The 115,343-nt window shown below is 46.6% G+C and carries 109 protein-coding genes and 2 tRNA genes (2 of these 111 cut by a window edge); 53 read left to right on the top strand and 58 right to left on the bottom strand.

Annotation, left to right across the window (positions count from 1 at the left end; genetic code table 11):
- From H6626_01450 to H6626_01475, 6 genes are all read left to right on the top strand, one after another.
- A protein-coding gene (locus H6626_01450; protein USN47784.1) for a hypothetical protein crosses the window boundary here: on the top strand, window positions 1-1,294 show its 3' portion. It extends 209 nt beyond the left edge of the window; the window shows 1,294 of its 1,503 coding nt (coding positions 210-1,503); the start codon falls outside the window, past its left edge; it ends in the stop codon at window positions 1,292-1,294.
- Between the two features lie 18 nt (window positions 1,295-1,312).
- The gene (locus tag H6626_01455) at window positions 1,313-4,543 is read left to right on the top strand and encodes a tetratricopeptide repeat protein (GenBank protein ID USN47785.1); all 3,231 of its coding nucleotides are present in this window, start codon (window positions 1,313-1,315) and stop codon (window positions 4,541-4,543) included.
- A gap of 120 nt (window positions 4,544-4,663) precedes the next feature.
- Window positions 4,664-6,640, top strand: coding sequence for an AgmX/PglI C-terminal domain-containing protein (locus H6626_01460; protein ID USN47786.1), 1,977 nt, complete (start codon window positions 4,664-4,666; stop codon window positions 6,638-6,640).
- A gap of 92 nt (window positions 6,641-6,732) precedes the next feature.
- Window positions 6,733-7,380, top strand: coding sequence for a MotA/TolQ/ExbB proton channel family protein (locus tag H6626_01465; GenBank protein USN47787.1), 648 nt, complete (start codon window positions 6,733-6,735; stop codon window positions 7,378-7,380).
- A 2-nt stretch (window positions 7,381-7,382) separates the two neighbouring features.
- Window positions 7,383-7,808, top strand: coding sequence for a biopolymer transporter ExbD (locus H6626_01470; GenBank protein USN47788.1), 426 nt, complete (start codon window positions 7,383-7,385; stop codon window positions 7,806-7,808).
- Window positions 7,808-8,374 (top strand): biopolymer transporter ExbD, encoded by a 567-nt coding sequence (locus tag H6626_01475; protein USN47789.1) that lies wholly within the window; start codon window positions 7,808-7,810, stop codon window positions 8,372-8,374. The genes H6626_01470 and H6626_01475 overlap by 1 nt, the downstream gene beginning before the upstream one ends.
- A gap of 8 nt (window positions 8,375-8,382) precedes the next feature.
- Here the strand turns inward: H6626_01475 and H6626_01480 are convergent, their stop codons facing one another.
- Window positions 8,383-8,661, bottom strand: a complete 279-nt coding sequence (locus H6626_01480) for a hypothetical protein (protein ID USN47790.1) — start codon at window positions 8,659-8,661, stop codon at window positions 8,383-8,385.
- Between the two features lie 282 nt (window positions 8,662-8,943).
- Here H6626_01480 and H6626_01485 point away from each other — a divergent pair, with 282 nt between their 5' ends.
- From H6626_01485 to H6626_01500, 4 genes are all read left to right on the top strand, one after another.
- Window positions 8,944-10,896: a hypothetical protein gene (locus H6626_01485; protein ID USN47791.1), complete on the top strand. Its 1,953-nt coding sequence runs from the start codon at window positions 8,944-8,946 to the stop codon at window positions 10,894-10,896.
- 144 nt (window positions 10,897-11,040) lie between these two features.
- Window positions 11,041-11,253 (top strand): AbrB/MazE/SpoVT family DNA-binding domain-containing protein, encoded by a 213-nt coding sequence (locus tag H6626_01490; GenBank protein USN47792.1) that lies wholly within the window; start codon window positions 11,041-11,043, stop codon window positions 11,251-11,253.
- Window positions 11,250-11,624 (top strand): type II toxin-antitoxin system VapC family toxin, encoded by a 375-nt coding sequence (locus tag H6626_01495; GenBank protein USN47793.1) that lies wholly within the window; start codon window positions 11,250-11,252, stop codon window positions 11,622-11,624. Before H6626_01490 ends, H6626_01495 begins: the two co-directional genes overlap by 4 nt.
- Window positions 11,625-11,770: 146 nt before the next feature.
- Window positions 11,771-13,369 carry a hypothetical protein gene (locus H6626_01500; GenBank protein USN47794.1) on the top strand — a complete coding sequence of 533 codons (1,599 nt, stop codon included), beginning with the start codon at window positions 11,771-11,773 and terminating at the stop codon, window positions 13,367-13,369.
- A gap of 99 nt (window positions 13,370-13,468) precedes the next feature.
- Here H6626_01500 and H6626_01505 read toward each other — a convergent pair whose 3' ends face one another.
- Window positions 13,469-13,807, bottom strand: a complete 339-nt coding sequence (locus H6626_01505) for a hypothetical protein (protein ID USN47795.1) — start codon at window positions 13,805-13,807, stop codon at window positions 13,469-13,471.
- A gap of 95 nt (window positions 13,808-13,902) precedes the next feature.
- On the opposite strand from H6626_01505, the gene H6626_01510 reads away from it, so the two are divergent.
- A complete protein-coding gene (locus H6626_01510) occupies window positions 13,903-14,466 on the top strand; it encodes a hypothetical protein (GenBank protein USN47796.1) in 564 nt (187 codons plus the stop codon).
- Between the two features lie 16 nt (window positions 14,467-14,482).
- Here the strand turns inward: H6626_01510 and H6626_01515 are convergent, their stop codons facing one another.
- Both H6626_01515 and trxA read right to left on the bottom strand, forming a co-directional pair.
- A complete protein-coding gene (locus H6626_01515; GenBank protein ID USN47797.1) occupies window positions 14,483-15,070 on the bottom strand; it encodes a PilZ domain-containing protein in 588 nt (195 codons plus the stop codon).
- Window positions 15,071-15,391: 321 nt separating this feature from the next.
- Window positions 15,392-15,760, bottom strand: a complete 369-nt coding sequence (gene trxA / locus H6626_01520; protein USN47798.1) for a thioredoxin — start codon at window positions 15,758-15,760, stop codon at window positions 15,392-15,394.
- A 398-nt stretch (window positions 15,761-16,158) separates the two neighbouring features.
- Between trxA and H6626_01525 the strand changes: the two genes are divergently transcribed.
- Entirely contained in the window at window positions 16,159-17,313 is a 1,155-nt protein-coding gene (locus H6626_01525) for an ATP-binding protein (protein ID USN47799.1), read from the top strand.
- A 298-nt stretch (window positions 17,314-17,611) separates the two neighbouring features.
- A complete protein-coding gene (locus H6626_01530) occupies window positions 17,612-18,949 on the top strand; it encodes a hypothetical protein (GenBank protein USN47800.1) in 1,338 nt (445 codons plus the stop codon).
- A 76-nt stretch (window positions 18,950-19,025) separates the two neighbouring features.
- On the opposite strand, the gene H6626_01535 is transcribed toward H6626_01530, so the two are convergent.
- From H6626_01535 to H6626_01580, 10 genes are read right to left on the bottom strand one after another with little or no spacing between them, the layout of a single operon-like run.
- Window positions 19,026-20,162 carry a hypothetical protein gene (locus H6626_01535; GenBank protein USN47801.1) on the bottom strand — a complete coding sequence of 379 codons (1,137 nt, stop codon included), beginning with the start codon at window positions 20,160-20,162 and terminating at the stop codon, window positions 19,026-19,028.
- Window positions 20,159-21,658 (bottom strand): hypothetical protein, encoded by a 1,500-nt coding sequence (locus H6626_01540; protein ID USN47802.1) that lies wholly within the window; start codon window positions 21,656-21,658, stop codon window positions 20,159-20,161. The genes H6626_01535 and H6626_01540 overlap by 4 nt, the downstream gene beginning before the upstream one ends.
- Window positions 21,655-22,371, bottom strand: a complete 717-nt coding sequence (locus tag H6626_01545) for an outer membrane beta-barrel domain-containing protein (GenBank protein ID USN47803.1) — start codon at window positions 22,369-22,371, stop codon at window positions 21,655-21,657. Before H6626_01545 ends, H6626_01540 begins: the two co-directional genes overlap by 4 nt.
- A 2-nt stretch (window positions 22,372-22,373) precedes the next feature.
- Complete coding sequence (locus H6626_01550) at window positions 22,374-23,660, bottom strand: hypothetical protein (GenBank protein ID USN47804.1); 1,287 nt, start codon at window positions 23,658-23,660, stop codon at window positions 22,374-22,376.
- A gap of 14 nt (window positions 23,661-23,674) precedes the next feature.
- Entirely contained in the window at window positions 23,675-24,889 is a 1,215-nt protein-coding gene (locus H6626_01555; GenBank protein USN47805.1) for an AgmX/PglI C-terminal domain-containing protein, read from the bottom strand.
- Window positions 24,886-25,152, bottom strand: coding sequence for a hypothetical protein (locus H6626_01560; protein ID USN47806.1), 267 nt, complete (start codon window positions 25,150-25,152; stop codon window positions 24,886-24,888). The genes H6626_01555 and H6626_01560 overlap by 4 nt, the downstream gene beginning before the upstream one ends.
- Window positions 25,149-28,022: a hypothetical protein gene (locus H6626_01565; protein USN47807.1), complete on the bottom strand. Its 2,874-nt coding sequence runs from the start codon at window positions 28,020-28,022 to the stop codon at window positions 25,149-25,151. Before H6626_01565 ends, H6626_01560 begins: the two co-directional genes overlap by 4 nt.
- Window positions 28,019-28,513, bottom strand: coding sequence for a biopolymer transporter ExbD (locus tag H6626_01570; protein USN47808.1), 495 nt, complete (start codon window positions 28,511-28,513; stop codon window positions 28,019-28,021). Before H6626_01570 ends, H6626_01565 begins: the two co-directional genes overlap by 4 nt.
- A gap of 15 nt (window positions 28,514-28,528) precedes the next feature.
- On the bottom strand, window positions 28,529-28,984 hold the full coding sequence (locus tag H6626_01575) for a biopolymer transporter ExbD (GenBank protein ID USN47809.1): 456 nt from the start codon (window positions 28,982-28,984) through the stop codon (window positions 28,529-28,531).
- A gap of 3 nt (window positions 28,985-28,987) precedes the next feature.
- Window positions 28,988-29,620, bottom strand: coding sequence for a MotA/TolQ/ExbB proton channel family protein (locus H6626_01580; protein USN48923.1), 633 nt, complete (start codon window positions 29,618-29,620; stop codon window positions 28,988-28,990).
- Between the two features lie 405 nt (window positions 29,621-30,025).
- Here H6626_01580 and H6626_01585 point away from each other — a divergent pair, with 405 nt between their 5' ends.
- Together H6626_01585 and H6626_01590 are read left to right on the top strand one after the other, a co-directional pair.
- Window positions 30,026-31,078 carry a hypothetical protein gene (locus H6626_01585; protein USN47810.1) on the top strand — a complete coding sequence of 351 codons (1,053 nt, stop codon included), beginning with the start codon at window positions 30,026-30,028 and terminating at the stop codon, window positions 31,076-31,078.
- 164 nt (window positions 31,079-31,242) lie between these two features.
- Complete coding sequence (locus H6626_01590; GenBank protein USN47811.1) at window positions 31,243-31,578, top strand: hypothetical protein; 336 nt, start codon at window positions 31,243-31,245, stop codon at window positions 31,576-31,578.
- A gap of 41 nt (window positions 31,579-31,619) precedes the next feature.
- Here the strand turns inward: H6626_01590 and H6626_01595 are convergent, their stop codons facing one another.
- Window positions 31,620-33,062: a sigma-54-dependent Fis family transcriptional regulator gene (locus tag H6626_01595; protein ID USN47812.1), complete on the bottom strand. Its 1,443-nt coding sequence runs from the start codon at window positions 33,060-33,062 to the stop codon at window positions 31,620-31,622.
- 158 nt (window positions 33,063-33,220) lie between these two features.
- The gene (locus tag H6626_01600; protein USN47813.1) at window positions 33,221-33,427 is read right to left on the bottom strand and encodes a hypothetical protein; all 207 of its coding nucleotides are present in this window, start codon (window positions 33,425-33,427) and stop codon (window positions 33,221-33,223) included.
- A 440-nt stretch (window positions 33,428-33,867) separates the two neighbouring features.
- Here H6626_01600 and H6626_01605 point away from each other — a divergent pair, with 440 nt between their 5' ends.
- Complete coding sequence (locus H6626_01605; GenBank protein ID USN47814.1) at window positions 33,868-34,992, top strand: patatin-like phospholipase family protein; 1,125 nt, start codon at window positions 33,868-33,870, stop codon at window positions 34,990-34,992.
- On the opposite strand, the gene H6626_01610 is transcribed toward H6626_01605, so the two are convergent.
- The 8 genes from H6626_01610 to H6626_01645 form a co-directional block, all read right to left on the bottom strand.
- Window positions 34,989-35,357, bottom strand: a complete 369-nt coding sequence (locus tag H6626_01610; protein USN47815.1) for a histidine triad nucleotide-binding protein — start codon at window positions 35,355-35,357, stop codon at window positions 34,989-34,991. The two genes, H6626_01605 and H6626_01610, sit on opposite strands and share 4 nt — an antisense overlap.
- On the bottom strand, window positions 35,329-36,000 hold the full coding sequence (gene phoU, locus H6626_01615; protein USN47816.1) for a phosphate signaling complex protein PhoU: 672 nt from the start codon (window positions 35,998-36,000) through the stop codon (window positions 35,329-35,331). The genes H6626_01610 and phoU overlap by 29 nt, the downstream gene beginning before the upstream one ends.
- Before the next feature lie 62 nt (window positions 36,001-36,062).
- Window positions 36,063-36,830, bottom strand: a complete 768-nt coding sequence (locus tag H6626_01620; protein USN47817.1) for a phosphate ABC transporter ATP-binding protein — start codon at window positions 36,828-36,830, stop codon at window positions 36,063-36,065.
- A complete protein-coding gene (gene pstA / locus H6626_01625; protein ID USN47818.1) occupies window positions 36,827-37,675 on the bottom strand; it encodes a phosphate ABC transporter permease PstA in 849 nt (282 codons plus the stop codon). The genes H6626_01620 and pstA overlap by 4 nt, the downstream gene beginning before the upstream one ends.
- Window position 37,676: 1 nt before the next feature.
- Window positions 37,677-38,561: a phosphate ABC transporter permease subunit PstC gene (pstC, locus tag H6626_01630; GenBank protein USN47819.1), complete on the bottom strand. Its 885-nt coding sequence runs from the start codon at window positions 38,559-38,561 to the stop codon at window positions 37,677-37,679.
- 5 nt (window positions 38,562-38,566) lie between these two features.
- Window positions 38,567-39,505 (bottom strand): PstS family phosphate ABC transporter substrate-binding protein, encoded by a 939-nt coding sequence (locus tag H6626_01635; protein USN47820.1) that lies wholly within the window; start codon window positions 39,503-39,505, stop codon window positions 38,567-38,569.
- Window positions 39,506-39,598: 93 nt separating this feature from the next.
- Window positions 39,599-40,987, bottom strand: a complete 1,389-nt coding sequence (locus tag H6626_01640; GenBank protein ID USN47821.1) for a PAS domain S-box protein — start codon at window positions 40,985-40,987, stop codon at window positions 39,599-39,601.
- 8 nt (window positions 40,988-40,995) lie between these two features.
- A complete protein-coding gene (locus H6626_01645) occupies window positions 40,996-41,673 on the bottom strand; it encodes a response regulator (protein USN48924.1) in 678 nt (225 codons plus the stop codon).
- 286 nt (window positions 41,674-41,959) lie between these two features.
- Here H6626_01645 and H6626_01650 point away from each other — a divergent pair, with 286 nt between their 5' ends.
- Window positions 41,960-42,700, top strand: coding sequence for a PilZ domain-containing protein (locus H6626_01650; protein USN47822.1), 741 nt, complete (start codon window positions 41,960-41,962; stop codon window positions 42,698-42,700).
- A 121-nt stretch (window positions 42,701-42,821) separates the two neighbouring features.
- Here H6626_01650 and H6626_01655 read toward each other — a convergent pair whose 3' ends face one another.
- Both H6626_01655 and H6626_01660 read right to left on the bottom strand, forming a co-directional pair.
- Window positions 42,822-43,856, bottom strand: a complete 1,035-nt coding sequence (locus tag H6626_01655; GenBank protein USN47823.1) for a c-type cytochrome — start codon at window positions 43,854-43,856, stop codon at window positions 42,822-42,824.
- A 73-nt stretch (window positions 43,857-43,929) separates the two neighbouring features.
- Window positions 43,930-44,352 carry a hypothetical protein gene (locus H6626_01660; protein USN47824.1) on the bottom strand — a complete coding sequence of 141 codons (423 nt, stop codon included), beginning with the start codon at window positions 44,350-44,352 and terminating at the stop codon, window positions 43,930-43,932.
- A 488-nt stretch (window positions 44,353-44,840) separates the two neighbouring features.
- Here H6626_01660 and H6626_01665 point away from each other — a divergent pair, with 488 nt between their 5' ends.
- The 6 genes from H6626_01665 (at window position 44,841) to H6626_01690 (ending at window position 57,943) form a co-directional block, all read left to right on the top strand.
- Entirely contained in the window at window positions 44,841-45,152 is a 312-nt protein-coding gene (locus H6626_01665; GenBank protein USN47825.1) for a nucleotidyltransferase domain-containing protein, read from the top strand.
- Window positions 45,145-45,534, top strand: a complete 390-nt coding sequence (locus H6626_01670) for a HEPN domain-containing protein (GenBank protein ID USN47826.1) — start codon at window positions 45,145-45,147, stop codon at window positions 45,532-45,534. Before H6626_01665 ends, H6626_01670 begins: the two co-directional genes overlap by 8 nt.
- Before the next feature lie 258 nt (window positions 45,535-45,792).
- On the top strand, window positions 45,793-48,150 hold the full coding sequence (locus H6626_01675; protein ID USN47827.1) for a hypothetical protein: 2,358 nt from the start codon (window positions 45,793-45,795) through the stop codon (window positions 48,148-48,150).
- 488 nt (window positions 48,151-48,638) lie between these two features.
- Window positions 48,639-56,075 (top strand): hypothetical protein, encoded by a 7,437-nt coding sequence (locus tag H6626_01680; protein ID USN47828.1) that lies wholly within the window; start codon window positions 48,639-48,641, stop codon window positions 56,073-56,075.
- 93 nt (window positions 56,076-56,168) lie between these two features.
- A complete protein-coding gene (locus H6626_01685) occupies window positions 56,169-56,693 on the top strand; it encodes an FKBP-type peptidyl-prolyl cis-trans isomerase (protein ID USN47829.1) in 525 nt (174 codons plus the stop codon).
- Window positions 56,690-57,943: a hypothetical protein gene (locus tag H6626_01690; GenBank protein USN47830.1), complete on the top strand. Its 1,254-nt coding sequence runs from the start codon at window positions 56,690-56,692 to the stop codon at window positions 57,941-57,943. The genes H6626_01685 and H6626_01690 overlap by 4 nt, the downstream gene beginning before the upstream one ends.
- 96 nt (window positions 57,944-58,039) lie before the next feature.
- On the opposite strand, the gene H6626_01695 is transcribed toward H6626_01690, so the two are convergent.
- The 3 genes from H6626_01695 to H6626_01705 form a co-directional block, all read right to left on the bottom strand.
- Window positions 58,040-58,855, bottom strand: coding sequence for a mechanosensitive ion channel (locus H6626_01695; protein ID USN47831.1), 816 nt, complete (start codon window positions 58,853-58,855; stop codon window positions 58,040-58,042).
- Entirely contained in the window at window positions 58,848-61,586 is a 2,739-nt protein-coding gene (locus H6626_01700; GenBank protein USN47832.1) for a hypothetical protein, read from the bottom strand. Before H6626_01700 ends, H6626_01695 begins: the two co-directional genes overlap by 8 nt.
- 432 nt (window positions 61,587-62,018) lie before the next feature.
- Window positions 62,019-62,570: a TetR/AcrR family transcriptional regulator gene (locus H6626_01705; protein ID USN47833.1), complete on the bottom strand. Its 552-nt coding sequence runs from the start codon at window positions 62,568-62,570 to the stop codon at window positions 62,019-62,021.
- Between the two features lie 260 nt (window positions 62,571-62,830).
- On the opposite strand from H6626_01705, the gene H6626_01710 reads away from it, so the two are divergent.
- On the top strand, window positions 62,831-63,688 hold the full coding sequence (locus H6626_01710; protein ID USN47834.1) for a hypothetical protein: 858 nt from the start codon (window positions 62,831-62,833) through the stop codon (window positions 63,686-63,688).
- 147 nt (window positions 63,689-63,835) lie between these two features.
- Here the strand turns inward: H6626_01710 and H6626_01715 are convergent, their stop codons facing one another.
- Complete coding sequence (locus H6626_01715) at window positions 63,836-66,622, bottom strand: VCBS repeat-containing protein (GenBank protein USN47835.1); 2,787 nt, start codon at window positions 66,620-66,622, stop codon at window positions 63,836-63,838.
- A gap of 1,102 nt (window positions 66,623-67,724) precedes the next feature.
- Between H6626_01715 and H6626_01720 the strand changes: the two genes are divergently transcribed.
- Entirely contained in the window at window positions 67,725-68,696 is a 972-nt protein-coding gene (locus H6626_01720; protein USN47836.1) for an HNH endonuclease, read from the top strand.
- 454 nt (window positions 68,697-69,150) lie between these two features.
- Here the strand turns inward: H6626_01720 and H6626_01725 are convergent.
- A tRNA-Pro gene (locus H6626_01725) sits at window positions 69,151-69,227 on the bottom strand.
- A 624-nt stretch (window positions 69,228-69,851) separates the two neighbouring features.
- On the opposite strand from H6626_01725, the gene H6626_01730 reads away from it, so the two are divergent.
- On the top strand, window positions 69,852-71,060 hold the full coding sequence (locus H6626_01730) for a DUF1343 domain-containing protein (GenBank protein ID USN47837.1): 1,209 nt from the start codon (window positions 69,852-69,854) through the stop codon (window positions 71,058-71,060).
- Window positions 71,061-71,268: 208 nt separating this feature from the next.
- Here H6626_01730 and H6626_01735 read toward each other — a convergent pair whose 3' ends face one another.
- The 12 genes from H6626_01735 to fumC all read right to left on the bottom strand — a co-directional run bounded on the left by H6626_01735 (window position 71,269) and on the right by fumC (window position 82,749).
- Window positions 71,269-72,483 carry a HAMP domain-containing histidine kinase gene (locus H6626_01735; protein ID USN47838.1) on the bottom strand — a complete coding sequence of 405 codons (1,215 nt, stop codon included), beginning with the start codon at window positions 72,481-72,483 and terminating at the stop codon, window positions 71,269-71,271.
- Window positions 72,480-73,370, bottom strand: a complete 891-nt coding sequence (locus H6626_01740) for an HDOD domain-containing protein (protein USN47839.1) — start codon at window positions 73,368-73,370, stop codon at window positions 72,480-72,482. Before H6626_01740 ends, H6626_01735 begins: the two co-directional genes overlap by 4 nt.
- Window positions 73,371-73,379: 9 nt before the next feature.
- Window positions 73,380-73,835 (bottom strand): response regulator, encoded by a 456-nt coding sequence (locus tag H6626_01745; GenBank protein ID USN47840.1) that lies wholly within the window; start codon window positions 73,833-73,835, stop codon window positions 73,380-73,382.
- A 53-nt stretch (window positions 73,836-73,888) separates the two neighbouring features.
- Window positions 73,889-74,386, bottom strand: a complete 498-nt coding sequence (gene purE / locus H6626_01750; protein USN47841.1) for a 5-(carboxyamino)imidazole ribonucleotide mutase — start codon at window positions 74,384-74,386, stop codon at window positions 73,889-73,891.
- Entirely contained in the window at window positions 74,383-75,507 is a 1,125-nt protein-coding gene (locus tag H6626_01755; GenBank protein USN47842.1) for a 5-(carboxyamino)imidazole ribonucleotide synthase, read from the bottom strand. Before H6626_01755 ends, purE begins: the two co-directional genes overlap by 4 nt.
- Window positions 75,504-75,758 carry a glutaredoxin 3 gene (gene grxC / locus H6626_01760; protein USN47843.1) on the bottom strand — a complete coding sequence of 85 codons (255 nt, stop codon included), beginning with the start codon at window positions 75,756-75,758 and terminating at the stop codon, window positions 75,504-75,506. Before grxC ends, H6626_01755 begins: the two co-directional genes overlap by 4 nt.
- Before the next feature lie 17 nt (window positions 75,759-75,775).
- The gene (locus H6626_01765) at window positions 75,776-77,614 is read right to left on the bottom strand and encodes an APC family permease (protein USN47844.1); all 1,839 of its coding nucleotides are present in this window, start codon (window positions 77,612-77,614) and stop codon (window positions 75,776-75,778) included.
- A gap of 556 nt (window positions 77,615-78,170) precedes the next feature.
- Window positions 78,171-79,250, bottom strand: a complete 1,080-nt coding sequence (locus tag H6626_01770; GenBank protein USN47845.1) for a tRNA-dihydrouridine synthase — start codon at window positions 79,248-79,250, stop codon at window positions 78,171-78,173.
- 1 nt (window position 79,251) lies between these two features.
- Window positions 79,252-79,716 carry an EVE domain-containing protein gene (locus H6626_01775; protein ID USN47846.1) on the bottom strand — a complete coding sequence of 155 codons (465 nt, stop codon included), beginning with the start codon at window positions 79,714-79,716 and terminating at the stop codon, window positions 79,252-79,254.
- Window positions 79,717-79,944: 228 nt separating this feature from the next.
- Window positions 79,945-80,817 (bottom strand): hypothetical protein, encoded by an 873-nt coding sequence (locus tag H6626_01780; GenBank protein USN47847.1) that lies wholly within the window; start codon window positions 80,815-80,817, stop codon window positions 79,945-79,947.
- Window positions 80,805-81,314, bottom strand: coding sequence for a TIGR00730 family Rossman fold protein (locus H6626_01785; GenBank protein USN47848.1), 510 nt, complete (start codon window positions 81,312-81,314; stop codon window positions 80,805-80,807). The genes H6626_01780 and H6626_01785 overlap by 13 nt, the downstream gene beginning before the upstream one ends.
- A gap of 43 nt (window positions 81,315-81,357) precedes the next feature.
- Window positions 81,358-82,749: a class II fumarate hydratase gene (gene fumC, locus H6626_01790; GenBank protein ID USN47849.1), complete on the bottom strand. Its 1,392-nt coding sequence runs from the start codon at window positions 82,747-82,749 to the stop codon at window positions 81,358-81,360.
- A 107-nt stretch (window positions 82,750-82,856) separates the two neighbouring features.
- Between fumC and H6626_01795 the strand changes: the two genes are divergently transcribed.
- Together H6626_01795 and H6626_01800 are read left to right on the top strand one after the other, a co-directional pair.
- On the top strand, window positions 82,857-83,285 hold the full coding sequence (locus H6626_01795; protein USN47850.1) for a hypothetical protein: 429 nt from the start codon (window positions 82,857-82,859) through the stop codon (window positions 83,283-83,285).
- The gene (locus H6626_01800) at window positions 83,278-83,595 is read left to right on the top strand and encodes a BolA/IbaG family iron-sulfur metabolism protein (protein ID USN48925.1); all 318 of its coding nucleotides are present in this window, start codon (window positions 83,278-83,280) and stop codon (window positions 83,593-83,595) included. The genes H6626_01795 and H6626_01800 overlap by 8 nt, the downstream gene beginning before the upstream one ends.
- Here the strand turns inward: H6626_01800 and H6626_01805 are convergent, their stop codons facing one another.
- Window positions 83,596-83,775: a hypothetical protein gene (locus H6626_01805; GenBank protein ID USN47851.1), complete on the bottom strand. Its 180-nt coding sequence runs from the start codon at window positions 83,773-83,775 to the stop codon at window positions 83,596-83,598.
- A gap of 92 nt (window positions 83,776-83,867) precedes the next feature.
- Here H6626_01805 and ettA point away from each other — a divergent pair, with 92 nt between their 5' ends.
- A complete protein-coding gene (gene ettA, locus H6626_01810; GenBank protein USN47852.1) occupies window positions 83,868-85,544 on the top strand; it encodes an energy-dependent translational throttle protein EttA in 1,677 nt (558 codons plus the stop codon).
- Here ettA and H6626_01815 read toward each other — a convergent pair.
- Window positions 85,513-86,124, bottom strand: a complete 612-nt coding sequence (locus tag H6626_01815) for a hypothetical protein (protein ID USN47853.1) — start codon at window positions 86,122-86,124, stop codon at window positions 85,513-85,515. The genes ettA and H6626_01815 overlap by 32 nt on opposite strands.
- A gap of 206 nt (window positions 86,125-86,330) precedes the next feature.
- Here H6626_01815 and H6626_01820 point away from each other — a divergent pair, with 206 nt between their 5' ends.
- From H6626_01820 to H6626_01830, 3 genes are all read left to right on the top strand, one after another.
- Window positions 86,331-86,774 (top strand): hypothetical protein, encoded by a 444-nt coding sequence (locus H6626_01820; GenBank protein USN47854.1) that lies wholly within the window; start codon window positions 86,331-86,333, stop codon window positions 86,772-86,774.
- A 149-nt stretch (window positions 86,775-86,923) separates the two neighbouring features.
- Window positions 86,924-87,652: a type I methionyl aminopeptidase gene (gene map / locus H6626_01825; protein USN48926.1), complete on the top strand. Its 729-nt coding sequence runs from the start codon at window positions 86,924-86,926 to the stop codon at window positions 87,650-87,652.
- Between the two features lie 210 nt (window positions 87,653-87,862).
- Window positions 87,863-89,155, top strand: a complete 1,293-nt coding sequence (locus H6626_01830) for an adenosylhomocysteinase (protein USN48927.1) — start codon at window positions 87,863-87,865, stop codon at window positions 89,153-89,155.
- Here H6626_01830 and orn read toward each other — a convergent pair.
- Window positions 89,130-89,696, bottom strand: coding sequence for an oligoribonuclease (gene orn / locus H6626_01835; protein USN47855.1), 567 nt, complete (start codon window positions 89,694-89,696; stop codon window positions 89,130-89,132). The two genes, H6626_01830 and orn, sit on opposite strands and share 26 nt — an antisense overlap.
- Window positions 89,697-89,901: 205 nt before the next feature.
- Here orn and H6626_01840 point away from each other — a divergent pair, with 205 nt between their 5' ends.
- From H6626_01840 to H6626_01865, 6 genes are all read left to right on the top strand, one after another.
- Window positions 89,902-91,671, top strand: coding sequence for a DUF1538 domain-containing protein (locus H6626_01840; protein USN47856.1), 1,770 nt, complete (start codon window positions 89,902-89,904; stop codon window positions 91,669-91,671).
- A 27-nt stretch (window positions 91,672-91,698) separates the two neighbouring features.
- On the top strand, window positions 91,699-92,082 hold the full coding sequence (locus H6626_01845) for a P-II family nitrogen regulator (protein ID USN47857.1): 384 nt from the start codon (window positions 91,699-91,701) through the stop codon (window positions 92,080-92,082).
- Window positions 92,079-92,474 (top strand): hypothetical protein, encoded by a 396-nt coding sequence (locus H6626_01850; GenBank protein ID USN47858.1) that lies wholly within the window; start codon window positions 92,079-92,081, stop codon window positions 92,472-92,474. The genes H6626_01845 and H6626_01850 overlap by 4 nt, the downstream gene beginning before the upstream one ends.
- A 21-nt stretch (window positions 92,475-92,495) precedes the next feature.
- Window positions 92,496-93,941, top strand: coding sequence for an aldehyde dehydrogenase (locus tag H6626_01855; GenBank protein USN47859.1), 1,446 nt, complete (start codon window positions 92,496-92,498; stop codon window positions 93,939-93,941).
- Window positions 93,942-93,966: 25 nt separating this feature from the next.
- Window positions 93,967-94,398 (top strand): RidA family protein, encoded by a 432-nt coding sequence (locus tag H6626_01860; GenBank protein ID USN47860.1) that lies wholly within the window; start codon window positions 93,967-93,969, stop codon window positions 94,396-94,398.
- Between the two features lie 63 nt (window positions 94,399-94,461).
- A tRNA-Asp gene (locus tag H6626_01865) sits at window positions 94,462-94,538 on the top strand.
- A gap of 149 nt (window positions 94,539-94,687) precedes the next feature.
- Here the strand turns inward: H6626_01865 and H6626_01870 are convergent.
- The 3 genes from H6626_01870 to H6626_01880 form a co-directional block, all read right to left on the bottom strand.
- Window positions 94,688-95,137, bottom strand: a complete 450-nt coding sequence (locus tag H6626_01870; GenBank protein USN47861.1) for a hypothetical protein — start codon at window positions 95,135-95,137, stop codon at window positions 94,688-94,690.
- 3 nt (window positions 95,138-95,140) lie between these two features.
- Complete coding sequence (locus H6626_01875) at window positions 95,141-95,446, bottom strand: DUF4258 domain-containing protein (GenBank protein USN47862.1); 306 nt, start codon at window positions 95,444-95,446, stop codon at window positions 95,141-95,143.
- A 462-nt stretch (window positions 95,447-95,908) separates the two neighbouring features.
- Window positions 95,909-96,373, bottom strand: a complete 465-nt coding sequence (locus H6626_01880) for a hypothetical protein (protein ID USN47863.1) — start codon at window positions 96,371-96,373, stop codon at window positions 95,909-95,911.
- Window positions 96,374-96,452: 79 nt separating this feature from the next.
- Here H6626_01880 and H6626_01885 point away from each other — a divergent pair, with 79 nt between their 5' ends.
- The 5 genes from H6626_01885 to H6626_01905 all read left to right on the top strand — a co-directional run bounded on the left by H6626_01885 (window position 96,453) and on the right by H6626_01905 (window position 100,682).
- On the top strand, window positions 96,453-96,776 hold the full coding sequence (locus H6626_01885; protein ID USN47864.1) for a hypothetical protein: 324 nt from the start codon (window positions 96,453-96,455) through the stop codon (window positions 96,774-96,776).
- A 100-nt stretch (window positions 96,777-96,876) separates the two neighbouring features.
- Window positions 96,877-97,452, top strand: a complete 576-nt coding sequence (locus H6626_01890; GenBank protein USN47865.1) for a hypothetical protein — start codon at window positions 96,877-96,879, stop codon at window positions 97,450-97,452.
- Window positions 97,449-98,945 (top strand): PEGA domain-containing protein, encoded by a 1,497-nt coding sequence (locus H6626_01895; GenBank protein ID USN47866.1) that lies wholly within the window; start codon window positions 97,449-97,451, stop codon window positions 98,943-98,945. The genes H6626_01890 and H6626_01895 overlap by 4 nt, the downstream gene beginning before the upstream one ends.
- Before the next feature lie 62 nt (window positions 98,946-99,007).
- Window positions 99,008-99,391 (top strand): hypothetical protein, encoded by a 384-nt coding sequence (locus tag H6626_01900; protein USN47867.1) that lies wholly within the window; start codon window positions 99,008-99,010, stop codon window positions 99,389-99,391.
- The gene (locus tag H6626_01905; protein ID USN47868.1) at window positions 99,384-100,682 is read left to right on the top strand and encodes a trypsin-like peptidase domain-containing protein; all 1,299 of its coding nucleotides are present in this window, start codon (window positions 99,384-99,386) and stop codon (window positions 100,680-100,682) included. The genes H6626_01900 and H6626_01905 overlap by 8 nt, the downstream gene beginning before the upstream one ends.
- 12 nt (window positions 100,683-100,694) lie before the next feature.
- Here H6626_01905 and H6626_01910 read toward each other — a convergent pair whose 3' ends face one another.
- Complete coding sequence (locus H6626_01910; GenBank protein USN47869.1) at window positions 100,695-101,705, bottom strand: WYL domain-containing protein; 1,011 nt, start codon at window positions 101,703-101,705, stop codon at window positions 100,695-100,697.
- A 216-nt stretch (window positions 101,706-101,921) separates the two neighbouring features.
- On the opposite strand from H6626_01910, the gene H6626_01915 reads away from it, so the two are divergent.
- The 4 genes from H6626_01915 to H6626_01930 all read left to right on the top strand — a co-directional run bounded on the left by H6626_01915 (window position 101,922) and on the right by H6626_01930 (window position 103,504).
- Window positions 101,922-102,239: a hypothetical protein gene (locus H6626_01915; GenBank protein USN47870.1), complete on the top strand. Its 318-nt coding sequence runs from the start codon at window positions 101,922-101,924 to the stop codon at window positions 102,237-102,239.
- Window positions 102,240-102,245: 6 nt separating this feature from the next.
- Window positions 102,246-102,575 (top strand): hypothetical protein, encoded by a 330-nt coding sequence (locus tag H6626_01920; protein USN47871.1) that lies wholly within the window; start codon window positions 102,246-102,248, stop codon window positions 102,573-102,575.
- A gap of 60 nt (window positions 102,576-102,635) precedes the next feature.
- Window positions 102,636-102,998 carry a hypothetical protein gene (locus H6626_01925; GenBank protein USN47872.1) on the top strand — a complete coding sequence of 121 codons (363 nt, stop codon included), beginning with the start codon at window positions 102,636-102,638 and terminating at the stop codon, window positions 102,996-102,998.
- Window positions 102,999-103,120: 122 nt separating this feature from the next.
- Window positions 103,121-103,504, top strand: a complete 384-nt coding sequence (locus tag H6626_01930) for a thermonuclease family protein (GenBank protein USN48928.1) — start codon at window positions 103,121-103,123, stop codon at window positions 103,502-103,504.
- A gap of 30 nt (window positions 103,505-103,534) precedes the next feature.
- Here H6626_01930 and H6626_01935 read toward each other — a convergent pair whose 3' ends face one another.
- Both H6626_01935 and H6626_01940 read right to left on the bottom strand, forming a co-directional pair.
- On the bottom strand, window positions 103,535-103,822 hold the full coding sequence (locus tag H6626_01935; protein ID USN47873.1) for an XRE family transcriptional regulator: 288 nt from the start codon (window positions 103,820-103,822) through the stop codon (window positions 103,535-103,537).
- A gap of 286 nt (window positions 103,823-104,108) precedes the next feature.
- Window positions 104,109-104,537, bottom strand: a complete 429-nt coding sequence (locus H6626_01940) for a hypothetical protein (GenBank protein USN47874.1) — start codon at window positions 104,535-104,537, stop codon at window positions 104,109-104,111.
- 487 nt (window positions 104,538-105,024) lie between these two features.
- Here H6626_01940 and H6626_01945 point away from each other — a divergent pair, with 487 nt between their 5' ends.
- The 3 genes from H6626_01945 to H6626_01955 all read left to right on the top strand — a co-directional run bounded on the left by H6626_01945 (window position 105,025) and on the right by H6626_01955 (window position 108,451).
- Window positions 105,025-105,996 carry a hypothetical protein gene (locus tag H6626_01945; protein ID USN47875.1) on the top strand — a complete coding sequence of 324 codons (972 nt, stop codon included), beginning with the start codon at window positions 105,025-105,027 and terminating at the stop codon, window positions 105,994-105,996.
- 371 nt (window positions 105,997-106,367) lie between these two features.
- Window positions 106,368-107,627 (top strand): DUF1704 domain-containing protein, encoded by a 1,260-nt coding sequence (locus H6626_01950; GenBank protein USN47876.1) that lies wholly within the window; start codon window positions 106,368-106,370, stop codon window positions 107,625-107,627.
- A gap of 347 nt (window positions 107,628-107,974) precedes the next feature.
- The gene (locus H6626_01955) at window positions 107,975-108,451 is read left to right on the top strand and encodes a hypothetical protein (protein USN47877.1); all 477 of its coding nucleotides are present in this window, start codon (window positions 107,975-107,977) and stop codon (window positions 108,449-108,451) included.
- Window positions 108,452-108,463: 12 nt separating this feature from the next.
- Here the strand turns inward: H6626_01955 and H6626_01960 are convergent, their stop codons facing one another.
- The 5 genes from H6626_01960 to H6626_01980 all read right to left on the bottom strand — a co-directional run bounded on the left by H6626_01960 (window position 108,464) and on the right by H6626_01980 (window position 111,078).
- Complete coding sequence (locus H6626_01960) at window positions 108,464-109,207, bottom strand: helix-turn-helix transcriptional regulator (GenBank protein ID USN47878.1); 744 nt, start codon at window positions 109,205-109,207, stop codon at window positions 108,464-108,466.
- A 162-nt stretch (window positions 109,208-109,369) separates the two neighbouring features.
- Complete coding sequence (locus H6626_01965; GenBank protein ID USN47879.1) at window positions 109,370-109,594, bottom strand: hypothetical protein; 225 nt, start codon at window positions 109,592-109,594, stop codon at window positions 109,370-109,372.
- 112 nt (window positions 109,595-109,706) lie between these two features.
- The gene (locus H6626_01970; GenBank protein USN47880.1) at window positions 109,707-110,144 is read right to left on the bottom strand and encodes a helix-turn-helix transcriptional regulator; all 438 of its coding nucleotides are present in this window, start codon (window positions 110,142-110,144) and stop codon (window positions 109,707-109,709) included.
- The gene (locus H6626_01975; GenBank protein USN47881.1) at window positions 110,137-110,718 is read right to left on the bottom strand and encodes a hypothetical protein; all 582 of its coding nucleotides are present in this window, start codon (window positions 110,716-110,718) and stop codon (window positions 110,137-110,139) included. Before H6626_01975 ends, H6626_01970 begins: the two co-directional genes overlap by 8 nt.
- A 120-nt stretch (window positions 110,719-110,838) precedes the next feature.
- Window positions 110,839-111,078: a MerR family DNA-binding protein gene (locus H6626_01980; protein USN47882.1), complete on the bottom strand. Its 240-nt coding sequence runs from the start codon at window positions 111,076-111,078 to the stop codon at window positions 110,839-110,841.
- A 403-nt stretch (window positions 111,079-111,481) separates the two neighbouring features.
- Between H6626_01980 and H6626_01985 the strand changes: the two genes are divergently transcribed.
- The 3 genes from H6626_01985 (at window position 111,482) to H6626_01995 (ending at window position 115,157) form a co-directional block, all read left to right on the top strand.
- Window positions 111,482-113,935 (top strand): hypothetical protein, encoded by a 2,454-nt coding sequence (locus H6626_01985; protein ID USN47883.1) that lies wholly within the window; start codon window positions 111,482-111,484, stop codon window positions 113,933-113,935.
- A 128-nt stretch (window positions 113,936-114,063) separates the two neighbouring features.
- Window positions 114,064-114,645 (top strand): hypothetical protein, encoded by a 582-nt coding sequence (locus H6626_01990; protein USN47884.1) that lies wholly within the window; start codon window positions 114,064-114,066, stop codon window positions 114,643-114,645.
- Window positions 114,646-114,857: 212 nt separating this feature from the next.
- Window positions 114,858-115,157 carry a hypothetical protein gene (locus H6626_01995; protein USN47885.1) on the top strand — a complete coding sequence of 100 codons (300 nt, stop codon included), beginning with the start codon at window positions 114,858-114,860 and terminating at the stop codon, window positions 115,155-115,157.
- Between the two features lie 12 nt (window positions 115,158-115,169).
- On the opposite strand, the gene H6626_02000 is transcribed toward H6626_01995, so the two are convergent.
- Window positions 115,170-115,343, bottom strand: partial view of an ABC-F family ATP-binding cassette domain-containing protein gene (locus H6626_02000; protein USN47886.1) — the 3' portion only. It continues 1,617 nt past the right edge of the window; only the last 174 of its 1,791 coding nucleotides appear in the window; its start codon lies off the right edge, out of view — the gene reads right to left on this strand; it ends in the stop codon at window positions 115,170-115,172.

A 115,343-nucleotide genomic window follows, 5' to 3' on the forward strand; every position in this document is an offset into this window, starting at 1 on the left:
TGCCCGAGTTGTGCGCCTTGGGGTGGAGCGGTTCACTTCTTTTGCGGGACTAACTTCGGCTGAAGGGGCAGAAGGGCAAGTGGCTGTAGCGGAAGGTCTCCTGGCTTTGGGGTATCCCTATGCGGCCACTTATCTGTTTAAAGAGCTGGCATTGAAACAAAATGGCAGCCGCTTTGGTGAGGCCGGACTTGAGGGGTTAAGCCGAATTGTGGCTCATTTTGATCATGATGAGAGTGAAATTTCAGATCTTTTGGTAAGTACAGATTTCGGTCCACTACATAAAGGCGTTCAGAGTTTTGTCAGTTTTCATCGAGCCATTTACAATCTGCAATTTGGGCTCAATAAATGGTCTGAAAAAGAATGGGTTCAGGTACCTGATGATAGTTTTTGGGGATTAAAAAAGAAGTATTTTCTGGCGCTGTCTGAAATCGAAAAAGGCCAGGTAGATCAGGCCATTGCTCGATTGGAAGGGCTTTTAAAAGTGAAAGAATTCGATGGTCCGCTGAAAGCACAAGTGGCTCTGCAGTTATCGCGCCTTTACTTTGAAAAAGGCCAACTGAAAGAAGCCTTGGCCATAACAGAGAATCAAAATTATTCGCAAAGGGAAGTCGGACGCCTTAAGCTTGAAACCGCTTGGGTTAAATATTACCTGAAATCCTACAGTGAAGCTTTAGGGATTCTAGAAGGATTAAAATCACCGTATTATTCGCCTTCATGGCACCCAGAAGCGTTTATTCTCGAAATGCTTATTTACAAAGATCTTTGCTATTTCGATAAGGTTAGCGAGATATCTTCACAGTTTAAAAAGCGATTTAACCCCTCACTAATGCAGATTCGAAGGCGTCTTCCTTTGGGGGAAGACCCTTTGTTGGTAAATATGGTTCTTGTTAAAAGAAAATATCAAGCGCTAGCCAACTTTCTAAACTCTATCGAAAAGGAGAGAGAAAGCATTTTTGGCTACAGTTGGATGGATAGTGAAATGTTATCCGTCTTAAAGGATGAATATGACCGCAAGGTTCAAGATTTGCGGACCCGCCTGGACCGGGCTATGGTTACGGAAGCCGCCAAGCAGGCTGAGTTATTATTGGATTTTGAAGAGCAAGTGAAGTTTTTAGAGTACTTCTCAAACCTTGAGGCGCTCCGAGTGACTAATGACAAGGGGCCAGATTTTGCCAGTGATAAAATTTCTAAATTTAATTTTAATCAGGTAGTTTGGCCTGTGCAGGGTGAGTACTGGTTGGATGAATTGGGGCAATATAAAGTACTTGTTTCAAGTCAGTGTGGGCAAAGGTAAGGTGCAGTGCTAGATCGAATGAAGTTTTTTGCATTTATCCCCTGTTTACTGTTGTTGGTCTCAAAGGCCTGGGCCCAGGAGCTGAGTTTGGCCGAGATGCGTGAGGGGCTTGAAAAGATCGAGCTAAAAATAGACGAAACACGCGGGCAGATGGACACAGTAAGGGATGCGAAGTTTTTGCCAGAGTTATACTTTATGTTGGCCGACCTGTATTCGAAGCAGAGTCGATTTCAATATACAATCAAGGTGCGTGAAAACAAAGGGACGCCCGTAGAAGAGCTTGATTTTACAGCCGAGCTTCGGCCTAAGTATCAGGCCATTCAGGTTTACGACACGATCGTCGAGAAGTTCCCAAATATTGAATTTGTAGATCGAGCCGTTTTTTACAAGGCCCACGAACTTCGGGAGCTCGGGCAAGCCGAAGAAATGATTCGCACTTATCAGCAGTTAACTCGGGATTACCCAAAAAGTAAGTATTGGGAAGAGGCCCAACTCATTGTTGGAAACTTTCAATTTGATAACGAAAAAAACGTAGAAAAAGCCTTAAAAACATATCGGACGATCGTAGTTCGGAAACGCAACCCCCTCACAGCAAAAGCGTATGAGCGAATGGGGTGGTGTTATATCAATTTAAGAAAATTCGATAGTGCTCTTTATGCGTTTGAAAAGGTTTTTAAGACCTATCTGGATGGCTCAGAGGGTTCTATTTCTACAGATGAGATCCGGCAAAGCGATGTGAGAAAAGATGCATTGTTAGCTATGGTTTGGCCCTACAGTGAAGTGCCGCCTAGGAAGCTAAAAAAGCAAAAATCAGGTCGTCATCAAGTGATATCATATTTCAAGGTTCTGGCCCCTGATGTGATCACCTATCGCAAGGGCCTACACAAGTTGGGTGGTCGTTTGACCATTAAAAAGCGACTCATTGATGCGACCCAAGTTTATTTTGAACTGCTTCGTCTGACGACCAAATTAGAAGATCGTATTGACGTGATCGAGCGGCTTTACGTATCTATGAAAAACACCCTTAAACCTTGGCCGGTGCGAGGTTTTGTGGATGAGATCATATCCACTTCAGAGAGAGTGAAATATGCAGGCGACCTTAAGGACAATGAACGAAAAAAGTATTTGCACGACTTTGAGATCTACGCTCGCGATGTGGCAACTAGGGCCCATAAGCAGGCGAAGCAGACAGGCAAGCCAGTGGATCTTGAGTGGGCCGCGCGTGATTATGAAACTTATTTGAGTTTTTATGGTGACAGTAAACATGCCGACAAAATTCGTCTTAATTTAGCTGAAGCCTATTATCATTTGAAAATGGGCACCGAAGCGGGCCGTTACTATGAAGAGTTGGCAAAAGTTGTGAGAAGCAAAAAAGGCCTTAAGGACATGCAAGAGTCGGCCGTTGAGTCGTACATTTTGGCGCTGAAGCGCACGAATAAATTGACGCTATTACAACGAACTCAAGCCCGTTACGGATTGAGGTCTATGGGCCGGGCCTATATAAAAAGTTTTCCTAAGAGCAAAATTGTACCAGAAGTATGGTTTAACGTGGCCCAATCTTACTACGACGAACGTCGTTTTAAATTGGCCATAAAGTACTTAACGGGTTACATCGATAACTTCCCTAAAGGCAATAAGGTTTCGTTGGCGGCCAATCTTGTGCTAGATGTGTACAACCAACAAGAAGATTACGACGGACTAATAAAGGCTGGAAAACAAATTTTAGCCAACAAGTCTATTGCTGATCAAAGTCTAAAATCCGGCGTGGCTCAAATCGTACAGCAAGCAGAGCTTAAGAAAATTCAAGTCAGCACAGGTGGAATGAAGTCAGACGATTATTCAAAAAATCTATTAAAATTAGCTAGCAAATATAAAGATTCAAAATTGGGAGCCCAAGCCCTTCATGAGGCCTTTTTATCTTTAAAGTCCAAAAGAGACCCGGATATGTTTAATGTGGGTGAGAGTCTAGTGGTCAAATACGCTAACACCAAATTTGGCAAGCCAACACTAACAGACATGGGCCAGGTGGCGCTAGCCACGGCCGACTTTAAACGAGCTGTGGTGTATTTTGAAATTTATGCTGATCGCTACAAAAGCGACAGTGCCGCCAATGCATTGCTAAAGAATGCGGCCGAGATGCGTGAATTTATGGGCGACTATAAACTGGCTGCAAGAAATTATCGACGCCTGGGTGATTGGGCCTCTGTGGCTCGAATGGACTTTCTCAGTGCAGACTGGAGTTCGCTATCTAGGACCGCAGAAAATGCGCCGGGAGTTTACGGTCCCTATTACCAGGGTGTGGCGCAGTTGAAACTGCGTGGGCCAGATGCTGCAGCTGACCGCTTTCGCCAAGCCAGTGGGTTTAGTGGTGGCTCCTATGAAGAGCAAGAAATGGTGGCCCACAGTCTTTATTTATTGGCCGCATCGGATCTCAATGATTACCGGAGAGCCGGTAGCGGGCGGGGAGACGTGACAGCCGCCGTCACTCAAAAAGTGCAACTGCTTAACAAGATGACGGAAAGTCTCAATAGAGTCATAGCCACAGGAAATGGCAAATGGATCATTTCCGCGATGTACACCCAAGGCCAGATCAACCGAGAATTTGCAAGTTTCTTAAGTAAAGCTCCGCTACCGCCTGGGCTGTCTGGCAGTCAAAAAGCCATGTATAAAAATGAGATTGCCAAGCAGGCCACTCAATATGCGGCATCGGCAAAGCAGTTCTTTAAGCAATGCAATCAAAGTGCTGAAAAGTATGAAATATTTAGCCCATTCACGGTGGGTTGCCTGAGTGGCGGCAAAAAAAATGTGGATGAGTTTCAGGTGGGGGCCGGTGGCTGGACGGGCTCTACCGCCGCACCAAAAAATGCCCTGGCCATTCAAAAACAACTGTACGACAGCCCTCGCAATGTGGGTTTATTAAAAAAATTATCCAGTGTTTATATGGCCAGTAGAAACTTTGGACTCGCTCAAGTTGTACTAAATCGTGCCCTAGAGATTGAGCCCAATGATGCGTCGTTAATGTCTGAAATGGGTTTGGCCTTTATGTTTATGGATCGTCCCGATGATGCCAAAGTGTGGTTTAAAAAAGCCATAAAGAGAAACAAGAATGACGTGGTTGCCCTTTGGGGTATGGCCGGCTTGTTTCATGAGTACCGTATGCCTAAGAAAAAGAAACAATACCTTGATCGGGCCAAACGGGCCGGGCGGCCCACGGGTGTTCTACCAAAGGCCATCAAGTCACTGGGATAGTTGGGGCTACCCTAACCCCTTGGTCCAGTTTCGCTTCAGAGTTTAAGAATCCTATCCTCTGCTCCGATCAATATATGAATTTAATTTCATAAATGAGCCATGTTCGATCAAGGTAGGATTATGGGAAAAGTCAAACTAACAGTGAGATTACAAGATGCAAGTGGAGAGATATTTTGCAAAGAATTCTCAAAGCTTCCCATATTAATTGGCCGAGACGCCACCTGCCACGTTCAGTTGCCAGACAGCGATGAGTTTCAATTGATTCATGCCATGATCAAAGAGCAAGATGGCCTACTAGTGGTTGCAGACAACAGTGGCGAGGGATTTCTCTATATGGGAGATTCAAAACCCTTTTTGCCCATTCACGAGAAATTAGTTTTTAGCTTAGGTTCAGTTCGCATTATCATTGAAGACAGTTTTGGTGAAAGGGCCGCAGTCGACACTTTTTTCGGTTCTAAAGTGTCAGATTTAGAAAAAACAAAGGCGTTTATTCCAGAAGAGTTTTTCACCAATCTCAAAGAAGGGGTAGTACCCACAGTTCAGACTGTGCAAAACTCCAGTGGTGGCACAGAGTCTTTGTCGGCGTCGGCCAATTCAGGTGGTGACTACGGCTTTCGGCCAATGGATGTAATCACTAATGTGAGACACTACATTACTAAATCTTTTGGTATTGAAAAACTGCGTCCAAAAAAGAAAATGCCCCGCCGATCTAAATACGATTTACTGGTGTCTGTGGTGTGGCGCGGAGTTCTGTACGACTCGAAGGTTTACCGCCGGGGTGAAGAGGTTGATTTACGAGACCGAAATTCCTACAAAAGTGTGTATTTGCCAAATCTCAAAGATGAAGCGCTCCACGTCAACTATGTGGAAAAAAATGCCGAAATTGAAGTTCCTACGATTTTTCCAGGTGAACTGAAAAGAGGCGAAGAGGTTTTTAGCGTAAAAGATGTGGCCACGATGGCGACAGGTGAAACGGGCCACACCGTCCATGTGGTAAAGCTCATATTGGGAGACATGTTTACCATCTATCTCGGTGATGACATGTATTTGTGCTTTAACTATGTGCCAAGGTATCGAGAATTTCGCTTGAAATTTGTGCCCGGTGAAGAGTTAAACTTTAATGAAACGGCCACATGGTCAGTGGCCCTGCACACACTCTTTATTCTGATGATTGCTATTTTTGCTCCAAAAATCGATGCACCTCAAGTGGAAGGGGTGCCTCAGAGGTATGCAAAGCTTTTGGTGCCGCCAAAACCCAAAGAGATTGAAAAGAAAAAGCCGCCTGAGAAAAAAGTGGTGAAAAAAATTGAAAAAAAGAAGCCCATTGTTAAGGCTGAACCCATCCGTAAACCAAAGAAGGTCGTGGTTCAGAAGAGCCAAAAAATCAAGCAGATGAACAAGTTTCCGTTGAAGCTCGAGTCGAAACGAGTGACCAAAACGCCAGCCACTGTAGTAGGAAAGGCCCCAGAAAAAATCACTGAGGTCAAAAACGTAGGGGCCCTCGGGGTATTGGGAACTCTCGGAAAAACACCTACGCAGACAACAACGCCCGTGGTGATTAACCCGAGCCCGAACGCTGGTGGTTTGCCTAACCCAAGCTCAAAGGGAGTGATGGGGCTACTTAAGTCAAAAGGTGGTAAATTAGCTGCCGGCGGTACGGGCCAGGCCGTTAAAACTAAAGGTCTCGGTTTTGGGACAGGGACCGGCTACGGTGTGCAGGGTAAGCGAGGTGTTGCCGGCAGTCGGCAGGTGGCGGGCCAGGTGATCGGGTCTCCTAAACTTATGGAGCTTAAGCGCACAGAGGGTTTGACTCGAAAACAAGTGATGGACGTTGTGAATAAGTATGTGGGTGAAATTCAGCAATGTTATGAGCAAGCGCTTCTTAGTGATCCCGGGCTTCGGGGTCGGGTGGAGTATGAATGGCTGATCACGCCCGGTGGACAAGTTAAAACCATCAAGGTTGTGAGCTCAGAAATGCGCGGCGGAGGCTCTTTGAACTCCTGTGTGTTTAAGGTGTTTAAGGGCATGAAGTTTCCAAAAGCCAGAAATGGCCAAGAGACGGTTCCCCGCATTGGATTCCCATTTGGAAGGCTCTAATCGACCTAGACTTTGGTGGGGTTACTCAAAGTCGAGCTAGTCTAGAAAAAACAAAGTCAGTAACATGATGGAAGACCTTAAAGGAGACCGTCATGTTACAAGATCTAGCGGAAAAGTTTCAGGCCGGTGGGCCATTTATGTGGCCGATTTTATTATGTTCAGGTTTGGGATTGGCAATTATGATAGAACGATGGTTGGTGTTGAGAGCCGCAACCAACGTGAGCAAAGAAGAGCTGCTAGATCGACTGAATAGTTACATTCTAAAAGGTGACTTGGTTAAAGCTGTTCGAACCGTATCAAAAACATCAACTCCTTTAACAAATATCGTACATTCGGGCCTAGTGACGGTGGCTAACGGTGGAACGTCAGAAGACGTTCAAACCTCAATGGATGCCGTAGCGCTTAGAGAAATACCGCGCCTAGAAAAGCGGATTGGGCTTCTGGCCACGCTCTCAAACATTGCCACGCTGCTGGGGCTACTCGGTACAGTAACAGGTCTTATTGGTGCCTTCGCGGCGGTTGCAAAAGTAGCAGCTGACAAAAAAGCCGAAATGTTATCAAGTGCCATTGCCGAAGCGATGAACACCACAGCATTTGGTCTTATTGTGGCCATTCCGCTGCTTGCGGCATTTGGGTATTTGAACTCGAAGTCGCAAGAAGTCACAGACGATATTCATGAGACAAGTGTTTCAACATTAAATTTTATAATGGTCCACAAAGACAAGTTTAAAAGCTCATAACAATGGCTAAACAGGTAAACGAAGAACTCAACTTAACACCCTTTATTGGGCTATTTGCCATGCTGGTGGTTTTGCTGCTGGTCACGGCAGTGTGGAACCGCGTTTATGTTTTTCAAACTAACACATCGGCATCGACAGCTTCGGATTCGTCGACTCCTCCCAAAAAAGAAGTCACATTGAGTGTGACCATAATGGGTGACCGCTTGGAGATGAGTGAAGATGAAAAGGGTACGACCATTATGCATCAAAACGACGAAGTCAATAAAGAGCGGTTTATTGCAACGTTAGGGGAGTGGCGGCAGCGGTATCCAGAGAAAAAAGATGTGGTTTTAAATACAGATAACCGAGTGCCTTATTATCAGTTGATTGAAGTGTTTGATGTACTAATAGGTCATGATTGGCCCGATGTGGGAGTGAGTACGCAATAATGTCTAGAGCTAAGGGGAGCGCACGGCGCCTGCTTGTTGAACCAGGTTATCATATTAGATCTAAATATGATTTGCCCCATTTGCGAGCGCGAAAAACCGACAGTGCCGGTAAAGATTCCAACGTGGTGCTACCACTGACCTCAATGATCGACATGTTTTCAATGCTGGTGATTTTCTTGCTATTGAATTTCTCCTCGACGGGAGAAGCTTATTTTATCGCCAAAGATGTGAAGCTGCCCGAAGCCTCAAACCCCATCCCCATGGAAAGCTTGCCCCTCATCTCGATCACAAAAGACTCAGTTATTTTCGATGCCCAAAAGGTAGGGGACAACCCACTGCATGTGGAAGAAACAGATCAAGAGTTGCCGCAGTTGCGAGCCGCACTTCAAAGAATTCAAGACTTTCACAATCGCCTAGAGCCGGGTAAACCCTTCAAGGCCGGTGTGAATATCCAGGCCGACAGGTCCACGCCAGTAATTTATATTAAGCGGGTTATGAACGCCCTTATTAGCGAAGGTTGGACGGTGATTAACTTCGTCGTCAGAAAACCCGAGGGGACAGAATAGGCCTTTGCCTATTGATACTTGTAGCGCACCTTCATTTGAGCGCGTGGTAGATCTTCAACGGCTTCTTGTCGGTAATTGGTACGAAATCGCACATAGTTTTTAAGTTGATAGTCTTCGCGCCCCACAATTCGAAGCTGCCCATCATTATGAAGTTCACCCTTGATTTGCACATCATCCAAATCAATTTTATTGCGAGCTTGCGCAGAGTCTAAGTCCAGAAGCTGAACAGTGGCCAAAGTGGCCGCGAAAGTAAAAGTAAGACCTAAGAGCCTTAAAATTGTAGTCATGATTTCCCCCTCATCAGATACATCCTAAAGCTAAAGAAATGCAATTCCAGTGCCCACAAGCCACCGCCAGAAAGCCGTACGCGGCCCAGTGCTGTCTAATCTTTGGGTGGCAGCTCTCAACTCTGACAGAAGAGGGGCCAGGCAGAGGGTGCCATGTTCTAAACCAGCGACCTTCGATATAGCCGTCGCCCTTACACAAGTCTCATTTTGAAACAAATCTGATGCAAACGGATTTAAGTTTTGGGGTTCAGTTTTTGAAAAAGATGCCGATAAAAGTACAGTATGAAATCGATCACTCAATGGCTTTGTCTCATTTTAGGATTTGCCGTTTTAGCGTCTCTTGCGGGTTGCAGGCTTGGGGACAATCGTCTTAATGGCCGAATTCGTGATGGATCTTCATTATCAGGACCTTTGCAGGTTTCGAGTCTCTCTGATGGCGTGTTTCCGGGGCAATCGTTAACAATTACCGGTGAGGGTGGGCGGCCGCCCTATCAGTACACGCTCGTGAGTGGAGGCGGGTCGATTGATGTTTCAACGGGGGTTTTTACAGCGGACTCGAGTATTGGCGAAAACATTGTTCGGGTGACCGACTTGGCTGGCAACAGTGCCGAGATTTCTGTGTTTACCGATCCACAGCGACTTTTGGGTGAAAACGGTCATGAAGGCGGAATTTGGGCGAGCAACGTAGCTGAGTCTGATGATTATTGGGTATATGTAATGGACGCGGACAATGATGGTGAAAAAGAGCTGATGATCACGAATAAATCCACTGGCGCGTCGCAAACAATCACTACCGATGGTTACATTTATATAAATGACTATAAGTCCGCGGCAAATGTGAAGTTGTTGAGCATCGGTCCGAATGCAGGGTCCTACGACTACTATTTCTTAAATGTACAAACTGGGGTCCTAACAAATTTTGAGGGTTTTTTCTCTCCCTCGGAGTCTGTATTTGACCCTATTATCACACAAAATGGCCTGTACGCCGTTGCCAGAGTGACTATTGGCGGCGGTGGTGGCTCGGCGTTGTATTCAATGCCAACTGATTTAAGCTCGGGGCCTATTCAGCTCAATCCCAATTTAGATACGGGAGAAATCACCTATGATTGGGCTCTCACCCCAGATGGAGCAAAAGCTGTTTATATGTCTAATGAAGATGGCCACGGGGGCTTTGAACTTTTTGCCGTCGATATTGGCAATCCAAGTAGTGTGGTGCCACTGAGTGAGGATATAGGTTCGGGTGGGGATAGTGTGCCTTCAGGAATTGGGTTTCAGTTTAAAATCTCACCCAATGGGCTTTATGTCGTCTATGCGGGTGTCCCCACTGGCGCGCCGCCATTTAAAGACAATGTCTATTCGGTGGCGATCGATGGCAGTTCGCGCACTCAGATTAAGGCGGGGTCGGGTTCATGGGGGGTGGGGTTTTATCGGGCCCCTCAGTTTATGTCAGATTCATCCACTGTGGTTTTTGAAGGCAGGTTTGACGACAATAGCCGAACGGATGTTTTTTCGGCGACGGTAGGATCCGCAGGGAGCGCTGTGCGTATGAACAACACAGCCGTCGCCAACGGTTTGGTTTTCAGTCTATCGGACTCGGCATGGTTTTATCGGACGAGCAGTATGTTTTACACTATGACTATTGGGAGTTTTGAAAGCACCAATCCGGTATTTAACGTTGCGGGAAATCCCCTCTTGTACACAGTGGCAATGAGCCCGGATCAATCCAAAATCTCATTCCAGTTAGATAGCCCGTCGGGGGCTGATGAGGTTTATGTGTCCGATTATGGCATTACGGGAGGCCTTAAAGTTCATATTGATTTTCCGAGCCATGTTGATATTGGTTCTTCTCCAAAGTGGCTCAGTGATTCATCAGGTGTGATTTTTATGGCTGACGTTGCTGTTAATCAAAAAAAGCAACTCTTTTTTGCGCCTGCAGATGGCAGTGGCGAAGTGGATTTGAGTGCCAGTGTGCTGACAAGTGGTCAGGTCTCAGCCAATTGGCTTTTGAGCGATGGTCGCGTTGTTTTCGTAGCCAACCCAGAAGACGGTGGAAGTTCCAATCTTTACATCATTAATCCCGATGGCAGCGGGTTGCAAAAACTATCGGGCAGAAATTTTCATGACGGCGCCACGATTTTAAACGCCAAAACTGTCCCTGGTGAAACCTCCATTCGTTTCATTTCCAATCGCTACACTGCAGTTAAATATGAATTATTCGAGGTTGCGATCCCATAGAAGGATTCCGGCCAGATTTTGGCTTGCAGATATGCCGCATGATTCTAGGTTTGTCGTGCGCGAAGTGGCCCCGTTTGAACGTTGAACGCTATTGACATCGATATTATTATAGTTTAACATAATTAAAGTTAGTAGGGGCATTTTATGGCTGTTAAAGTTTCGTCAAAATATCAAGTTGTCATCCCTGAAAAGGTGAGGACCTTGCTTGGGCTTCAACCGGGAACCCAAGTGGATGTAATAGCCAAGGGCGGCATTGCCTATATTGTGCCAGTGCCTGACATAGAGGACCTTAAAGAAAATCTTGAAGGCAAGCTGTCTACCAAAAATGTGAGGGATAAAAAGGACAGAAAGTTTTGAAGACCAAGGTTATAGATTCGTCCTGCTGGATTGAGATTTTTGCAAATGGGGCATTGGCAAAGAAGTGTCAAAAGGAAGTCAGCACGGCTAAAACCATAGTGGTGCCCTCGCTGATAATCTATGAAGTTTATCGAAAAGTTAAACAGTCTATTTCAGATGAAAGTGGCTTGTCAGCCACGGCCTACATTTCTCAATTTGAAGTAAAACCTTTAACTCGGGAAGTGGCACTTTTGGCGGCAGATTTGTCACTGCAATTTAAATTAGGAACAGCCGACAGCTTGATCTTGGCCCATGCTCATGAACTTGGGGCAGAGCTCATCACTCTCGACAATGACTTTAGAGGGTTGCCCAGCGTTCGAGTCCTAGCCTGAAAGCGACAGTAATTTCCCTGATAAACGCCGGGAAAGTATCAGCCGGCGATGGTCTCAAATAACGCATAAAAACCCCGTATTAACCCCTCATATTGACCCACACATTTCCCTTCAGTTTTTTCAAAAAATGCCGATCAAAGTACAGTATGAAATCGATCACTCAGTGGCTTTGTCTCATTTTAGGATTTGCAGTTTTGGTGGCTCTTGCGGGTTGCCGGCTTGGGGATAATTCTATCTCGGGTCGGTACAAGGAGAGCTCTAGTGGTGTTGGTGTCACCATGCAGTTTTCGAGCGGGTTCAACGAAAAGACTTACCTTACTGAAATACTGGTTGAAGTGAGCTTTACTGAGCCGGTAGAGTCCTTGACGGCGACAGATTTCAGTATCACAAATGGAACCATCACGCAGATCGTCGGCAGTGGTTTTTTCTATACGCTAACTGTCGCACCCACTTCCTATGGGGCCGTGGCGGTGAACTATTTGGAGTCAGCGGCCCATCGTCCGGCGGCTCCCGTGCCGACGTTGTCGATCGAATACACTCGCTACCCTTATCCGGTGAAAACCTTTTCACGTCCGAATACGTCCAGTGGGGGGTTCAGTTCCATCGCGTCTATACCTAACTCCTCAGATCAGGTGCTCGTGGGCAATTTTTCGGGAGGTTTTCAGAGTGGCATTTATTTACGTCGAGAGACGGAAGCGGGTGAGGTGGTGTGGGACAAGTATTATACAACTTTTTTCTATTTTGATGACGTGATCATAGGTGATGACATTGTATATGCCGTCGGAACACCAATGGGCTTCACATCCGGTATTTTTGCACTAGATTTGGCAACAGGGGCTATTCATTGGGCCAGAGCCGTTGCCAACTCGGCACCGTCAACCATGGATTTTGGTGAGGGTTTGGTGGCTCTTGATAGTGGAGACCTCTTAATGTTTAGTCAGACCAACAATGTGTCAATGGGTGACATGGGCGGCACAGTGGTAAAGACTGACTCAGATGGAACCATTGTTTGGCACAAGCGTTTTGGTGGAACCGGTGGCAATGACAGCTTGATTCAAGATGCCGTTAAAAGCCCCAGCAATACGGGCGTGGCAATTGGTCGCACTTCCACCGGCATTTGGTTTTTTGAAGTGGATGGCGATGGCACGGTTATCCAAAACAAGTCGATTGACCCCAATGCTTCAGGCCCCTTCAACGCTCAGGCAATCACCCCAGCAACCGGGGGCGGGTATTATGTGGTTGCTGGCACAGGTGACCCGGTGGGCATATTAAAACTAGACAACACTGGCGAAGTTGTTTGGTCATGGACGGCGAGCGGACCCGTTAATTTCAGTCTTGCCGATGTGATTGAACTCTCCAACGGTAATATAGCGGCAGTGGGCGGGATCAATAGCCCATCCGCTGGAGTCGTCATGACCTTGGATACATCGGGACAATTTTTGTGGGCAAAGCGTTTTGAAACGATGTCATTTTCATCGGTGACAGAAGCAAGCAACGGAGCTTTGAAAGTTGTAGGCGCTGCATCCATAACGATGATCAACGCCGATGGCACACCGGTTCAGTATGATTGCAATGAGTGGAGCGATTGGGCTCCTAACGTAATCACGCCGGCCACTTACACGGTCAACGCTGGCCCATCCCAATCCACGTCCAATATCAATGACAATCAGGAGTACACGAGTGGTTTTCTTGATGCCGTGGCACTTCCCTTTAATGGCAGTGAATCTCTAGTGTGTGAACCTTGAGTCGAAGTGAGAAAACTAAACGCTCAATTTCAGCTGGTTAAATAGTGCTGCGCAAATCGGATTTAAACTTGCGGGGCACCATGTTGGGTACGTTTGTTTTTATTTCGCAGCGGGTTTTCTTGGTTTGGCCGTGCGTTTGCGCGCTTGTTTGCGCAATTTCTTTGTGTGCGATTTCTTTGGCTGGGCGCTTACTTTTTTGCCGGTGGCTTTTTTTGTGGTCGCCTGTTTTTTGATAGATTTTGATGAAGGCTTCCGCGGGCTTTTTTTCGTGGGCATTTGTTTTTTTAGCAAAGGGTGATTTTTTTGTACCGTAGGCGGTGAAAAGGGGGCCACGGCGCCCTCTACGGGCAGGTCCTCTTGGATGATCTCAGAGCTTATCGGTGACGGCTCCATTCGAACCGGGCGAGACCATGCATCCTTTGCCAAAAACGAAGCCATAAGGCATATTGCTAGTGGGTAGATGTAAAAAGCGCCGAGTGTTTTCATAAGAACGCTATCGGATGAATCGATGAAATACTTTAGTGGGGGGAGTGATGGATAAATTGAGGCTAGCTAAAGGTCGGGGTTTTTGGCTTGGTGTAGTGGTCATTGCCCTGCTACTGCCCGTTGACGGGCAGGCTCGTTATAAATTTACGGGTTTTACGCCTGGGGCACAAAGTGTGGGATTTTTGTTGGGAAGCCCCCTTAAGTTTCAGTATGAGTGGTGGACCCACCGGGCCAATTCTTACTCCGTTGATTTTGGTCTGCATTGGAATGGAGCCTTGCAAACAGGCTTCAACTACAATGGCTATTTGTTGAATGAATCGGATCATTGGTTTGGGCAAAAAGGATATGGCGCCTTTTTGGCCCGCTGGCTACTAGGAGGTGTGGTTGTGGTGAACACCAATAGTGAAGAAGACACCTTTAGCGGCGTGGGAGGGCGTTTGGGGATGGGTTTTGATTACATATTGCCTTCGCAAAAATGGGTGATCACCGGAGAGGTTTTGGCAGATTTGTTTGTGGTGGGGCCGCACGTGGCGGCACTTGAAGGTGGAATTGGTATGAAATACGTTTTTGGAAATCGCCGTTTGCGTAAAGTAAAAAAGCAAAAAGACTAACGGGTTTGTATTGGGTTTAATTAACCTTCGGGTAGTTGTGAAAGAGTAAATACTCTCGCAAAACATCCAGTTGCGGCGTGGGCAAAAAGTAAATCCGGGTCAGTGTTTCATCTGCGGAAACCGACTTACACGGCATAGTGAGCGCGTTTTTAGCTGAAAACTTCAACACGATTTCAAACTCTTTCATGGGTCGGGTGGGAAGCGCGTTTTTTAATCGACACCCTCCCATAGAAATATCAACAGTTTCATTGTTGAGTATGTAGCCTAAAAAATTCACTTCCAAAGGGATGCATGCCGAATATCTTTGGCTGCGGCGAAGATCTAAAGGGGCATCGTCGGAGATGATAGGGGCCTTATCTGGTGGTGGCGCTGGTTTTTGCAAGCGCACGGACCCGGCCTGCGGTTTCTGTAGAGTTGAAACATTGGCAATGTTTTCCCATTTGGCCATACCGGGGCGCCAAAAGTACCAAAGGGGAACATCTGACGACTTAATTGAAGAGACAATGGCCTGAAATTGGGTGAGGTTCAGGTTCTCAATAACGGTTTGAGCACCTCTGTGGTAAAGGCACCAAATGCTTTCTAAAAGGCTTTTTTCCGTACCCATGCTTCTATGAAAACATATTCACTGAAATCAGGTAAGGGTTTTTCTAAATTCAGAGAGTGAGCTCCTGGTTGTGACGCTATGCTTTTTCAGGATCAATCACGCCAAGCTTGCCTTCAATGGTGAGATTTGATTAATAGAAGGCGTAACTCACTCAATAAAGAGGATAACTTATGAGTCAGCATAAAAAATCGGAACGTCGTAAAGAAATGGACCGTCGCCGCCGCCGTCGTCGTAAGCGTTTAAAAGAGCGCCAAAAACAAGAACGGGCGAAATGGGAAGGCAAGGGCTCTTAAGGAGCCCTTTCTTTTTATATCGCGGGCACTAGTCCTTATCGCCTTCAGCCTCCACCTGCTTTAAAAACTCATCCATATCCATGTTTTTTAGTTGAACCACGGCGCGTTCCAGTTGGTCGGCAGGCAGGGCTCCACTGACCATATCCACGACCATTTTATCCCTGATAGCAATGAGAGTGGGTATGCTACGAATTTGAAAATAGGCCGCCAGTTTTTGCTCCACTTCCGTATTGACCTTGCCAAAGACCACGTCGGGGAATTTCTCAGATACGGCCTCGAACACGGGTCCAAATATTCGGCAGGGTCCACACCATGGTGCCCAGAAGTCCACAAGCACAATGCTGTTTTCATCCAAGGTTTTTCGAAAATTTCCGTCATTTAACTCTATCGTGGCCATGAAAATCTCCTCAACTTCAGGTCATTTGATTGGTTCACAAAGCTTGTTAAACGTTCATTATTAAAGCTTTTTTAACGGATAGAAAGACCCGGCGTTGCATCGTTCAGAGTGGTCGTTTTGAATTTGGTACAGAGGAGGTCCTCGGCGAGTGACAGTGTGCAATAAGAACTAAGGTTCTTTGATGAGATGGAGCTTTAACGGCTCCAAGCCGGCAGATCTCGTTCTCTATGCGTTTTTCCTGGCCTAGGGTCGGAGTGAGGGGCCAATCAACCCCTTCATCGGCCAGCCATCTTAAGTGATAGCAAAATAGCCCTACACAGCTTTGGTGATAGTAATGCAACTTTGATGGCCAAAATCGCATTTGACCATACCCAATAAAGGGCGTACATTTATTGGGTATGGTCAATAGAGCTATTAACTTATCGAAATCGCGAAGCTTTTTTCTGTTTGGAGCGCGTGGAACGGGAAAGACCAGTCTATTGCAACAGGAATTTGTCGGGCATCCCGGAGTGCTTTACATAGATCTTTTAAAGCCTTCGAAAGAGGATTTGTACCGGTTATATCCAGAGACCTTAGCTCACCAAATTGAAGCCGAAACCTTTGAGTGGGTCATAGTGGATGAAATTCAGAAGCTTCCCAAACTATTGGACCTTGTTCATCATGCCATTGTTAACAAGCGACAGAAGTTTATTCTCACAGGATCCAGTGCGCGAAAACTAAAAAGGGGCGCTGCCAACTTGTTGGCCGGTCGAGCCAGTGTCTATCATCTTTATCCATTCACTGCTCGCGAGTTAGGCGACGATTTTGATCTTCAAACCGCGCTCGAGTGGGGGTTGTTGCCGGAGGTTTGGAATCTCAAGCAGGCGGGTGATCGAGCTGAAACATTGTATGCTTATGCTCTGACTTATTTAAAAGAAGAAGTGCAGGCCGAGCAGTTTGTTCGAAAGCTAGATCCATTTAGGAAGTTTTTAGAGGTGGCGGCTCAATCCAACGGAAAAATAGTTAATTTCTCAAAAATTGGAAACGATGTCGGAGTTGATACGACGACAGTACAAAACTATTTTTCAATTTTAGAGGACACGCTATTAGGTTTCATCCTACCGAGTTACCACAAATCGGTACGTAAGCGGCAGCGTGAGGCTCCAAAATTTTATTTTTTTGATCCTGGCGTTGTTAGAGCATTGTCTCGAACTTTGGACGTACACCTGGTGCCAAAGACCTATGCCTACGGAGAGTCCTTTGAGCACTTCGTAATACTGGAAATTCGAAAATTGGCAGAGTATGCCCGAAAAAAGTGGGAGTTCTATTACCTTCGCACAAAAGATGATGTGGAGATTGACCTACTGATAGATATTCCGAAGCGACCCACTGTGTGTATTGAGATAAAATCAAGTTCACAAGTCACTCGATCTGACCTGAGAAGTTTTATTGCCATAAGTGCCGACATGAAAAACATCAGGGCCATATGTCTATCTAACGACCCTGTGAAGAAAAAAATAGACCACGTGGAGTGTTTCCACTGGCGAGAAGGCATAGAGCAGCTTGGCCTGTAGCTAGCCAATCTCAATTTTGCCCGCTGGCAGGTGCGATCTTGAAGGCTAGGGCCAATATCCAATGGGCGAAAGGTTTGTACCCCAATTTGTGGGTGATTTGCCTGTAAATTCGAGCTTTTTTAACGGATAGAAAGACCCGGCGTTGCATCCGCCGACCGGTTGGGCGGAGCCCGGTCCCCAGGGCTTGAAACACTACAAATCAGACAGTCATTTATCATTTACAGAGTGGATTTGGTCAATTGACAACGTGCAACATGAATGATAGTTCTGCCACACAAATTGGGTAAGGAGAACGTAAGTGGTTGTGCAAGGATTCCTTTGGGGGCTTTTTTTTCTATATTTGACATATCCCTCTTTGGCGCACGCTCAGGTTGGCTCTGAGGCCCCGCTTCGACTGGTTTCTCAGAACTGCCTATCTCTTTTGAGTAACGATCAATCTCTGCAGTCTTACTATGAAGAACTCGGGCATGTGCTCGATTTATTGCATGAAAACCGCTATCGTGAGTTTCGCAACGAGGCCAAAACCTATGGTCACGTGGATTGGCGGCCACTTATTGAAAGCACCCAGCGACTGATTGAGCGGCAGTGGCTGAGCACTCAAATTGTAATGTTTTATGACTACGTGCTGGGGCGGCCCGTTCTTGAAATCGAGAGGCCTAAGACTTTGCCACGCACACCACTAGCAAAACAGCTCAATTCTTATTTTGAAAAGGGTTATCGAGTGATCTATGACCCCTTGGCCTTAGAATCTCCGGAACAACGGCTACGGCGATTGCGTTCGTCCAATCGTGGTACTTACTTCTTGCTCCCATACAATGCGGCAGTGGATGAAAAAGAAAAAATTGTCTATATACCGGAAGATTTTTTCGTCGCCCCGTTTACGGGGGAGTCGCGAGTTTTTGATGTGAGTGGCGAAGCATTGATTGATCTTTATGATCGTTCGCAAGACAGTCTATTTTTATTTTACCTGCAAAATGACCATAATCGAACCGGTGATTTTTTTCGAAATCTATCGTTGTTGCTGAGCCTGGCCTCCCGGTGGGAGCAAGAGGGTGAGCACTCATTGTTGCTGCATGAGGCTCGATACCGGGCCTATGAGGCCATGGTTTTTGTTGATGATGTGCTAGATAGTCTTGAGTTAATGATCGATGACCTCAGCTCCGACTTTCCGGTCACCACTATTGGTACATTTGTCACAGTGGAAGGTTTTGCTGTGGATTCTATGGTGGAGTTCACAGCCGACGGCCAGGATTCATTGAGTCTTGATCTGGTGTCGCCCCTGGAGCAAGAGGTGATTCACTTGCGGCTAGATGCTGAAGATCGGTACTTTCAATTATCATCGAATGAAAAGTTAATGTCTGCCGAGCGCTACAAAGAAAAAATGCAAGAATTGGAAAATCTAAATCAGATATTATTTAAATACGACAAATTGATCTACAAATTTGCCCTCGATCGAGCGCTTACAATCAAAGCGGTTTTAGGTGTGGTGAAAGCGGATTTGCGCGAAGCCCTAGATCTGATGGCAGACAGCAACGGTTCGCTTACAGATCAGGCCAGCCAGATAAAGGTAGTCGCCAAAAGAATCCGTCAGCAACTGATTCGGGCAGAGAAAAACCTTATACAAGAGGGGATCTGAATCCCATCTGTTCTTGGTCCTCGCGATGGCATTGCGGAGGCCATCGGCCAATTTAAAATCTATCGATGCCTAAGTGTTACCGGTTCTTGCCATACCGTCTGGTATTGCCATTTTGAATATTCACATATTCAACTTGAGTGTATGAAACAGTGATAGGCTCATCAATATTTGCACTCAATGACGGGTCCATTCGGACAATCACAGAAGCCGAATGAGGCTCGTAGGACCACAATTCCACGGACAATTCTTTTCCGCCAAGATAGACCACAAAGGGTTTGTTAAAATCTGGTCGACCATTGCGAAGTTTTAACCTTCGTGTGGTGACCTTTTCCCAAAGATCGTTGCCAATCTCAGCTAACGTTTCACCAAAGTCAGCTTGGCAGAGACTCAGCATCATCCCGCCAGAAACCGCCAAAAGCTCCTCAATTCGAACGGGATTTTCTGCATCCTCAGGTCGCACGTCATAGTCTTTATTGCAGTGAGGTTCGTTGGATGGAGAAATCACACCGTAGGTGGCCACTTTAAGTTGGGAATCGGGCGGCACCAAGCCTTTAAGGTAGGCGTTGAATTGACTCACACTCATGTCTAGGCTTTGATCTTCGGCGTCGGTAACAAAAATCACAGCTTTATGAGCGATTTCTCGACGGAAACCCGAATTAGCTCCCCTGGCCAAATCGCCGTCGCTAAATGCTGCAACAACAGGTGAAAAAGACTCTTCCCAACGGGGCCCGCCTTTATTTGGAGCCACGGTGCCTATTAACAAAGTCTTCTCGAGAGATTCGATCAAATTGTCAGTTTGGTTTGTGATGTATCTAGCATCACCCACTGACGAACCCGATACGGGTCGAAGCTCCCCATTTCGATAGTTGGGCTTGCCGGGGTATCTGGTTTTGTATTCATCAGTAGAAAATTTTCTTGTGTCATAAACAGAGGTGACGCCAATGTGAAAATCAATAAAATCTTGGCGTGCAAAATTTTTCACAAAACTGTCAATATTTTCACTCAAACGTTTTTGATGAGTGGTCATACTGTGCGAGTTGTCGATAACAAAAAGAATGTCAACCCGAGGATTTATAGAGCTTTCAACAGCAGGAAAGGACTCCGTTTCAGCCTTAAACTGTTGACTTCTCGGCATGACCTGGGGCGAGGGGTTGCCGCAGGCAACCAGATTTAAACCTATTAAACCTGCAAATATTAGTTTTAGATTTCTCATAACATTTGACCTTTCTTCCAAGGACAGTTGTTGATATTCACTTCGTAATTGTCCAGCTCATCCATCCACACTTCGGTGGTCACTGGAAACTGCAGTTTGTCGGCTGATTTTACCAGCGGTTGTTTGGCTGGCTTAACGCTGACATTTTTCTCAGACAAATGAATTTGTTGAATGATTTCGGCTTCTACGATGTGCATTTTTTGAATGATCTTGCTGACATCATTTAACTCTTGTTTTGCCAAAAAGCTTAAACGATTTTGGGCCTTTTTTATAGACTGGCTTGAAAGTTCATAGATATCGGCAATTTCGCCAGCAAATTCATTGTTTTGATTAAACTTGGTCGTCAGAATATGTTTTTCAGTCTGCAGGCCTCTATAACGGGCAAGATATTCTTTTAAATATAAATCCCGATGAAAGTTTCTAGGCAGGTAATGAACATCGCTGCCTAGGTTTTCCCATTTAAGGTCAACATTTGAAAAAATGCTTGAAAATTTATCCCAACTTCGGTTCTTGCCCGTGTTTGCTAAATCTTGAAGAGAGGCAATGCGATCTCTTAAAAGAGACTTAAATTCACCTAAAGTTTGAGAGGCGCCGGCGTAGTTGCAAATCTTAAGTTGAGCGAAACTCTGTAGAAAATAAGGTTCGGCGCCCACTTGCGGTGTGAAAACGGGGGCTAAAACAGTTTTTAACTGTGCCAATGTCTTATCGGGTTCATCCAATCGCAAATAAGCCCAGGCCTTTTCCTCTAGAGATTCAAGCCAATAATCCGAAGACTTCTTCACTTTGTCATACTCGTAAATGGCTTTTTGAAGCTGACCTGATTGATAGTAGCCACGAGCCTGAGTCATATGAAGAAGATCAAAATCAATGATCGTAGGGTCAAGATCTTGGGCGTGATTGAGGTGCCAGTGGGCCTCAGCCTCTTGGTTGATAAGAGTTTTAGCTAAAGCCAATTGCCAATGAAGCCAGGCTTTTTGCGAAGAATTCAATTGAGTGCTCTGGATCTTCTTTTCAAACTGTCGAACATCCCGTGCTGTGGGAAGAAAGAAGTGTCCACTGAGCGACTGAGCACCCCAGCCCTTTAAATGTGGAAATACGAGGCTCCATTTCTTTGCAGTCCGAGAAGTAACAAATGAAAAGCCCGCGTGATCGCGAGGGATGGTGTTTGTTAATATTTCGCGAAGACGTGGCGATATTTTCTGAGGTTGAGCTATTGAAAATAGTTTGTGGGTGGCTGAAACCTCAAGGGCATTTTTGTAGAGTACAATTGAATACATAGCCACACCATCGGCAGTGCGTGAAAATCGTGACTTGCCGAAACTCGATGGCCAGAGTTTAAGGGCTTGGGGATACTCACCTTTGTTCATGTGCGTGAGCACTTGTTTTTGTGTTTCTGTTTGCGGAAACACAAAATCAAAGTTTGCTGCCAGTGAGCTGATAGAAACAAATATCAACAAGCTAGAAATTGCAGCATTCGCTTTTAGCCAGTGGTTCATAACAAAAACCCCAACGTGGCCGTCAATACACCGGAATGAACGGGACGGGCTGTGCCATAGACGGACTCTTGATAGTTTTCATACCGCGCTTCAAACCGAGAAGAAATGTGTTGAGACATCCACATGCCCACACCCGCACCTACAGTCAGGGCCGAAGTGGAACCTGAAGCCAAATTCATTTGCCCGCCACCAACGAGGCCGTAAATATCAAATTGGGTGACGGCCACATCAAACAAATTCAACTTTCCATAAATAGGATACCAGTTCAAAACAACCATGGTGCTATCAATGCGATAATCAAAAGCCGGAGCCGTATAAATGTCGTTAGCGAGATCTCTGGCGGCGGCCTGTTCCACGCGATATATGCCTTCAGAGTTTAACTGGTTGTAGCTTTTTGAATAGCGCACACCCATGGACCAGCGGGGAGTGATGTGAAAATCAATATTGGCACCAAGGTTTTGTGTATCTAAGTAACTGCTGGCTGAGGTGACAAGGGCACCAGACACACCGAGCTCAAACCGAAGTGATCGGTCTACAATACGGTTTTGGACGATACGAGTGCGGTTTTTTGTATCATAATACTTAGCGCGTTCAATGAGGGATTTGTTGCCGCCCAAAGAGTCCAAATCTTTTAACAGATTCACGTCTTTGGCCGAAGCCGTGGAGGCAAAAAACAAAACCAATAATGTGAGTTTAATGTTTAGATTTTTCATGATTAGGCTCCTTGCCCCGCAGCCGCACAAAGGCTGTTGTCAATTTCAAAGGCCTTTTTCACCGACGAATGGGCCTCGCTGTCAGTAGTGTTTTTTGCTTTGATTTCAACGGTTTCTTTATGATTCTTTTTGCCGCAAAGGGGTTTAAAGGCCACCACACATTCAACTTGCGAGGCCTGCGAGCCAGCCTTACAGGCTGTTTCAGGAGCGTGCATTTTTTCCCCAAGCTTCGCGAATTGCTGGATGGACTCCTCTAAAACTTCAACCTGTCCTCGACCATCTGGAGCGTAGGCGGAGAAGGTGATCACATTGAGTGCGCCTGCAAATAGTTTTATAGTCTCTTTTCCCGAGGCGAAGGAGAATACGGGCTTTTTCGGAGCAAACTTGATTTCAAGCTTTATCAATTCTTCCGGGCTGCTGGTTCCGGCAGAGGGGTTAAATGCCTTTACTAGAAATCGCGAAATCAATGAGGCTGCTTTTGGGTCTTTTTGGCAAGTGCGATCGTTCAATTGGGTGGGAACGGACTGCGCATTGGTGTCGACCGTGTAGCTGAAAACCCACGATTGAGTGTCTTCACTCCAAATGGGGTTGTTGTTTGATGGGTATATAAAAGACGCGCCATTGGCCACACATTTTTGGCCAGTGCCCATAACTACCACACGGGGTTTGTTTTGGGCGTGGGTGCCAGGTGCTTTTACATTCACCTGAAATGCGCTCTGATCACCTTCGTTAACCGTGATATGGGAGGTGGACAATTCAACAACTGGCGGTTTGTCAGATCGACGTACACTTATGGGGATTCGACGGCGCTTGTCTAGCCTCGAGATAAGCGCTTCAGCAGATCGATTTTTTTGTTCATCAACATCATGGTATCCCGTTGGAACAAGTTCCACTTCGATTTCGTGTTGTCGGTCGTATTGACCTGGATCTATGAAGTTTGTATTTGGTTTCCAAGTCAGATTCCAAGTGTTGGGAGTTGTTGGATCAGCTTGAAAGACGGCGCCTGCTGGTAAATAGAAGGCTTTTAGGTTAAAACTCACTTGATCGTAAATGTAGGCTCGGATCTTAAATGTGGATTCTTCGCCCTCGACAAAGTTAATGTCGTTATCAGGTATCACTTGCATGTAATCGGAGCCCACGGTGGCTTGTGGCATTTTTTCAGCAGTTTGTTCAGCCACGAGGTCTGGGTAGAAGTCGTAGTCTTTTACGGGATTTGAACCGCTATCAGTGCAGCCCACCACCGCAAGTAAGGTAGTCAGTGTAAATATATAGTTAATTGAGGCTTTCATTCGACTTTCTCCTTTTAACCCTGGCTCACTCGTTTAAATGTGAACGGGTATTCCACTTTCACATTGACGTCGCCAACCGGCTTTGGAAACTTCCAAGATCTTAACTTTTGAACAATGCAGTTTTCTACAGTGCTTGAACCAACACTTGTTTGTGACACTCTTGCGGTACTCACGTAGCCTTGAGTGCCGATTACGAATTTGACATCAATTCGTCCCTTAAGGCTGGGCTTCACTTGTAGGCCCTTTTCATAACAATAGACGATTTGTCCTTGGTGGCGGCGAATGACCTCAGCCACTTGGTCGCGATCTAGCCCTCCGTAAACAGAGGCCATTTCTTCAAGGGGCTGTACGTATTGGCTGGAGGCGCCGCTAAGGCTGATTCGGCCATAGCCGGATTTTCCGCCGCCTTGTCCTTTGGTTCCGTAACCACCAGCGCCGTAGGCTTTACTTCCTGGTCCCACATTGGTGGCAACAAGACCCTTACTATAGATACTGGTCTGACTGCCGCCGCTGCCCTGACGGCCACCGCGGCCCACGCCAGATGTGGCGTTGGCAGCGCCAAGATTGATGCCACCCTTAGCTTTTCCGGTGGTGAGCTGCCCCAAAACATCGAGGGCACCCATGCTAGAAATATTTTGTTTTTTGTTTTTCGATACCGATTTTTTGGCCGTTCGAATCACTCGCCGTGTTGTCTTTTTTGTCACTTTATTTTTGGCAATAGGTCTTTGTGTGCGAACCACTTTTTCAGGGCTTAGATCCACTGTAGGTGCTTCAGGGCGTTGTTTGAAGATTGTCACCACTTGCGGTTCGTCCGTTTGTTTTTTGCTGGGCGAAAAATAGGCAAACAATAAAAAGATCAGCAACAGAGTCATATGGCCCAATGCTGTGTAACGTAAGATTTCTTTAAAGCGAGAGTTATTCTCCGGAGCAAGAGAGATGTCTTTTGAAAGCGTTTGCACGGTGGCCACTTTTCTTAGATAACCCACGCCAGCCACAGGAACGGAATTTTCGGCACCTAGGGTTTTTTGCGAAATCTTTGAAAGCAATTGATAGCTGACATCGTTGTTATCTAGCTCTGTGGTGTCGGCCAGTAATTCCACTCTTTTTGAGTCCAGGCGGTAAACTAAAGCGGCTTGTTCGGTGTGCATTTCATAAGTGCGCACGGTTTGACCACTTAGATTTTGTAGCGCTAAAAGCGTCGGTTTTGCCGTTGAGCGGTTGTTTTTCATTTTCGCACCACGTCTTTCTTGATTCTATCTTTAAAGTCGAGACGCATGCCGAGAAGTTCCTCTAACAGCTTGTCGTCTTCAACTTCAGCCAGGGCTTCATCTCGAACTTTATATTTTCCTCGTAAGCTCATTTCGTGAAATTTCATCTCTGTCTGTAGCTTTTCTTGGGCTGTCTTTCTTGAAGTGGATTTCTTTTTCTGTGTTGATGCGAGGACAGGCATAGTTAAAGTCAATGTTAAAAGAAAAGATATTACTTGTCTCATTTTTGCCTCCCATCCAAGGGATTAGCCCGGGCCTGTATTCCGTGCTCCAAAGATTGACCTTCGTCGTTGTTTTTGATCGCTGACAGTATTGCCTGCCGCTTGAAAAACGGTGCATATTTAGCGAGTTCTTGCATTTCTGGTTTCATAAGGTTCTTAATGGGGCGTGGGGAGCTTTTATAATTCTCAATCACGGCTTCAAATGTAGATTGATTGTTCCAAAACTGGTCGAGTTTTTTTCGAATGGAGTCATTGGTCGTTTTAAAGGGTTGAGCCTGTTGTGCAAGGAGGCCCTTATATTTGGCATTTTCATCGTCAGAAAGTCCTCGAGGCACCGGCAGTTGTTCAATGATTTCAGCAAGTCGATTGTTTTGCTCAGCGAGTTTATTTAATGCAATAATCTGTAGGATCCAGTCATTGAGGGCAATAATCTTATTTGTTTCGGTCTCAAGATCTTTCAAAAGATCAATATGTTGTTTAAGGGTCTTTTTCAAAAGATAGTCGCTCTTTGTTGATACTCGGTGACTTTCTATTCGACGGGATTTGGCAACAAGCGAAGGCCTGACCAGTTGACGTTGCAATGACCGACCGGCGGCATATCGGGTGACACCCGGTTGTTTTATTATAAGTTCAGCAGAAACTTGATTTCGATATTTTGCATAAACTTCAAGCGCCAGGCGGCCCAAGAGCTCAGGAGTTTTCTTTAGTGAGCTCAATTCTTTTTTCAATTCATTCCAAGGATAACGACTCTTCAAGATGAGATGGGCGCGGGCTTGATTGGCTTTTTCATAACTATTTGTATATTTAATAAAGTCTAGGTAATGCTTTTTAGAGTTTATATTTGCAAGGTCAGCCAGCAGTGCCAGTTGAAGTGATTTTTGTTCAGGGTTCAACGCTGGGTCATTGATTTTTTTTGCCAATTGGTAAGCACGCCTGAAACGCTTTTGCTTTTGTGCAACAATCAGCTGCTGTTTCTGGGCCCAAAGGTGGTCATTTTTACTTAGCCCTTTAAGGCTTAATAGTCCACTCGCGGCGTCGTTAACTTCGTTAAGTTGATCCAGTTTGAGAGCCAATAGCGTCTTGTTTTTGTAGTAGGCAATCTTTTCTTTGTCGCTTGAACCCTGCAAAGAAACCTTTGCTAGGTGCGATTGGGCCTCTTTGTATTCACTTTTTTCCGATTTTTCGTCATTGAGTTTTACGGCAACCAGGTTGAGTCGCGATTTTCTGGCAATACTTCTAAACTCAAGTGCGGCAGCTGGGAAAACGCGACTAAACTGATCGGCCCATTCAGAAAGAGTGTCTTCTTTTTTCAGAGCGGCCAGGGAGTCTAGGGCGAGATCGGCTGATTTCTTTTTAAGTGGGGAAGAACCCAATTTGGTATCTACTGCTAACTTATAAAATTTGTCTGCAGCCGTTTTGTAGTCACGCTTTTCATAATCCATGTAAGCCAGCTGGTAAGACACTTCAAACTGCTTCTCTTTTTTAGTGCTGTGTTTCAGGTAGTTTTCGTAGGCTTGGGTTTTTAATTTAGAGTCTTTTGACGCTTCAGCCATTTCTACTTCGCCAAGTAGCGAGCCTTCAGCGATGTTCTTGATTTTCACTGAATCAGAGTTATCTGACAGTAGCTGGCGAGCGAGGTCTGAGGTCTGGCGAAAAAACTGAGCGCTCTGGGCGTAATCGCGTCGTTTTTTAGCTGTTTGAGCGGCCCAGTAAATCATATCGATATCTTTGGGAAAGGTTTTTGTGAAAAGTTCGTACGCTTTAACTAAATAGGGTGATGGTTTGTTTTTGCGGCGCTGGTTCCAATCAATGATTGTCTGGCGAAATTGATCTTGAAGCTCTTTGCATTCATCAGCGTCTAGTTGGCAGCCTGTTTTCTGCCAAATTTGAGCGGCCTCAGTCATGTCGCCGAGAGCGGATTGTTCTCTATTCAAAACCAGTTGCACTTTGGCCACATATACGAGGGCTTTGAGTTTTCTAGATGTGTGAGGTTGATTCTCGAGATAATATCTCCAGGCGATTAAAGACGAAGGGGTTTTGCCAAGGCGTTCGAGCTCTTCGGCTAAATAAGAGACATTGTCAAGCTTGTGGTCTTCGGGGCTAAGATTGAAAAGTTGCACCACATCGTTTTTGGTCACAGGCGTTTGGGCTAAGAACGTGGCCAGGTCTCGGGCCGCATCCATGTGAATGGATTCATCAACTTCTAGCCCACTTGAGGTGCTGCGCGAAAGGTAACTTTCTGACTGCAGAATTTTCGTTTGCCAGTTGACGGCTGATTTTGCATCGCCAAGGTTGAAGTAGCACCAGGCAATCTTTGAGGCCGTGTAGCCTGCAGAATCAATATTGAAACTCAAGGCCTTTGTGAATAGAGTTTTTGCTGTACCAAATTGACCATCTTTGTAGTGAAGGTCGCCTAGTCCCACGTGAGCCAGGCCATTGATGTCTTTTGTCAGTTTTTGAACTTTGCCTGAAATAATGTTTTGGTAAAGGTTCTTGGCTTTAGCAAGTTGATCAGTGACCTCATAAAGGTGAGCCATTTGCAAAAGCATTCGTCCTCGGTGTTCGATAAGCGAGGGTTCTTCAAAAATTTGGTTGTAATAATTAAGAGATTTTATTCTGTCTCTATAAGGGGATGGGCAGTCTTTACATTGGTTATCTTCTTTTTCTAAGAGAACTCGGCGGGCGCGCTCAGCATACAAATCAGCCAGTCGAAGTTTGATGCCAAATCGAGAAACGTCAGAAAGCTTGGCTTTACTGTTTACGCCTTCAAGTTTCTCAATAAGCACTCCATAGGTTTGAGAATCCATGGTGGTTTTAGCCCACGCGGGAAAGGTCGATCCTATAAAAAGTGCGATTATCAAAAAGCGTTTCATAGCGCCCGCTCTCCCTGAATAACCGCAAATCGCAGTTTTTCTACGCCCGACTGGGCGGCCATCATAATGACGGGGTTAATAGCGGAGAAACCAGTTTTGCGATCTGCCTGAATGACAACGCTGGGTGCTTCTTTTGTAGTGTCTAGGGCTTTCAAATTGATTAATTTGTCGAGAAGTTGTTTTTGGCTGATACGCTCACCATCGACCACGTAATGATTGTCTACAATTTGCACAACCAAACCAGAAGTAGCTATTTCGGATTGAGAAGCAAGGGGGAGCTGGATTCTGTCGGGAGTGGGCATTTCGGATGCCGAGTTGGTGTTTACCAACAAATAAATAACGAGAATAGAAAACGCGTCAACAAGGGAGGTCAGTATGAGGGAAGCGGCAATCGTCTTTTTCGCAGATTTTTGTGAGCCAGCCAACGTGGAACGGGATACTGACGAAGAGGATTGAATTTGTTGATTTAAATAACTACGTCCTAATGCCATTTTCCTTACCTCATCTTAAAGAGGGGCTATCCCTACATCAGTTATGCCTGTGGCCTTAAGTTGGTCTATAAGGTGAATGACGCTGTCGTATTCTGTGTTGGCGCTAGGGAGGATCAGTGCTGTTTTAAGGCCGGTGATTCTTCGAGTGACATTTGCAATGTGTTGGCTGATTGAATTCCAGTTGGGCTGACCATCAACACCGCGAAAGTTCTTTTGTCGAAGGCTTTGGTTAGCCTTCGCCACGTCTTTTAATCTTAATGAGACGCGGCCGCTTTCTCTAATTTCAATCCAAAGTGTGGGCTGGAGCGAACGTTCTACCTGTGTTTGCCCACCAAAAGCTTGAGCTATATCAAGAGTCCCGATGTTTACCCATACTGTAGTCAAAAGAAGCATACAGATCAGGACGGCTAGGAGTGAAATCACCGGGAGTAGGTTTAATTCAAAATTTAGATCGCGACCGTTGATTTTCATGGCTTACTTACCTTTTACAGCCTTGGTTTTTTTGTTTTCGATAATGTCAAAGTTAAAGCTGAGCCAGTTGTAGATCTTTGTAGAACCTTGATTTAAATCTTCAGCCAGTTCATTGGCGCGGTTTTGGAGGACGGCAAACATAATCAGCGCAGGTATAGCCATTATCAATCCGTAGGCCGTCGTGCTCATGGCCATTGAAATACCTTGGCTAAGCATGGCCGCTTTTTCTACGGGGTTTTGATCAACCACACCAGAGAAGGCTTTAATAAGACCGACGATGGTTCCTAATAGGCCGAGCAGTGTTCCCACGTTTCCAAGCATGGCGAGAAATCCAGTACGCTTTTCGAGGCGAGCATTTTCGTGAGCCAGTACTTCATCCATTTTAGCTTGGATTTCGTTTCGGCCGCCCATATTTTTAGCGGCTTCAATGCCGGCTTGAGCCACATTGGCGATGGCGTGACGGGGGGCTATTCGAGCAATTTTGCGCAGAGTATTTTCGATATTACCGGCTTTAATGTCGCGCTCTAATCCATTTGCAATTTTCTTTTGTTTGGGAGCTCTTACTATATAAAGAGCATAAATTCTCTCAGCTATGATTGCGATCGACACAATTTGCACAGCGAGTATTAACCACATCCAAATGCCGCCTTGACTAAAAGCAGAGCCAATTGCAGCTATTGATTCACTAAACGATCCAGAGCTCATAAGGTTTCTCCTTCATTAGTAGCCCGAAAAAGACAATCTCCATGAAGCAGTAGAGCAAGGCCAATGCCTGGCTGGAAGTCAGTTGTGTTCGATTTCACGCTAGCCGTGGCTGAATATTGTTCGAAACAGTGACAATAAATGTCGTTTTCTCAAATTATTCGAAAAACTGAGTAATGCCTTTGCAAGGGGCCAGATCTGACGGTTTTTGAGAAATTTGAGATCACTGTGGCTGTGGTAATTGTTTTGTCATCTCAGTCGGTTAGGTCAATTTTCGACAAATCAAGACGTTGGTACTGGAGTTGCTACATATATAGACAAAGGGCTTAGGGGGGAATCATGAATTCGATAAAGTGGTCAAGGGCCGTAAGTGGTCTGGCGCTGACATTTATATTAGGAGCTTGTTCAGAGGTGAGCTTTTCGCCAGCTCCTCCAAAAGAGGGGCCGTCGACACTTGAGGACTCCACTCCCGATTCTGGGGGGCTTGGCTCAATTAGTGGCGAGATTCTTGAGGCCTTTAACCAAAGGTCGGTGGTTCGCAAAGTCGATTTATTAGTCATCGTAGATAACTCTCTTTCCATGGCCGAAGAACAATCGCGGCTGGGCGCTAGAATTCAAAGCTTTCTAAATCATTTGGGTAGGGTGGACTGGCAATTGGCTGTGACCACAACCGATGTCAGTACTGGTCCGTATGGGTTAAAAGGATCACTTCTCACAATGGCAGGCACCTCAAGTATGATTCTTAATAAGAATGTGCCCAATTATGAGCAGGTCTTTTTGGATACAGTGGTGCGCTCTGAAACATTGAACTGCGTGGGATCGTGTCCATCAGCTGACGAGCAAGCTCTGCGGGCGGCAATTATGGCGATGGACAAAAGAAATACTGATAACCGTGGTTTTTTTCGAGATGACGCGGACCTAGGGCTTTTGATTCTCTCTGACGAGGATGAGATGAGTACGGGTCCTGCTTTGGCAACCAAGCCAGAAGCTGTACTCGACCATTTTCGCAACATTTGGGGCGATTCTAAAGATCTCTACACCTACGGGATCATTACACTACCTGGGGATGTGAATTGTCTTGGTGCTCAAGGTAGAGATGCGTCCTACGGCACCCATGTGTCAGATCTATCAGACTTAACAGGTGGTTTAACGGGCAGCATTTGTAGCGAAGAATACGGGGAGACTTTGGGGCAAATTGGCAAAAACTTAATAAAGCTTTTAGATTCATTGCGACTAAAAGCAGCACCGGATGAAGATTCTATTATGATGTTGTTTGACCCACCACAACCCGATGTGCGTTGGTCTGTGTATGAAAACAAAATCATCTTTGATGTTCCACCAAAATCGGGCACCAAAATCCGTGTGGCCTATGATCGAAAGCGGCGGGATTAGTTGTATCAGATAGTTTCAAACCCATCTTTTAATGTATCAATCTAGAGTCAGACAGGGCTCTAGATGTTCTTTAGATCGAGCCAGATCTGGCACAATCCTTGTTACTCTATATTTGTAGTTTAGATTACTGCTGAATAGATCAAATTATAAATAGGGGAATAAGTATGTTTGTGCATCCAGCAAAAGAGATCGAAGGTCTATTGATACCGAAGAAGACCCATCAGGCCAATACGGCAACGTACTATGTGCTCGCCACAAGAGATGATGAAGAATACAGCTTGCTTCCTAATCCCACTTGGGACCCCGTGCTTCATCACTTCGAATGGAGCCACGTTTGCATTTTGGGGGATCTGGACCCTCAAAGGAAACTGATGCGGGTGAAAGGTGTGGGCCCACTTGAGGCCGAGCCTGCTGAGGTCAGTGTAGCGCCGGCTTACGAGGAAGGAGCTAGGCGATTTTTATGGAGCTGGCTGACCCAGATTCGCAGTGTTTTGGCGTAAGGGAATCAGGAGGATTCCCTTGCGCCTCTAGGCGGCCTCAACTAGTGATGGGACTGAGTGTCTGTCTCAGAAAATCGATGATGATCGATATTGTATTTTTCAATGAGCCTATAAATCTCAACCCGATGTTTACCTGCCAGTCGGGCGGCCTTTGAAATGTTTCCGCGGGATTCTTTAAGCAGTTGCTCAAGATAGCTTCGTTCAAAAAGTTTTTTTGCGTCAGAATGACAGAGTGGAAGACTGTTCAAAAAAGCATCGCCACTATCTTTATTCATTTCTGAGTCGTGCCGTGCATGGCAAAATAGGTGATCGATATGAATGTCACAGTCTTGGGTCAGTACAACAGCTCGCTCAATGGCATTCTGAAGTTCTCGAATATTTCCCGGCCATGCGTAAGTCGTAAGGCGAGACATCACCTCGTGCGAGGGCTGGTTAATTCTCTTGCCGAATCGTTCAGAATATCGTTCAACAAAGTGCTCAACCAACATGGGAATATCTTCAGGACGCTCTTTCAATGAGGGCACATAGATTTGCAAGACAGATAAACGAAAGTAAAGATCCTGTCGGAATCGTCCCGCTCTTACTTCTTCAGCTAGGTCGCGATGAGTAGAGGCAATGACTCGAGTGTTCACTTTAACGGTGGACAGTGAACCCAATGGTCGAACCTCACGCTCTTGCAGCACACGAAGAAGTTTGACTTGCAGGGAGAGTGGCATGTCGCCAATTTCATCTAACACCAGGGTGCCTTCCTTGCAGATTTCGAAAAGTCCCTTTTTGTCTGTCTTTGCATCGGTAAAGGCTCCGCGCAAGTGGCCAAATAGCTCAGATTCCAAAAGGGCTTCTGGAATGGCTCCACAATTAATGGCTTCGAAGCGTTCGCCCTTTCGACGAGAGGATTTGTGCAGGGCTCTAGCTATGAGTTCCTTGCCCGTGCCGGACTCACCCATGATAAGCACTGTGGAGTCAGCGTCTTTCATTTGTTGAATCTGAGTCATTGTCTTGCGCATACTAGGGCCATTGCCAATCAAGCCCATGTCTTTAACGGATCCCGTTTTCGGGCCCGCGCGGAGGGTGCTATCAAAAAATCTATCTTTCAACGTTTGCACCATTTTTTTGGGCCCCATGGACTTGGGCAAAAAACTGGCAGCCCCACGTTCCATGGCGTCTACAGCTAACGACACAGTATCTTGGGCCGTCATAATAAACACTTTGGTGTAAGGGGCTTCGTGAATTAAATAAGACATCACTTCAAGACCGTCTTCATTATTGAGGTACACATCAATGATGGCAGCATCGAAAGAATAGGCATTGATCTGTGAGCGCATGGTATCGAAAGATTCCGCTTCCTTTACACGAAAGCCTTCGCGCTCCAAGGTGGCTCGTAATAGACGACGAATATCTTCATCGTCATCAATCACTAATACATGTAGAGATTCCTCTACAGGGTGCGAGGTATCACTGATAGCTCGTGAAGTTGTGGACATATAGGCTCCGATTGTTTGTGGAAGACGTTCTGCTGAATCGAGAGACACATTAAACAGTATTCGTTCACAAAAATCAACCTGAGATTTCTATAAAACCCTTTATGGGCAAGGATTTACAGGGGTGAACAAAATATAGTCTATTGTAACAAACTGTCTCACTAGGAAGCTATGGGCCCCGGTTTTGAGTGGAAGTTTTTGATGATCGGCTGCCGATTGAATATCAACGACAATGATTTAGACATTTTCCCTATATCTTTGTTGTCTGGAGATTTGGGGAGAGCACCGAATGTTTTCTCGGAAAGCTCCTTAAGTTGTTGAAAACCACGAATGGGTAGAGTCCAGTGGGGTTTTTCTGAAAATCTCATGATCGCCTCCCTTTTGGCTGTATTGGTCGTATGCAAGGTTGCACAGCAAAGATCAGTCCATGGCAAAAGCGAATTTAGGCCCTATAGTTGAGTACCTTAGGGCCGACTTACGAAACAGTTTGTCACAGCCTGTAACGGTGAGAGTCTTTTCAGAGAAGATAATTTATCCCATTAGGCTTTAAATGGGGGCCTGCCCTTGGCACACATCGTGCTCTAGAAGTTGATCACAACGATAACTGCCAAAGACCTCTCGGTCGAAGCATTATTGTCTCAATAAAACCCTAATCCCCCCCCCAATTGCACTGCTGGGTTCCCCCTGAACCCAGCAGCCCCTTCTAAAAGATTTAGAGCTACCGCTTTTTCAGTCTAATATCCTGTTAAGCAAATCGGAGATTTGAGTTATAGTTCAACCAGGAAGTGGCGACGAAGAAGGGGGCAGCGTGAAAACGGCATTGGTGTTGACGGGGGGAGGCGCTCGAGGAGCCTACCAAGCGGGCGTCATAAAGGGACTCAGCGAAATCGCCGATCGGTGTGGAGCCACAAACTGTTTTGGTATTATGAACGGCGTGAGTGCTGGTGCTATAAATGCGGTATTTTGCGCCAGTGGGGCCCATGACTTTTCCACCACAGCAGCAGCTCTGGCTGATTTGTGGACCCATTTGCGCCCAGAGCAGGTTTATCGCTCCGATTTGATGTCCTTGGGGCGTATCGGTGCGGGATGGATGGCGGATTTGGCACTGGGTAATCTGCGCGCCAAGAAGAAAGCCCACCACCTTTTGGATACGGCTCCCCTTAAGAAACTACTTAATGAAAAAGTAGACTTCTCAAAGATCTCTGAAAATTTAAAAAAAGGTCACTTGCAAGCACTGGTTTGTACCACTTTTTCTTACACTCACGGTAAGACGGTGGCCTATATTCAATCAGAATTGGCCACAGAAATGTGGTCCCGACCTCGAAGAGAGAGTCGGGCGACGGTGATCACCGAAGACCATGTAATGGCCTCAGCGGCAGTGCCTCTTTTGTTTCCACAAATTGCCATTGATGGTGAGCATTTTAGTGATGGGACTTTTCGCAACACAGCCCCTTTGGGGCCGGCGATCAATTTGGGTGCTGAAAAAATTCTGGTTGTGGGTGTGCGCCATCAAAAACATGTGCATGTGGACTCAAGTATCGGCCCTGATGGCCCCAGTGTGGCCAGAATGGTCGGTCATCTTTTGAATTCCTTGTTTTTTGATTTAACCAATGTGGACATTGAGCGACTTGTGAATATCAACTTAGCCCTTCAAAAACTGTCAAAGGCCGAAGTAGAGAAACTTCGCTACACTCCCGTGCGACACCTTTATCTCCAGCCTTCAAAAGATCTGGGGGCCTTGGCTGAGCAGGTGGCCCATCGAATCCCACGCTCTGTTCAATACCTCTTGGCGGGGTTAGGGACTCGGCATGAATCGGCAGAGCTGGCCAGCTATCTTCTGTTTGATAGCGAGTATACGGCGGCTCTAGTGGATATGGGATATCAAGACTGTATTGAGCGACAGCAAGAAATTAAGGATTTTCTAAATTCTTAGCCCGGGGGCCAATTCAGAGATCGGCCGCCAAGGAGGTGGATGTGCAAATGAAACACGGTTTGTCCGCCATCTTCGTTGGTGTTGATCACCACCCGATAACCGGATTCTGCCAGGTTTTGCTGTTTGGCAATTTCAGCGACCACAACCAAAAGGTGCCCCATCAGGGCTTTATTGGAATCAGCCAGTTCAGCCATTGAGGTAATGGGTTCTTTTGGAATAACCAGTATATGTGTGGGCGCTTGCGGATTGACATCATGAAATGCTAGGCACAGATCATCTTCATAAACAATATCAGCCGGAATTTCGCGGTTTATGATTTTTTGAAATAGGGTCAATTTATTCTCCTTTGGCCTCAACAAACCCATGTCGCACAATCACACCTTCCACAAGGTAGATAACGTCTTCAGCAATATTGGTGGCATAATCAGCAATGCGTTCAAGGTGCTTTGAAGTATTCAGGCAACGAATCATTTCTCGAGTCTTTGCGGGGTCTTTGGAGATGGCATCTGATATGAGGTGAAAGTTTTCGTAGTTGATTTTATCCACGATCCGGTCAGATTCGAGAACTTTGCGGGCGACGGTGGTGTCCATGGTTATAAGCGCATCCAGGGCCTCTTTAACCATCAGGCGTGTGTGTTCCTGCATGGTGGTGAAATCCACTGGCAAGTCCATGTCAGTTCGTCCGGCGAGGTTTTTTGCGGTTCGCGCAATATTGGCCGCTAAATCGCCAATGCGCTCAAGGTCATTATTGATTTTAAGTACAGCCACTAAAAAGCGAAGGTCTGTGGCCACAGGTTGGTGTAGGGCCATTACTTGAAGGCATTTTTCTTCAATTTCCACTTCGGTTTCATCAATACGTCGGTCGTTGCTGATCACTTGTTGGGCCAGAGGTTCATTGCATTCATTCCAGGCTCGAAAGGCTCTATTTAGATTTTCTTCCACTAAAGAGCCCAGGGCCAGGAGCTCACGCTTTAATCGATCGAGTTCGTCACGTAGATGTTTCGTCATATTAAAATCCTTTTTAATGACTACGAAATGTTCTAAGAGCCCACGGATACAGGTGAGACGTTCTAGCCAAAGCGCCCAGTGATGTAATCTTCAGTGCGCTTTTCCCGCGGATTCGTAAACAGTTTACGCGTGTCACCATATTCAATCAAGTGCCCTTCATAGAAAAAGGCCGTTTGTTGGGAGACTCGGGAGGCTTGCTGCATATTATGGGTTACGATAATTATAGTGTAGTTGTCTTTGAGTTCATCAATGAGGTCTTCCACCCGGGCTGTGGCCTTAGGGTCAAGGGCCGAGCAGGGTTCGTCCATTAATATCACTTCTGGACTCATGGCAATGGCACGGGCAATACAAAGGCGCTGCTGTTGTCCGCCAGACAAAGCCAGCGCCGATTCGTGAAGGCGGTCTTTGACTTCATCCCACAATGCAGCTCCGCGCAAGGAGGTTTCCACCAACTCGTCCCAGTCCACTTTGTAGTTATTTACTTTGGGGCCCCAAACAATATTTTTATAAATTGATTTTGGAAATGGATTGGGCTTTTGAAAAACCATGCCCACTCGCCGGCGGACTTCCGCAGGATCAGTTTTTGGCGAGTAGATATTTTGCCCGTCAAATACAATTTCACCTTCCACGCGCACATTGGGGATGAGGTCGTTCATTCGGTTGATGCTTCTTAGCAGGGTGCTCTTGCCACAACCAGAGGGGCCAATAACAGCGGTTACCGATTTTGCTCGCACCGGCATGGAAACATTCTTCACAGCCTGCTTATCTCCGTAAAAAATGGAGACATCTTTTATATCTATTACTGGTTTTATTATTGAATCGACAGTCATAGGCGGTACCTTTGAAACCTTTGGCGAATGAATATGGCAACAAAGTTCATACTAAACAAGACAAGCAGCAATACAATAATGGCTGCTGCCGCCAAACTGTGAAATTCTTCTTGCGGGCGACCGGCCCAGTTAAAAATCTGAAGGGGCAGTACTGTAAACGGATCATTCACCGACTCGGGCACAAAGGCCACATAACTTAAGGCCCCCACCATAATCAGTGGCGCTGTTTCACCAATGGCTCTAGAAAGTGACAAGATGACTCCGGTCATGATGCCCGGCAAAGCCGCCGGTAGGATTTGCCCGGTAATGGTTTGCCAGCGTCGGGCCCCAAGGGCGTAGGCACCTAGCTTGACCTCTCGAGGGACCGCGCGAATGGCCTCCTGCGAGGCAATGATTATGACCGGCAACACCAAAAGAGTTAACGTCAGGGCGCCGGCTAAAATGCTTCGGTCAAGACCCAGGAAGCGCACAAAGACCGCGAGTCCCAATAATCCATATATAATAGACGGCATCCCCGCGAGATTTGCGATATTCACTTGCAACAGCCGAACAAACATTCCTTTTTTAGCATACTCTTGAAGATACACCGCTGTGGCCACACCGAGGGGTACGGCAATCAGAGTAGTGAGTCCCATAATCCATAAACTTCCCCAAATGGCCGCTTTGATGCCGGCTTTTTGGGGGAATCGGGAGGGAAATCGATTGAGAAAGTCCCAGCTGACCCAAGAAAACCCCGTGTGGGCTATGTGATATAGAAGCGCGCATAAAATAAACACAGAAAAACTTGTGGCCGCCACGGTCAAATATTTAAATATTCGGTCTTTTTTGTAGCGTTTTGAATTCACCCTAAGTGGTCTCCCAACTCATTTTATGGATAAAGTGATTTCCCACCGCATTCATCAACAAAGTCAGAACAAACAATAATGTGCCCACGGCAAAGGCTGTCAAATATTCAATGCCGCCGGCAGGAGTATCCCCCAGACTCACTTGAACAATATAGGCGGTCATTGTTTGGATGCTTTCAAAAGGATTTATAGTCATGTTCGGGGTGGCGCCGGCGGCCATGGTCACGGCCATGGTTTCTCCAACGGCTCGAGAGACGGCGAGCACCACGGCTGCGCCAATACGAGATCCCGCTGCAGGCATCACCACTTGGGTGATCACTTCATAGCGGGTGGCCCCAAGCCCGTAGGCCCCTTCTCGAAGCGCGCGGGGAACAGCCCGAAAGCCATCGTCCACAAGCGAAGCCACCATGGGAAGAATCATGATGCCGACAACGAGGGCTCCACTTGCCGCATTAAAGATTTCTGTTTCAGGATAGACGGCCTTTAATAAGGGCGTGATAAAGGTTAAAGCAAAGTAACCATAGACCACAGTCGGAATACCGGCCAGGATTTCTAATATGGGTTTGACCACGGATCGCTGCTTTTCAGATGCGAATTCATTGAGGTATGTGGCAACGAGAAGTCCCATGGGCAGAGCCACAATGGAAGCTCCAACCACAATCAATACAGTGCCCGCCAGCAAGGGCAAAACCCCAAAGGTTTGGGGTTTGATTATGGGCTGCCACTGAGTGCCGAATAAAAAATCTGGCAACGGGACCTGTTGAAAAAACTGCCAAGTTTCTTCGCTCAATACAAATATCACCGAAAGCGTAACGGCAACAGTGATGAGCACACAGACTAATAAAAAACCATGCACTCCATGATCGATATATTTGTTTCGAATCATTGATCCTAGTTCACTTTTGCTGTTGGAACACCACTAGCAGCAATTGTTTTCAGCGACTTTTCATAGGAGCTGTCAGCAAGTGGAACAAATCCTACTTGCTTAGAGAGTCCTTTCGCATGAGTCAGATAAAATGAGACAAATTTTGAAACTTCAGGACGCTCTAGAGATTTTTTATTCACGTAAATGTAAACAGGACGGGAAAGCGGGGCGTAGGTATTTTTGTTGATAGAGTCTAAGTTGGGAGAAACGGGCCCCTTGCCATTGTCTATAGCTACAGCATGAAGCTTGGACTCATTCTCTTTATAGTATGCAAATCCAAAAAAGCCCAGAGCACCTTCATCTCCTGCCACTCCGTGAACCAGCATATTGTCATCTTCACTTTTGGTGTAATCAGCTCGGCTAGAGTGTTCTTTGCCCACAATAGCTTTTGTGAAGTAATCGTAGGTGCCGCTGTCAGGGCCAGGTCCGTAGAGTTTTATTTCGGTTTTGGGCCAATCAGATCGAACATCGCTCCATTTAGTGACTTTACTTTCGGGCATCCAGATCTTTTTAAGTTCAGCTACCGTCATAGTTTTTGCCCATGTATTTTTAGGATTCACAACGACGGCGATTCCATCATAAGCCACTGGAATTTCGAGATAGGTGAGGCCAGCTTTAGAGGCCTTAGCTATTTCACTGGCCGATATGGGGCGAGAGGCATCTACAATATCGATTTCGCCACTGACAAATTTTTTAAATCCACCACCAGTACCCGACACGCCAATAGGCACGCGAATTTGGGGGCTTTCGCCTCTGAATTCTTCAGCAACGGCTTCAGTGAGGGGGTAGACGGTGCTCGAGCCATCCACGCTGACGGTACCTGATTTCAACGAGGCCCCGGCCGCTGTTCCTATTAAAAAGACGGTGAGTGAAATGGCATATTGGTAAAGGTTGGATAAACGCATAGTAGTGGCCCCCAGTGGTTTGAAAATTTCCGCACTTCTTCGAGGAATTATTCCGATTTTTAGCGGTTTTTTACAAGGGCGATCTGTTAGAATTCAATGAGGCGTGGGGAGAACAATGGTGAAAGTACTGCCTTTGCCGGGCTCACTTTGTACATCCACTTGGCCGCGGTGAGCCAAGCAAACGTGTTTCACAATGGAAAGCCCCAGACCTGTGCCGCCCCGTTCGCGGCTGCGAGCCTTATCCACACGGTAAAACCGTTCGAAAAGCCGGGGAAGGTGCTTACGGGTGATTCCAATGCCATGATCGAGCACAATAATGCGCACATCTTGAGGGCTCGGGACTACTTTTACCAGAATGTGCTTGCCCCTTTCGCTGTACTTGATGGCGTTGTCGATGAGATTCACCACGGCCTGTTCAAGAAGTGGGGCATTGATGGCTGCTACGGCCTCATCCTCGCATTCACAGTCAATTTCTATATCAAGCCCCTGGGCACGGTCTTCACACATTTCTATGGCCGACCTCACAGTGCTTCTCACATCCATTTTGGAAAGCTCAATGGCTTGGCCCTCGGTGCCCCGTTCAATTCGAGAAAGCGCCAAGAGATCTTCAATAATTGACCCCAAGCGCGCAGCGTGGCGGTGGATAATTTTAATAAATCTTCGTCGTTCTTCAGGGTCAGTGATTTCAGCTGTAAGCAGAGTCTCTGCAAAACCTTGAATTGAAGTGAGCGGCGTTCTGAGCTCATGGGACACGTTGGCCACAAAATCCCGTCGATGACTTTCTAATTCTTTAAGCCTGGAGATGTCTGAAAAAACGAGCACAGTCCCATTGCGGGTGCCGTCGTGGGATTTCAGGGGGCTGCTGCGCAACTGTAAATGCTTACTGGTCGCTCCCAGCAGTTCGACTTCTTTTTCTAGGGGATGATCGGCTTTGAGGGAGAGGTTTACAAAATCCTGGATTTCAGGAACACGCACGACCGCTTCGATGCCCTGCCCTTTTTGGCGTTCGTTGGGGATGCCAAGAATTTTGGCTGCGGCTGAATTTAAAAACTTGATGTTTCGGTCGCTGTTTACCGCCATCACACCTTCGGCCATACTTGAAAATACGGCCTCTTGTTGTTGTTTGCGGCTGGTGATTTTTTTAATTCGCCGATCTAGGTGTTCCGCAATCTCGTCAACGGCCAATGCCAACTCATGCACTTCTCGGTGAATGATTCGGGCGGTATCACCGCTGGCGGACAGATCATCATGGGCCAGTTTTTGAATGCGTATCTTTAATATATCGATAGGCCGTTTAAGAGTCTGCGAAAGCCAATAAGACAGAGACGCAGAGCCAACGACTATGGCAAGAACCAGTGCCCAATGAATGCCTGTCCAATTTTGTAGGCCGATTTTTCCAAGCCAATAGGACCCCTCAGCACTCACCGCTGTAAGAATAAGAAGAGATGGGAAAAGGTGCCAAAAAAACGGGCGTCTAAGCATAGGTTATACTATTCACTAAAGCGATACCCCACACCTCGCACGGTTTCAATGTGATCACCTGCGTCGCCAAGCTTCTTTCGCAGTCCCACCATCTGAAAATCAATAGATCGATCTGTGACCGCATAGTTTTCGCCTCGGATAGCGTCTACAATTTGTCCTCTGGTGAACACCCAACCGGGCTTTTTCATTAAAAAGTGCAAAATCTGAAATTCAGAATGGGTGAGTTGAACTGGGCTGCCGCCGTAAACCACTTCGTGCCGGCCTGGATGAATTTTGATTCCATGGCGCTCCACAATGCTGGTTTGGGCGTTGGCATTTTGGGTGGTGAAGTCGCGAAGATTGGCTTTAACCCTTGCCACAAGCACTTTCGGGCTAAAGGGTTTTGTGATGTAATCACTGGCCCCCAATTCAAGGCCGCGGATCACGTCGGTTTCTTCGCCTTTTGCAGTTACCATAATGATGGGGAGGTCCTTTGTGTTAGGCCGATCTTTTAGGCGCCGGCATATGTCAAAACCACCAATTCCGGGTAACATAAGATCTAAAACAAGGAGGTCTGGAGGATCATTTTCCACCGCCATTAGACCCTCTTCTCCTGATCCAAATGTTTGAACCCGAAAACCCTCAAGACTGAGGTTGAATCGGATAAGTTCAGCAATATCGGATTCGTCCTCGATGACATAGACCATTTGACCTGGATTCACGTGAAACCCTCTTTCTATAGCTTCGTAACATTGAGTTGGCCCCCTTCTATTCCACTTAATGTCTGATGTAAATGAAGTTGGCCAAATCCTTTATTTTCAAATCATTGTTGGATTTTAATGAGGGTTAGAAAAAAAACTGGATTCAGTGGCTGTCGGGTTAAGGTCTAGTTTTTTGCAAAAGGGTGTTGACGATTTTATGTGGGGTCTCAATCATAAGGGCATGAAAACACGTCCATGGCCCATCATAATATTAGCAGTTATCCAATTCTTGATGCCATTATTTAGCATCATAACCAATGCCTTTCTCGTTAAAGTGTCGCCTTTGATGTACTTTAACGCCCTCATTGAGGTGAAGGCAGGATGGGAGCTTATAGAGTTTTTTGCTCTGTTCCCTATCGCAGGCATCTCTATTTTCTTGATGAAGAAATGGAGCTACCCCGTATTTCTTGCGGTGATGGGGTGGACACTTTTTTCTAACATTGCCATTTACATGCGTGACTACCAGGGCGTGATGTCGCCATGGGTGATCGTTGGATTCACTTTGATCAATGTATTGTTTGTCAGCTACTACTTACTACCTGCAGTGAGACAGATCTATTTTAATAGACAGCTTCGCTGGTGGGAGTCACAGCCTCGATTTGTGATTGATTTTTCTGCCACGGTTGAGACGGGTGGCCAAACTGAGCCTTGCACCCTTCGTGATATTTCAGAAGGCGGCGCCTTTATCGAAACCACCCGAAAACTGACTACTGGTGATACTATCACATTGAAAATGCCACTTTTTGGAGTGGAGTTGCCAGTAGAGGGTACTGTAGTGCATACGGGCAATGCGGGTTTTGGAATCCGATTCACTACCAATGCACAGACTTGCACCACTTTGCGCCGTTTATTAGGTGTTTTTAGAGCCATGGGATTTGAACTTCGCCATGCTCCAGAGCCACAACTCGCTAGCTTTTTGACTTGGTTGCGAGGAGCGTTCTCCGGCAAAGGATTGTTGCCAGAAACTAAATAGTGAGCGTTTTTTAATTAGGCGGGTCGCTTTCGCGACACCGCCTAATTAAATTAAAAAACAAAAAAAAACCCGCCAGATCGAGCGGGTTTTTTGTTTTTAGGGCTGAACTGTGGTGGGAAAATCAATCCACTATTGAGCCATTGGGGTAATCGGGCAGGCGAGGCATGGTTTGTTTTGGGAACTGACCTGTCAAGCTATTGAGAAAAGCCACCACATTTGTAACTTCGTCTTCATTGAGGTCTCGGTTGAGTTGGGTTTTGGCCATGACTCGCACGGCTTCATCCAGGGTTTTCACAGACCCGTTATGGAAGTAGGGTGCCGTGAGGGCAATGTTTCTCAACGTGGGCACTCGCCACATGTGTTTATCCGCTTCATTTTTTGTGGCATCGTGGCGTCCCGTATCGTCCATTAACTTGTATGTTTTAACATACGAGTTATCCGCAAAAGTGGGAAATTTCATAAAAAACCCTTGCCCTTCTGGAAGGTCGGGGCCGGCAAAGGCAGCTCCTTGGTGGCAACTGGTGCATCCCACTTCTTGAAAGGTCTTCCAGCCCGCTTGCGCTGCATCTGAGAGGGCCCGCTTACGACCTTTAATAAATTTATCAAAAGAAGCGTTGGGTGTGATCAGGGTACGTTCGTAGGCGGCCACGGCTTTAGCAAAATTATCAATGGTGACGGAATCTTCACCTTTGAAAACTTTTTTAAACTGGGCCACATAGCCAGGAATTTCTTTTATGCGAGCCACCACAGCATCGTGGTTGGGCATCCCCATTTCAACAGGGTTTACCAATGGTCCGATGGCCTGTTCTTCAAGAGATTTGGCTCGGCCGTCCCAAAATTGAGTGGACAAAAAAGCCGCATTCCAAACAGTAGGTGAGTTGCGACCGCCTTTGAGGCCGAGGATCCCTGTGGAGACAGCGGTGTTATCCACCCCGGCTGACATCACGTTATGGCAAGAGTTGCACGAAACAGTGCCTGTTTTTGATAGTCGTGGGTCGAAGTACAACTGCTTACCCAACTCCACTTTTAATGGGGTCATGGGGTTATCTTTTGGAATGGGGGGCTTTTTCGGGAGAGGCGCGCTGGCTTCGCTGGTGAGAGGGGCGATAAACAAGGCAATGAGCAATGATGGTAAGAGGGTGAGGTGTGTTTTCATAAGGGCTTCCTTTCTGCCGCGAAAAATTAACGGCAAAAAGGAGGCCTGTCACGAGTGTTTTTATTATTATTTTTTAGTCGCCCACTTCACTGTTGCAAACAAGCGCTTGCGAGATCAATTGACCGTAGGAGTTGTAAAAGCAAACTCGGTAAATGGATTCAAAACTTGATGAGCCACCCGATGTGTTGTGAGTGGCCACGAGGGGATTGTGCCATCGGATAGATCGATTTTCTTGATCTTCGCAAGTGGGCACTTCTGGGTTTTCAGACTGGCTATCTCGGTATTCCATACCACCAACGACTTTTACAGATTTGGCGAAGGTTGTATAATCAGGGTTAATGTAAAGCACGAACTGTAAGTCCATATGACTTTTTGAGATCACCTGTACGGTGTATTTGTCATTCATGACAGATTCAGGGGCTTCGGCGCAGGCCGCGCGCGCATAAGAGGGGCTGGCCAAAAGGGCGACGGCTACGAGGCTAAAGAGAGTTTTCATGGTTTTTTACTCCTTTGAGGGGTTTTTGAGGGCATGACGCTCTGCTAGATGAGCGAAAAATCAAGTGAGAACTTTGTAAGGTCGAAAGGTACCTGCTTCCTTTTGTGGCGAGCCTGCGTTAGGCGGGTGGCCCCTGCGGGCACCACCGCTATCCCGGTGTGCATGGCGTATCCGGATTGCGTCACTGCGTGCCGCAAGCCGAAGACGACATGCGGCCACTCGGGCCAGCGGTGGTGCCCGCAGGGGCCACCCGCCTAACGCAGGCTCGCCACAAAAGGAAGCTGGTACCTAGATAGATTGGTTTCTTTTGCTGAATTGTTGCTTTATCATAAAAAGTCCGCCGGCCATTCGGGCTGCGATGTGCAAAAAGCTTGGGTTTTCGAGGCAGTTCATTTGTGACCTTGAAAAAGGCCGCGGGTTGGTTTCGTTAGAAATGGCTTCTTAGATCGACGGGATATGTACGATAACAAAACAGTGGAGCTAAGAACATGGACAATAGCTTAAAACAAATAGCCGAAGCTTTGAACGAAGAGTTCAAGCCAGAAAAAATCTTCCTGTTCGGATCCAGGGCTAGGGGTGATAACGATCAACAAAGTGACTACGATCTTCTGGTTGTTGTCTCGGATTCATCACTAAGCCCTCTGGAAAGGCGAATCAAGGCCCGTCAGGTGTTGCGGGGAATAGAGCAAACATTTGATGTTTTTGTCTACACTCAGAGAGAGTTTGATGAGTGGAAGGATGAGTTCGGTTCTATACCTGAAACAGCACTGAACGAGGGAAAAGAGCTCAGCGTTGGCTAGTAAGATTGTCAAAAAATGGTTTTCCTTTTCAGCAAAAGACTTGCGTACAGCAAAGGTTCTTGACGAAATAGGCTCAGACTTTTGGGAACAAAGTGTGTTTTTCTGTCAGCAAAGCATAGAGAAGTCGTTGAAAGGGTTTTTAGTTTTTCACAAGGTAAGAATCAGAAAAGTGCATGATCTGGTACAGATTTTTGCCCTTGCTCGGAGCCATGACCAATCACTCACAGGCGACATCTCAGAGCTTGAGCGGCTGACGGAATATGCGGTGGCCTACAGGTACCCAGATGCGGCATCAGGTGAGATTAGTCATAAAGATGTCAAAGAAGCTATTAGTGCTGCTGAGCACTTTTATGCCGAGCTTTCGAAAAAATGTGGTCTTTAAGGAAAGCCCATTGAGGTCCATCCCACTCCAAAACCATCAAAAAATACAATCCTAAAGGCTTGGTAGCGCCTAGGGAATCTCATTTTGTGGCGGTTTTGGCAGCGTGAGAGCGTTAGATTTTCAGAATATCTGCCGATAGAGTATGATGTTAGGTGAGGATTTTGTCGTTGGAGGAGCCACTTTGACCTTATTGTTCGGAATGAAGAAAGGGATATCACGGCTAATGTCTTGGTTTGTGGTGTGGAGGAGCATGGCCTGATGAATTCGAAAAGCCTATTTACTATATTAATGTCCCCATTGCTTTTGCTGTTTTTGGTGCATTGCAAGTTGGGGGACAATGCCATTAAAGGATCGGTTAGGTCAGTGGCGCCGTCAGGAGGATCACAGCCAGGCGCGGTTAGTGGTGTAAGCCTTACCGTTTTGAGTGATCAAAGCATACAGCTTGATTGGTCAGCTAGTGGCGATGTCACCCCTGGTTTTGTAATTGCATACATGGCCGGAAGTACACCACCTGCAAGTTGTAATGAAGGCACGCTGATCTCAAGCAGTGAGATTAGCAGTACAACTCATCAAGTGGATTCGCTAACTGAAGAACAAAGCTATAGTTTTCGCATTTGCGCTCTAGATGAATACGATCAACCCATTGAAGCCACCAGCCAAACAGCAACGTCGACCACTTTTGCTTACTGTCATGGTAGTCGCTTGACCAACTCGCCCTACGCCAACTCGGGTGAGGCTGGCATCGATGGAAGTGACGAAGAGAATGCCTTTAGAATCTGTAGTCCCAGCCAATTCAATGAGATCTCTGCCCAGTCGAGCGATTGGACTAAATACTTCATATTAAAAAGTGATCTCAATTATCAGGGGTTGCCGGCATACGCCAATATCTCAATCGGCACGGGTCCTGGGGTGTCTTCGTTTTCTGGTACCTTTGATGGTCAGTTTCATGTGATTAGAAATATTCTTTTATACTTTGCAGGTTTCAGCGAATCAGGTCTTTTTGGTGTGGTTGACTCGGGCGGTGTGGTTAAGAATCTTGGGTTGGTCAATATGAACCTTTTTTCGTGGGGACCAGTTAGAACAGGGGCAATCGTAGGCGCTATTTACTCCGGAACCGTTGAAAACGTGTATGTGTTGGGACACATCGATGTAGGTTCAAGCCGCGTTGGAGGGTTAGTCGGTCAAGTTGGCGTGGGTGGTACATTGAAAAATAGCTTTGCGGTGACTAGCCAGGATATGGCATGTTGCACCTCAACCTTAGGCGGCGCGGTGGGTTACAATGAAGGAACCCTTCTCAATACGTACGCCGTGAGCCATGTCACTGCACTCAATAATAGTCCATATATCGGTGGCCTGGTTGGGTACAATGACACCACTGGGGTTATTGAAAACTCTTTTGCCATTGCCACTGTGGACGGCAGCACCACGGGAAACAATGTTGGTTCATTCTCAGGCGTGAACACAGGCACAATTACCAATTCCTTTTACGACAATCAACGGCCTTGCAATAATATCGGCACAGGCAACTGCTCAGCTCAGACCGCAACAGGTATCAATACCAGTCTTACTCCCGATTATTTTTCAAAGTTGACTAACGAACCTATGGCCTCATGGCCTGCTGGCGTGTTCAAAGAAGTGGCTTTCAACGGGGTTCCGATTTTCGCAGCACAAACGACGCCGCCACTTTCCAATTTTTGTTGGGAAAAAAACCGCGTGGCCAATTATCCATTCGCTAACTCGCCTGATGGTCCATCCGGGCTGGATGATAATAATGCACTTCGCATCTGCTCGGTAAAACAGCAGCTGTATGTGGGGAGCGCCAGCAACACGGCGAACTTGGATAAATACTACCGCTTGGATAATGATCTAAATTTTGATTATATTCACCTAACAAAGTACGTGCCGATTGGTACAGCGGCCAACCCCTTCACGGGACAATTCAACGGTCAGGGCTACAGCATTTACAACATTGATTTTTCAGGTCATTTATTGACTGAACACGTTGGGTTTGTGGGCTCAGGGCAGGGTGGATTAATTAAAAAGCTAGGCCTTGTCAATTGCACCTTTAGCATTTCAGCGGGCGGCAATGGCGATGTGGGATTGTTTGTGGGCAGGGGCCTATCTTCTGGGGAAATGAGAATAGAAGACAGCTTTGCCACTGGCACCGTGACAAGTAACAGCACCGGTGGAGTGAGCACAGGCAGTCTGTGCGGCAATAGCTGTGATATTTATCGGTCCTATGGTGTTGCCACAGTCACGAATAACACAGCGGAGTCAGGTGGACTGGTTGGGTTCGATGGGGAAATATACGATTCCTTTTTTGTTGGAAACGTCACTGGAAATACCCTAGGCGATGAAGTGGGTTTTCTCGTGGGCGAACTCCCGTACATTTTTGCCCCCGCCTATTTTGCAAGCAACTATACTTGCTCCAACACTGGCGCCGGCAATTGCAATGATCCAACGGACGCCTTTGGTGCGGACGACGTTGGCATTGATCTAGGCATATTCACCGACTATTTTTTCAAATCCACAAACGCACCTCTTAGTACCTGGGATTTCACTAACGTCTGGGAAGAACAAGAAAACGATTACCCCAAGCTGCGTCGCCCGTTATAGGCAATAGGGCCGCGGCCAGTTTTCAAAACCACAGTTTTTCAGCAGAGCCCTGAGGGTTCTTTTTAAGCAACGCCTTCGGCGCGAATTCCGCAGCGCTAGTCTTGCTTGTGGCGCTGCGGAGATTTTAGATTGTGAACGTCAAGTGATGGGGCAGGCTCCACACTAACGTCAATTCTAATTGGTACGCTTTTGCCTTCGTGAGAAATCTGCGAGGCTAGTGAGAAAGGCTCTTTGCTTGATCCCGGAAGGTCGGCCTGAGCTAAATGTAAAAAAGTCACTTATAAATTTAGAGTAACTCCGGTGCCAAATGCCTTGTCGCTACAACTGGACGATAGACATCTAAGTGCTGAAAAATACTCGCGACTCCCATTTTGAGACAGTTAGAAAATAAAAAAACGACAAAAAACGACAAAAAACGCTCAAGAAAACTTAAGTCTTGCCGATAAATAATACTGAATTGGGATGACATGGGGGGAGAGGGACCCCGTATGTTTTTTGGACTAATGGAAATGAGCCATTTGGTGAGAGCAGCGATTTTGTCCACATTCTTTATGGTTTGGCTGAGTGGTTGTTTACCCAACCAGTCAACGGTGGACACGAGTTCTCTTCCTAGCATTGTGCTTTCAGCGGCCAGTAACGTTGAAGGTGCCACTATTACTTTTCAAATCAATTTAACAAGTACAGCCGTAGAAGAAGTGACGGTGGAATACACCACGCTTGATAATTCATCGGCCATCGAAGGAGTGGACTACACACCGGTGGTGGGCACTTTGACGATTCCCGTGGGCTCAGATTCAGCGACCATTGAAGTGGCTACTTTAGCGGATTCCCTTAACGAAGCCGATGAGACATTTACTCTGGCCTTTTCAAATGTGGACAATGCAAATCTTTCTACATTTTCGGTGTTGGGTACTATCACTAACGATGATCCACTTCCCAATTTAACCGTAGCTGACATGACAGTAGCAGAGGGATCTGACGCCGCTGTGAATATGACTTTAGATGCGCCTAGTGGTCGAGAAATTCGTCTGACTGTAACTACGCAAAACCTGGATGCCGAGTCTGGCAGTGACTTCACTGTTTTCGACAACAATACAGTTGTGATCCCTGCCGGTCAAACTTCAGCCAGTGTTAGTGTAGCCACTGTGAATGATGTTCTAGACGAAGAAGACGAGGTTTTTAACTTTCTTATAAGCAGCGGCGACTATGTGAATATCGTCGACGGCACATCCACGATTACAATCACTGATGATGATTCTCCACCGTCGGTGTCCATTGCGGATGCCTCAGGCACAGAAGGCCAGAGCCTGGCCTTTTCGGTGACCTTAAGCACCGTGAGCGGAAAAGACGTGGGATTTGACTGGTCCACTTCTGACGGTGCCGCCACACAACCCAGCGATTATTTTTCGGGCGGTGGCGTGGGGATACTGATCCCGAAAGGGAGCCTTTCAACCACGGTGTCTGTATCTACAGTGGATGATGTATCCACCGAGGTTTCAGAAAACTTCACGGTGACCTTGGCTAACCCAAGTAATGCCACTTTGGGAACATCCACAGCCACAGGAACGATCATAGATAATGATGTGATCCCCACAGTGTCTATAGGTGACGTCACTGTCACTGAAGGGGGTAATGCTTCATTCACAGTAACATTGAGTGCGGTCAGCGGACTTCCTGTGTCTGTGGATTGGGCCACTGCTGATAGTACAGCAACAGCCGGAACCGATTATACAGCTGCCTCAAATACATTAACCATACCCGCCGGGACAGGTTCAGCCTCAATAGTTGTGGTAACCAGTGACGATAGTATCGATGAGGCCGATGAAACTTTCTCAGTGAACCTATCTAATCCCGGCAATAGTACTATCGGCGTTTCGACGGGAACAGCCACCGTGGTCGACAATGATCCACTGCCTGTACTTTCGATTAATGATGTCACTGTAAATGAGGGCGATTTGGCAAGCTTCACTGTCTCACTTAGCCCGGTGAGCAGTCGAGATGTGAGCTTCAATTGGGTCACTCAGGATAATACGGCGACGAATCCGGGAGACTATAACTCAAACTCAGGTTCAGTGACCATTCCCGGTGGATCAACCACGGTTTCTTTAGATGTGACCACAGTTGAAAATGCCACTTATGAATCATCAGAAACATTTAGAATTCAAATCTCCAGTCCCGGAAATGCAGTTATCGGTGATGACATTGGTGTTGGTACTATCAATGACGATGATGGTGTACCGAGTTTGTCGATCAATGATGTGGGTGTCACTGAAGGGGGAACAGCCACGTTCACAGTTTCACTAACAGGAGCCACCGAATTAACCACCACTGTGAACTGGACTACTGCTAATGGCACAGCTATCAGTCCAGACGATTACACGTTCAATTCGGGGTCTTTGAGTTTTACTCCTGGTGAAACCACAAAAACTATTGATGTTGTGACAATTGACGATAGCTCAGATGAGGCAGCCCAAACTTTTTCAGTGACTTTAAGCGGAGAAAACAATGCCACCGTGGCAGACGCTTCGGGTGTGGCCACCATATCAGACAATGACTCCAACCCAAGTATTAGTATAGCCGATGGGTCAGCCACAGAGGGCGGGGGAGTGAGCTTTTTGGTCTCATTAAGTGCGGCCAGTGAACAAGATGTCACTGTTGACTGGGCGACCGCAGACAACACAGCTGTCAGCCCCGCAGACTTTACGGCAGCATCGGGAACCTTAACGATCTTAGCTGGCGACACCTCGGGCACCATCAACGTGAGCACAGCTGACGATGCCATTTCTGAATTGAGCGAAGATTTTGTGGTGAACCTTTCTAATCCAGGTAACGCCACTATCAGTGATGCTTCCGGCACGGGGACCATCACAGATAATGACGGTTCGCCGCAATTGTCAGTCAACGACGTTTCTGTGGCCGAGGGCAGTGCCGTTTCATTCACAATCACTGCAAGTAAAGTCAGCTCCCAGAATATCACTGTAGATTATGCCACATCTGACGGCACGGCAGTGGCAGGAAGTGATTACACGGCTGTGTCAGGCACAGCCACTATCTTGGCCGGGTCGACCACAACCACGGTGAATGTGACAAGTCTCGATAATGGAGTTTTTGAAATCAGTGAAACCTACACCCTTACACTGTCTAATCCTGCAAACGCCACAATTAGTGATGCCACAGGTATAGGCACCATTACAGATAACGACACTCAACCCACACTTGCCATTGATGACCCCACAGGTACAGAAGGTGGCAATGTTGTGTTTACTGTGACCAAGTCGGGGTCAACGCAAGAGAGTGTGTCAGTGAATTGGGCCACTTCAGATGGGACGGCCGTGGCTCCAGGAGACTATTCAGCCACTTCAGGAACTTTGATCATAGCCAGTGGCGACTCAACAGGTACTATATCGATTCCTGCCATTGACGACTCAGTTGATGAACCCGACCAGACGATACAAATCACCTTAAGTGGAGCCACCCTGTCTACGATTTCTGATACGACGGGTGTGGGCACTATAACTGACAATGATGCCGCTCCCACGGTATCAATTGGTGATGCCTTGGTGGATGAAAGTGTTGGAACCGCCAATCTCAGTGTTACGCTGAGTGCAGCCAGTGAAAAATCTATTTCTGTGAATTGGGCAACGGCTGATAACACTGCAGTGGCTCCTGACGATTATACATCTAATAGCGGCACGCTAAATTTTGCTGTGGGCGAAACCAGCAAAACTGTAGGAGTGGCGATTATTAATGACTCAGTAGATGAAAATGGTGAGGGACTTAGCGTGAGTTTATCTGGCCCCTCAAACGTCACAGTAGCCGACGGAACAGGTGATATTTCAATCACTGATAACGATACAGCAGCCCTCTCAATAAATGATGTGGCTGAAAACGAGGGTGATAGTCTCACATTCACAATTTCTATTGATAGGACTTCGGTGAATAATGTGAGTGTGAATTGGAGCACCAGTAATGGAACAGCTGTGGCCCCCACGGATTTTACGGCCAACTCGGGCACGGCCACCATTAACGCAGGTCTTTTGTCCACAACTGTGGTTGTTAACACATCTGAAGACACCACATATGAGCTCAACGAAACCTTTACAGTAACTCTAAGTGGCCCAGTGAACGCCACCATCACCGATGCCTCTGGAGCTGGCACAATTAATAATGATGATGCCGCACCAACTTTATCTATTGATGATCCCACAGTGACTGAGGGCGGGACCCTGAACTACACCATAACCCTCACTGGCACCACGGCCGTGGATACTGTATTTGACTGGGCGGCCAGTAACGGAACGGCAGTGGCTCCCGGTGACTACAGTGCGGCCTCCGGCACATCCGTAACTATTACGGCCGGCAGCACTACTAAAGTTGTGACTGTATCCACTTTGGATGACGGGTTGGATGAGTCGGATGAAACAGTAAACGTCACCTTGAGTAATCCAAGTCACGCGACGTTTAGTGATAACGTAGGAATAGGTACGATCACAGACAATGACACTTTACCCACGTTATCTATTGCAGATGTCAGTGTGCAAGAGGGCACCGCCACCGTCACATTCACCATCACGGCCAATACAACAAGTGGGCGAGACATGAGCGTGGACTGGACTACATCTAACGGAACGGCCACTGGCGGTTCTGATTTCACAGCAGACTCAGGAACATTAATTATTCTGGCTGGCCAAACCACAGGCACCATCGTTATTTCTATAAGTGACGACAGCACAGTGTGTGAGATCGGCGAGACCTTTTCAATAGTATTGAGTAACCCCGTAGATGCCGTCATTGGTGACTCTACAGCCATTGCTACCATTTCAGATAACGAACCGTCGTTGTCGCTTGTGGGACCCACCGTGGCTGAAAGTGGCACAGCCACATTCACTGTGAATATGAGTGGAACTTGCGGTCAGGATGTGACATTTGATTGGGCCACAGCCAATGGTACAGCCATAGCCCCGGGAGATTTCACTGCGGGATCAGGGACAGGCACCATTACAGCAGCTACGACGTCGACCACATTTGACGTGACTCTTAATGACGACTCCTTATCAGAGTTATCTGAAGCCTTCTCGGCAACGATTTCAAACCCGACTAATGCCGTGATACTAACTGCCACAGCCAACGCCACAATCACAGATAATGATACTGTACCAAATATCTCTATTAATGATTCAACCATTGTGGAAGGGAATACGGCGAGCTTTACCGTTAGTCTTAATACGGCTGCGGGTTCAAATATAACTGTGGACTATGCCACGGTCGACGTTTCAGCTGTGGCGGGCGCGGGTGATTATACAGCTGCATCAGGAACAGCCACCATCACCGCAGGCTCAACCACGGCAACTATTAATATCACAACTGCCAATGACAACGTCGATGAAATCGATGAAACCTTCAATGTGGTCATTAGCAATCCAAACCTGGGAACCATCACAGACAACACGGGGGTTGCGACACTACAGGATAACGATGCCATCCCGAACCTTTCCATTTCAGATGTCTCTCAAAACGAAGGCCTTTCGGCTGTGTTCACCGTATCCATGGATCGACCCAGCTACCAAGATGTGACTTTTGATTGGGCCACTAGTGATGTCTCAGCTTTATCGGGATCTGATTACACCGCAAGTTCCGGTGCCGGCGTGACCATATCGGCAGGTTCCACTTCAACAACTGTTAATGTCACTTTGTCTGAAGACGCCGTGTGGGAACCTTCCGAGACTTTTCATGTGACACTATCAAACCCATCCAACGCAGCCATTGTAGACAGTACGGGTGTGGGTACAATTACAGAAGACGACGCGGTACCCACTTTGTCGGTAGGTGATGTTTCTATTGCTGAAGGTGGAGTGGCGGCTTTCACCGTGAGCCTGAGTGGGCCGCTTTCGCAGGCGGTCACTTTTGATTGGGCGACCAGTGACGACTCAGCGGCTAGCGGCAGTGATTACACGTCGGCCTCAAACACGAGTGAGACTATCACGGCGGGATCCACATCAAAGGTGATTAATATCACAACGCTTGATGACAGCCTCTACGAGGGTGATGAAAGTTTTGATCTCACTATCACAAATGTGGGTGTGGCCACTCTCTCTGATGGATTGGCTGTGGGAACGATCACTGAAAATGACAGTAAGCCGACGGTTTCCATTGCCGATGCCGTGGCTGTCACAGAGGGGGCCGTGGCCTCGTTCACCGTGACTCTATCAACGGCTGCAGGCGTGAGCACTAATATTAATTACAGTACCAGTGATGGCACGGCTGTGGCGGCAAGCGACTACACTTCAGTATCAAGCTCCCTTGTCATAGGTGCTGGCCAGGTCACAGGGACTATAAATGTAACAACCATAGATGATTCAGTGATTGATAGTTCGGCCACAGAAAATTTTACAGTCACTCTTGATTTGGCAGACAACGCCACCATTAGTGATGGCTCCGGTGCTGGTAGCATCAACGACAATGAGCCTGTACGAGTGCATGGAAGTTTAGTTTCTGGTGGGTCTATCACGAACTACAAGATGGCACCAGATTCTTCAAAAGTGGTGTTTCTTGGTGATATCGACACAGATGAGACCTTTGAGTTGTACTCCTCAAACCCTGATGGCAGCGGGTTTGCAAAAATTAGTGGTGGACTTGTGTCGGGCGGAGATGTGATTGATTTTGCGATGAGTTCTGATTCATCGAAAGTGGTGTTTATCGCCGATAAAGATGTGAATGACGACATGGAGATCTACTCAGTTGATTTGGATGGCTCAAATTTAGTTCAACTCAATGGATCCTTGATTTCAGGTGGAGATGTGCAGCAGTTCTTGATTTCTGCCAATTCAAGTAAAGTAGTTTATTTGGCTGATGAAGACACAGATGGAAAAAATGAACTGTATTCTGTGGATTTGGATGGCTCGAACCAGCAGTCGATTAGTGGCGGTATAGTCGCTGGTGGAAACGTCACTACTTTTGATATTTCAGCCAATAGCACAACGGTCGTATTCATAGCTGATGCCAGCACAGACGAGGACTTTGAACTGCATTCGGTATCGGTCAGCGGCGGTGCTGTAACAGTCATAAATGATGCCCTTGTCAGTGGCGGGGATGTCACTGACTTTAAGATATCATCCGATTCATCAATGGTAGTGTTTCTTGCTGATGCTAGTACGGATGGGGTGTTTGAGTTATTTTCTGACGCCATAGGCGGCGGAGTGGACAATGCCGTGAGTGGGGCTATGACCAGCGGAGGCAATGTGGTGAGCTTTGCCCTATCGGCAGACTCCTCAAAAGTGGTGTACTTGGCTGACGAGAACGCGGATGAGGATTTTGAGTTGGTGTCTGTCAATATGAGTGGGTCGTCGGCTGTGGTGTTGAATGGATCACTTGTTTCATCTGGTGATGTTACAGGGTTTAAGATTTCTTCGGACTCGAGCCGAGTGGTGTACCGCGCCGATGAAGATACAGACGAGGTTTTCGAACTGTACTCAGTGACGCTATCAGGAACAGGTGCAACAAAGTTAAATGGAGCGTTAGTTTCAGGTGGTGATGTAGCGTCTTTTGATTTGACAGCAAACTCTAGTCGAGTGGTTTACCTAGCCGATCAGGGTACAGACGGATTGATGGAGCTTTATTCGGCGCCCTTAGCTGGTGGTGGTGAGACAAAAATCTCTGCGGCGCTCGTAGCCGGTGGAGATGTGAGCCAGTTTGTGCTGTCACCCGACTCATCGAAGGTCTTGTATCTTGCTGATAAAGACATCAATGATGACGTAGAGCTTTTTGATGTGGCCATCAGTGGGGGCGCGAGCACTCAGGTGAGTGCGGATCTTCCTTCCGGTGGTGACATCACAGGCATGAAAATCAGCCCCGACTCGTCGCGAGTCTTCTACTTGGGTGACCAGCGAGTCGACACAGTGATCGAGCTGTTTTCTGAGGCGCTATAACTAGGCGGGTCGCTTTCGCGACACCGCATAACTAGACCTAAGAACCCTTTACTTGTCTCATTTTGTTACCGATAAAAAGGTAGGAGTGAGAGTATGTCTGAGAAAGTTTATAAAGGTATTTTGGTTTTGGTTGTACTTTCCGGCTTGGTGTTCATTGGTGTATTTTTAAAAGAATCCATGAACAATCCAACAGCCCCAAAAAAAGAAGGGGAGACTTCTGAGGCCAAAGTAAAGCGATCTGTTCCCCCGGCTCCCGACTACAGTTCTATTACCATTCGAGATTCAATAACACGAGATATACTTGTGGGTGAGGGAGCTGTAGTGGCTGAAACGAGCTCTCTCGATATGTCTTATTTGGCGTGGATCTATGATCCTGCGCAAAAGGGCAATAAAGGTCGCCGATTATTTACAGATGAGGCCAATAAGGTTCAATCCATTGCTATGGGTGCTGAACAAATACCCAAAGGTTTAGAAAAGGCCTTAGTTGGCGTGCGAGCCGGGGGGCAACGAGAAATTATTGTGCCCTGGTCGCTGGCTTATGGTGAAGATGGATTGGCCGGTGAGGTTCCGCCCAAAGCCATTTTGCTTTATGAAGTGACGGTCAAAGGAGTGCGATGAGTCTTAAGATATGGGCTGTGGCATTTTTGCTTGTGCAAGTTACGGTACAGGAAGCCACCTATGCGCAGTCCCCTGAGCCTCGTCGACTACCGATAAAAGTTTTAGACCCGCCAGCCAAGCGAATGCGTGGTCTTTGGGTGAATCGGGTTTTCGTTGTTGATGAGGGCAAAAGTCTACTGATAAAAGGCGTTTTGGCGCGAAAAGACTACGACCTGATATATGACGGAAAAGTGGTTCTCAGTGCGGCAGATACCGATGAAAAGCGAAACTACGAGTTTACCGTACCCCACTCCAGCAAAGAATTAATCCTTGAAATCACTGTTCGACATTCAAAGACTCAAGCACTCATGTCAGACAGCTTTGGCCTCACAGATGACCAATTTGATGAGACAAAAGAGTCATCAGTAGCAGAAAATGCGGGAGACACTTCAGCAGCACCGGTTCCTGTGGCAGCAACGCCTCCGGCGGCAGCTGAAGAAACAAAAGTTGAAGAACCTGAGGCCGAGACGGAAGAGCCAAGTCAAAGCCTCGCTGAAAACCATAACAGTGCCAACGTCGCCCGCGAGCCCGCTTCGCAGAAACTCTGCCGCTGCCCATCGTCAGTGACGGGCATCTCTATGAATTTGCCGGATCAAAAGTCTTATCAAGTTCGAATGGAGCTTGGCATGTCCAGCTTGAAGGGGACAGACATAACCACAAAGAAAACTGCAAACTTAGTTTCGCCAACAGACATGTCTTTGTCATTTGAATACTATCAAACCTTTTTTGGTAAAGTGCACACAATGTTCTCTTATGGTTTTTGGATGATGAATCGTTTAGAGCCAGATGGCGGATGGGCGCTAGAAAATGGCAATGTGTTTTTAGATCGTCCGCGTGTGGCCGGGATCTACCAAGTATGGCCAGAGCTTATGTTCTATCCAGGTTTGAGTTACGGTGAGTTCGAAAATGTTCAAATAACAAACAACACCATCACACTCACAAAATCTCGTGAGATCAGTCTTGATTTTGGACTGACCTATTATTTGTACAATATTGATCCTGTGCAATTGGGCCTCATTGTGGATGGATCCTCCCTGGCCTTTATCGACGGAGGATCTCGGCTAAAGCTAGGCGTTGTGGCAAAAGGATTGGGGGAGCTAAGCCCCTATAGCGTGTCGTTTTCGTACAATGAAGACTCAGTCTCCCACAATGCGGCCAAACAGTCGACCACCCGGTTTTCATTGATGTTTGGCTATGAAGGCGGGTTGTAAACGTCCGGACATCCACCTGATTGGTGGCCGCAATGAATCTGATTCGACTCCATCGCAGGTTCTATCGTATGTGATGCACAAATACCCAAAATCTGTCTACTGCACATTGTGAATGGCAAATGTGGGGCGAGGGTTTGATTTAAATATTTTATTGGCCCGGGTGTAAATATCTGTTTCAAGTGCTTTTTCATATTTTACATCAAGCACATAACATTTGCCCGTGATCATCATGACGGGCCGCCCAAGCACGAGGTCTTCTTTTACATTTAAAATAATGGGTTTTTTTAAATACACAAATCGACTGGTGGAAATGACGTCGCGAAGTCGCTGAGTCGTGGCCTCTACGTCTATATCGAGGTCGAAATAAAAATTCACCACGATCATCATGTCAAGCTCGCCGGCGTTCCCTGAGCTGACTGATTCATTAATGAATTTGTTATTTGGGATAGTGACCAAGCTATCATCAAGGGTGAGAAGCCGCACAGCTCTTAGCCCAATGGATTTGATTTCCCCATAGGTACCGTTAAAACTAACCCGATCGCCCACTTGAAAGGGCCGATCAAAAATAAGAATTAGGCCAGCTATGATTGAGGCCACAAGATCTTTCATCGAAAGCCCCACCGCGACGGCAAGGCTTCCCCCAGCGGCAAGCAAAAGTTCGCGTGGCGGGCGAATAATAGTAAAAAACAGAACGTTAATGCCGAAGATGTAGGTGAAAAACGAAATAATGGTCTCAAGCTGCGAGACGAGAAGCCGTCTTGAGGGAAAGGCGCGCTCCACTAATCCTGCCACGTAATTGATGACCTTTACAATTCCCACTAGAACAAACAGACTCATCAAAAATAGAGCGACTTTTTCAATATCAAACAAATTAAAAAACTGCGACACTTGGTCTAATTGACTGTTATCCATAAATCAGATTCCTTCCAAGGAGCTGGGCATGAACCACATATTGACCTTTTGGGTGAACTCGCCACCTGTCGGTATCCATGCGCTCAAGAATGAGACCATCTTCACCAAATTTAAGGGCCTGTTTGAGCTGGCTTATTGGCATATTGCAGACGAGAGAGAGCTCTTCAAAAGATAAGTTTTCATGCTTCACAATGGCGGCATACACCATCAGTGTGTCATCGGGTAAGTCAGATAACATTCGCGGGCTGGTGAATTCAGGCACTGAAATATGAATAGCCTCATCATGGGACAGGTGGGCCGCTGAGAGCCAGAGCTCTTGCGCCGTTCTTGGATTTCCACGAGATTGCCCCCAAAGCAATCTAAAAAACTGCACCTCAAGCCCTGAGGCGGCTTCAAGAATATCACCTTTGTGTACCGCGCTAATGACTGGATCAAACTTGAGTCGATAGGGTGTTTTGCGGTGACGTTTAAGTATCAGGTCATGAATTTCAGAATCCGTCCAAGAGTAAAGCTCAATATTGCGTCCCTGAAAATGCTGAGGTCCAAAAAGACCATTGAGATGAGCTAAGGCTTTTTCATTTATTCCCAGGCACCAAAAAACGTTTTCCAGTTGCAGGCTCATTAAGTGAATAAGCATTCGATAAGCTGACAACCCTTCAGTGAAATTAAGGTAAGCATTATGTATATCATCCACTATCACCAAAGTTTTTTCGGCATTTTTGTCAAACTCTTCGAGGTCTTGGGGTGAATTGATGGTGGTACCTAGTCCATTTGAAAGTTGTTTAAGTAGTTCTAGAGGGTCTGTTATTTTATTCTTTAAGTGAATGTTGCGAACTTTGATTTTTTGCGAATAAATCTGCGAAATCGAACTGAGCAGGGTGGATTTGCCAATCCCATAGTTTCCGTAAACCAACAATAGATCATCGTTAATGCGTTCATTGATCCATCCATCAATGGTATCCATGCAGCTATGTAGAGGCGATCGACTTAGACGCACGCGAATGTCGTCCGACACAGATTCAGAAGATCGGAAACACTCTCGGTACTCGGGGGGAAGCTCAAGGCTGCCTTTATGCTCTAGGTCTTCAGAGGCCTCTTCAAGGCGGCGCTTAAATAGTTCTGATGTTAAACGCTTTCCGGCCTCAAAGTTGGATATCCACTGCATAAACCAGGTGAGCAATAAATATATAATGTTGCCAAATAGAATCACTGGAAAAACGAGATAGCCGAGAGCCTTTGGCGTTTTTTGGATGTTTGCAAATGCCGTCGCGGGCAGCCAATTTTTTGAAAGAGCACCTAACTCCTCTCGCCATTTTTGCGCTTCTATGGCGATTATGCCTAAATTTAAAATAAAAATAACATCAAACACCACGTAGTAAATTAAGGCCCGTCTAACAGCGTCCTCAGTGGCGTGCAAAAACGCCCATTCGGCGAAAAAAAGTACACTGAGAGTTTTCGCCGTCTGTTGAACCTGATTCTGCATGTTTCTTATTTTATCTAAATTTTTCGACAGCAATATTTTTGCAAGTAGAGAGCTTAGTAAAAGCAAAAACATTTTATATAAAATGTAAATGTTGGCGTAGGGCAGGATCAGCGAGACGGGGCCTATCAGGGTCTGAGATAAAAGGGATTGAATAGAAAGCACTGTCAGGTAGGCAAAGACCCAAGGCAAGTAGGGGTTTATTCGTCCGATCCAAACAGCGATTTGAGTTCTGCGCCTGAAATCCAACTGAGAATTGGTAAAAATATTTCGCCGTAATTTTTCTAAATTAACAGAGAGTTTTTTAAAGGCCTGAAACAGGGCAAAGGGAACAAAAAAGACCACAAGAATAAAAAACACCTGTTTGGCGATCCCCATCCAACCACGCAGTCCTTCTCGGCTGAGGGCCTTCAAGTCAAAAAACTTTTCTACCACTGTGGCTACAAAGCGAAGGGGAACCACTTTTACTTCTCGAATAAAATCATCGGCCTGATCGATGCTTAGATCCCACACGGAGTATTCGCCTCGAGAAATAAGCCGACTCATGGTGGCGGCCCGAATACGTCCGGCACTGAGGAGCAGTCGTGACTGCACATCTTTTCGGGTACGAATTAAGAGAGCTGTATCGTTTTCTAGTGTGGCTCTCTCCGCTTGGGCATGTTTATAGGCTTCGTTGATTTCTGCTTTAAGGGCGTCGTACTTGTCAGACGTTACACCCAATTCTTCAGGATGCGGAGGTGGTGAATCTATAGATACAGTTTCTTCGGCAAATAGACTTTCCATAGATCTATTAGCGGCATCTCGCCAAATTAAGGTGGCTTGATTGAGATCGTCACGATGGATAGACGACGGGTGGTCCAATTTTTTTTCAATTGTTTTTAATATTTCTGTTTGTTCTCGTATAAATTGAATTTCTGAATTGAGCTGGTTGTTTTTCTCAATTCGAGTGGCTGATAGAGTCACCAAATACTCTTGCAAAAGCTTCAGGTAGTTGGCGAGGGTTTTTTCAGTTTCTGAATCTGCCGACTGCACCCTTTTTTCCGCTGTATCGGCCAACTTTTCAGCTGTTTCTTTGTCTTTTTCCGCTTGTTTTTTTTCTAACTCTATCTGGTCAAGAACCTGTTCTTGTTTGATGGTTTGCACCTGCAACCCATTGTTGCTCTCAGGTGTTTGCGCAACAACGGGGGTGAGCCAAAAGGCGCACAAAAGAGTGATAAAAAGCGCAAAAAGAGTAGACCTCGACTGTCTCAAGCTGACCTCCAAGTGAGATCTAGCCTATCACTAAGTTTTTTAAATGGCCAATGGTCTACCAAACACCACAGGTAATTGATCGGTCGGCTGGCCAGATTGTTATTCGGCCAAATTGGCACACCTGCCATGCCCAATAGTGGGTTTTCTGTGGGCCAGCCTTGGCGGTCGGCGAGTTCTTGTGGAAAAATATTTTCTTCTTCTTCGATGGCTTGGCTTTTTGAATAGAAATATGCCGCCAGGTACCGGCAGAGAAGTGAAGGGCGTGGGCCAGTTCTTGATACTCGTTTTCAGTAGCTGCCAGTGGGATTCATGCCTCTGCTGAGGCAAAACCCACATGTTGCAAATGGGAATTAACGGCAACAACTGATGACCGTGGGCCATCGCATTGGTTGTCTTTCAAAAGTGCCAACTCATAGTGCGCCGCGCCAGATACTATAAATATTGGCTCACCAATTTTTGGGCTTGTTCGTAGATGTCCTCGCGAGACAGCTGGCTGTCATCAATGGCAATGAAATAATCCACTATTCCCATAACCGCGATGGTCGATAGGTAAATGGCCTGTCGACGTTGCGGGTGATCTTCGGCAATAGAATGGGTCGCGCAGTAATCGTCAATCATATCCGTGGCTCGATTTCTTGCTTCCGCCACATAGGGTTCGCAGTCCAAAGAATAAAGATGTTTGGACATAAATTTATAAATGGTTCGACGGTCGAGGTGGTAGTCTACGGCAAAGCGCACGAGTATTTCAATCGTGCGACTTAGACTCTCTGGCTTTTCGGTTTTCAAAACCATTTTAAGTTTTTCAATACTGTCTTTGGAGTGCCACCGAATCAATGCCGCAATGATAGATTGTTTGTTCGGGAAGTACTGATAAAGCGATCCCACACTGATGCCAGCCTTTCCGGCGATACTTGAGGTGGTTAGTTTGGGTTCTGGTGAACTTTTTAAAATACGAATGGTGGCTTCAAGGATGCTGTCGACCATGACTATGGACCGTCTTTGCTGCGGCAATTTTCTTTGTGAAATTGGGGTCTTAACTTCGTTCCTCGGCATTTGGCCAGTTCCTTTTTGAAAGCGAATTTTTTAGCCTCTTCGCTTCTGTTAACCTGTAGTTACAGCAATTAGCACAACGATAACGCAATAGCCACGGGCATTGCACGAATTGAAAAAAAATAAGTAGAGACTTAATCCCTTGGCGGCATGCGAAGGCAAGGGGAAGGGTCTGTCTTTATGGGGGACAAGATATGTTTGGCTTAGAAAAATATGTGCGCCAGTTCATCATAAATAGAAAACTACGGCCCACGCGGCAGGCGCTGCAAAATAGTCTTAATCTTGTTTTTGAAATCAAGGGTCCCGTGCTCGATTACCACAATGAGATGCAGGTGAAGCGAGAAGAGTTACGCCATCTGTTTGATTCACTTGTGGGTCGGCTGAGTCACCAAGGGGAGCGGCGGGAAGAACTCATTTATTTGTCGCTTATTTATTTTTCGTCTATCGGTAGGTTTATGGTTAAAAAAGCCCCCGAGTGGTTAGAGAGTTGGGGGGAGGGCTTCAAAGCCATCGGTTTTCAAGAAATTTCCAAGAGTTACATCGAGCACGCCAAAGAAGAAGTGGGACATGACAAGTGGCATGAGCGAGATGTGAAAGCTCTTGTTCAAATGTACAACGAAAAATTTAACAAAAACCTGCAAGTGCAGGAAGTGCTTGCCGCTGGAAATCGGCCGTGCATTGAAGCCTACACGCGCTTGAGTGAGGTCACAACTGGGGGAGAGCTTTGTTATCTGTCTTTGGCTGAGCTTTACGAAACCGAAGTTATGGCCCTCGATCTGGCCCCCGCATTTATTAGCTATTGCGTAAAGGAAGTGGGCTTTGAGGTTTTAAAGGGATTAAAGTTTCTAAACGGCCATGTGGTGGCCGATGTGGAGCACATTAAAGAAAATATCGTTCAAATGGATCACTACCTAAAGACCAATCCTGATAAAGTAGCGCAACTTAAATCTGTGGGTGAAGAGACAATTGATGTTTACGCCGACTACTTCAGCGATATTTTAAATCTAGCCGAGGCTTCTCTAAATGGGAAAGCGGAGAGGCGCGTGGGGTAGCCACACTCTATATCAGATGGACGGATGATTTGCGGACGGGATACGGTTGCAGTTGTGGGTGAGAGAGACTAGGTTTAGCAAATACTCGCTCGTCGTTCCTTCAGAGTCGTGCTCAATTTTTAATGGCAAGCGCGATTTAAACGACATCTACTTGAAGATCTCATACCAACTCACCGTTTTGTCGGTATTTGAAGTCTCGACCAAATCCAGCTTTCCATCGCCATTCATGTCGTGCAGAGTAAAATAGTTGTATTCAGCACTTCTCATTACATATTTTTCTGTAAAATTTTGGCTGGCATCATTCCAGTAGATCAATACATTCGTATTCGTGGTGGAGAGAACATCTTTGTAGCCATCACCATCAATGTCAGCCACCATCACGTGTCCGGCGCGATCGGTAAAGGGAGCCACCGTGTGCCTAGTAAAGCTTTCGCTGCCGTTGTTTTCGTGCCATTCGATGACGTCTTCGTTGCTGTCGCCACCGATAATGTCGATGTCCCCGTCATTATCAAGATCCGCCGCGGTGACATTGATTATGCCTACGCTGGGGTCATTGTAGAGGATAGTTTCCGAGAAATTCTGGCTCCCATCATTTGAAAACCAACTTAATGTGGCATTCCATCCCACGTTTAAGAAGTCTAAGTCACCATCTTCATCAAGATCCACGACTTCCACGTCATAGACGGCCGTTTCGGCTTGGCTATAAAGGTTCGAAAATGTCATGTTACCATTATTCTGAAAGTAGCGAATCTGATCATTGGCGCTGTCACCGAGGACAAGATCCCAGTGGCTGTCGCCGTTGACTTTGGCAACGTTAATGTCGCCGACGAAGGTGGTGATCAAATGATTCGAGAACGTCAATCCGCCTGTGTTTTCTAGCCATCGTGTACCATCCGGTCCACCTGATACGATAATGTCCATATCTAAATCATTATCAAAGTCCCAGGCAATGACCCCTCCGGCGCGACCGGCATTGGGTATGGGTTGCAGTATATATCCCATTGCCCCTTCGTTGACTAAGATGTAGATGGCGTTAGAAAAGAGACTGTTTTCAGTGACCACAATGTCAAGATCCAAATCACCGTCGAGGTCTGCAACTGCTGTTTCGTTCAAGTCCTGCAAAAGGATCAAGTTGCCACGGGTTTCGGTGAATGTCTCAGAACCATCATTGTTTTGCACTGTAAAACCGTAGAGTCCAGAGTAGTGCAGGTCAAAATCACCATCGTCATCCAGATCGGCCACGTCCACCCATTGCCCAGAAAAATTAACAGTATTGGTCAGCGATTGCGTAGAATAAACACCGGATCCCGTGTTCTTATACCACTTGGTCATGTCATTTAAGAAAATATCTTTGTGTCCATCTTCATCAATATCCGCAATGAGCATCTGCATGAGGGTTTCGGTGCCAGAGGTTTCCACGGCGTGGGGCGTGAAGCTCTCGCTGCCATTGTTTTCGTGCCAATGGATCGAATTGTTTCCGGATTGAGTGCTGCCGGTGACAATATCGAGTGCTCCATCATTGTTGATGTCGGTCACTTCGATCAAATAGTAGGAGCCTGTGGACGTCACATCAAATAGTTTGGCGTAAGGCCACGATCGGGCGGCGTCACCCTTTAGCCAGTAAACTTCGGTATTTGTAAATCCCACAATATCAGGGTAGCCGTCCTCGTCGAGATCTGAGACGGCAAACGTTTTTGTACCAGGCAGCGATGTTGGAATTGAAGTGGCCACAAAGATATTTTGACCTTTGTTTTCAACAACACTCAATCGATCAACTATGGATTCAATGACTATGAAATCGTAATCAGTGTCGGCATCGATATCAGCTGCTTTTAGTTTGTTGATCGTATTGGCGAATGTGTGTACGGAGAGGTCTGAGAATTTGTTATTGATATTTCGAAACATTTGAATGGATTTGCCGCCGTCGCTTGAAAGAATATAGGCCACATCAGAGTCGCCATCGTTATCGAAGTCGATGATGTTTTGATCGCGAGTTGATTGCGATTGAGATATAGAGTGGTAACGGTAGCGAGTGTCGCCAAGATTTTCATACCAGCCCGTGTTATTGTACCCGCCACCGATGGCATCGAGGTCATTGTCTCCATCCATATCTACGTTTTTAAAGAACTGGGCATTCCACCATCCAACATAGATGGGGTGCTCTACAGAAGATCCTCCGAAAGGGGGTGTTTCTATAATTGATCCCGGGTTGCCGGCATTGTCGATGGCTCGAATTTGTACGATGTAATTGCGGGCCGGATCTAATGTGAGACCACTAATGGTTTCACCACTGGATATGGGCGCCCAGTCAGCGACGACGAGGCTGGACCCCTCACGAAGCACTCGGGCCTCATATCGAGCGACGCCATTTTCATCTTGCCCGGAGGCCTCGTCAAACACGATAGTCGGGATTTCAGACAGCGAAAAGCCGGTCTTTGTCAAAGTGGGAGGCGATACTTCAGGGGGAGGAATATTGTCATGAGTAATGGCCTCGCCTCGACAACCAGAAATAGTGCCATCAGCTAATTTGTAGCGAACAAACAGTTGGTTGGTGTCATTGAGATGATTGAGTTCATAGTTCAGACCGCCAGAGTAGGGTTGCCACTGAGTGCTTGCATCACAGGCAACAAGTGACTCAGCAATAATCAATTCCGTCACATCGACAATGTCGAGGGTGATATTCACCGAAGAGGCACTGGTGAAGCTAGCTCCGCCGTCAATGCTAAAGGCAAAGCTTGTGTCTTCAGAAAGTGAGGGCAGCGTATGCCGAATCTGACCTTTGATAGAATTGTCGCCCAACTGACAGGCAGAAAGACCTAGGGCCATTAATAAAAAGGAGAGGGTAATCGTTGAATGAGGATTAAACAACTTAACGAACACCAGAACCAAGCTCTTAGTTAAAGAAATGATTTTGTGGTAGGTATTCTTTCTCATAAAATTCAATGGACTCCTGCCAACGTGGCCATAAATACCTATCGGCAGAAATCAGAAAATCTTGAGTCTTTTGTCGGGGAAAAGTACGGGGTTTGAGAATAAATGTCGCTTCTTCAAGATAGTGAACTTCAAATCCATAAGGAACGCATCATGACCAGACGAAATGACAGAATGCAGGAAGATAACTCAAGTAAATGGGTCAATATGTCAATATGTCGGTGGAAATTTGTTCGGGGAAATGTATCTCAAAAAGATACAGGTTGAAGGTGATTTTGTATCATTGTGAGGCGTGGGCTTTCAATCGACTTATTTTGAGACGACAACGAATTGTAATAACAAATTACTGGGAAACACGACTAAGATGTGCTGTGAAAATCGTCATTTTTCCAACGCCATGTGTGTCACCCAAACCATTTTTGCAACATATCGAATAGGTTGGGTAATGGGTCATTACGTTTTAGCCTTCTGGAGCCTTGGCGCTTGAAATGGGAATGTGGTATCGCCTTCGCTGAACAGTTCTAATTTGAGTTCGTTGCTGAGTCAAAGTCGACAGCCCCATTCTGCCCGGGCAAAAAATGGTGAGGGCAATATTTTGTGTATTTATTTAAGGCGATTCCGATTGAGCAATGGAAAAACTCATTTAAGAAAACGCCACGTGAATATCCAAACGAGAGGTCCTGCTAGCCATGAGGGCCGGCGATGCAAACTGATAAATGCCAGAAAAACCCAAAGGCTTGGGCCAATGGACGACTTTATTCAAATTCAGTTTGCTTTAATATAGGAGAATCCTCCAACCGAACCCGCCGAATTTCATTGGCCTGGGGACTTTTTAATCTGTGGCAGCCTGGCGTCAAGACGAAAACATTTTTTAAAAACATTTGACAGCTTTTCCGACCACTCTAATAGCCTCGCCACAAAGCTTAATTAGCTCAATGCTCAAAAAAAGATCACAATCACAAAAGCACACCTCGAGTCGGCCATTTCGTGACTCTGACAGGGGCTCTCTGTAGTGATCGCCACCCTTCGAAAACATCACTGCAAATAAAGGGTGTATAAAGATATTCAATAACACAAATCGGTTACTTTTACAGAAGGGGTGATCATGGGTTTTAAAAATCTTCGCGAAGCTAAACGCTCTTTAAGCACCAAAGAGTTTCGTCACATTCAAAAGCAAGCGGAAACTGCGGTTACGCAATTGCAGGGGGCAGAAATTAATCTTATTCAAACTCTTCAATTGGTTGAAGACAATATGGTTCATAGATGGTGTGGATATAATTCTCTATTTGAATATGCCGTGCAATGCCTCCGCCTGAGTCGAGCCCAATCTTATATGTATGTGGGATTGGCAAAAGCCACCCGGCAGTATAAAAAATTGGAATCCGCTCTTGTTGACCAAAGGGTGACGCCGAGTAAAGCCGCCCGAATTCTTTCAGTGATCACGACCGATAATGAGCAAGATTGGGTTTTAAAAGCCGCCTCTTTACCAAAAACCCAACTTGAAAAAGAAGTGGCAAAGATCAACCCGAAAAAGGTTCCTGGTGAACGCAGTCACTATCTCACTTCTGACGTGATCGAAATGAAAATGCCGGTGAGTGAAGAGGTTTATAAAAAACTGGTGCAGGTTCAGGACTTGCTCTCCAGCTCAACGGGACAGGTTGTATCCATGGAAACTGTATTTGAAAAAATGGCCGACCTATTCTTGCAAAAGAATGATCCCGTTGAAAAAGCAAAAAGACGCCAAGATAAAGGCAAGCTATCCATACACATTTCCCATCCGGCCATCAACCCCAGAGGCGATCGTCTGCCCATACCAAAAGAAATCGAGCATCAGGTGAACTTAAGAGATCAACGCCAATGCCAGCACCGTTACCCATCAGGTGAAAAATGCAAATCTAGGAGATGGTTGCATTTGCATCATCGGGTGCCGGTGTCGCTCGGTGGCGAGCACAGTGTGGATAATTTAATGACCCTTTGCCCGGCCCATCATGAACTAGTGCATTTGTTATTGGAGGAACAAGCCCAGTTACCAAAAACCAAGTACGAACATTCTGCCCGGGCAGAAAGTGCTTTTTGAGATTTTTGGGATTATCACCAGATAGGCGAGAAGAGTCGATTTGAGTTTGCTGTTGAGTGAGTTGGTCGATATCCCCGTTTTCTGCTCGGGCAGAAAGTGCTTTTTGAGTTTTTTGGGATTATCACCAGATAGGCGAGAAGAGTTGATTTGAGTTTGCTGTTGAGTGAGTTGGTCGATATCCCCGTTTTCTGCTCGGGCAGAAAGTGCTTTTTGAGATTTTTGGGATTATCACCAGATAGGTGAGAAGAGTCGATTTGGGTTTGCTATTGGGGGTCTTGGTCGATATCCCCGTTTTCTGCCCGCACAGAATGTGCGTTTAGAGTTTTTTGGGGTTACCAACAGTTAAGTGAGAAGAGCCGGTTGAACCTGGCGAAAATCCGTTTGGACCAAAGGTGTTACCCATGTGATCGGAACAATCTGTAACCTATGTGACCAGACTGTACCCTGGCCATAGTGGTCGGGGTGACTGGATTCGAACCAGCGACCTTTTGCTCCCGAAGCAAACGCGCTACCAGGCTGCGCTACACCCCGCTTGATTTGAGGGGTTGTTATTACTTAAGATTTTTTCTGTGTAAAGCTTAAAAGGCCGTTGGGCTCCAGGCATCACGACCCGCGGCCAGTGGGGTTATAGCGAGCTTATTGGGCCATCCCGACAAAATGAGCGCCAAAGCCGGCTTGAGCCTCATTGAGACTCAAGGCTCGGCTAAGTGCGCCAATGCGGCGGGCATCCCCCTCCCCCAGTGTAACTAGTCCCCCAACTAGAATGGTCAAGCCTCGGTTGACAGGTTTTAATCGTCTGCGCGACGAACTGTTTTTCAGAGGCTAAACCAAAACTTTCAAAAACAACCAAAAATAAATCCAGGCAGGCGTGGGGCAATGATTTTAGAGAAGCCAAAACCAACTCCCGGTGTTTTTCTAAGTCTGACTTACTTCTTTTTAGTAAATTCATGTTTCCCCCGCTTATCCTGGGTTGAATAAAAACATATTGGCCGCATAAAGAGGAGAAATATGTTTTTGTACCCCAAATAAGCGCTCATTATACAGCTGCGGCTAAGCCCGTGGGGTTGCCAATATCTGGTTGAGGAGGGGCCTCATTCATGGCATCATTTTTTTTTGACGTCGAGGCAGAATTCATAAGATTTTTTAGGGGGATGCGTGTTTGCTTTGGGAATTGAACGATTACTCAGCGATAGCAACATAAAGGCAAAATTGCACGGGCGGCGAGTGGCTCTTTTGGGGCATCCGGCTTCAGTGAATCAAGAGCTGGAGCACTCATTGGACCTCTTGATGCGCGAAGAAGATTTGAAAATCACCGCGGCCTTCGGCCCCCAGCATGGCATGCGTGGCGAGAAACAAGATAATATGATTGAAAGCTCTGATTATCATGACCCCAAGTACGGCATTCCCGTGTTTAGTCTGTACGGAGACTACCGGCGACCAACGCCTGAGATGCTTGAGTCTTTTGATGTGATTTTAATAGACCTGCAAGATGTGGGATGCCGAATCTATACTTTTCTCACCACGCTTTTTTATGTCATGGATGAATGTGCCACTGCCGGGAAATCCGTTTGGGTGTTGGATCGACCAAATCCTGCGGGTCGGCCGGTTGAGGGATTAATTTTAAAAAACGAATATCAAAGTTTCGTTGGTGCCGCAGCTGTACCTATGCGGCATGGGTTGACCCTGGGTGAGGCGGCTTATTGGTACAAAGCTCATAAAAAATTGGATGTGGATTTAGAAGTTGTGAGTATGAACGATTATGACCCCAAAGATCGCGGTGGCATGGGGTGGGTGCCGGGGGTGCTTTCTTGGGTGAACCCCAGTCCCAATCTCCCAAGGCTTTCAGGTGTGCAGATGTATGCTGGCACTGTTATGATTGAGGGGACAACTCTCTCAGAGGGGCGGGGAACCACCATCCCGCTTGAGCTCATCGGCGCCCCTGATATTGACGGCGAAAAAGTTGTTGAGGAAATGTTTCGGCTCTGTCCGGATTGGCTTTGGGCCTGTCGGTTGCGACCGTGTTTTTTTGAACCCACATTTCAAAAGCACAGTCATAAGCTGTGTTCAGGTCTGCAAATTCATATTGATCAAGATATTTATGAACACAATGATTTTAAGCCCTTTCGATTGGTGTCGTTGGCGTTTAAGTCCATTCGACAGATCTACCCCGAATACAATATTTGGCGATCTCCGCCCTATGAGTACGAAAAAACTCTGCTGCCCATAGATATCCTGAGTGGAAGTGATGAGTTAAGACGATGGGTTGACCAGGAAGACTCAACGATGGATGCATGGGAGCAGCGACTATCCGTTGATGAAGCAAAGTGGGCTGAAGAAAGAAAACCTCATCTGATCTATGGCTAGTTAAATTTAGGGATGCCAAGGCGCCATGTTCGCCAGAGCGCACTTTGGGCTCGTGTGAGTGTGTCTACATTTAGAATCGCTAGGTGACCTATTGTTACCTAATTGTTTTGTCGACCGAGTCGCCGCCATTGAGGGCGACTCGTTAATCGATTATTAATTAAGTACTGTTACTCTGAGAGATGCTATCTGATCCTCGGCCAACTAATACCTATGCGGCCAGATCACCATTGATATCAGGGCGATCCCGGTAGCAGTCTTCGGCCAAAACTTTTGTTTTTGGAACTTCTATCCAAAAAGTAGAGCCCACACCGGGTTCGCTTTCTAGTGAGATGGTGCCACCCATGCCCTCAATCAGGCGCTTGCTAATGGGCATTCCTAACCCAGTGCCTTTACTGTGCAGCGCCACTTTGCCGAGAGTTTCAAACTCGTTAAACACCTTGGCCTGTTGGTCTTTGGGGATCCCCTTACCAGTGTCTTTTACGTAAACGGTGACCTTTTCTTCATTTTCATCAATCCAAATATTTACGGAGCCACCTTCGTTGTTGTATTTGATCGCATTGTTGATGATGTTAGATAAAACTTGTTTAATACGCACATCGTCGTAGTAGCAAGCAACGGGCGCCTTTGGAGCTTCAAAATGAAGCGTAATTTTTGAATGCTCAGCCATCCCCTCAAGGGTTTCAACCTGGCCGGCGACAAGTTGTGCAATATCTTGTTCGCTCACGAAAAAGTCCATTCGCCCAGCCTGGATTTTTGCAAAATCAAGGATGTCATTGATGAGCTCAAGCATGTGCTGGCCTTGCTGGTAAATCATTTCAACGAATTCATCTTGTTCTTCTTGGGTGTCGTAAAACTTCATGTGTAGAACTTCAGCTGTCGCCACAATGGCCGACATTGGTGTGCGCAGCTCGTGAGTTGTCAGTGCAATAAAGCGGTTTTTTGCGACGTCTAGCTCTAAGAGTTGTTTATTCTGGGTCAGAAGTTCTTCATACGCTGATTTGATCTCTTGTTGTTTTGCCAAAAGATCACGTTGCAGTTTCTTTTGAATGGTCGTGTCTTGAAACATCAAAAGCAAAACAGGGGAGCTGTTCAGGGTGGCTTTTTTAACTCCGACGCTGGCAATAAAATTTTGCCCCGTGGACTTTTTGACAACCACATCTTGAAATAGACCTTCCATTTCGAGTATTTGTTTGTCTAAGAGATGCAGCCGGTGCTCGCCTTGCGAAACTGCAGGCTCGGGAAAAAAATCAGAAATCTTCATTTGATCAAGAGATTTACTCATCGGCGGCTCGAGGAGATGGTCTGCCAAACGATTGAAATAGATGATTTCAAGGCTAGACTCATTCACGGCCAAAATCCCCATGATGGCTTCACTAGCAATCAGTTGATAAATTTCTAAATTATCATTGTTGTGTGGACTCATAGATCGCTCCCAATGAGTTTAATGAAGTCCGCGGCTCTTTCAAGGTCCCCTTTGATTTTAATAAGGAGGGCTTTGAAATCTTTCTGTGGATCAATCTGCATGCGTTCCATCAATGTTTTTGGAGCGCCGAGGACAGTACTGTGACCGCTGTTGCCAAATTTAAGGGCATGTATCAGAAGGTTAGCGAGAAATACAATATCTACGGCACGATTAAGATCATCAGTGATACCGCCACGTTTTCTGGGATCATTTTCGTGGTGAAAGCGCACAACAGCTTGAAATTGCCGAGGCAAAAGCCAACGTTCGGCCATGGCTAGACCCAGTTCCACGTGTCTTGGGGCGTCCATGGCCTCTTCGGCATCATGAAAGCTGACTTTATTTTGCACAGCATGGTTGGAAATATCAGCAATAAGCTGGGGCTCGCCAGCAATAATGGCTACTTTTCCCATGTCGTGCACAAGACCACATGTAAATAAATCAGCAGGAGTTGGATGGCCCGTATACTTTGCGATGGTTTCAGCGGCAATACCTACTCCGATGGAGTGTTTCCAGAATTGATTCAAATCAAACTCGTTAGGTTCTTCAACGTCAAGAGCATTAATAATTGAAGCTGAAAGGACCAGCTGATTGACGGCATCAAAGCCAATGTAGGCAATGGCTCGTGACAAGTTACTAACGCCTCCGGGAATGGCGTAGTAGGCAGAGTTGGCCAGTTTTAAAACCTTTGCCGTCATCGATACATCATTGGCCATAATGCGCTCCACTTCTTTTGTGGAAGCCATCGGGTCATTGATGACTCGACTGAGCTCGTAGACGATCGCGGGGAGAGTGGGGATTTCTTCGAGCTTCTTTAATATCCTATTATGCAATTCTTTTGCGGCGGACATACAATCAGATTAGCTAGCCATTTTCGGAAAGCGTTTGTCTGGGAATAATTCTTGAAGTTTCGCCGTGATTCTTTGAAATGTCAGTGGTTTTAAAATGTAACCATTCACATTTAAAGACTTGGCCTTCATGATATATTCTTTATCCGAAACCGCCGTGGCCAAAAAGAAGGGGATACTTTTGTATTTGTCATTCCCTCGGGTGTACTCTAAAAGCTGTAGCCCATCTTCGTTTGGCATCATGATGTCTGAGATAATAACCACGAGGTTGTCTACCTCGCCGGCTTCTAGTTTTTCACGAGCCACTTTACCATCTTCACATGCGACAACATTGTAGCCCAATTTTGTGAGCAGATGAGTTAGAATTTTGCGGTTAGGCAAAGAGTCTTCTGCAATCAAGATGGTGTCTTGGTTCTCGGTGCCTTCAGCCGGTTTGATTTCTTCGACTTTGTTATTTTGATCAGACATATTTTTCTCCCCAATAAATCTAAATTATTTATCGGACGGGATATGTCTGAGTTTTAATTTTTTTTATGTTGTTTCAATCTTAAGTTGGCTTTTCGCACTTTGGTCTGCTGGCCTTTAGTGAAGTCATCTAGCTGGCGACGCAAGCGGGCGCTTTTCAGTGCCAGTATTCGAACAGCCAAAAGGCCAGCGTTTTTTGAATTGTCCACAGCCATAGTGGCCACGGGCACCCCTCGGGGCATCTGTAATATAGACAAAAGTGAATCCAAACCTTCAAGTTTACCCACCATGACGGGCACGCCGATCACGGGCAAAGAGGTGAGAGAGGCCACCATGCCGGGCAAGTGAGCCGCACCACCCGCTCCAGCAATGATCACTTGCAACCCTCGACCTTCAGCCTGACTGGCGTAGGTTTGCATCATTTTCGGTGTGCGGTGAGCAGAAACAATTTTTACCTCATAAGGCACTTTAAACTCTTCAAGTGTTTCAATGGCGCCGTTCATGACTTTTAGGTCTGAATCGCTTCCCATTATAATGGCCACAGTGGGCTTCATAACTTAAACTCCTTGGCTAGTTTGAGAGCCTTTTTAAGGGCCGCATTTGCCGTATTTTCTACCACATTCACATGTCCCATTTTTCGCCCTGGGCGATTTTGAGTTTTACCGTACCAGTGGACAAAGCCGTTGTTCAGCCCATGCCACACCGGTGCCTTTTCGGATGTCCCTAAAAGGTTGACCATGGCAAATCCACCGGTTTTTGGTTTTGGCGACTTCAAAGTCGCATTTAAGATGCCTTTTAGGTGGGCCGTAAATTGATCTTCATCCAAAGCGTCTTGAGAATAATGAGCGGAGTTGTGAACACGCGGAGCTAGCTCATTCACCAAAAGGCGAGAACCTGTATCAAACAACTCAATGGTTAGGACACCTTGATAGTTGAGGCCATGAAGCATCTTTTTCGCTGGCCCCAAAAGGGTTTTCAACCTTGAATTCTTCACCGGTCCCTTCACCCAAAAACATCGGGCGTTCACCTGCAGGCTTTCAACCAGAGGAAACACACTGACTTCTCCAGATTTATTTCGAGCTAAAGAAATCGCCAATTCTCGTTTAAAGGGCACAAAAGCCTCGGCCACGTATCCATAGGGGCATTTATCAATGGCTGCAGAGTATATCTGAATGTCTTCGGGTCTTTTAATAATGATGGTCCCATAACCGTCATATCCAAAACGCCTCTGCTTTAGTACCATTCCAGTAGTAAATTGCGGCCACGCTTGAGCGGCCTCTTCACTGCTAGAAACCACCGTGAACGAAGAAGTGGGCAGACCGTATTTTACAAGAGTGAGTTTTTGAGTGTGGCGATCCTGCAAGGCCCCCATGATTTTGGGTAGCGGCTGCACGGGAGTGGAAGTGTTTCTGCTTGCATCACTCACCTTATCAGCATCCAAAAATTCACTCTCAAAAGTAACGTTGTCCACATGTTTAAAGAATTCGGTGAGGGATTTACTGTCATTGGGGTCGCCCTTGTGCCAATGCCTGGTCACTTGTGCCGCTGGGTCTGTGGGATCTTTTGAGAGGACGTGCATTTCCACACCCAGTTTGTGACCGGATAAGATCATCATTCGAGCCAACTGGCCTCCACCCAAAATCCCCACTTTAATGGAAGTGAAATGCTTTTTCATGCCTTAAGTTTTTTGTCCAACTCGCCCGTTCGGTCGATGGCAGCCAAATCAGTGTAGCCACCAATAAACTCGTCATTTATAAAAATTTGCGGAATTGTACGCATCCCTGTTTGGGTCATAATGCGTTGTCGTTCGCCAGGATGTTGATCCACATTAACCTCTTTGTACTTAACACCCTTTTGTTCTAATAAACGCTTGGCTCGTACACAAAATGGGCACCAGTCTGCGGAGTATATAACTACATTAGCCATTGAGAGTTCCTTTTAAATCATTCAATATGAATCACTTCAATTTCAAGTTCCTCACTGATGTGTTCTCCGAGCGTGCGACTGGCTTCAGGGTCTCGGCCAGAACCAAAAAGCAAAGTTTGAAAGTCATAGGTTTTTTTCAGTGTCTGTAACCCTTCAGCCAAACTTCCCGGCAGAATTTTTACAGTCAATATAACATCATTTTTTGCGTAGATCGGAGCAATCTGTTGAGAGACTACACGTTGTAACAATTCAAAGAAAAACCCTTCAGGGTCTTTTCCGTCTTCTGCATGAAAGATAACCAGTTCAAATGGATCATGCCGCTCACTAAGAATTCGCTTCAGTGCCGTTGTAATTAGGCGGCGGGCCCCGGTACCACCAGTACACAAAATGTAGCGGGGCAAATCTTCAGGCAATGCTTCGGTCGCTGTGGAATAGCGGCCCAAGCCCAGCCGTAGGTCTGTTCGAGTTTCAAGCCGGTTTTCCAGCACACCCCATCGGTAGTAGGCCATGACGAGCAATGTGACCGCAAAAAGAGTTTCAAGCATTAAGATGGCACTCTCGTCGGCATGCACCATCAGTGTGAGTGTGGCAAATCCTAAAACCACTCCAGATATTAGCGGCACAACCGGGATGGAGAGGTTTTTTGATGAAAGCATCCAATGACTTAAATATTTGGTGGGTACGTTTCTACGAAAAGAGCGGTTGCGCATGAGCACCACACCCAAACAAAAACTCACCATCACGCCTAAAAAGGCCATCTCATAGACTTTAGCAACGATCTCCACTTCACCTGCTACAAGACCCGACATGGTCATCGCCACCAACGCAAAGGGCAGTGCAATCAGTGGGTAACCCTGAATGGTTGGGTGCTTGTGAGCCACACGAGTCAGCAGCACTTCAGGAAGGTTTCCCTGTTTGGCCATGGTTGTGGCCAGTCCAATAAAACCCACAAAGGCCGTATTCACGGCGGCAAATAGAGTCAATGTGGCATCCACAACGATGATAGTTAACAAAATGCGTCCGCCCAGTTTATCGGCCAAGCTTGATAGCAAGGAGTTTAAATTGGTATCCACTTCTTGCCGCGTGAGAATGGCCAAACATAAAAACGAGATCACTGGTGCCGTGACAGACACTAATACGATGACGGTGCGATAGAGACGTCTTACCGTTAACAGTGTGGGTTGTTCTAATTCTTCAACAATTTGGGCCGCCGATTCAAACCCCGTGATACCCAAAAAGGCAGCCGCAAATCCGTACATGAGCATACCAAATGTGAGTGATTCATTTTTAGGCGTGAAGTCACTCATTTTTGTCCAGTCAATGCTGTCGATGTTGAACCCAATGTAGATCAATCCCCAGATGCCCATGATAATCAGGAGCAAAAAGTGCAATCCGGCAATGACAGTTACAAGTTTTGCAGGCTCTTTGATGCCGCGGGTGTTGAGAAGGCCAAATAAAATAATTGGAAAAAACGAAATAAGTACGACGGTCCCCCCGCCTAACCCATTGTCAAAGAGGGAGTTCAAATAGAACCCTCCAGAGAGAGCGCTCACGGCCGCCGTGGCCAAATAAGAAACGAAAGTTAAAGATCCCGCCACAACAGCAAAGCGTCGTCCCACCGTACGAAGGATCATAGAGTAGGCGCCCCCGTTGTACGGGCTCAAAGCTAAGCCTTCTTCGTAGGTTTTCTTAAAGAGCCACATCATTAAACAAGCGGTCAGCACAAAAACCGGTGCCAGGTAACCCACTTTCGGAAATAAAATTCCCGTTCCGTAAAAAACCGAAGTGCCGATGTCGGCGCCCACAACACCGGCGGCGATCACCCAATGCAGGCCCGTTTTTGATTTCTGATCCAAGGTGTCACTCCTTCTTGGCAAAACATTATTTATTTCATAAGACTTGCCGTTATGCAACGCTGTCCACTGTGTCAAAGCACATCAAATTCTTGGTTTTTCGGGTACGAGCGCAAGGAATTTGGCCAACTTTTTCAAAGAGATTACTATCTTTGCAGCCATTGCGAGTTGGTGTTTTTGAACCCCAATCAACGGTTGCAGCCGGACCAAGAAAAATCGCGCTATACCACCCACCAAAACAATGTGCTTGACCCGGGATATCGCCAATTTCTTAGGCAACTTTGGGATCCGCTGAAAAGGCAGATTCAACCCGGGGCCTGTGGCCTCGATTATGGATGTGGTCCCACAAAAGCGCTGGCCGGGTTGGCAGCAGGAGAGCCCTACACCATTGAAAGTTATGATCCTTATTTTTGTAACAACAAAGAGGCTCTTTTAAAACTCTATGATTTTGTTTTTTGCAGTGAGGTGGTGGAGCACTTATATCACCCCGGTGAGACATTAAAGCAAATATTCTCTCTTTGTGCGCCCGGCGGTGTTGTGGGTGTAATGACGTCTATGCTTATGGATTTAGAAAGGTTTCCCCGGTGGCACTATCACCATGATGCCACCCATGTGGTTTTCTATCAGCCGACAACCATGCGGTGGATTGCCGAACATTTTCAGTGTTCCCTGTCGCTTGAGTCTGAGAAGGTGGCTCTATTTCATGTCTAAACTGGTCCAGTGTTTGAGCGGTACGGGCTTGTTCAAATAAAATTTGTGCTTCTTTGTATTGTCGTCCTAGTAGTTTCAACCATTGTTTTCCACGATTTAAAGCATAGCGGTCACCAAGGTAGTCTTGGCTGAGTTGAATGAATGGCAAAAAGAGTTGGTTCAGTACCTCGCTCCACGTCTGGCTGCAGTAATCATCGGATTTTCCTGCCACCCAAGCTTTAATTTGATGAGCTAGATCCGGGCAGGCGATGGCGGGTCGGCCAAGGGCAATGTTCTCGCACCCCGAAATCTCGCGACACTTTTGGTAATCCGATACCGACCAAATATCGCCATTGGCAATCACTGGAATAGTGACGGCCTCACGCATAGATCCGATATATTCCCAGTGGGCTGGCGGTTTGTAGCCCTCTACTTTTGTTCGAGCGTGTACCGTTAGATGAAAAGCCCCTCCTGCTTGAGCGGCTTGCGCAATGTCTTTGACAAAATCTTTGTGATCAAACCCAAGTCGGACTTTTGCTGTGACCGGAATGTGAGCGGGCACGGCTTTGCGAACAATACTCACCACAGAAAAAAGACGCTCCGGCGACCTCAGCAAAGTGGCGCCACCATCGTGACGATTGACTGTTTTAGCGGGACATCCAAAATTCAAATCGATCCCTGGGGCGCCCAAATCCACAGCTGTCATCGCACTGGTAGCGAGGTTTTCTAAATCACTTCCGAGGAGTTGCACAAAAACGGGAATGCCCTCAAGGGTGTGCCCCCCGGTTCTAAGTTCGGGGCAGTATTTTAAAAAAACCGAAGCCGGTACAGGGTTTTGGCTGACTCTCACAAACTCGGTAACAAACTGGTCGTAACCACCGAGCTTTGAGTAAATACAGCGTGTGGCATAGTCGACCACACCCTCCATGGGCGCTAAAAACACCTTCATATTAGAGGCCACCTAATTTTTTTATAGTTTCAAAGTGTTGTGGTTCAACCGGTTGAATCGACAGCCGCTGGCCTCTTTGAACTACCAACATGTCATTGAGTTCGGCGTGGTCTTTGATGTCTTCAAGGGCCACCATCTGCGGAAATTTGGATTTGAATTTCACCTTCACACAATACCAGATGGGTTTTTCTTTAGATGCTTTTTCGGCAAAGTATTCAGATTTTTTGTCGTATTGTGTGGGGTCGGGAGTGGCGGGTTCGCTGACCTCGGCAAGACCTACCACGCCAGGTGGGGTGGCGTTGGAATGGTAAAACAAAACCTCGTCGCCCACTTTCATGTCTTTCATCATAAAATTGCGAGCTTGATAATTGCGAACCCCGTCCCAAAGCGAAGTTTTTTGTTTTTTCAAATCATCAATAGAGAAAACATCGGGTTCAGATTTCATTAACCAATATTGTTTGGCCATAGAGGGGTCCTTTCAAAATCAAATCGAGATAAGAAAATAGGTCGGGCTATCGGTTTTGAGAACTGAGACCTCGGGGGGCGGGCCCCCGTCGGCGAGCTGGCGCTGCGGTTCGCATTGCGTCTTCGGATTGCATCACTGCGTGCTGCAACCCGGATACGCAATGTCGCGCCTGCGAGCTCGCCAACAGGGGCCCGCCCCCCGAGGTCTCAGTTCTCAAAACCGATAGCATTATTTTCGGGGGAGGTAAACGCTCAGCTCTGCATCCAGGGGCTGGTTGCGGATTTCTTGTGAATCCAGAAAGAAAGGGCCTTCGTTGTTTTCTATTCGACGCTGAAAAGCTTTCAGGCTGTCGTCGTTTTTGGGGTCCACCTGAAAGCCGGCTGGCTTGTAGTGGGTGATAAATTCACGGGATTGGTTTTTGCTAAAAAATAAAGCCCAATACAGTGGGTCAACCTGCAACCGGTAGGTCAGGGTTCTGGCATAAGAATGAACGGGCGTGTAGGCGGTTAACACTTCAAAGGCCCCATAGTGGGAGTGCAGCCGGATGGCGGGGCTTTGCCACTGGGTCATGCCACAACAAATGCCAATATTTGCATACCAGAGTCCAAAGGCTTTGGTGAGAAAACCCAAGCCATAAAGGCGATCGTCTTTTTCAACAAGGGCATTGATTGACGAGAGATTGTGGGCCACCCATTCTCCCTGGGCTCGAGCCGGGATAATTATAAACAATGATATGGGGATCCATTCGAGCGAAGGGTCCGGAGCCAGCGCTTTGGCGTGGGACGCTTTTAGATGGTCACGGTGGCAGGCAAAGCCGGCCACAAAACCGGGCATAATTCCACAATCGTAAAATACCCATCGGGGCATGGCCATGCCGCTCTTATCAAAGGCCCCTGATTCTAGGCGCATAATCTGGTCGGCAAAAGTGACTTGATCCATGTGAAGAGGGTTAAAATAAATGGGAGGAAAGGGAAACCAATCCGAGTCAAATCGGCTGCCCGGATCGACCGTGCGATTTTCTTCTCGCACAAAAATATAGGGCCGAATTTTTTCTCCGTCGAGCCAGTCCAGTGAGAAGTGAGGGTTTTCTACAGTTGCCATTTGTCTAAATAGTCTACCACTTTCGCACTATCATCCAAGACTTGAAATAGTTGGTCGAGGGGTTGATTGATCATGTTTTGTGCGGTGAGTTCTTCAAAGTAATCTAGAAGGGGTCGCCAAAAGTCCAGGAAGTTTAAAAAAATCACAGGATGGTTGATTTCATTCAATTGCTTAAGGGCCATAGCTTCAAACACTTCATCCATGGTGCCGATGCCGCCAGGAAAAGCCACAATCACATCGGCTCGGGCGATCATTTCGCGTTTTCTATCCATGAGGTTATTCACAATAATTTTTTCTGTAAGACCGGCGTGGGCCATTCCCGGTCGGGAGTCAAGGTATTCGGGGATGACGCCAGTGACGCGACCACCGTATTCGAGAGTTTTATCCGCCAGGTGCCCCATCAACCCCAGTTTAGAACCACCGTAAACCAGTTCATGTTGGCCTCGGGCCAGGCTCTCAGCCAGGCGCTCGGCCTCAGAAAAGTACATGGGAGCCAATGTTTGGCTCGAACTTAAAAAAACCAATACGCGCGCGATGGCTTCACCCCTTGTTAGGGCCAGTCATAAGTTCTGGCCGGACAATCTGGTCAAACCGCTCAGCTGTGAGGAGTCCCAAGTTCACGGCTTCTTCTTTAAGGGTGGTGCCATTTGTATAGGCGGCCTTAGCGATTTTTGCGGCATTGTCGTACCCAATTTCGCTATTAAGTGCCGTGACCAGCATCAAAGAGTTTTGCAGGTGTTCTTTAATGCGGGGTTTGTTGGCCTCAATACCCACCACACAGTGGTCGGTAAACGAACTGCATGCATCCGCAAGCAGCCGAATGGAGTTAAGCACATTAAACACAATCATAGGCTTAAAAACATTTAACTGGTAGTGCCCCGTGGCGCCACCGATGGTGACGGCCACATCGTTGCCCATCACTTGGGCGCACACCATAGTCATGGCTTCACTTTGTGTGGGGTTCACTTTTCCGGGCATAATAGAACTGCCGGGCTCATTGGCCGGCAATATGAGTTCGCCAATACCACAGCGGGGGCCACTGCCCAACATTCTGATGTCGTTGGCAATTTTCATAAGACTGGTGGCCACTGTTTTTAATGCGCCACTGGCTTCAACCATGGCATCATGGGCGGCCAAAGCTTCAAATTTGTTCTCCGCACTGACAAAGGGTAGCTTAGTTTCGGTAGCAATTTGGGCTGCGGCTTTTTCCGCAAATTCAGGATGTGTGTTTAGGCCTGTTCCAACGGCGGTTCCGCCAAGGGCCAATTGATAAAGATGGGGGAGAGTGTTTTTAATGCGGACAAGTCCATGCTCTAATTGAGTAACAAACCCTGAAAACTCCTGACCCAATGTCAAAGGGGTCGCATCCATGAGGTGAGTGCGTCCAATTTTTACGATATCAGAGAATTCTGAAGATTTTTTGGCAAGCGCCTCTTTCAGTCGGCTTAATTGTGGTAACAGTTGGTGGTGAATTTGCTCGACCACAGCAATGTGCATGGCCGTTGGAAAAGTGTCGTTCGATGATTGAGCTTTATTGACGTCATCATTGGGGTGAATGCTCTTGTCTCCCAAATGGCCGCCGTTAATTTCGATGGCTCGATTGGCGATGACCTCATTGGTGTTCATATTTGTTTGGGTGCCACTTCCGGTTTGCCAGACCACTAACGGAAAGTGGACATCCAGTTCACCTTGGATCACTTCATCGGCGGCTTTGACTATGGCTTGGCCTTTATCTTCGGCAAGCAAACCCAGTTTTATATTTGTTAGAGCGGCGGCTTTTTTTAAGATACCCAGTGCGCGAATCATTTCTCTGGGAAAACGGTCTCCACCAATTTTAAAGTTTTGTAAGGAGCGTTGGGTTTGGGCGCCCCAATAGCGGTCGGCAGGTACTTTCAGTTCTCCCATGCTGTCTCGTTCAGTGCGAAATTCCACAGATTCCTCCCATGCTGCTTACGGGACCATTTGGTTGCGCTGCTCCAATTGACCCCTCGTGAATGCTTTTGCTAGTCAAACAGGACTGTAGCTCGTAGTATAAAGTCATGTCAGCAGAAACCATACAAGTAGAAAAATTGCCAGCCGTTGCCACTAACATGTACTATGCCTGCAAGAAATGCGATGCAGACCGTTACCATAAGGTCATTGCTCACGTGGATAGCGAGCGCGCCAAGATAGAATGCGAAGTGTGTGGCAGCGTTAAGACCTATCGAGTCAAAAAAACAAAAGCGGGCGTGAAAAAAACCACCACCCGTCGGCGAAAGTCGAAGACACCAGCCGACATATGGGCGGAGCTGAAAGAGACCGTAGATGTGGCAAGCCCGATGACTTACGATATGAAACAACGCTTTGAGGCGAATTCGGCCATTGAGCACCCGAAATTTGGTTTAGGTGTAGTTACTGAAGTGCAAGCGTTGAAAATTCATGTCACCTTTGAAGACGGTGACCGGTACCTTGTTCACAACCGTGGTTAAAGACACCATCTTAGAAAAGATCAAAAATCAGCTGCATCCCACCCATATCGAGGTGGTCAATGAAAGTTACAAACACAAAGGGCCTCCCAACGCCGAATCCCACTTTCATGTGGTTGTGGTGTCAAACCATTGGGAGCAGGTCTCAAGAATCGGCCGCAGCCGGCAGATCCACGAAATCCTAAGAGAAGAGCTCGCCGGTCCGGTGCATGCTCTAAGTCTCAGGTTGTACACAGAAAATGAATGGAATGAGCGACAAAACGAGGCCGCCCCATCGCCCCAGTGCCGTGGGGGAGACGGCCGCCACCAATAATCAAGATAGAGTATCTAATTGTTTTTTGATTTGCTCTAAAGACGTTCGCATCTCTTCAAGGCGTTGTTGTTCGTCGGGCCGGTCTGAGAGAGATTTAAGTGACTTAAATTGATTTAAGGCCGCTTCCAGTTCGCTACAGGCGATTTTAAATTGTTTAGAGTGTTTTTTCTTCTCAGACATAAGGGCCTATTAAAAAGCGGAATATCACTTTTGACAACCTAAAACCAGCTGGGATAAGTGATATTGATGATCTAAAGAGGAGAAATAAGTCAGTGGCTGAAGAAATTATTTATACAATGAAGGGTGTGAGTAAGGTCTACCCTCCCAATCGCTACGTATTGAAAGATATATATCTGTCCTACTTTTATGGTGCAAAAATTGGCGTCCTTGGCTTGAACGGCTCAGGTAAGTCCAGCCTATTGAGAATCATGGCTGGTGTGGACGAGGATTTTTTGGGTGAGGCCTTTCCGGCCCGGGATTTCAAGGTCGGATACTTGGAGCAAGAGCCAAAGCTTGATCCCGCAAAAACGGTTAAAGAAAATATTATGGATGGCCTCGGTGAGCTCGCAGAAAGCCTCCGTGAATTTCATAAGATCAGCGAACTACTCTGTGATGAAAACATCACGCCAGAGGAAATGGAGAGGTTGATCGAGCGGCAAGGAATTGCACAAGAAAAAATTGAAGCCGCTGACGGCTGGGAAGTGGATCAAAAGCTAGAGCAGGCCATGGATGCTTTGCGCTGCCCTCCGGGTGAATGGTCGGTGGATAATCTTTCTGGAGGCGAAATTCGGCGCGTGGCACTGTGTAGGCTGCTTCTATCAAACCCCGATATTTTATTACTCGATGAACCCACGAACCATTTGGATGCAGAGTCGGTGGCTTGGCTTGAGCATTTCTTGCATGAGTTTCCGGGTACGGTCATTGCGGTCACTCACGATCGGTACTTTTTGGACAATGTGGCCGGATGGATTCTCGAATTGGATCGCGGCGAAGGGATTCCGTTTAAAGGGAATTATTCATCTTGGCTTGAACAAAAAGACAAGCGGCTTTCGCAAGAGCAACGAGCCGACAGCAAGCGCATTAAAACTTTAGAGCGCGAATTGGAGTGGGTGAGAATGAGCCCCAAAGGGCGGCAGGCCAAGTCGAAAGCTAGGCTTTCTTCCTATGAAAAGCTTTTGCAAGAGCCCGATGAAGCGCGAATGAAGGAGCTGCAAATTTACATTCCGCCAGGCCCTCGTCTTGGGGATGTAGTGGTCGAGGCGGATCAGATCGTCAAGGCCTACGGAGATAAGCTTCTTATTGATGAATTGTCGTTTTCTCTCCCGCGTGGGGGCATTGTGGGCGTGATTGGTCCCAACGGGGCCGGTAAATCCACCTTGTTTCGGATGATTGCCGGCCAAGAACAGCCCGATGCCGGTACATTTAAGGTGGGTGAAACCGTAAAGCTGGCCTATGTGGATCAAAAGCGGGCTCACATCGACAGTGACAAAACGGTGTGGGAGGCCTTGTCGGGTGGTGATGAAATTTTGACCATTGGCAATCGCGAAATCAATTCGCGGGCCTACTTGTCGCGGTTTAACTTTAACGGAAGTGATCAGCAAAAGCGGGTGAAGGATCTATCAGGTGGTGAGAAAAACCGTTTGTATATAGCGAAAATGCTTCTGCAAGAAGCCAACCTGTTACTTCTGGATGAGCCCACCAATGATCTTGATGTGAACACCATGCGGGCCCTTGAAGAGGCTTTGCTCGAGTTTGGTGGAAGTGCCGTGATCATCAGTCACGACCGGTGGTTTTTAGATCGTGTCTGTACCCACATTATGGCCTTTGAAGGGGATAGCCAGGTGACCTGGTACCCAGGTAACTATTCTGAATATGAAGCCGATTTAAAAGCGCGACTTGGGGTAGATACAATTATTCCTAAGCGGCTGAAGTACCGGCGCATGAACTAGAAGAGTGGTTGTTTTCCATGTCGGTGCTTGCGGCCGCAAGCACCGCGCCCTCTAAGATCTTGATGTCTCGTCTCATGTTAATAAAATCGATATGCCCCTTTAGCCCCTCTGGTCCAGAGAGGTCAGGGTGCAGTTTGCGGGCGAGATTTCTATAGACAGCTTTGATTGTTTTTAGCTGCAACGCATGAGAATGGTCCCAATGCGCCCCCCATTTTTCCAATCGTTGAAAGGCCAAGAGCTGCTCTCGAGACAGCTCCGAGATGGGCAAACCAAAAGGTTCTGCTTCTGCCTCAATGGATGCATTAATAGTTTCATTGGCGTGCCCCGTTTCTGGCTCTTCATGGGGCCCACGGGGCGGCTCCGTATTGTGTTCATGAATCTTCCATTGTGTGTAGGATTTCTGCGCATGGTTTCCGCCAAAGCTAGTGTGGTGGCGTTTTTGTCCAAGTGCCCAGAGCCAGCTGATTAAGGGGCTGTCAGTGAGAAGAGGGGCCTCACTCACGATTTTGTCACTGGTGAAAAGGGACGTTTTCTCCTCTAGTTTTTGCTTTAGAATTTCGTGAAAACTCATCTCTTTCATAGGTGAATACCTATCGGATAGGAGGGGGAAATCCTTGATTTAGTCACAGAGAAACTGGTCCTTCGAGTGGTTTCCGAGAGGGAAACCTCTCGAAAAAAAGCATTAGGTGTGCATTTTTATTTGGACAAGCCGAGGCAAATAAGTATCATGGCGATGTACACATCTTGGAATAACCATTTTTAACATACCTTATATGGGAGGGAACCATGGCCAAGAAGAAAGCGAAAGCAACAAAGAAGAAAGCCACTAAAAAAGCGGCTAAAAAAGCAACAAAGAAAGCCGCTACAAAAAAAGCAGCTAAAAAAACAACAAAGAAAGCCGCTACAAAAAAAGCAGCTAAAAAAACAACGAAGAAAGCCGCTAAAAAAACAACTAAAAAAGCAGCTAAGAAAAAAACAAAAAGAAAGCCTAATGCTGCTTTCATGAAGCCATTGACTCCTAGCTCAGCTCTAGCTGCAGTTATCGGCACTCAGTCTATTCCTCGCACTCAAGTTGTGAAGAAGCTTTGGGCTTACATCAAGAAGAACAATCTTCAAGATCCAAAAAACAAAAGAAACATCCTTGCTGACAGCAAACTTAAGTCAGTTTTTGGCAAGAACAGTGTTTCTATGTTTGAAATGACTAAAATCGTTAGCAAGCACCTTTCATAAGATTGCTCTATCGAAAGATCATTGAATTAGCCCGTAGCCTGTGCTACGGGCTTTTTTTTATGGAATAAATCATTAGGCCGAGTGACAGGCCTGGTCTTCAAACGGCAAAGGGGAAGGTTTTGACACCTTTGGCAGCCAATGAAATTCGAATGATGGAACGAGTGGGGCAGATTGCTGCACAAACCCTGGTGTATGTGGGTCAGTTTGTGAAACCCGGTATCACCACCAATGAGCTGGATCTAATTGCCTACGACTTCACCATGCAGAAAGAGGCGACTCCCGCGCCACTGGGTTATCGTGGATATCCCAAATCCATTTGCACCTCTGTCAATTCTTGTATTTGCCACGGCTTGCCCGGTGAACAGGTTTTAAAAGAAGGTGACATCATTAACATCGACATCACGTCGATCAAAGACGGTTTTCATGGCGACACCTCAGCCATGTTTTTTGTAGGAGAAGTCTCTGAGGCGGCCCAGCGCATTTGTGAGGTGGCAGAAAATGCCATGTACCGAGGTATTGAAGAAGTGGGGCCCTTTGCCACCACCGGCAGCATTGGTTTTGCCATTAACAAGTATGTGACTAAAAAAGGCTATTTTCCGGTGCGAGAAATTGGTGGTCACGGTATCGGGCGCGTTTTTCACACGGACCCCTTTGTGCCCTCATATGGCAAAAAAGGCCGAGGTGATAAACTTCGCCCCTGGACGTGTATCACGGTCGAGCCCATGATCAACGAGACCGATGCCCCGATACGTGAGTTGTCCATTGCCAACTCTGATGTGAAGATTTACGAGACTTCAGATGGAGTGCTCTCAGCCCAATATGAACACACCGTGCTGGTCACGGATCAGGGCTATGCGATTCTAACCGAACGGGATTGATCTTCAGTGTCCGTTGATGCGTAGCCGCATTGAGACAATAGCAAGTCACATCACGCAACCGTTGATTTTGATCATTGAGTAGGTAAACTGCCAATCCAATTAAAAAAAGGAGCCACTGTGGAGGGAACTGTGACAACAACATCAAATGCGACCGTAGGCAAAAAAGCAGGTACCGGTGATCACCGTGATTATCGTGTTTGTAAGGCGGCAATGGATGATCCAAAGAAGTTTGAAGAGCTGGCCCGTTGGGGTCGAGAAGAGATCAACATGGCCGAGCAAGAAATGCCAGGGCTCATGGCTCTTCGTGAAGAATTTGGAGCCAGCCAACCTCTAAAAGGCGCTCGAATCACGGGTTGTTTGCACATGACCATTCAAACAGCAGTGCTTATTGAAACCTTGACCTATCTTGGCGCCAAGGTGCGCTGGAGTTCATGCAATATTTTTTCGACTCAAGACCACGCGGCCGTGGCCATTGCAGCAGAGGGAATTCCGGTTTTTGCTTGGAAAGGCGAGACCGAAGAAGAGTACTGGTGGTGCGTGGAGCAGACCATTGAAGGCTGGGGTGGTGAAGGCTACGACCTCATCTTAGATGATGGCGGTGATTTAACCACACTGATGCACAAAGACAAATACGCCAATATGTTAAAGCAAGTTATAGGCGTGACAGAAGAAACCACCACGGGAGTGCACAATCTTGAGCGAATGCTGAAAGAGGGCAAGCTAAAAATCCCGGCGATTAATGTGAATGACTCTGTGACCAAGTCAAAGTTTGATAACCTCTATGGATGTCGTGAGTCTCTAGCTGACGGCATTAAGCGTGCCACTGATGTGATGATTGCCGGTAAGGTGGTTGTTGTGGCCGGTTACGGTGACGTAGGTAAGGGTTGTGCCCATTCTATGCGTTCTTATGGTGCGCGAGTGCTCATTACTGAAATTGACCCCATTTGTGCCCTGCAGGCGGCAATGGAAGGTTTTGAAGTGGTCACCATGGAAGAGGCCGTCACTGAAGCGGATATTTATGTAACGGCCACCGGAAATTGCGACATTATTACGGGCGAGCATTTCAAAAAAATGAAGTCAGGGGCCATCGTTTGTAACATTGGTCACTTCGATAATGAAATCGATATGGACTGGCTCAACCGCAACACTGACATTCGAGAAGTAAAACCGCAAGTGGATATCCACAGTTTCGGCGATGGCCGTGAAGTTGTTGTGCTGGCCAAGGGCCGTCTGGTGAACCTGGGTTGTGCCACGGGACATCCGTCTTTTGTTATGAGTAACTCTTTTACCAATCAGGTTATGGCTCAAATGGAGCTTTGGCAAAACAAAGACAAGTACACAAAACCACTTGTTACAGTGTTGCCTAAAGAGCTTGATGAAAAAGTCGCCTCATTGCATTTAGGCAAACTGGGAGTGAGATTAACTAAACTCACAACCAAGCAAGCCGACTACATTGGCGTGGGGCAAAATGGTCCGTTTAAGCCAGACCACTATCGCTATTAGTGGTGGTCTTTGGCCGCTTTAGGGTGATGTGATCAAGGTAAAACTTCAGCTCATTGATGCTTTGTTGAATATCTTCAATGGCACGATGAGCGGCATCACCTTTTTCGTATTTGATTTCAAAAAAATTGTTAAACACCAATTTCCATGCTGTCACATCGAGCATTCGGTAGTGCAGGCCTTCGGCGAACTTGGGCATGTATCTATTAAGAAAAGCCCGGTCCTGAGCAATGGAGTTTCCAGCCAGCACAGGTGGGTCACCGTTTTCAGGAAAATGCCGATTCACTAATGCGATCAGCTCCTGTTCCACCACTTCAGGTTTTTTACCAAAGGGCACGCGCTCAGTGAGACCCGACTTTCCGTGATGGTCTTTGTTCCAATCATCCATGGCATCAAGGTATTCTTGGGGCTGCCTGATCACGGTATGGTAGGTGTCGATGGGTTCAAGATTGATATCGGTGATAACAGCGGCAATTTCGATGGGGACTTCTTTTTCCACATTGAGGCCAGTCATTTCCATGTCGATCCACAGAATTTTTTCCATTTTGGGGGCTCCCCTCAAATTTTAAAACGATAGCCTAACGAATACGGTCAATTAATGACTGATGCAATCATTTTGCCCTTTTGCGTCGGTTTTAGGTCCAGGTTATTTGCTAAATCTGCATAATTTTTGACTGGTTATGGGGAGCCGTTAAACTATTTGCATGCCCTCACGGCCACCAACATCGAAGTAACAAAAAAGGGACGTCATGGAACAGCAAGAAATTCGTTTTGGTGAATTTGTACGTGTGATGACCGTGCAACACAATGAAGTCAGTTTCAACGATTTAGCACCAAAGCCCAAGGTCGGCCCAGACGGCCAAATACCTCCGGCTAAACAAGAAAAATTACAAGTCACAGCTAAGGATATCTATCGGATTCTTGGACCCTACACCAGCATTCGGTTTGTCGAGCAGGCCAAGGCGGTGATCCCGCTTGCCATTTACTTGGTGGCTTTTCAAATCATTGTTCTTAGACAGGGCGTTGTGGACTCGGCAATCATTGCTGGCGGTCTTGTGGCCGTGATGTTGGGTTTGATGTTGTTTATGGAAGGTCTGAAGTTAGGCCTCATGCCCTTTGGCGAGGCCATGGGTAATTCTTTACCCGTAAAATCACCTCTGCCGGTGGTGCTATTCATTACCTTTTTGTTGGGTGTGGGTGTGACCTTTGCTGAACCCGCCATTGGTGCCTTAAAAGAGGCCGGCAAGATTGTGGCTGTGGACCGCGCCCCTTATCTTTATGCCATACTCAATGACTATTCTGGTTATCTTGTCTTACTTGTGGGCGGAGGTGTGGGCGTTGCAGCCATCTTAGGAACTCTAAGATTTGTGTACGATTGGAGTCTAAAACCGCTCATCTACGCAAGCCTTATTCCGGTATTGGCGATCACGGCCTACATTGGTTTGTTCGAACCTCAACTGGCGACAATTATTGGTTTGGCCTGGGATTGTGGAGCTGTGACTACGGGTCCAGTGACCGTGCCATTGGTGTTGTCATTGGGCATTGGTGTGGCGGCGTCTGTAGGGCGAGGGTCTTCGAGCTTATCGGGCTTTGGAATTGTCACATTGGCGTCACTGTTTCCTATTTTAGGGGCGTTAATATTGGGGCTGTTTATTTCGCACACAACCAGTGTGGAAGAGATCATCGCCATGGCCAATCAAGCCAGTGCCGGAGCCACAGGAGCAGTCGTTAGCGAGTGGGATAAAATTTTAGAAGCCATTATTGGTGCAGCTCGAGCCATTATACCTTTGGTGCTGTTTTTACTTGTGGTATTAAAAATTGTATTGCGAGAGAAAATCAGAAACGCTGGAATTATCACCTACGGAATTATTTTGGCTGTAACCGGCATGGCCGTTTTCAATGTGGGATTAATGTATGGCCTTGCCAAGCTCGGAGATCAGTCGGGAAGTTTAGTGCCGGCTGCATTTACGCAAATTGAGGCCGTGGCGGAGTCTCCGTTGTATTGGACAGGTGCAGGGATATTGATCTCATTAGCCTTTGCGTTTTTTCTAGGATTTGGTGCCACCATGGCTGAGCCGGCCTTGAACGCCTTAGGCATGACCGTGCAAAACCTCACAAACGGGGCGTTTAGAAAATCAATGTTAATGTACTCGGTCTCATTTGGTGTGGGGCTTGGGATCACTGTGGGTGTGTCAAAGTTGGTGTTTGATTACCCGCTGTTTTATGTTTTGATCCCGGGGTATTTGATTTTGCTTGTGGTGACGCACTTTTCTACGGAAGAATTTGTAAACGTGGGTTGGGACAGTGCGGGTGTGACCACAGGGCCAGTGACGGTGCCGCTTGTGTTATCAATGGGACTTGGTTTTGGTAACGCGACAAAGGTGATTGAAGGATTTGGGATTTTATCGATGGCGTCGCTTTTTCCGATTTTGTCGGTTTTGATTATGGGATTGTATGTAAAGCACACGGCAAAGAAGCGGGCCAAAGAACACACCGAAGTGGTGGCGGCATCGGCTTAGAAGAAAGTTTATTAAGGGAGTAGTGGTATGGCTCAAAGAGCGATGACAGTTTTAACAGATGGGACGTTGATAACGTGTATCGTTGAAAAAGGGCAGGCCGACGTCATTGTAAAGGCGGCCAGAGAAGCCGGGGCGCAAGGCGCGACGGTTTATTATGCCCGGGGATCAGGGGTTCGAGAGCGCTTGGGTATTTTGGGTGTGGCCGTGGAAGTGGAAAAAGAAATTATTAATATTGTCGTGTCATCCGAGCAGGCCGATCATGTTTTTGAAAAAATGTATTTAGCGGGTCAATTGGACACGCCGGCCAAGGGCTTTATTTATATGACTCCTGTTGAAAAAGCGGCCACTTACATTCCGCCAGTGGTCTTAGACAATCTCACCAAGCGCAATGAAAATGGGAGTAAGCCATGAAGCTGCTCTCTGGCGGTAAGCTTATCACTTGTGTTTTGCCGGTGGGTTCAGCCCCCAACGTGATGCAGAAGTTGGCCGAAAAACAAATCACTCGCATTAACTTTGCCCATGCGCGGGGCACCGATATTGCTGGCCACACTGGGGCGCGATTTCTGCCAGCAGAAGAAGAAAAAGAAATTCTTACCATTGTGGCCACTGATAAAAACGAAGCTGACAATATCTTTGCCTACCTATATGAAGAAGTCATAGACCACCCGGGTGGTGGTTTTATGTATATGACGGCTTTGACCGGGGCTACGGCGTATGCGCTGCCGGAACTTGTGGCGGATGCGGGTGGTGGAGCGGCCTCTGTGCCGAGCGAGCCCCTGCCATCGCCTGAAGTGCAGGCCTAAAATTCATCAACGAGGTAGCTCGTGAACAAAATAGATAATTTTATCGGCGGCGAGTTCGTAGCGCCGAAGTCTCAAAACTACATGACCAACTTTAACCCCGCAACGGGTGAGGTGGCCTCGCAAGTGGCCGACTCCAATGAGTTGGACGTGGTCTTTGCCATTCAGTCTGCAAACAAGGCTTTTGAGAGCTGGTCAAAAACACCCGTGCCCGAGCGAGCTGCTATTTTGTTGCGAGTGGCGGATTTGTTAGAGTCTCGCATAGATGAGTTTGCGGCCGCTGAAAGTGCTGACATGGGAAAGCCCTTTTGGTTAGCGCAACAGGTGGATGTTCCGCGGGCGGTGGCGAGTTTTCGTTATTTTGCTGGGCGAATTTTAAATCACGAAGAAATGTCCACAGACATGGACGGCCGAGCCATTAATTACACAAGGCGAGAGCCCTTGGGTGTGGCCGCTTTAATCACTCCATGGAACTTGCCACTTTATTTGTTGTCTTGGAAATTAGCACCATGTCTTGCCACCGGTAACACGGCCGTATGCAAACCCTCGGAGTTATCGCCGCAGACGGCCTCCATGTTGGCACCTTTACTGGTTGAAGCGGGTCTGCCACCCGGCGTATGTAATGTGGTATTTGGCCGGGGTGAAGTGGCGGGTCAGGCTTTGGTGTCACACCCCGGAGTGCCGGTGATTTCTTTTACCGGGGGGACCGATACGGGTCAGAGAATTCAAGAGATCGCTGCACCTCACTTTAAGAAAGTGGCGCTTGAGATGGGCGGCAAGAACGCCACTATTGTGTTTAAAGATGCCGATTTAAAAAAAGCGGTGCCTGCTGCAGTGAAGGCCGCCTTTTTAAACTCTGGTCAGATTTGTCTTTGTGGCTCAAGGCTTTTGGTGCAACAAGATATTTACGAAGAGTTTCTCAAAGAGTTTGTAAAGCAAGCCAAAGAAATTGTGGTGGGTGACCCTCAAGACAAGAATACATATATGGGCCCACTTGTGAGTCGAGAGCATCATCAAAAAGTCATGGCCGCCATTGAGCAAGCGGTTTCTGAAAAGGGCAAGTTGCTTTTAGGGGGTGATCGGCCTCAATTGCCATCACCGTATGAGGGTGGCTACTTTTTAAATCCAACAATAATAGCTGATTTAACCAACTGCTCTGATTTGTGGCAGACCGAGATTTTTGGGCCGGTTGTAACAGTGATGCCCTTTAAGTATCAACATGATGCAATGAAGTGGGCAAATACATCTCCGTACGGATTAGCAGCAAGTGTTTGGACTCAGGACGTCACACGAGCCCATAAGGTGGCACATGGCCTGCAAGTAGGTACAGTGTGGGTCAACACATGGAGCCTTCGCGATCCAAGAGTGCCCTTTGGCGGCATGAAGGCTTCAGGTGTGGGGCGTGAAGGTGGAGAGCATTCCATTGATTTTTTCACCGAACAAAAAAATGTGTGTATTGGTTTAGAGTAGATACACCCCAAGTAGGAGGACAGTCATGGCAAGCAAAAAGGTCGTATGTAGCGAAATCCCAGCACCAGAGGGCTCCTATGCGCATGCACGCAAGGTGGGAGATTGGCTGTATCTATCCGGTATCGGCCCCCATCAGGTGAACTCGCAAGAGGTGCCGGGGATCAGGGTCAACCCCGATGGTCGAATCCATGCTCATGATATGACAGAGCAGGCCCGCGCCACCTTCAAGAATGTGGAGGTGTTGTTGCAAGAAGCCGGCGCCACATTAAAAAATGTAGTGGATGTGGTGGTTTACCTGACAGACATAAAAAACGACTACAAGGTTTTTTGTAAGGTCTTTGACGAGGTATTTAGAGATATCGATCCCACAAGAACCCTGGCTGAGGTTCGATTTCTTCACGGAAAAGCCGCCCTTCAGGTGAAAGTGACAGCTTTTTTGGGGGAGTGCGTCGATTAATTTTGAGGTTGAAACCCCAGGGCCAGTTCATTATATTTTGCTCTCTTAAAATAGACCATCTGCGGGGTGGTAGTTAAGTTGGTTATAACGCCGGCCTGTCACGCCGGAGGCCGCGGGTTCGAGTCCCGTCCACCCCGCCACTTCGTCCGAAGATGACTCTATGACTTTACCACTCACAGTCGTTCAGAGATGTAAGCTCCTTCGGGAGTCGAACATCGGCGCAGCCGATTTGTCGAAGATCGTTCGCTGTGGCAAGGGTTCTGCGGTTCGTAAGCAGTGGGATTTATACTTAAGCTACTTTATCTAAATTAATTTTTATCTCGACTTTCTTTGCCGTAGCTTTGGTGTCAAGCTCTCTGTAAGCATCTAAAAAGTCTTTCGCCTTTGTGCTTATTCCGGTTAAAGCAAATAAACGTATATCTTTTTCGATAGACCACTTCATTTCAGTGGCCATGTTTTTGGCATCCTCCCATTTTCTCACCGCAGGATGAGTGACATCAAATTTCTCCCCAAACTCTTTGAGCGTCATTTTAAAATATTGTCGGATGAAGTGAATCTCTGCACCCGTAAGCCTTGAAGGTTTAAAAACCAGTGCGTTTAAAACGGCCTCATGAAGCTTGTTGGGGTTAATATCTAAAATCCACTCTCCACGAATTTGCACCATGGGGGCGTTAATAAGCTTAACAGGAAACCCACAACCATAATCCTCATAAACTTTTTGAATCTTAGTCTTTTTCATTTTTTACCTCTCTAAATCAATAGCTGTGACGACAATGAAATTAGGTGTTTCAAAACTAACAACAACCCTTAGCTTTTTGTCATCCACAGTCTTGCCATTGATTGAGTAATTCCAAATATCAAATGCTTCATCAAAAGCATCTTTCCTTTTTTCGTGATGTCCGTTTTTCAAAACATACTCAACTTCTAATCGCAAAATACTTCGTTCAGCCATTCTCTCAAGTGCGTGTTTGGTGAAGCGAAGCTGTCCCTTTTGGACAGAGGAACTTAGTTTTGAAAGCAGATCAGGAAGCTTGCTCTCAGCAGGCATCTTGTTTACAAATGTAACTCAGTTTCAATCTTTTGTAAACCTCTTAAATTCAATTTTGACTTCAAAGCAACTTGAACCAATTCGACAGTCTAGGGCCTGGTCTATATGATCAGGCCTTTTTTGTTTCCCTTGGTTATTTCCATGTGTTATGGAATTTTAGGGCCCCGTCTCGATACCCCTCGACCCCAACATTTGGTCCGACGATGACTCTATGACTTTACCAGTCACAGCCGTTCAGAGACGTAAGCTCTTTCGGGCCTCGAACATCGGCGCAGCCGATTTGTCGAAGATCGTTGGCTGTGGCAAGTGGTGTCGGAAGGGCCCAGACCCGTATGAATACAGATACAAAATATGAATTTGCAGAATCGGCGTTGCAGACTTTTGATTTAAAGAGCTTTGGCGATCTTGACGTAGATAATGTAGTGAGTTTTTGGCGAACAGATTCGCCTTTGGCTTAGGTGGTCATCCTTCGATAGATCCTATGATGGCTTCGAAGTATTTCGTGAGATAGGCATTTAGATCTAGTTCTTTTGCCATAACCCCGATTTTTTTAAGTGTTGTTTGCTTCTGTTGAATTGCAATTCGAGCCGCTTTAATGGCAGTTCTTTCTCCGATTTTGCTGGCAAGCTTAAAACCCTCTGCGACGGCCCTTTCAATCGATACATTTCGAAAACCGTCGCCTTGGACAATTCCAACATTAAGAGGCGTTTTTGTTCTGATTAGCCGATAACCCTTGCTGCTTGTTCGTTGTTCTGGCGGCACAAGAATCCATGTTTGCTGAGGCACTTGATTGGCAAGGTTATAATAAGAAAGAGCAGTGAGGCCACCGACCACTGACTCTGGTCCGAACTTAGTGCAGGCAATCTGAAAATCAATTTCTCTAGGCGTTTTGGCCGGCCCCCGCGACCCGGTGTGACCCGATTCCACGTGACAATATCCCCGATAGATAGGTGCTGCCATGCACGGGCAGCATTTCCGTTCAAACTAAAAAAATCGAGGAGGCATTATGAAATTAAAAGATTTCACAACGGAAGAGCTTTATGCGGGGGCTCTCAAACATTTAACAAAAGTGAAAGGCCCGGGGGCGCTGGCTGGTGCAGCGGCATCGACTGGCCACGAGGAGCAGAAGATAGAGCATTACGCTGCAGGCAACATCCATCGGCTCATGATCGGGGCTTATGCGCTTGATCTGCGGAATGATTTGAAAGCTGAAGACATCGAGATCATTGATTTTATCAAGTATATCGAATTTGCAGGCAGCCAGGGCATGAGTTTTGACCGTTTTTTGCGCTATCTGGCCAAGCAGTACAGAAATTCTAAAGTCAGTTAATGAGACAGACCGTATTTTTTTTCTTGTGCGTGACCTGATCTGACGTACCCCCCTTTTAAGCTAAAAGTGAATCAAGGCTTTTAACTAAAAGGGGGATCTTATGAAGTCTTATTTATTATTAACACTGTCTTTGGTTTTTGCAGGTTGTGCCACACCAAAGGGTAGAGTGGTTCTGGATCGCGCTACCGATCGCGGGCGACCAGATTGGGTGGCTAGCACCAAAATGAGCTGGGTGGAGGGTGATTCCTATAAGTTTGTCGCCCGTCATACTATTCGGGGGGATGAGCGTGTAGCCGGCTGCTATCAACTGGCCCAGCTTGATACAAAGCAAGTGGTGCTGTCACAAATTTCAGACGACGTGCGGGGGTTAATCGACAACGCACAACAAAGTTTGATGGAGGATTCAGAAAGCCTCCTCAGTCTCGTACGAAGCAGTAAATTTTCAGGCACTATCACTGGGCTGCGTATGGAAGAGTCCTACTATGAGCGCTATGTGATTGGTGATCAAGAGCGTGTGGACTGCTTTGTGCTCGCATCAATAGAAAAGGCCCAATACAATATCACCAGGCAAAGAGTGCTACACAAAATTGTTGAGGTCGATCCACGGCTTAAAGACGCTATTTTAGAAAAACAAAAAGCTTTCTTAACTTCTGATCAGCAGGCTGGGCAGCTATGATGCGAGCATGGGGTCTTTGGTCGATATTGTTTGTGAGTCATATGGTTTCACATGGGGCTTGGGCAAAGCCCTATTGGGTGGGTGCCAGGCCCCAGGCCGGTCATGAATACAAATTTTATGTGGGACGTGGTACGAGTGTATTTGGGGAGGCCGAGGCCTTTGAGAATGCGCGAAAAGATGCCCAAGAGTCCGCAATTCGTGAAAACTTTGGTGTGGAAACTCATATTGCACAAGACGACTACTCCACTTTAAGCGAACAAGAATTTCTGCAAAGGCGGTCTGAGCGATCAAAGCTGGTACAGCTTCACGACTTCGAGTTGGTGGATCAATACATCGCTGAATCAAACAATATTGAAGTGTGGCTGCTATTTCGATACAAAATCTCAAGTATCGCTGCTGAAAAAAAGCGGCTCGCTGTAGGCAATCCGGCGACACCTGGCAGATGGGTGGCGGTGGGGGGTATAGATGCGCCCTACAAAACAACTGTTTATTTTTTCACTGAGCCACTGGGTGCAGAAGTTTTTTTGGATGGTAAGCGCTGGGGTGTCACACCTCTGACACTTCATGGCGTTATTGCGCCGGGGCGGCATAGTGTTGAACTTGACCACCCCCGCCATCAAAATGTTGTTGAAACCATCATCGTTGTATCAGGCCAAGAAACTCAAGTGGCCAAATCTCTCAGGCCAGCATGGGGCGATCTCACAATTGCGTCGGAGCCACCGGGAGCGTCGGTAAAGATTGATGGTCGCCTCATGGGGGTCACGCCAATCAGTTTGACCCGTGTGCCCGCATTTAAGCCCGTTCATATTGACCTGACCCATCCTGATTGTGAGTCAGTGACCCAGGTGGTGCAGGTTGAAAAATCCCAGCGCCGGTGGGTCAACGTAGCTTTGTCACGCAAGCCTTCCTATGCGGCTCGAATGCCATCGGGAGGCCATCAAAGTGGTGCCAACACTTATCAACAGCTAGGTAGGCTAGAGCAGCACCAGGATGGATGGATAGTTGGCTTTTACGTGTCTGCCAATGATGCCACCAATGGCAATATTCCAGCATCGCAAGGTTACTATGGCATAGGGTTCACATTTGAAAACAGTTTTTCTAGCATTGCGGGATTGCGGCTGACCGTAGGCTACGATAGTAGCTTGGGTTACACTCCCGCTACTGGCGACAGTAGTGAATCCTACGCACTCACCGGCACAAGTTATGGTATTGGTCTGCCATTTTATTTGGGTGAATCAAAGAGTAGTTGGTACTTGATGCCTGAAATAGGCCTTATTCAACACACCTACGAAAGCTACGACGTCGATATGTTCATCGACCCTATTTATGAAAAATTGGTGTCTCAAAGTAAGACCGGCATCACACTCGGGTATCAAAGCCTGTCAGACGCCTATCAGCTAAATTTGACCTACAATCTCTATCAGCAACCCGGCGGCGGCCACTACGGCAGTTTGAGTGTTGGTCTGGCCATGGTGGGTTTTGTTCCAGATTAAACATTGCGACCCCTCATGACTCACTGTCGGTCTATGATGATTTAACAAGAGGGGGCATTGAAATGTCTAAGGTCATTAACTTAAAAAATAATTATCCATATATCATAATGAGAATTCAAAACAGTGTTTATGAAAAACACGAGGTGTGTTTTAACTCATTGGGGGCCATCGCTGAGCTAAAGGATCAGGGTCGTGATCGCGGGCAGTTGGTTTACAATATGCAACGGTCACCCTGGGCTGAGGATGGTTACATTGATGCCGCTACAGTTGAGGGATTGATTATTGTGGTTCAGCACATGGTGCAAAAGCGAAACCTGCGAGGGTGTCTCGTGACCGCACCGGATCGCTGTTACTACGTTGAAAAAGACGGATCAGTGGATTTTTCTTCGAAGCCACCAAGTGGAGGGATTGTGATCTTACCTGTCGGTGGGGTGGACGATGTTTGATGTCTCAAAGTTTTTTCGTCTTTTCTTCGTATTGTTGTTGGTTGGTGCGCAAGACGCACTTGCCATTACTGGACCTGAGTACTTTGAGTCGGCCAAAAAGTACACGGTAAAGGTACGAAACCGTGTTGGTGTGCCCCTGTATGGTGACGAAAAAGGTGTTTTTGAGGGTGCTGGTTTTCTAGTGGACAAAAGCCGAGGGTGGATTGTGACAAATGCCCATGTGGTGGGCCGGTCGCCCTCGGATCTGTTTGTGGGTTTTTGGAAGAGCCAATATGTAAACGCAAAGAAGCTCTACGTGGATCCCTTTTTGGATCTAGCCGTGATTGAAGTTAAGCCGGCAGACATCCCAGTGCAAAGCCAAGAAGCTGTGATGGATTGTCGGCAAAAAGTCCCTATTGGTCAACCCATCGGGGCCTTTGGGCACCCGTTGGGTTCCTATTTTTCTGGCACCACCGGCGTTGTCTCGGGTGAAATATCAAACATGCGCGCCATTCGTGGGGCCTACTTGCAAATTGACGCTGCCATTAACCCTGGCAACTCAGGTGGGCCACTGATTGATATGGAAAAAGGCCAGGTCATAGGCATCAATACCGCTTCACGTGGGGCGGCACAAAATACCAATTTCGCATTGAAAGTCAGTCAAGCTTGCAAGATAGTCGACCTTTTACGACAAGGCATCGATCCATTGCCGCCCAGCCTTAACGTGGCCTTTGTGGACCAGCAAGAAGAGAGTCGGCATTTGCTGGTGGCAAAGGTCTATAAGGGCAAAGCGTTTCAGCCGGGGGATGAGATCTTGGCTGTGGGCAATGAGTCAGTGGAGACCGTGGCTGATCTTGTACACGTACTAAGGGGCCAAAGCGGCAAAGTCAGGTTTGCCGTTTTACGCGGTGGCAAGAAATCAAAAGTCATAGCACCTGTTGAAAGAACCCAAAGCCCGTTAGATATTAAGGCCATTTATGCCAATGGAGTTGTTTTTGAAGAAGAAAATCGTCGCGATTTTAAATTATTAAATAGTGGTAAAACCTTTGTGGCCGTCACTCACGTTGATAGCGGTAGCATAGGTGATTTGTTAAAGGTGAGTGAGGGTGATATTGTCGAGGCCGTTGATGGTGAATCTATGGGCAGCGTAGATAAATTGCGTGACATTCTTTTTAAGGCTAACGCCTCAGGCCAGTCCATTCGCTTTCAGATTAAACGACTCGAGCCGGAGCAGGATCGTGTGTTCACATATCACTTCATAGACTTTGTCCCGGCAAAGCCCCTATGGATCCGTGAGAAAGTGAACCCTTAAATAACAAAAAGCTTACGCCGCCTTTTTATTGTAGTTTGATAAAATTGATTGGGCAGTCGTAAGAACGGCCTGTTTCAAACTGTCTGGGGCAACGACTGTGGCCGATGGGCCGAGGCTAAGCACCCAATGGACGAACTCCTCGTTTATTTTAACGTGCATTCTCAAAAATATGCCATCATGAGTGTTTACGACGGTTTGCGAATTGTGCCATCGGCGTTCGGCAATAAAGGTGGCCATCGGGCCCTCCAGGGCAATTTCTACGTTGTCTGCTGTGCCCGTGTTTAGCACTCCGAAGGCATCTTTGAATAAATTTTCAGGACTCAGGCCTTCGCGTGAGTACTCTTTGGATGTGTCCATTTCAACGGATTTAATCCGCGCCAGTGCATAGGTTCGAGGTTCATTTTTGTTGAGGTCCTTTGCAATTAGGTACACACCACCATTGGCAAAGTACAGGCACTCAGGCCCCACCGTGCGAGTTGTTTCTTTGCCAGCACTCTCGCCACCTTCAGCGCGGTAGACCATCTTAAGTGGGTGGCCCTCTTCGATTCCGTTATAGACAGTGTCAAGCACAATGGGTTGAACGCTCGTGTGCCAGGTGATTCGCGGCCGAAACTTAATGTTGCCGACAAGCTCTGTAAAGGCTTCGATATTTGTGCCAAAGAGCTTCTCTAACTTGGTGAAAAGAGAATCAATTTCAGAAAAGACGGGGCTGCCTTTAAGGTGGTCGAGATTGTTTCTCACAATGTAGAGTGCGAACACTTCTTTGTAGGTGAATCGCACGTTTTTACTAACCTTGGCGTATTCAGAAAGGCTGTAGACGGGCTTACCGTCACGGTCGATTTTGTTTAAATCAAAGCCGATTTCTTCAAGGCATTGTAAATCGCGTAGGACCTGGCGTTTTGATACAGCATAACCATCTGCCTTTAAGCGATCTGTGAGTTCTCGAGCCGACAAGCCAAGCCGGCTCGTTTCAAGCAAGTGGAGCGCTCGTAGTGTGCGCAATGTGGTTTCATGCCGTGCCATCTTACATATCCCATCGGCGAACAGATCCACAGACTTTAGGTCTGCCGTCTTATTTATTATAGATTTCGCGCATGCCAGCTCAGGTCGTAGTAGCCACGACCCCTTGTGTCGCGATCGGCCTTTAGAATGAATGAAAGCGTAGAGCGAACGAATTAATCAAAAGGGGGCAAGTGCTTGGGCACGTGGCTGAAGCGTTACTATAGGAAAATCAAGATTATGAGCCAAACTCGAATATTGGGGCTCATGGTGCGGTTAGGGATACTGGACCTAGACTTTGAGCAAGGCTTTGATTTTTTCACGGCACAAATTGAGATGGTAATCGTGCATTTTCGTTCATGGGTGATTTTTGTCCCGCTTGTAAAAACTGAAGACGGACTGCTCTTGAGGTTATCAACTAATCGTTATGTGGCCGTTAGTTACAGGGGTCAGGACGAGAACTTCTACTATTTTGTCAGCGCTGATGAAACCGCATTTGCTGTTTATTCGCAAAGACCCTTAGGGCGAATTTTTCTTAACCAAAGGGAGAATCAATGAGCGTGGGTGAAAAGGATCATGCAACGAGAGTCAGTAGGGAAAACGGAAAACCTTTACTCGGTGGTGGCACGAATGTCGGCACAAGACGATGAAAGACGTGTTGTTGTCGAGCGGCTTTCGGCATTGGGTTGTCCTCAGCCTGAGTTGGGCGGCGCTATTTTTATGAGGTTGAAAAGTTTAGAGCCAGGCGGTGGGTTTGACGATGTGACCGTCGACTCCATTCTTGGCGCTCTTGCTCGGCTTTACACATTTGAGATTTTTCATTTATATAAGTTTATCAACACCACAGCACAGCCGATGTCTTACCAGGTTATAAAACGCATGGGCCTTTTGTAGGGGGCGTGTGCGGCAAATGATTTAAGAACGTATAAAACGAAGTTACAAGGAGAAGACAATATGAAAGTAGATAAAAAACAGTATCCCTATTATTTGGTGTTGGACCCAAATGGCTATGAAGTGAGTCCAATTGAGGTGCGTCTTATCAAAGACGTTGAAGAACTTGTGGCGAACCCGCCAAAGGGTTCAATGACCCTTGCTACCATATACGACCCATTCGACAAGGACGGTTACATCACCGACGATACTGTGGAGTCAGTTGTCATTGGCTTGGGATCGGCGTGTGCCGGCCGTGGCCATCCGGTGTGTTTAGTTGTGGCACCTGATCGATGTTATTACATAGAAAAAGACGGGAGCTATAAAAAGTCATCGGACGTCCCAAAACATGAAGCACCCAATGGCGCGAGCCGTAAAGCAAGTTAATGTCGATTAATAACAAAAACCTATGCACAATAGTAAATGTGGTGGTCATCTTAGTATTTCTTCAGTTTTTGTTGCCGGTCGTCGCTTCAGCCGATGAAACGAGTTGTGTGCACACGCCTGAGATGTTTGCGTGCGTGCAGTATGTTAAAAATTACGACGGCGATACTGTCACGTTTAATATCCCGGGCGTGCATCCACTGTTGGGCAAAAATATTGCGGTGCGGGTGGATGGCATTGACACAGCTGAAGTGAAAACCAAAAGCCATTGTGAAAAACAAGCCGCTAGAATGGCCCGGCGTCTGGTTGCCAATGTTTTAGGGCGAGCCAAACGCATTGATTTAAAAAACATCAAGCGCGGCAAGTATTTTCGTGTGGTAGCTGATGTTGTCTATGATGGACAAAATCTAAAAGATATCCTTGTGAAAAACCGGCTCGCCTACAAATATGACGGCGGCCGCAAGCCAGCTATGGACTGGTGTGCCATCGGGCGCGAGCCGTCGCATTAGTGGTTCTAACCGGTAGGCATCTCTTTACATCTAAGCCACCTTGATCTGTACACTGAGGCCGAGGTTTTGCGCAATATCGATCAGCCTGTCAGTTGATATGTTTTTGATATTGCCATTCAAGATTGCGGTAATAACTGTACGCCCCACATGGGCCTTCTTCGCGGCCACTTCATGGGTCCATTTTTTTTGCTTTATGACCTTTTCGATAGCAAGCACAAGGTTTCTTCTGGCTTCAACCTTATTTGCCTCAGAGGCAGGTAAGCCTAGGAGTCGACAAAGTTCTTTTGTGGATTTGACTTCAAAATACTCTTTACTCATAACAAATCCTTTATTCGTTTTTTGGCCACATCCAATTCCTTTTTGGGCGCGGCCTGCCAATGTGTTTACCAGAAGCAATCAGATCCAAGAGTTCAGCCAGTCGTGCGCGAACGCTCAAGGGAGTTGATTCGATGTCTTTAAGTAATGACTGGTGAAGCCGTATAGCCTTCATTGTCAATCGTCATGTCATAAAAACATGACTATGTCAAATATTTATGACATATGAAGATTGCTGCAGGCCAAAAGCTCAACTTCGATCACTTAAGGCCGGGTGACGCTGCACCCTTTATTCATCGCAGAAGCGGGGGCTATCCAGCCACTCCACTAGGTCTTGATAGCGGGGTTCGCCAGGAATGAGATTGCAGCCTTGTGCTGCACAGAGATCATTTTCGGTGGACTTTTTAATGAAGTTTTCCTTCGGAATACTAAAGGCATACTTAAAAGAAATCTCAAGGTTATGATCGGCAAATGGAGGGTGGGCCAATCCGCCAACTTTGTGGCATGCAGCACAGTGGGGGATAAAGTAGGTGTCGAGCATATAGCGAAAGCCTTCTTCTCCACAGAGCTTTTCTGGCCGCGCACTCAAAGCGCCGGCGTCGCTGCCTTTATCGCTATGGCCCGAACAATTTTGAAAAAGAAAAAATAGAGCCCCCACCACCATGATAGTCACGGAGACTTGCCAGATTTTTGCCATTGTTGGTGGTCTGTTTGACAACTTGATGCCCCTTCCCTTTTATAATTGTACCCCTTGTGGCCCCAGTGTCGCAATAACCTCTGTAAGTCGCCGAAATAAGTAGTCTATTTAATTTAGGCAAAAGCGAGCTTATTTTAAGGTTCAAGGGCCCAAATATATTCTTGCAAAATCCTTGGCAGGCAGGGCTGACAATATGATAGCCTGAGTCGTTCTTGAAAAGAAAAAGCCAAACTTGTGGGTTGTTATTGCAGTAACGCACAACTTCAGGGAGAACTGAAAGGGAACCAAAGATTTATATTGATGCTGAGAATGACTTTGCATCGATTAAGATTAAAGACGGCGTTGAGGCCAAGTCGTATGAAAAAGATGGTTTTGTTTTTTTGCGAAGATGAAGCCGGAAATATCATAGAGATTCAGATTTTGAACCTCGAAGACCTGGCCAAATTGAAGTCAAAAAGGCTGGCTTAGTTTCTTAACGGGATGCCACGGACTAGTTTAGGAGGGGCGAATGGCAGAGATTATCAAGTTTCCACTTCAAATTGAAAAACAAAAATCGGATAGCAACCGTTTGGACTTGAGCCCCGAAGAGATTCTTAAACGATTGCCGATCGATTCGGGGGCTTCGGGTCTCGACGTATTCAATGAAATTTTGTCAGCGCAAGTTGATGCACAAAACAACGCGCCGATTAAGGAATTTTTAGGTCTTTCGCCTAATCAAATGCGTCAAATCCACTACTCTCGTTTCGAGTTTGATAATGAATTATTTCGCTTCAGCTGTGAAAGTAACGAGCAGTTGGGCGCTCCACCCATAGTAACTCATGCCCTGTATATAATGGAGAAAATAGCTGAGACTGAAGGTAGAATGCGCGCCACTCAGAAAGGCAACCTGCCGAAGGCTGTGGTACTGGAAATGTACGATAAATTTTTTGCTCGAGATGGATATGAATACTTTCGACCCGGCCATGGCGAGGAAGATTCAATAGAAATCCATCGGACAAAATTTTTACTAAAAGAAAGTGGGTTCATAAAGATTCGATCTGGAAAATTCTCGCTGACCCAGGCCGGACAGAAGATATTGGAAAGAAACAACCGGGTGGATCTTTATAAGCAACTTTTTTTAAGTTTTGCGAATAAATTGAATTGGGGGTATTTCGATCGGTACCCCGATTTTGCTCTGATCCAGGCGAGCCTCGTGTTCAACTTACTTTTGATTCATAAAAACGCTAAGCAATGGGTGCGCGGGGAGGATATAGGCAAGGTATTTTTTCGCGCTTTTCCGATGATGGCCGAAGAAGAGTGTAAATCACACTTTGGACAGCCGGGCGATGACGTGGTTCACTCTTTTACAACCCGGTTCTTGCACCGGTTTTGTGCGCCCATGGGTTTGGTTGAATTAGAGGAGGAAGCTCCGATGGCCAGCTGCAATATTAGGCTTCGAGAGACTAACTTTTTTAAAGACTGTTTTGAATTCAAGGCTTGAGCTTTTTTGTGAATAGCGAGGTTGACAACTTCGTTCAAAACACTAGGGGCATCTATATGCGTGAGTTGGAATCGCAAAGAGACGCCCAGCAGTTTGGTGCGACGTAGGTCGAGATAATGTTGTGATCTGAGTTACCGCACCTTTGATCATGAATTCCCAAGCTGCGCGTCGGAGAAACTAGAAATCTTCATTCGCGAATATAAAAAAGCTTGCTAGGTGTTTTTGCGGCGCCGAAAGCGAACTCCCAACTGCCATTAGGGGTTAAACTTCGTATCTTTTCAAATGGCCCTCTTAGTGACACAATAAATTAAATCAAAATTGAACCGAATCCCGAAGTGATATAAATTTAAGCCATGAGTTAGGGGGATGGGGTGGATTCAACTGCGGCCATAACTAAGATCAATGACGACGCTTACAGTATTGGCAAAAACCTACGGCTATTGGGTAATTTGGCTTGGCCTGTTCAGTTGGAGCAGGAGTTTCTAAAAGCACTCGTCAATGACAAGGCCCATTTGCCTGAGGTGGTTTACGAAAAGGTTGATTATTCGTCTGAAAGAACTGCTCTTTCAAACCTGCTAAATTCTTTTACGCCCTCTGATCCCCTTGAAAAATACACCTATAAAACCATTCAAAGCTACATGGATATGATTGATCTGAATCATGCCATCGGCACCGACTCGTTTACTGAACTGTCTAAACGAATTTTTGGCACTCCGGGTGATGCATTGCCGGCTTCCACGGTGAGCAATATCGATGCGGCTCGGCAGGTGGTGGATATGGCCCATGCCTTTGAGTTTCCTTACCTCAAAGAACCAGAAGTTTGCATCATGGCGGACTCAATTAAAGCCTACTTGGATCGCCGAATTTCTGGTGTGTTTCATGGTCAAGGGCCTGAGGTGGAAATCGTCACTGGTCTTGCGGCAAAGGCCACGGCCACGGGGCAAAAGGTGAGAATTCGGGCGGGCACTCACTTCACTGAATACGACTTTAAACAATTGTTTTACCACGAAGTGATGATTCATTCTTTAACCGCAATCAATGGCTCCAAACAAAACGTCTTAAAGTGTATGGGGAGTGGGTCACTTCGAACCTTGAAAGCCCAAGAGGGGCTTGCGACTTTTTCTGAGGCCATTACAGGTTCTCTTGATATCAACCGAATGAAGCGAATCAGTTTGCGCATTTTGGCCATTGATCTGGCCCTTAAGGGTGCGAGCTTCAGAGATGTGTATCAGTTTTTCAAAGACAATGGGCAAAGTGTGCTTGAGAGTTACACATCCACGCAGCGAATTTTTAGGGGTGGCTACCCAGATAAAAACATTATCTTCACCAAAGATTGCATTTATCTTGATGGCCTGATGAATGTGCACACGTTGTTTCGATGGGCCATGAAACACAATCGAATGGAGCTGGCCCACCTACTTTTTTGCGGCCGCGTGAGTCTTGAAGATGTATTTGAACTCGAAGAACCTTATCGACAAGGTATCATTGTGCACCCCGAGTTTTTGCCAGGCTGGTTTAAAAAAATTGAAGGCCTTGCGGGGTCGTTAATATTTTCTCTGCTTGCCAACGTGGTTCGAATTAACATTGATGGAATAGAGCATGGGGATAGGAAAGACAAGGTGCCTGGATGAAATCGAATTTGTGGGGTACCGTTGGTCTTTACTGTTAACTGGATTCTCCGGCTGTTGAAAATTTTGGTGGCTAACGACTTGAAGTTGGGGAAGGCCTCTTGCGCGAAAAGCGGACACTTTGAAAGGGTTAAATAATCGGGGAGCCACGAAAGTGTCGATGCGGCTCAAATCAAAATGGAGCTCTGTACTTATGCTTCTTATGTTATCACGCGGGGAGGGCCACTTGGAAGTCTTAGATGATTGGGCCGTCGTGAAGCAGTCGATGCGCCGCAAATCGAAATGGAACCGAGCACGTATGCTTATGTTTAGGGAGGGGCGCTTTGGGAGTCTTAGATAATAGGGCAGCTATGAAATCGTTGATGCGATGCAAATCAAAATGGAACCTGGTACCTTTGCTCGTTTTGATGACGGCGTCTGTGGGTTGGAGTGCTGAGGACACTTGCTTTTTCAAGCACTCGGGTATTGAGAAAATTCCTGGAGCTGAATTTTTGCCCGAATCGGTATGTCTATCGCAGGTGAGGTTTGAAGATAGGAGTTCAGGATTATTTGTATCCATCGACGGTGATCCATTTGTTGGAGTTTATCCAGTGCAAGAGGTGACCCGTAAAGAGGATGTGATTAAATATATGACCTATTTGTATCGCCATCCGTTTCAAACAAAAGGGCAGCCCATGGAGGCGACCATTCGTTTTTCACTAGATGTCCAAGCCAGCAGCAACGAGGTGGATTATCTATACTTGGCTTCAGAGTTTTTCGTGTACCACCCCGATGGTTCTCACGATGTTCATATTTACTATTATCGAAGAGAGAAAAAACAAGAATAAGCACCTGAGTGCCTAAAGAAACTTTGACGGCGCTAGATCCATGATTTTTCTAAATGCCTTACTCAGTCCGCCAGAACTTGAAAACCCTGTGGAAAGGGCCACGTCCAGCACCGAGGGCTTGTCAAAAACCATAGTGCATTTGGCGTGCATCACTCGAAGATTATTTCTGTACGCCGCTGGTGTGAGTCCGAAATCATCATGAAAAAATCGCGACATCACTCGATAGTTTATCTTAAGTTTTTCAGCGATCTCCTGGATAGGGTAATCTTGGCCAGGGTTGCTATCAATATAGCCCTTCACCCTCAAGCTCACGGCCGCAGGATCTTTTTTATAGACAATGTTGCGGCCTTTCGGAAAGTCTTGCATAAAACACTTTACATCTTCTTCTGTGCTGATTGGTGACAATCCCTTCCGCGACATCAGATACGGGTTTTTAGGCACAGATTCAGGTAGAGGTGTACGTCCAATAAAGGCCGTCCACTCCAGTGGCCCGGGTTTGATCCTCCAGTGAATAACTGAAAAAGGCGGGAGAAAAAGGGCAGACGGACCTGTTTCGCTCAGCCATTGTCCTTGTGAGAAGACACAAACTTGGTTTTCTGAAAGGTCACCGAAAAACAACCACCATTGCGGCCCCGCCACATCGGTGTGAACGGTCTCAGACAGCCAATGGTGGGTCCTCACAAGTTGAATGAGGTTGTCGTTCAAGGCCTTGTATGAGCTTTGATAGGATGGGCCGTTCACAATAGTGTCAGACACAAAAATCACCTCGCTGCCTTTAAGGCTAAATGCCTCTCCAACCAGAGTCTAGGCCTGAGAGCAAAAAAAGCGGCGCAGCCAGGCTGCTTTCAGAAAAAATGTCCACTTTGGAGCGATGGTCGTACGCAATGAACGGCAAACTGAATGTATGAATAGCCGATTTCAGTGTGCCATCGATAAAAAAGGACCCATTGGTTTTACGGGAACGGTATAAATATTTATAGCGTAGAGGTCTTCAATGGGCTGATCAATGCCTTCATTAGTGAGCGGGAAAGTGCCAAAATGCATGGCAAGGCTTTTTTTGGCCTTTAAATCTAGGTGGGCCATTACGGCATCGTCAGGATTCATATTGTTTTCGCAAAGATCAAGGGTGACGGCTACACTCACACGAACTCACTAATTTTAGAAATGTTTTGGTGGTTATATTTTTTCATGTAGCCTTCCAGTTTTTTGTATTTTATTGAGCTTTTGAAAACTTTTGGCCAAAAATCGGCCAATTTTACATAGCGTCCTTAAAGTCCAATTCAATCTCTGTCGTTAACTTAATATTCAATGCTTCTACAACTTTTTGCAATCTCTCAATAGAAGCTCCATGATATTCGTTTCTTTCATCTCTTGAAACCTGGGCTTCACTCACGCCCAGTCTATCTGCTAAGTCTTTTTGCTTAAGGCCTTTAAAAATTCTTAACGCAACCAAGCTTCTTCCTAGGCCCGTGAGATTTTCAATAGGAGCAAAATCACCTCTTTTAAGCTTTTCATACTCCTCAACTTCTTCTTTAAGTTGAAAGGCGAAAGATAGTAGAGGATCTGTTGCTAGCTTAACTTGAGACTTTGTCATGCCTGCTTCTTTCATTTTAGCCTTCTGACCTTCAATGGTTTGAAACTCTTTTTCCAGTCTTTCTTTTGCTTCTGAATACTCTTTATCTGTTTTAATCATTTTTTGCCTCTCTTAAAACTTTCACGATACCTTTTGGTTTAAAATTGCTTCTCGATTGCCTAAAAGCCGAAGGAAAAGTCAATTCATGGCCAAATTCATCTGTGATACCTGAGTTCCAACCATTAATATGTGGGTAAAACTCAACTCTATAAAGCAACCACATTGGAAGTTGTTTTTTTGGATATCCTCTATAAGCTTTTCTTGATTCCGGCGACCAGTCCCAAACCTTATGAGGGTCAATATCGTTTAAATCAGAAACCAGCTTTTCAAGTTTCACAAGGTCTTCTCGCTTAAAACCATTCAAGTGAGGATCAAAGTAGCCATCAATATCATTTGGGTGATCTTTATCCTCCACAAATGATCCATCTAGAAATATGTCCTCAACTCCAACGTCCCACAATTGTTTTGTTAAAACTTCCACTCGATTAACAAGCTCACTTCTCCAGCCTTGATCCCAAGTTTCTGAACGGCCATCACCATTAACAAGAATACTGCTTCTAATTTCTTCAAAAGTAGCCTCATAAGTTTCTGGTTCTAAAAATCCATCTGCATTAAACTGGTTGGGTATTGCCATAATTCTATCTCCAATTATATAAATAACATATTTGTTAAGTTAACAAAAGGGTTATTTTTGGCTCTGGACTTAGGTATTCTAACTATATGTTTTTACAGAACTTTATTTTTAGTGGAGCTCTCAAATTGATGCATTTTGGATGAAAAATTGATTGTTGATAAGGTCTACCGACTTTTTACAGTTTTTTGTAGATGGCGACGGATTTTTTGTAGGCCTTGATCCGATATTCAATTTCAACCTTTTTCCCTGGATGGTGTTAGTCATTTTTTCTGTGGGCTTTTTCTTGCGAGCAAATACTTTTAAAAGCCCTTTGATTTCATCTAAAGAAAATCCAAGCGTTCTCAACCAACGAATAGACATTAAATAGCTCGGCTTAGGCCAATACGAACATCGTTGGTTTTGTCGCCTCGATGCAGAGGCATGGTCACAGCTTCAAGATTGAAGTCGTTTACAAAAAAACCAGTTCGACGTTTCTCCATAGTGAGCCCCATATCGCCTGTTTTTAAATCATAATCGCAAATCAAGTGGCACAGGCAGCCTACTCCAATGCATTCGGAATGTGATGTGTACGGAATGTATACACCACTCTTTGGGTCCTCCCAATGAAAAATTTTCTGGAATCATCAGATCTCTAACGGGGTTTAGGTGGGGGTTAGTTGAAAAAGGGGAGTGATTTAAAGGTTAAAGGCTTTTTTGTATCGCGACCTGATGGCATAAAAGTTGCTCAATTGCTGAGCATCTAGAGATTAAAGGAGTTCATCTCGTGTTGGAGCATTGCTGCCTGCGCAAAATTGTCATTGGTGTCTATGGGGTTTGGATGATTGCCCATGGCGCTATTACTGAGGCAAGCATCATGCCACCAGGAGCCTGCAAAAAGGCTCTTTCAAATATAAAACTAGAAATGGATGAGGCTAAAGTTCGGGTGTTTTCTGTGTCCGAGCTGGTTTTTGAGCTGGGACGTCGCCCACGGCATGAAGAGCTTGGAGATTTGGCTTCCGTGGTTTTTATGACTGTCTCGGGGGGCGATTTTAACCCTTTCACCACGGCGGCCATTGTTGACGAATTGGCCGCTCAAAATCAGGTTGTGGTGCCAAAGGAGCTTGCCGGCGGCATTGAGTCGGGAATTAGTTTTGCTGTAGTGGGAAAACCTGAAAATATGGCTCGATTTATTTCAGGTGTGGACGCCAAGCTCAAAGGCAAAAGCATTCAGATTGGGTTAAGTGTTCTTGATATTGGGGCCGCTCCGACAAACTACCTTAAGTGGGTCACGGACATCGACTATTACCCTTCATTTTTAGACGAAGATGATCAGGCCTCGCTGCTCGATGTGCAAGAAGCCGTCACCGAAAAACAACAAGTGGTGGTGTTTAATTTAGCAAGAAGTGGGAACTTTTTTGCTGCCGTACCCTGGGCCATATTTTCTAAATACGAAGAACAAGTGCAAATAGAGGTAAGAAGACTTAAATTTTCTAGTGTTGAGGAATTATTTTCTAAAGATGAAGAGTGGACTCGATTGAAGATGGAACTTCGAAATGGGCAGGTCCATTCAGCGGCTCAAATTGGCCACGCCAACAGCGGCTTTGTTCTTATGGGGTTGCACACTTTAGGGCACCTGCAGAAAAGTGCCGAGTTAATTAAGCCGAAGCATCACAAATATTCACAACTGATTGATGGTATCAGAAATTGTGCTCGCTGTGCATTTGTGGGGTTTGAGGCATTAGAGGTGGACGACGCAAAACCGGTTGGCACGGAGTCGGCTACGGTCGAAGCCAGACCTGCGACTCGGGTTCAAGATCAAGCTGATTTAGCGGGTCACTATGACAGTGTGGTTTCAACAGAAAAATCGCTGTCTGAATTAGACGTTCACACTAAGGCCGAGCCTGTTGAAGAAAGCAAAGAGGCCGAAGCAGAGCCCCTAGCCAACGTGCCAAAATCGGGTAAGCGGGTGGTTGTGCGGCTAAAAGTGGACGATCAACTGTTAAAAAGAGTGGGAGAATTTCGTAAACCCAAAACGGGTGGGTACGACGTGTTTAAGGCTGCCTTTCCCAGTATACACGGCACCACCGATGTGGCGGGCGAGGCGCTGAGAAGCATGATTGCGGCACTTCCAATATCTGAAGAAAAGCGCCAAATTCTAATGGATGATGTGTTCTCTTTGGGGATCCCGGCCTCACTGGCATCAAATTTCATGCATAAATTGCAGCCAGCGAGTGCGGCAAAATTCATTCTGGCCATGGACAAAATCGGAGCGGCCTATAAGGCGGCGGTTAGTGACATCAACATAGATGTAGACCGACTCCACACAAAAGAGTTAGCAAAAATTATGGCCAAATTGTTGCCCGAGCGTAAAAAAGCCTTGTCGGCCTATTTGGGTGAAGACGACGGTGAACGTGGCGGCGAAATCTTAGCAGCTCGATCAGCAGCAGAGACAACAGAAAAGTCTGAAATCAATGAGAGTGAGGTTGAAATTTTACTTGAACGTTTGATTGCGCTGGGCGAGTCCACATCGCAACTCAGAGACGAAGCCGAGGCTGTCGTGGAAGCTGAGAGCGCTTTGAATCAATCCGCCCGGGGCTTTGTAAAAGCGCTGGATCAACTGTCAGAAGACCTCGACGAAAATGGCAGCATCTATAATGTGGTTATGGAAGTGGGCGTGAGTCGAAAGCGTAAAATGCTGGAGGCGGCCACCGTATCTGTTGAGAGCGGCGAGGCGGAGCTTCGACTCCGGCAACAACAATGGCTAAAAAACAAAGACAAATGGGAGCGGTTGGTAGAAGCAGGAATCCCGGCCCCACCAGATCCAAACTCTACTGTGGGGAAAATTATGCGGGCTCTGCAGGCGGGGGCGAAAGAAGACCTTGTGGTTTTAGATGGCAAGGTGGTGCTCCCCGTGGAGCTATTAAGGAAGAGTGATCTGGGTAGCGCCAATCAGAAAAAAATAGAAAGATTTGTCTATGCACTTGAAAAATTGGCGGCGGGTCAGTTGTCTGTGGAGTATGGCAGCACCAAGGGGTTCTCGTTGCCTGAGAATCCCAAAAAGGGAGCTTACGGGGACGGAGATAACAAGCGCCGGATATCTTACTATCAATTAAAGGGTGACCGATATCTTGTGGTTTTTGCGGCCTATCGAGGGACCGATTACGACAAAAAGTTTCGAGCCCAGATCGAATCTTGTGTGAAAAAAGTGTTTGATCGTTACAAGGATCAGCTCATTTAATCGCAGTGGCTATTTTGGCCCAGTGTATCCATCGTGTTAACAAAGTAAAAAATTACCAGGCAGAGTGGGGCATTTGACATTTTAGGCGCGAGCGAGGAGCCTACACCAAACCCTATCTGGAGCAATTTATGGTGATCCTAGGATCCGTTGGACGTGTACTGGTTCTTGTGGGCCTAAGCTTAGGAATTTCATGGAGTTCTGAGGTCACGGCAGCCCGAGCGGGCGGTGAGGCTCAGTCGGTGATTGTGGAAACCACCTATGGTGATCTTGTCGGCGTAAGCCTTGATGAGGAAGGAAAGGCTATAATTGAATTGACGCCGGGTCTCGCAGATGACGAGGTCATATTTCAAGATACTTGGTCGAATCAAAGGTTTAAAAAGCTCATGTGGTTTACCTCGGCCAAGCAGCGGCAGCTGATCCTGTTGCAGGATGTAAATGATGACATCTACGAAGTAAGAATAGACATGGAAAAAATTTTTGAACCTCAATCTAAAAAGTCTTGGCTTCGGATGCTGAAGCCAAAACCCCGGCGCATCACTGTAGCGGTGGAACTTTTTCATTTTAAAACGCCGAATTTTGCTGCTGGGGTCCCGGGGCGAATCCCTCAAGATATATTCGGTCATCGGTGGCCGGTGGAGCAGATGATTCACTTTTATCTGGATCATCGCGATGAATCTTGTAGTGGTCTGATTCGCGGAGCTAAGATCTAGACGAGTAAGAGCTCGGGCCACGGTGGCCTTGGTCGCCTTGCCGACCATTGCGCCGTAACTGTCTTATGTTCATACCGTTGGAGCTGGCGTATCGAATAAACGGGGCGTTCATCCTCAGTTGAGGGGGGCATTGCCCCATTAGTTGATCTTATTCATAACCAAAAGAGAGATGAATTGTTATCGGCCCCGTTTTTGGTATTCTCGTGGATTCTATGAAGGCTCCCTATTTAATTTTAGTTTTTCTGATTGGGCCCGTGGCCAGCGCAGATTATCACTGCCATGATCTATTGGCCTATTCATTGGGCGCTGATCTTGAAAATCCACTTTATGATCCTCGTCGAAGAGAAGAAGACCGTGAAGATCAAAGGCCGTCGGTCTATGACGAGCGTTCGATCCCGACGGAGTACCCAGGTGGAGCCTATCCCGCGGGGCCTAAAAATCCAGATCGAGGCGTTTCAATCATTGATTACGACGATGACACGCCTCTGGAGTCCAACGTCATTTATTGGTAGGGACTGGTTAATTTATTCAGATATTTTTTCACTCAACTCAAGCCATTGCGATTCGAGTTGTTCAAGATTTTGCCGTTGCAGGTGAAGATCGCGGGCTAATCCCTGAGCTGATGCGCCAGCAGTTTGGGTGAGCTGTTCAGAGAGTTCGTCTATTTTTTGATTGATAGCTTCCATGGATTTTTCAAT

The sequence above is a fragment of the Pseudobdellovibrionaceae bacterium genome (assembly GCA_023898385.1).
Lineage (GTDB): Bacteria > Bdellovibrionota > Bdellovibrionia > Bdellovibrionales > UBA1609.

Coding starts and splice junctions, on each gene's coding strand:
- H6626_01740 (USN47839.1), bottom strand. CDS start 73,370: ATGTCCGCCGCAAAAGAATTGCATAATAGGATATTAAAGAAGCTCGAA.
- H6626_01955 (USN47877.1), top strand. CDS start 107,975: ATGAAATCGTTGATGCGATGCAAATCAAAATGGAACCTGGTACCTTTG.
- H6626_01795 (USN47850.1), top strand. CDS start 82,857: ATGTCAGCAGAAACCATACAAGTAGAAAAATTGCCAGCCGTTGCCACT.
- H6626_01840 (USN47856.1), top strand. CDS start 89,902: ATGGAACAGCAAGAAATTCGTTTTGGTGAATTTGTACGTGTGATGACC.
- H6626_01655 (USN47823.1), bottom strand. CDS start 43,856: ATGAAAACACACCTCACCCTCTTACCATCATTGCTCATTGCCTTGTTT.
- H6626_01480 (USN47790.1), bottom strand. CDS start 8,661: ATGACTACAATTTTAAGGCTCTTAGGTCTTACTTTTACTTTCGCGGCC.
- grxC (USN47843.1), bottom strand. CDS start 75,758: ATGGCTAATGTAGTTATATACTCCGCAGACTGGTGCCCATTTTGTGTA.
- H6626_01850 (USN47858.1), top strand. CDS start 92,079: ATGAAGCTGCTCTCTGGCGGTAAGCTTATCACTTGTGTTTTGCCGGTG.
- H6626_01535 (USN47801.1), bottom strand. CDS start 20,162: ATGAGAAATCTAAAACTAATATTTGCAGGTTTAATAGGTTTAAATCTG.
- H6626_01945 (USN47875.1), top strand. CDS start 105,025: ATGGCAGAGATTATCAAGTTTCCACTTCAAATTGAAAAACAAAAATCG.
- H6626_01905 (USN47868.1), top strand. CDS start 99,384: ATGTTTGATGTCTCAAAGTTTTTTCGTCTTTTCTTCGTATTGTTGTTG.
- H6626_01650 (USN47822.1), top strand. CDS start 41,960: ATGCCATTATTTAGCATCATAACCAATGCCTTTCTCGTTAAAGTGTCG.
- trxA (USN47798.1), bottom strand. CDS start 15,760: ATGGCCACGATAGAGTTAAATGACGGAAATTTTCGAAAAACCTTGGAT.
- H6626_01555 (USN47805.1), bottom strand. CDS start 24,889: ATGAAAAACAACCGCTCAACGGCAAAACCGACGCTTTTAGCGCTACAA.
- H6626_01915 (USN47870.1), top strand. CDS start 101,922: ATGAGCCAAACTCGAATATTGGGGCTCATGGTGCGGTTAGGGATACTG.
- H6626_01820 (USN47854.1), top strand. CDS start 86,331: ATGGCCAAGAAGAAAGCGAAAGCAACAAAGAAGAAAGCCACTAAAAAA.
- H6626_01505 (USN47795.1), bottom strand. CDS start 13,807: ATGGCTTCGTTTTTGGCAAAGGATGCATGGTCTCGCCCGGTTCGAATG.
- H6626_01545 (USN47803.1), bottom strand. CDS start 22,371: ATGAAAAATCTAAACATTAAACTCACATTATTGGTTTTGTTTTTTGCC.
- H6626_01525 (USN47799.1), top strand. CDS start 16,159: ATGGTCAATAGAGCTATTAACTTATCGAAATCGCGAAGCTTTTTTCTG.
- H6626_01925 (USN47872.1), top strand. CDS start 102,636: ATGAAAGTAGATAAAAAACAGTATCCCTATTATTTGGTGTTGGACCCA.
- H6626_01620 (USN47817.1), bottom strand. CDS start 36,830: ATGACTGTCGATTCAATAATAAAACCAGTAATAGATATAAAAGATGTC.
- pstC (USN47819.1), bottom strand. CDS start 38,561: ATGATTCGAAACAAATATATCGATCATGGAGTGCATGGTTTTTTATTA.
- H6626_01600 (USN47813.1), bottom strand. CDS start 33,427: ATGAGATTTTCAGAAAAACCCCACTGGACTCTACCCATTCGTGGTTTT.
- H6626_01895 (USN47866.1), top strand. CDS start 97,449: ATGATGCGAGCATGGGGTCTTTGGTCGATATTGTTTGTGAGTCATATG.
- H6626_01885 (USN47864.1), top strand. CDS start 96,453: ATGAAATTAAAAGATTTCACAACGGAAGAGCTTTATGCGGGGGCTCTC.
- H6626_01455 (USN47785.1), top strand. CDS start 1,313: ATGAAGTTTTTTGCATTTATCCCCTGTTTACTGTTGTTGGTCTCAAAG.
- H6626_01735 (USN47838.1), bottom strand. CDS start 72,483: ATGAGTCCACACAACAATGATAATTTAGAAATTTATCAACTGATTGCT.
- H6626_01775 (USN47846.1), bottom strand. CDS start 79,716: ATGGCCAAACAATATTGGTTAATGAAATCTGAACCCGATGTTTTCTCT.
- H6626_01720 (USN47836.1), top strand. CDS start 67,725: ATGGGTTTTAAAAATCTTCGCGAAGCTAAACGCTCTTTAAGCACCAAA.
- H6626_01715 (USN47835.1), bottom strand. CDS start 66,622: ATGAGAAAGAATACCTACCACAAAATCATTTCTTTAACTAAGAGCTTG.
- H6626_01755 (USN47842.1), bottom strand. CDS start 75,507: ATGAAAAAGCATTTCACTTCCATTAAAGTGGGGATTTTGGGTGGAGGC.
- H6626_01610 (USN47815.1), bottom strand. CDS start 35,357: ATGGGTTTGTTGAGGCCAAAGGAGAATAAATTGACCCTATTTCAAAAA.
- H6626_01930 (USN48928.1), top strand. CDS start 103,121: ATGTTTGCGTGCGTGCAGTATGTTAAAAATTACGACGGCGATACTGTC.
- H6626_01565 (USN47807.1), bottom strand. CDS start 28,022: ATGAAACGCTTTTTGATAATCGCACTTTTTATAGGATCGACCTTTCCC.
- H6626_01475 (USN47789.1), top strand. CDS start 7,808: ATGTCTAGAGCTAAGGGGAGCGCACGGCGCCTGCTTGTTGAACCAGGT.
- H6626_01515 (USN47797.1), bottom strand. CDS start 15,070: ATGGGTACGGAAAAAAGCCTTTTAGAAAGCATTTGGTGCCTTTACCAC.
- H6626_01585 (USN47810.1), top strand. CDS start 30,026: ATGAATTCGATAAAGTGGTCAAGGGCCGTAAGTGGTCTGGCGCTGACA.
- H6626_01805 (USN47851.1), bottom strand. CDS start 83,775: ATGTCTGAGAAGAAAAAACACTCTAAACAATTTAAAATCGCCTGTAGC.
- H6626_01540 (USN47802.1), bottom strand. CDS start 21,658: ATGAACCACTGGCTAAAAGCGAATGCTGCAATTTCTAGCTTGTTGATA.
- H6626_01910 (USN47869.1), bottom strand. CDS start 101,705: ATGGCACGGCATGAAACCACATTGCGCACACTACGAGCGCTCCACTTG.
- H6626_01900 (USN47867.1), top strand. CDS start 99,008: ATGTCTAAGGTCATTAACTTAAAAAATAATTATCCATATATCATAATG.
- H6626_01675 (USN47827.1), top strand. CDS start 45,793: ATGAATTCGAAAAGCCTATTTACTATATTAATGTCCCCATTGCTTTTG.
- H6626_01645 (USN48924.1), bottom strand. CDS start 41,673: ATGGTCTATGTCATCGAGGACGAATCCGATATTGCTGAACTTATCCGA.
- H6626_01660 (USN47824.1), bottom strand. CDS start 44,352: ATGAAAACTCTCTTTAGCCTCGTAGCCGTCGCCCTTTTGGCCAGCCCC.
- H6626_01875 (USN47862.1), bottom strand. CDS start 95,446: ATGCCTGCTGAGAGCAAGCTTCCTGATCTGCTTTCAAAACTAAGTTCC.
- H6626_01665 (USN47825.1), top strand. CDS start 44,841: ATGGACAATAGCTTAAAACAAATAGCCGAAGCTTTGAACGAAGAGTTC.
- H6626_01640 (USN47821.1), bottom strand. CDS start 40,987: ATGCTTAGACGCCCGTTTTTTTGGCACCTTTTCCCATCTCTTCTTATT.
- H6626_01975 (USN47881.1), bottom strand. CDS start 110,718: ATGGCAATACCCAACCAGTTTAATGCAGATGGATTTTTAGAACCAGAA.
- purE (USN47841.1), bottom strand. CDS start 74,386: ATGAAGCCCACTGTGGCCATTATAATGGGAAGCGATTCAGACCTAAAA.
- H6626_01770 (USN47845.1), bottom strand. CDS start 79,250: ATGAAGGTGTTTTTAGCGCCCATGGAGGGTGTGGTCGACTATGCCACA.
- H6626_01870 (USN47861.1), bottom strand. CDS start 95,137: ATGAAAAAGACTAAGATTCAAAAAGTTTATGAGGATTATGGTTGTGGG.
- orn (USN47855.1), bottom strand. CDS start 89,696: ATGGAAAAAATTCTGTGGATCGACATGGAAATGACTGGCCTCAATGTG.
- H6626_01690 (USN47830.1), top strand. CDS start 56,690: ATGAGTCTTAAGATATGGGCTGTGGCATTTTTGCTTGTGCAAGTTACG.
- H6626_01815 (USN47853.1), bottom strand. CDS start 86,124: ATGAAAGAGATGAGTTTTCACGAAATTCTAAAGCAAAAACTAGAGGAG.
- H6626_01460 (USN47786.1), top strand. CDS start 4,664: ATGGGAAAAGTCAAACTAACAGTGAGATTACAAGATGCAAGTGGAGAG.
- H6626_01890 (USN47865.1), top strand. CDS start 96,877: ATGAAGTCTTATTTATTATTAACACTGTCTTTGGTTTTTGCAGGTTGT.
- H6626_01935 (USN47873.1), bottom strand. CDS start 103,822: ATGAGTAAAGAGTATTTTGAAGTCAAATCCACAAAAGAACTTTGTCGA.
- H6626_01990 (USN47884.1), top strand. CDS start 114,064: ATGGTGATCCTAGGATCCGTTGGACGTGTACTGGTTCTTGTGGGCCTA.
- H6626_01560 (USN47806.1), bottom strand. CDS start 25,152: ATGAGACAAGTAATATCTTTTCTTTTAACATTGACTTTAACTATGCCT.
- H6626_01485 (USN47791.1), top strand. CDS start 8,944: ATGAAATCGATCACTCAATGGCTTTGTCTCATTTTAGGATTTGCCGTT.
- H6626_01590 (USN47811.1), top strand. CDS start 31,243: ATGTTTGTGCATCCAGCAAAAGAGATCGAAGGTCTATTGATACCGAAG.
- H6626_01500 (USN47794.1), top strand. CDS start 11,771: ATGAAATCGATCACTCAGTGGCTTTGTCTCATTTTAGGATTTGCAGTT.
- H6626_01980 (USN47882.1), bottom strand. CDS start 111,078: ATGTCTATTCGTTGGTTGAGAACGCTTGGATTTTCTTTAGATGAAATC.
- H6626_01710 (USN47834.1), top strand. CDS start 62,831: ATGTTTGGCTTAGAAAAATATGTGCGCCAGTTCATCATAAATAGAAAA.
- H6626_01570 (USN47808.1), bottom strand. CDS start 28,513: ATGGCATTAGGACGTAGTTATTTAAATCAACAAATTCAATCCTCTTCG.
- H6626_01705 (USN47833.1), bottom strand. CDS start 62,570: ATGGTCGACAGCATCCTTGAAGCCACCATTCGTATTTTAAAAAGTTCA.
- H6626_01465 (USN47787.1), top strand. CDS start 6,733: ATGTTACAAGATCTAGCGGAAAAGTTTCAGGCCGGTGGGCCATTTATG.
- H6626_01550 (USN47804.1), bottom strand. CDS start 23,660: ATGAAAGCCTCAATTAACTATATATTTACACTGACTACCTTACTTGCG.
- H6626_01860 (USN47860.1), top strand. CDS start 93,967: ATGGCAAGCAAAAAGGTCGTATGTAGCGAAATCCCAGCACCAGAGGGC.
- phoU (USN47816.1), bottom strand. CDS start 36,000: ATGACGAAACATCTACGTGACGAACTCGATCGATTAAAGCGTGAGCTC.
- H6626_01575 (USN47809.1), bottom strand. CDS start 28,984: ATGAAAATCAACGGTCGCGATCTAAATTTTGAATTAAACCTACTCCCG.
- H6626_01635 (USN47820.1), bottom strand. CDS start 39,505: ATGCGTTTATCCAACCTTTACCAATATGCCATTTCACTCACCGTCTTT.
- H6626_01580 (USN48923.1), bottom strand. CDS start 29,620: ATGTGGTTAATACTCGCTGTGCAAATTGTGTCGATCGCAATCATAGCT.
- map (USN48926.1), top strand. CDS start 86,924: ATGATGGAACGAGTGGGGCAGATTGCTGCACAAACCCTGGTGTATGTG.
- H6626_01780 (USN47847.1), bottom strand. CDS start 80,817: ATGGCAACTGTAGAAAACCCTCACTTCTCACTGGACTGGCTCGACGGA.
- H6626_01490 (USN47792.1), top strand. CDS start 11,041: ATGGCTGTTAAAGTTTCGTCAAAATATCAAGTTGTCATCCCTGAAAAG.
- H6626_01745 (USN47840.1), bottom strand. CDS start 73,835: ATGTCTGATCAAAATAACAAAGTCGAAGAAATCAAACCGGCTGAAGGC.
- H6626_01830 (USN48927.1), top strand. CDS start 87,863: ATGGATGATCCAAAGAAGTTTGAAGAGCTGGCCCGTTGGGGTCGAGAA.
- H6626_01595 (USN47812.1), bottom strand. CDS start 33,062: ATGTCCACAACTTCACGAGCTATCAGTGATACCTCGCACCCTGTAGAG.
- H6626_01685 (USN47829.1), top strand. CDS start 56,169: ATGTCTGAGAAAGTTTATAAAGGTATTTTGGTTTTGGTTGTACTTTCC.
- H6626_01845 (USN47857.1), top strand. CDS start 91,699: ATGGCTCAAAGAGCGATGACAGTTTTAACAGATGGGACGTTGATAACG.
- H6626_01970 (USN47880.1), bottom strand. CDS start 110,144: ATGATTAAAACAGATAAAGAGTATTCAGAAGCAAAAGAAAGACTGGAA.
- H6626_01510 (USN47796.1), top strand. CDS start 13,903: ATGGATAAATTGAGGCTAGCTAAAGGTCGGGGTTTTTGGCTTGGTGTA.
- H6626_01695 (USN47831.1), bottom strand. CDS start 58,855: ATGGATAACAGTCAATTAGACCAAGTGTCGCAGTTTTTTAATTTGTTT.
- H6626_01680 (USN47828.1), top strand. CDS start 48,639: ATGTTTTTTGGACTAATGGAAATGAGCCATTTGGTGAGAGCAGCGATT.
- H6626_01470 (USN47788.1), top strand. CDS start 7,383: ATGGCTAAACAGGTAAACGAAGAACTCAACTTAACACCCTTTATTGGG.
- H6626_01995 (USN47885.1), top strand. CDS start 114,858: ATGAAGGCTCCCTATTTAATTTTAGTTTTTCTGATTGGGCCCGTGGCC.